This is a genomic window from Psychrobacter sp. GW64-MNA-CIBAN-0177 (assembly GCF_040309585.1).
In the GTDB taxonomy this organism is placed as follows: domain Bacteria; phylum Pseudomonadota; class Gammaproteobacteria; order Pseudomonadales; family Moraxellaceae; genus Psychrobacter; species Psychrobacter okhotskensis.
Genome location: NZ_JBEOOY010000012.1, coordinates 1 through 86,878, shown reverse-complemented (window position 1 = coordinate 86,878; position 86,878 = coordinate 1). Strand labels below are relative to the sequence as shown.

Below are 86,878 nucleotides of genomic sequence, written 5' to 3'. Positions count from 1 at the left end.
TATAACGTGGCATGATTGGTCCTTGTGCCCCCATTTGGATTATTCTTTAGGGGTGACAACTATCCTGCCATAGGGGGCTATCTTAATCATCCAACTGATTGGTCTCATTAAAATACCAAATGGTTTTCCATTCAAGTCGCTTCATCTTTGGCATGATGTCACCTGCTTCAAAGTGTTTAACATCCTTACTGGATGGTGACCACCAGTGACCAGTCTGTGGACAGGGCTTACCCGACTCGCAGCGTAACCGTTTTGGCGCGACATTCTGGCTATCACCACCACTATCCGCGATACGCTCAACCAACATCCAAGTAACAGGCGCCATACCGACCGCTTGCATGGTTTCTGGGTCATAACCGACATAGGCTTCATTTGCCAACATGCCATCCAATAACACTTGAGCACTGGCATCTGCTCTACTAGGTACATAAATACCTGCAACAGGGACAACTTCATCTAATTCAACGCTATATTGAGGATTGAGGCGATAAATAGGCCACGATTCGGGTGGGTTAAGCGGTCCTCGCGATTCAGTACTATAATCTTCCATTAAATCACCAATACACCAACCAAAATAACTGGTTATTTCCATATTAAAAGCACGCAAACTCGCCTCTTGGCGCCACTTCTCATAATCCAATTGTTGCTGCTCTGGCATCCAGTCGGTATCATAATCCATACTGATAGCGCGAAAATCACTCTCAACATTACCACCATATCTTATTGCTATTAAATCGCCATTTAACAGCTCTTGATAGCCAACATTTAAGCTGTCTAGAGTATCACGCAGGTTTGGCAATACCCGCTCGCCCCAAACGATATCAGGTTGTTGGTTTAAGGAGCGCGTACGGTAATCAAAGGGTAAATCGTTGACGAATAGTTCTAGAGCGTATTCAGCAGCGTCTAGCATATTCGCAAAAGCATCGCGCATCTCTTTAAAATAAACGGGTGAACTGTAACGTTCTAATAAATAGATTGCTTGAGGTCTGATGATGTAGTTGTTCATTTTTAGCGGTTCTCGTACTGTTTAATAGAGGTTGGCTGATAAGTTTTTATCTAAGCAATCACCAGCATCACATACAATATCGAGCCAATAAACCATGTCGCATTCACGGCGATACCTGAATACCATTTCAGCTTTACCGCTTGGTTTTGGTTTGCAAAAGCTGCTTGGCGCTCTGCTGTGACAGGCAAGATGTTATATGGGTTGTTTTGACCATCCCACATAAGCCGTCGCTGAACTTCCGGATGTAGTGCAGGATTGGCACTGGATTGATAGATGTTGCCTTCGGCAAGGTCTAAATAGCTGATAGTGCAGCACCTAATAATCCAATCAGCGAGACGAAACTCATGAGTAGGATTCTTATCATAAAACTCTTTGGAGGTTTGAGCGATATCAGCACAGGCAAATAATGACTGACTCATGTCCGTTGGGCACGCTTGAGCGTATTCTGTGTTTAAAGGCAGCTCTTCTGCGGGACGCTCCATATAAGTGCGAATGAATGCCCATTGATCGTAGGGGTTAAGTCGCATGTCATCAAATTTAATTGAATGAATCATTTCATTTGTTGTTTTATCAATAATATGCAAGTTGAGAGACTCAAGATTAGTACCTTCACTACCTCTGACAGAGGCAATAATATCTTTATAATTAAGAAGATGAAAAACAGGTTCTTGCTTGCGATTATGCTCATAGTAGGCGATTTGTTGCGTTTGTTTTAGTAATAGAATTTTATAATAGCGGGACTTTTTTGTTTTAAGTTGCTTAAGGGTTAGAAAAGGAGCGAAGCCCAGTATCGATAATAAAAGAATGAGCATTCCAATCGGAAATAAAGATAACAACTCAAACTCTTCAATCACAAAATATTTAACCGTTGCTACAATGAAAATAAAAAAACTTTGTCCAAATAACCACGCCGCCCCATAAGATGCTAACAGAATTACTGATTGAATAGAGTTGATAGAAGGATGAAACAGCAAATAATCCGGGTTTACCTCATGAATCAGCGAACTTAATCTATCAATGCTATATTCTTTCTCTTTGAAATTATTGATTTCTCCTTTATAAGGATGTCCAATAATCTTACCGATAGGGAGTTTTTGTGGTACTGGTAATATCATAATTGTGCGCTATTTACTTATCTGTTGATTCTTGCTAGCTATTATAAGCCACCACTGCCCATACAAATAAGCCAACGTTGATGAGTATGATACATACCCATCTGACATTAACCTCCCAATTTTTACCTTCAAAGGCTAGTTTGGCTTCATCAGTTATGGGCTGTATCGGATACGGGTTGTTTTGACCGTCCCATGTCAGCAGCTTTTGCACATCAGGATGTAAGATGGCTTGCTTGGCAGTTTGATAATTGTTTCCTTGCAATAGATAGCCAAGTGTAAATAGTGAGCCTATTATAAAGACCATGATCTGACCACCGCCAGAATGATCTCTAGGCAGTATGCCGCTTTTGCGATAGATAATATCAGCACAGGCAAATAGTGATTTGCTTGTGTCAGCGGGATAAGCCTCACAGAACTTAGCATCTACTGGCAACTCATCTACAGGGCTTTCCATATAGGTACGGATAAAGGCCCATTGCACGCGCGGATTAACCCGATAGTCTTCAAGCTTTATATGATAGGTAATATCTCCTGTCTCAGGGTCAGCGACGTAGAGATTAAGCGGTGTATAAGCTCGATTGTATGGATCTTGATGCAAATCAGGAATAACGTCTTTGTAGTCCACTATCTTAAGCGCATAGGGCTGTCTAAACTTCCAGAGTGGACGGTAGTAGTAGGCTATTTTTTGCTGCTTTTTTAAGAAGTAATACTGGGTGCGAATGAGATACTTTCTAATAAATTGATAGAGAAGTAATACTAATGGTGCACAGAATACTATAAACATTAATAATAATATAAAAATATCTAACACTAGTAGAGGGACATTAGAAGTTTCTAAGCGAAATATTTCATTAATAGAACTAATAAAAAATATGAAAGAAGAAAAATACACCCAACCAATAGCAAAATAAAATACCCAAAAGTACGCAGGTAGGAATGTTAGGTAATCAGGATTGATGTCGTGAATTTCTTTATTAAGATGTTCAATATCTTCAGTACTCTCTAATAAGCTTTTATCTATACTGGTGGTATAAGGACGGTCAATAGGACTGTGCAGCTCACTGATATGTTTGGCGAAGTCGTCGCGTAATTGCATGATATTATCCTTATTGACTTGTGACGCTTGTACGTAGTTGATAATATGGATTCATACTTGGGTTGAGCGCATACTTCACAACGGCTCTGAGTTTATCAACTTCGCGACCAGTATTGGCTTGTGCTCTCTCTCTCGCTTCTTGCATATCGCGTTCCTTACTGGGATCTCGCGTCCCTTCCCTATATGAGCCTAAATACTGCGCTTGAAAGTGACTGGTCTTGGGAATGTCTAATATAACCTCTAGTCCTTTTGAGGTTTCAATGGCTTTGTTTTGTCGCTTAAGCGTCTCTATGTTGAAGGACTTTCTATCTAGTCCTAGCTCTCGACTGCCGATACCGATAAACTCTACGACAAGCTCACTATCATCATTCCATTGACTTAATGTTATCTCTATTTGTCCTGATAATGTTTGTCTAAAATTAGCAGTGTTTGTCGCAAATTTGGGGTTGACTTGTATCTCAGTTAAAGCTAAGGAGTAAGCGTGCATATCTTGCTCAAGGCTACCCATTGCCTGTATCTTAAACGGATTATTGGGATACTTGCTATTTAGCATAGCCTTATTGCCAAAGACGCCAGCATCTAGCCAATAGTGAATCGGTAGAATGTGACCTTTGTCATAGCGAAACGCGACCCACTGAGCGATAAGACTGACGCCCCAAGCGACTGCCATAATACCTACAAGCCATGGCATCGTAAAACCTAAAGCAATTGCTGCACCTGAGACACCTGCCGCACCTGCTGAAATCATTGCTATGTTTGTAGCTCTTGCACTAACACTACTTCTGTTCTCCACATGTCTTTCACGACTGATAAGTAAACTATACACCTCAAACCCAGCCCCTATAGCGCCAAGTACACCCACGCTTAAACTAAGCCTTACCACCCATGCACTACGCGCCGCTTTCATCTGTAATCCCGCGTTGGCAGCATCTAGGCTGGCAGTCGTGAGCGCAAGCGTCGTACTGGCATAAGCGGTCATAAACTCAAGACCCGCCCGATCGCCTCGAGCTGCCATACTACCAAAACTGCTCTTGCCCATCCAAATACTACGTAACTGAAACAGACCAATACCTACTGATACTAGTGCCGCTTTGCCTGCTGATTGGCGCTCTAACTGTCGATGTTGACCACTAATAGGGTCAAGGTCACGGTTTAGTTGTGCCACTTGTTGCTCTAAGTCCTGATTGATCGTTTGCGTGGCGCGTGCTGACTCTTCACTCGTGTACATAGTGACGACCGTTTGCGCAGTTTTGTTACCTGCTGCGGCTTTGTCGAAGACATCCGTCATTTTTTGACCGATACCATAGGTTTTTTGAAAGTCGATTGCAATAGGCGCTTTGGTTGAAGAGGATGTCCCTACCGCGTTAGTATCTATGCTCGCAGGCAGCAAGGCACTATGTGGTTTGGCTTTATTAATAGTATGAGTTAGCCTTTGACTACCATAATTTAATATAACTTCTGGGCTATATTTAAGCACTTTCTGAGCAAGACGAAAGCCTGTAGATTGATAAACAGTGGCTTGTGACCACAGATCAAGTTTATACAAAAATTTATTGTTGTCTTTAATGTGAGCCATATTAGTGCTCATAGTGAGTAGTATCTGAGCTTTATGATTGGCGAGTTTGTTTATACTATCCCTTTGAGCAGCGATAGCAGTATTGATTTTATTTTGTTGCTGTCTGTTCTTAAATGCTAATACCCAACTGGTGCTCGTACCAACAAAGTCAGCGGCTCGGGCTAAGTTTTCAAAGGATGGAGCATTTTCCATCTTTTGGTTGTCTTCTGGATTAAGCCCAATCAACGCTTTAATCAGCCAGTTATCTTCAATAGGCTTCTCACCTGAGATACAGGGTAGTAGCGATTGTTCAAACTCTTGCTTGGCACTCATGCCAGATGCTTGCTCAGGCTGATAGTCTGCCCATATGCTGTCAGGTATGCCGATATTACTCTCGTCAATACCGATGCCTTGAATGGCTTGGGCGATAATTTGCGCGTAACCTACATGACTGTCCTCATCATTTTTAGGGAAGTCTTCACGCATTACCCTAGCAAATTCTGGATTTGTAATGGCCTCGACAAAGGTTTGACGTGCAGCGGCAATAGCGGCTTTGTCTTGACGGCTCTTTTTTGCGGCTGTTAAGATTACTTTAAATTTTGCTTCGTTAATATAATTAAAGATATTTTTGTTAGTTGCTTTGTTTATCCGATCGATTCCAATTATAAGTATTTGCTATTGTCCTACTCGCTTCGCCCACATCATGAAAAAACCGCTTCCAAATAACCAAAAAAAACCAAGTAATAAAGATATGAAGTTCAAAACCAACCATTTATAATGTTTCTTAACTAATAAAAGTGCGTTTTTTTCGTCTAAATTAGCATGCATCACACTAGTACCACCCTTAAACATTGGCAGATATCCTTTTCTTTTATATACAAAGTGATATTGTATAAAAATAGGACTAGCTATAAAAGTCATAAAAAACATGTCATACATGTTTAGCTTACCTTCATAAAAGTATTCATCTCCATAAAGGTAATAACATAACGACTTTAAATTCTTTTGTGTATAACGGATTACAAGTTGTTGCGATATCAGCCAAATAATTATACCTACAACAAAAATAAGAACGCTAATATCTGCTAAAAGGTCATAAGTAATCATAGTTTATTCACCCTATCTCCAAGTCGTTCTCCAGCGAACTCTCCAATTTCACCGCCCGCCAAACCTCCAATTGTACCGCCTATCACTGCTCCTGCACCTAACACAACAAAACCCAAGCCACCAGTGCTAACCCCAAAAGCAACTGCCAAAATGGCTGAACCTGCAAGAGCACCATAATATCCTCCACCTACACTACCACCAAACTTTAGAGTCTCTGTTATAGTTGTTTTTGTTATATGATCACTGTCACCTGTCTTACGAGCAGCTTCAATATTCATATAGGCTTGAGCCCCTGCTATTCCAACGAGGACATTACCGCCAAGATAAGTGAACCTGCTAATCTTACCCATATTTCTAAGATTATCAGTATAGGCTGGTATGCCTCCTTTATAATTATGAGGTCTTGCAAAAACGTTTTTATCAATTTGCTTTCTTAGGTTATTAGTTTGAATACCTGTTTCATATTTGAAGAATTCTTGTGAAAATGCGTGATCATAATTTTTGAACAATTTTGCATACTTTTTTCTAAATAGCTTAAAATTCTTAGGGTTTGCTAATTTAGATCCTTTTGATTTTTCATACTCCAATGCTTTGTAAATCTTTGCATAGTTTTTTTGAACTAATTCATTACTGTTTTCATAAAAAGTAACAATACCTTGAGATGTACCTGCTGCTAGGGCAGCAAGATTGATACCACCTGATGGTTTATCTAAACTTTTTACGGGACTTTTAGTCAAAGCTACATAATCTGCTTGCATAAGCATACCTTGTAAGGCGTCTGCATTGTAAGCGAACGATTCAGCATCAAATTTAAACTCTTTTTTAGCTTTCTCAAATTCAACCTTAGCGGCTTTAGCCTCTTTTTTTATTTTTGCTAATTCTTTGTTACTACTATTTGATGTGTTAGATAACACAACAACATCACCAGGCAGCAAAGTAAGAATAGGAGTGCCTGTCAGATGTGAGTTGTTTGCTCGGAAAATATTCTCTTCTTTTGAAGTCGGTGTATATATGTATATTCTTTTCAAGAAATCCTTAACTGACTCTTGTCTTTTTACTAAATACCAAGCAACCTCAGTAGTATCGACTAGCATTTTCTTAATAGTATTAGGGTCTTTTTTAGTACCTGCAATGGTTGTTTTTAATTCATATTTACGAAACACGCCTTTGCTTTTGTTGGGCTTGGTAGAAATATTTTTGACTAACTGGCCGTTAACCTTAATATGATAGTTAATTTTTTGAATATCACCTTTGGGTAATTGACGTTCGATAGTTTTGCCTTGATTGTTAAACTTTTGATCAATATATCGCTTTGTCTTCGTACCTGTTGTTCTTTGATAAGTTGCTTCTCCAGGCTTATACTGAATCACTAAATCATAGCGAAATTTATGTATATCCACGGTAGAAGGAACTATAAAAATAAGGCTTGTATATTGGGCTGCCATAACTATTCCGCCTCCTCTACGCTATCATCGTCGTCTAAATCAATTTCTTCATGCACAATGACATGCAACTCATAGTCCTTCGATTCATCATCAATCAATAGTTTTAACTTGCCTTCATAATCTGTCGTATGTATCTCTGTTGAACCATCAGGTTTAATCAGCATACATTTGGTAAAAGCAAGCGGGTTATCATCTTGGTCATGTACTATATAGCGTAGGTAATAGTCTAAGTTTTCAGGTAGTTTGGCTGTCGGTAAATGTACAGCAGGAGAACCTGATCCACCCCCACTACCCCAAACCACCTTACTCGCCTTATAGCCCACTTGTCTTGGCGTGATAAACGTCACATTACCACTAGACATCTCAATTCCACTGCCAGCAGCTTTTAACGTCAACGTATCAGGCGCGATGATCTCAATACTGTCGCGGCTATGGATGCGCAGTATTTGCTCACTATCGAGTCGCATCTCGCTTTGATGCGCTTGTATGGTGACATCACCATGCGCGGCAGTATGGGTTTGTGCTTTGTTTGAGTAGTAATGAACATCGCCTGCCACCAACTGATTCATTTGCGTTTGACTATGATGATGCGTGCTATCGGTGGCGTGGCTGTGCGTGTTTTGGGTACTGGTATGTTGGCTGTGTTGTCCGCTTAGCAACGCTAGATGACGCTGAGAGTCGATCAGCAGATTGGCTTGTTGCCATTGTCCAGACTCACTTAAGGTTTCGTCATTGGTATCTTTGCTAAATTGGGCAAATGGCGTTTGCGCATCTTTACTGTTGCTTTGCTTGTTATTGCTGCTGCCCTCTAATCCCACTGGCTGATGGGTATCAGCCAGCTGGGTGTAGGCTTGCTGGTGCTGATCCGCGGTTTGCAGTTTGCCATGGCTGCTGTGACTCATATGAGCGTTTGATGCTTGGCTGGCAGTTTGACTGCTACTGATATGAATACCTGTGCTGCCTTGAATATTGGCGGCAGCTTCAGTCTCTATGCTGATGCCTTGTCCTCTTGCTTGACCACGAGTGTGGTCGCTGTGCTGGTATAGGTGACCGATAGTTAAGCTAGACTGGTAGCTGCTGCTATAGGCGTTGATCTGCGGACTCTCAGGATGGGCGTCAAACATGAGCTGGTTATAGCCATTGGTGATGCTGTCTTTGGTGGCATCGCCTGTGCGACTGCTATCGATACTTTGAGTCTTAATCCCATCAATAGGATGAGCATGGCTTTGATTGATAAACCAAGTTGGACTGGTGGCGTCAATAGTGTCGGTATCACTGACGATGCTATTATGCTGAGCATCAGTATTGCCTTGCCCGTTATGGGTACTGCCAATGATGATGGGATGAGTGATGTCACCATCGATGAAGTCGATAAGGACGTGTTGCCCATGACGCAGGGGATGGGTTTGTCCCATGTGGTCGGCGACGAGGTGACTAGCAATGGGTATCCAATGCGCACTATCGTCGCCTTCGCTTTGCCAGTGATATCTAATATGCGCACGATGGTTACGATCATGAGTAATGGCGCTGCTGTCTGTATCAATAATACTGGCACTCATCAGACCTGTCAGACTCGGATGAGGTTGTCCAAGTGTAGCAAGCTGTTCCCCATAAGGAATATGGTGATGATGCGGAAACGGTAGGTAGCAGGCATTGATATGATGGACGTTGTCATCGTTGTCGTCATCATTATCATAGTTGGTATTTGGCTGTAAGGTAATGGGGTCAAAGGATGCTGCCCCCAGCCAATCTGCGGGAATATGATTGTTAATGTGTTGATGTATGGAGACCAGACTGAGCGGATCAATCAAATAAGGGTTGCCGTCAATATGATGCACGCTGGGTAGTTGTAGGTGACGGATATTGCCGGTTAAGCTGCCTAGATTGGCACACTGCTGCGCGTTCTGCTGGTAACGGGTGGCAAGTGCGGTGAGTCCATCATCGTTTAAATAACTATGACTGTGCAAAAAGCGCTGATGCGTGCTGTTTGATGAGTCGATAGGTTGCTCGCTACTGCTACTGCCAGTATAGATACTCATCAAGCGACTGTCATAACGATGTAGGTCGCTTTGCTGAGTATGCTGCGCAATACGCGGACGAATGGCAGTAATGCGGTCTTGTCTATCAGCAAGGTTGGCAGGGTTTTGACTTAAGGTGCTTTGGATATCATTGGTATCAGGGCGCAGTATTTCGCCATCACTAGGTAACAAGACTAGAGTGTGCTTGTCGCTCTCATGACGGTAATAGCCTGTGACGCCATAGAGAGCAAGGTATTGGGTTAGATAAGCGAGATCGGTTTGGTTGTATTGGACGCTATGCTGTATATGATAGTTGCTGTCATCACTGAGACGCTCGTCAATCTCAACGTTCATATCGTATGGACTGATAATATCGGTGATAAGCTCGCTCAGACTGAGATGATGATGACGGCGATTATGGCTAGCTAGGCGTAATTGACCTAAGCTAGGTTCACAGATGATGCGGTAGGCGGCCATGCCACTGTTGCTACCAAGGGCAACGGCTTCGGTGATGATGCCGTGACGGTTTTGGCTTGGTAGTAGCGTATCCCCCGTATGCCAATGTATCGAGAGACTTTGCCCTAGCCATTGTTTTATATCCAGTCCTGCTCGTGGATGCAGTAAGGTGATGCTAATACGGTAGCCGCAATAGAGGGCGAGCTGGCGCTGCTGATAAGACTGCGCCCGTTGATCTTGATGATAAGGGCTTGGATAAGCATTAGGCGCTGGCATAAGAGCGGGCTTACTCCAAACACTGTCGGGCAATGGCATGCCGAGCAAGCTTTCAACCAAGTCAGCTTGCTGAATAATACTGGTGGCAATATCAGGATGGGCACTACTCAGTTGCACATGCCGCTTTGTTTGAGTCCATACCATGACAAGCCCTTCTCTATCAGTCCAAAGGTGGAAAGTTTAATATTGCAAGATTATAAATTGCGTGCAGATTGCCCGTTAACCAAGTATTCATTTGTCGTTGATTCAATTAATAGCCATCGTCAGATGAATCACGCTTGGGTTGAATGCCAATCATGTCAGACAGTGTCGCCAGCTGGTCTTCGTTTTTGATGATATGAGTCAGCCATTGGTCGAGCGGCATATCCGCCCAATCAATCGCCCGACCGAGTAAAAACGTCACCGGACTGTGGGGCTCATTGGTCGCAAAGTAGTCTTGAATTTGACCCAGCAACTTAAGCGCTTGCTGACGATTGCTTTGATGATCACGGTTGCTAGGATTAAAACTGGTTGAGCTAATATTTTTTGCGCTAGCTGATTGTCCACTACTATCCGACATCACACTGTCACTATCACCCATGCTGTCCATAATATCGGCTACGCTATCTTGAGCAGAATTACTATTATCATCAGAATACTCTGGTATCAATGGACGCAAATGTTGGGTCAGAGCAACCAGTAAGTCCGTGACTGGTGCGAATACTGGTGCATCCATACCCATCAGATTATTGAGCTGGTCGGTCAGTGTTTGCCACTGCTCAGTAACTTTATTAAGATTGCTCATCAGTGCTTGTTGCCATGCCTCATTACTGGTTTTTATAGCGTGGTTATAATCACTTAGTGTTAATTGATTGGACGTTTCGCTATCGGGGTTTTGCTGACGCTGCTTATCATGATCGCGCGCGGTTAGATAGTAGTTATAATTGTAATTTCCTGCTTTACTATCAGCGAGCGATAGCTGTTTGATATCATCAGTGAGCGCCTTGACGAACCATGACAGTAGCCCTGCCCTGATATCCATGCTGTCTTCTTCACCATCTAATGGTGGATACATGGTGAGCCAATATTCGTCATTAAATGCTTGCAGTACGCTCAATCCATGACTGATGCCTGCTAGATGATTGGTATGACTCAGTGCATCGACGTACCACAGTGCCAGCTTCATATCTTTACTGGTATGGCTGAGCAAATCGGCACATTGGTTTTTGACAAAGTCCCAATCGGCCACTTTTAGTTCAGTAACCCAATTGCCTTGTGCCAGTAACGGATCGTCTTCTTGACGAGCGGCCACAATGGCATCGATACGTGGATCAAAGATGAGATCTTCTCCCACCCCATGATGGCTGCCATCGATAGGCGCGATAAGGGTGTCAATATCGGTTAGTAAGGAATTGCCCATATTCATTATAATAAATCCTTCTTAACAGATTTTTTACTGATGGTTTTTTTCACTGATGGCTTTTTTACGGCAGGCTCTTTTTTAGCAGGCTCTTTTTTAGTAGAAGATTTTTTGGTAGCTGGCTTCTTAGCTTCAACTTGTTTGCTAGGCGCTTTACTCACGTCACCTTCGACCTCACTGTACTGCGCTATGTGATTGAGCGCTACAACAGCATCAGTATCGAGACGATAGGCAAAATTATCATCCTCATCGACGAATACTGTAATCTTCTTTAACACACTCTGACTGTCATCATGAGCCAGCAGTTGACCCGCCAGCTGCGGTAGCAAGGTATGACTGATAATCGCATCGGCATTACGTGCACCAGAATCGACCTCGTGACAACGCGATAAAATAAGCTCGATCACCTCATCGTCAATAACACAAGGCACATCATAATTGTCACGAATACGGCCAGTAATTTTATCCAACTTAAGACGAATAATTTCTGCCAGCGCGTTATCCGTTAACGGATAATAAGGTATCACTGTTAGACGACCCAAAAACGCGGGTTTAAAGGCTTTGTACAGATGCGGATTAATAGCCTGTTTTAAGCTATCACTGTCTGGCAGGCTAAAGTCCGTAACACTCGGATCAGTATTGATACACGCCTGCATAATCTGCGATGAGCCAATATTACTGGTCAATAAAATAAGGGTGTTTTTAAAATCAATTAAACGCCCCTCGCTGTCTTCCATGACCCCTTTATCAAAGACCTGATAAAATAAATCCAATACGTCTGGATGGGCTTTTTCGACTTCATCGAGTAGCAATACACTATAAGGGCGACGGCGGACCGCTTCCGTCAATACTCCGCCTTCACCATAGCCAACATAACCTGGCGGCGAGCCTTTTAATGAAGCAACGCTATGGGCTTCTTGATACTCTGATAGGTTAATCGTAATAAGGTTACGCTCACCACCATATAATATCTCGGATAGCGCCAACGCCGTTTCCGTCTTACCCACACCACTTGGCCCTACTAACATAAAGACACCTTGTGGACGGTTAGGATCATCTAGGCGGGCTTTGGCGGTATGAATGCGCTTGACGATAGCGGCCACAGAATGATCTTGGCCAATGACACGCGCTTGCAAGGTATCAGCCAAACTTAAGATATGATCTTTTTCATTCCCCGCCATATCGTTGAGTGGAATCCCTGTCCAATCTGAGATAATCTGCTTAATAACCTGACGATCTAATACAGGATGAATAAGGCGCTGCGTTTCTTGTACTTGTTTTAACGATTGCTCAATACTTTGATACTCAGCTTGTTTGTCTAAGCGCGCTTTTGCACTAAGGCTATCAGCGCCACCTGCCTTGCCACTCAGTTGTTTATTAAGCGCATCAAGCTGGTTGTTAAGCTCGCGCTGTTCGTGCCAGCGACTGGTCATATCAGCAATGCTTTGTTGATTCGACTGACGCTGCTCATCGAGTACCGCTATTTTTTGGCTGACTTTCTCTTTTTCATCCACACCGCCGATACGCTCAAGTTGTTGACTGAGATTATTAATATGCTGTTCTAATTGCACACCTTTGGCTTTTAATCTGTCGAGCTGATTGGGTATGGCAGTCTTGGATAAGCTCACCCGTGCCGCCGCCGTGTCTAACACACTGACCGCTTTATCAGGCAGCTGCCTATCGCTGATATAACGTGCAGATAGCTCAACCGCCGCTTGTAGCGCATCGTCGTCTATTAATATGCCAAAATGATCTTGCATCTTGGCACTCAACCCACGAATCATGGCTACTGCTGTCTCGATATCAGGCTCATCGACTTTGACCACTTGAAAGCGACGTGACAATGCTGCATCTTTTTCGAAGTATTTCTTATATTCTGACCACGTCGTCGCCGCAATGGTTCTAAGCTCACCACGTGCTAGCGCAGGCTTGAGTAAATTAGCCGCGTCATTTTGACCCGCCTGCCCGCCAGCACCAATCAAAGTATGCGCTTCATCGATAAACAGAATAATTGGCTGTAGCGAGGCTTGTACTTCTTCAATGACTTGCTTGAGACGGTTTTCAAATTCCCCTTTGACACTCGCTCCTGCTTGCAATAGCCCCATATCGAGACTGCGTATCGTCACGTCTTTGAGCTGGTCAGGTACTTGACCTACAACTATCTTTTGCGCCAGTCCCTCAACCACTGCAGTTTTACCGACACCTGCCTCTCCAGTCAAAATAGGATTGTTCTGACGACGACGAATCAAAATATCGATCAGTTGATGAATCTCAAATTCACGCCCTATCACTGGATCTATTTGCTCTGCACTGGCTTTAGCAGTCAAATCATAAGTATATTTATCCAACGCAGGGGTTGGCTTAGCTTCAGTTTGCTTAGTGTCTAAAGATTCTTGATTGTTAGTATCATCGTCTGCACTATTCGCACCATCATCAGCACCCTTATTGACGCCTTTATTACTGCTTGATCCACTGCCCTCAGTACTACCGAGACATTGACGCTCATAATCATCTTTGAGCGTGAAGCGATCAATATACTGTAGCTGTTCAGGAAGGGTTTTGAGTAGCGACTGATAACGCTCATATGCCAATAGCACGAGCAATATATGACCAGAGCGGATCTCTAAGGCGTTATTATTATCAATACTCTGACCATGTTGGCTGCTTGCCAGCTCCCATGCATCCTCTAACAACGCCATCAAATCCTGACTAAAAACAGGGGTCGAGCCTGTTGCTTGACCAAAGGTATTAAGCAAATCGGTTATGTCTGTTAGTAATGATTGCTGATTAATTTTATTCACTTTGAGTATCTGAGCCACATCATTGTGCGGCGTGGCAATCAGTTCATGTAGCAGATGAACAGTATCAACTTCGCGATGCCCGTTATTGATACAAAGCCTAGCTGCCTGCTGCAAACACTGTCGGCAACTCGGACTCAAGCGGGTAATTACAGCTTTTAACTGGCTCATAAATCTTTTCCTTTAGCATTCTTATTAGACTTAATACCAAACCCAAAAAGTAAGATTAGCTGTGTCAAACTCGCTTAGCCTACAAGTCGTAGTACTTTCACTCGTTTTCCTTGCCACTCTAATTTTTGTGAATGGTATAACATTATTTTTATTAAACTGGTTTATTAAACGGATGCATCAAAATTAGAGTGACTATTGAGCGTTATTAGTAAACAAGCAATTTACTTATTAGCAATAAAAGCTTTACTGAATAGGCAACGCATAGCGGGTGTCATCATGATGCTGAGTCGCAGGCTTCGATACCAAAAAGCCGCCGCGTCCTAAACCACCAAAGCCATCCTCAGATAACGACAAAGGGCTAATATATTGCTTATCTAATTCCAGCTGCATCTCGACCGCCAAGCTCACACCGCACCATTTACGAATAAAATCGATAATGAGGCGATACATATCCCCTGCAGGCAACAGTCTTAAATAGCGTTTGGCATCCAACTGATGAAAGACGATTCTAATTTTGCTATCGAACTGTACAGCCCGTGCGCCACAAAACGCTGACACCCCAAGTGCCGCATGCTGACCACCGAGTGCGGTCTGCTCGCTAGCGGGCAGATCAAACCACTCAGGCACGAACTGCTGAACGCTGACCGTACTATCTAAAAAATGTGACAATACATGCGCCAATTGGTCAGCGGTCAGACGTCCTGGAGCAATCATGCCAGCATAGGCAATCAAGCTATCGATTGCCGTTAGCTTCTTTGGCTGCCGTGCCAGTGCTCGCAAGCTCAGTAGGTAGCTGTCTTTTTTATGGTTTAATTCATACTGTAATGGCAGGTTATAAAACCAGCTGGCTTGTACATATAAATCCGTCAAACGATGATTAAACAAGTCTAAAAATGCCGGTGCGGCTTTATCTTTTGCATGGTGTACTCGCGAGGCCAAATGATCGGTATACATCGCTGGCAAGGCCGATAATGGGCCAGTCAATCCAATAACCGCTGGGTAAACCTCTAATTGCCTCACCTTCATTTCACTGGTATTTATTACAGTAGCATTGTCGTTCATGTTGTCTTCGGCAATGAGCGCCATCGACTCGATTTCGGCTTGCGGATAGACCAATGACAAGGAAGCACGATAACGCACCTCGATAGGTGCATGCCCCATACTGGCTTCATGACGAACCAAACGTAGTGCCTGCAATAGCTCGTAGGCTTGCGGCTTGGCAGTCAAATCCGTTAAATAAGAGGACTGAGACCGCTGCGTGGCTGACATCTATATATCTCCTCTTTAGTAACGGCATCACTGATGGCAACTTCAACGAAGCTATTTAAGCTGGCGTGATAGCCAAAAACATGGGCCAATAAATAGGCAAACTGACGGATACTGACCCCAGCAAAACTCTTTTGGTTAATATGTATGTCGATCACCGTACCACGTACAAAACCAGGCTGCGGCAAGCGCTGAATCCGCTGAGCTTTGATACTGGTGGTGACAGAGACGATGCCTTCTACCAGCAGTTTATTCGAGGCAGATTGAGTAATATCATATAGCGACAGATACTCTTTCATCAGCTCAGCATCTTGGGCGGCAAGTGATAAAAAGTTCAAACTGATCAGCGATATTAAGCGCCAACGCTCCTCACCGGTGTATTCAAAACGTGCCGTTCTGGTAGGCTGCTTTAATAATGACAGACTACTAAAGCCCGTCATTCCCTCACTAAACAAATCACCTCGGCTTTGACCGAATACCACTTGCGCGGGTAAGTCTCTATTGGTGCATAGCAAAGCGGCACTTATGCTGACCGCACCTGATACATCCTCACGCTGCTTTTCTACAAACATAATCTGATATTCGAAGCCCTGCTTAAATTCAGCCATATCTTTATCACGTTTGATATGATAATAACGACCGTCATCTTGCTGCTCATAGTGATTGAGCGCATAAAATGGATGATACTCACGTTGTATCAAACGATTATTACTTTGCTTGGACTCTATGACTTTATTGACCTCATAAATCTCATGCTGAAAGAGCGCACGAGTATCAGGTACCAAATCATAATAAATAGAGCGATGAGTGACTTGAATGGGCTTGGCGGCGGCCTTGAATAGATTTATGACTGGCGTACAGAATAACTTGATACTACTGCTACTCAACTGCTGCAAGTTTTTTAGGCGAATGGTGTTCTTTTTATCAAACTTAAAATAACAGCGAATCTCAAAACCACTGCTATCTATCTTTAAATTTGGACAAGTACGACCAAGATTGAGACGTAGAAAGTTAAATTTTTCTGGAAAGTAAAAATACTCTTTTAATAAAGCAGAGGCAGCATTACTCACGCGGTGACTCGGTAGAAGTTGCTGCTCAGGATCGAAGCCTATAACCTCAAATGGACTGCCTGTCACCTTGTTGACTTGCTGACCTTGGATGTGGGTCTGCTTGACATCACAGCACAAGATATCCCAGAGGCTGGTGCCTTGACTAGCATCCTCATCTATATATAAATCTAACGAATGATTGAATAAAGCCTGATAGTCAAAGCTCGGATTAAGACCTTTGAATTTAATGTTAATGCAGCCGTTAAGCAGTCCATGCTGATTATCGTACACTTCTTGGCGCGTTTCAAAATCGACGCTATCTATCTGTAGCGGTAATAACGTGACGTCTTGGGTTGATTGAAATTGACAAGCCGTGCCATTAATTTTTTGGGTGGTAAAACCATGACCCTTATTGATTAAAGTAGCCTCACTCATCGCATTGCCCTGCACCCCCAGATTAAACTGAGCGATGGACACCGAAGGAAAAGGCTTAAGATAATCGGGATAGACCACTTCAAGTAGAGACTCGGTAAAGTCTGCGTATGAGTCATCAAGCTTTTTATTGATGCGGGCACTAATCAGTGAAAAAGCCTGAATAAGGCGCTCAATATGCGGATCATCTACCGTATCGTGACCCATCAATAACCGATTGGCAATTTTGGGATACTTTTTGGCAAATTCTTTTGATTGTTTATTAAACAAACTAAGCTCATGCTCAAAATAAGGAAGTAGACTGTCCATGATGCCTCAATATATTTATCACTGCTAACTCTGCCGATTTAGCCATGTTGTCGATTATTTTACTAGGTAACGTTGCGAGCTTGGCTCAAAGAACGCATCAAAGCTCACCAACTCTTGGGCAGGATAAACTTTGAGCAAAGCCTCGATAGAAAAACACAGCTGATTGACATCTACCGCGCCAATATCTAGCGATACTCTGACATTCTGCAGACGACTGTCTTGCTGCTCGACCGTCTGCGCGATTTGTCGGCAGATATAATCACAGTCTGCAGGATTGGCACTACTTAGTCCTACAAAGTCCAATATGCCAAAATTCAGTATCGATGAACGTACATGCTGGTAACTTTCTAAGCGCTCTGATATCACGCAACGTGTGTTTAATAGCGCCTCTAAATCTTGCGCTACTGAAGACTTTAACTCATCGATATTAAGCCTGCGAACCACAAGCTCATGTGCTAGATGACGAGGGGCATCATCAAATAATTGCTCAAATAAATTTGGTCGAAATCCGACTTCCTTATTTGAAGCTTTGGCAGCATAGTTCATTGTTGATCGCATTCCTGTCTTATAAAACGGAAAAGAGAAAGGTCCAAATGTAAACCTTTCTCTTTTATCGTAACGTACTCATTATTTTTTATACTACCCAGACTTAAGCGGTATAAGTAGCAGTGTTGTTGGCTAGTGACCATTTCTTCGTCACAGCACCTTTGGCAGTACCATCGATATCTTGCTGGGTGTAAGTCCACTCAACTGCCGCATACTTGATACCAACTTTTTCAATTGGCACGCCTTCTGAGCGTACCGTTGGTTCAACGCTAGCAATGAGCGCATGCTTAAGTTTCACTTCAAGATATTTAACACGTTTGTCACCATTGGCACGATAAAAATCGATTTGAATTTCATCAAAAGTATAGCCAGCTGAACACGCTTCCCATAGCTTGGGACTGGTCGAGTCCAAATCTTTCATAAAGGTCATATCGGCATGTTCACAGCGCTCAGAGGTGTGACCACCAACGCTACTTGCTGTCGCTGATTTTGGCTGACGGATCAGGTGATCCCATGTATTTACTTCAAGCCAACCTTTATGCTCGCTATCACGAGACTCACCGTCAATTTTGTATTTACCACGGAACTGAATATAAATATCTTTCATATCACACACCTTTTAAAAAATTAAAGTTTAACGTTGGGTTTTAATAAACGATCAGCTGTTGCTAGACTGCGGCAGTTGAGTGACCAGACGCAAAGAAACAGACAATTCGTCAAGCTGAAAGTGTGGTCTCAAAAAGACCACGGACTTGTAGACACCAGGTTTGCCTGGCACTTCTACAACTTGTACAGAAGCTTCGCGCAGTGGGTACTGGGCTTTGGCTTCTTGTGAGGCTCCGTCGTCTAGCAAAACATAACGCGAAATCCAGTCATTCAAAAATGATTCGACATTGCCAGGCGCTAAAAAACTACCAACCTTGTCGCGCATCATTGCTTTTAGGTAATGAGCAATGCGTGATACTGCCATGATGTATTGCAGCTGAGTGGATAGCACCGCATTGGCATTGGCATCATCGTTTTGATACGTTTTGGCTTTTTGTACCGACTGCGCCCCAAAAAAGGCGGCATAGTTGGTATTTTTGCAATGCACTAATGGAATGAAACCCAAGTCACTTAACTCTTTCTCACGGCGATCGGTAATAGATATCTCAGTTGGGCATTTAAGCGCCAAGTCCCCTTCATCAGTCTTAAAGGTATGGACAGGTAAACCCTCAACCAAGCCGCCACCTTCCACACCGCGAATAGCCGCACACCAACGATAATCAGAAAAGGCTGAGGTCAATCGTGAAGCAAAAGCATAAGCGGCATTCACCCATAGATAATCATTGTGATCATTACCAGAGACTTCTTCAGTGAAGTTAAAGCCCTCTACCACTGTGCCATCTTTAGGATCATAAGGCAGACGACCTAAAAAACTAGGTACTGTCAGCGCCACATAGCGAGCATCCTCTGACTGTCTAAAGGCGCGCCAGCGTATGTATTCAGCCGTTTCGAATATCTTTGATAAATCGCGTGGGCGGCCAATATCAGTAAAGGAATCGAGTCCGAACATCTCAGCAGAAGCCGCCGACACAAACGGTGCATGGGAAGCAGCAGCAACATGAGACAACTGCTCAAGCAGATACATATCAGAGTTTTGGCGAGTAAATTCAAAATCGCCAACGATAGCGGCATAAGGTTCACCACCGAAGCTACCGAACTCTTCTTCGTATATTTTCTTAAACAGCGTGCTTTGATCAAAATCAATTGACGATTGAAAATCTTTAGTCAGTTCGCGCTTCGTAGTATTCATCATACGAATCTTTAGCATGGATTCCGACGGAGTCTGGCTACATAAATAATGCAACCCACGCCAGCTAGACTCTAGCTTTTGAAACTCGGGCGCGTGCATGACGGTGGTCAGCTGCTTGGAGATCAACGCATCAATTTGCGCAATACGCGCGTCAATCGATGCGGCTAAATTGTCTGATAATGTCACCGTGCCTTGCATGACTTCATTGGCCAGCTCTGCAATTTGCGACTTCGCGCGATTTTTTTCGTCATCGGACTTGGCAACGTTACTTTTATTGACGATTTCTTCGAGTAAGTCATAGCTCTCGCTATTCAATGGATCCGTTGCTATCTGCTGCTGGGCTTGAGCATTCATCGTTTAATCCTCACCGTCAGTTTGATTTTGTTCCGCCATTTTTTTGACTTGCTCAGTGTTCTTAAGCACGTCATCTAATAGGTCTTCAAGTTTTTCGTTGGCCGATATTTTGTTGCGTAAATCTGCCAAGCGATCTCGTGCTTGTACCAGTTGCTTTAATGGCTCAATTTGATCAGCAACCGCTTCAGGGCGAAAATCGTTGATACTATTGAATGCCAAATCAACTGCGAACTCGCCGCCTTTATCACTCAAGTCATTGCTTACTCGGAACGTCGCACGCGGTGCTAGACCTGACATCACCTCATCAAAGGTATCCAAATCTACTTCGACAAACTTTTTGTCTTTAAAGCGCGGTTGCTCAAGAGTAGAATCTCCTGAAAACTCTCCCAACACCCCAACGACAAACGGAATTTCTTTCGTTTCGATCGCATCGCCCACTTCAACGTCATAAGTCAAATGCACCCGAGGTGCACGTACTTTTGCCAGTTTCTTTTGTACACTGTCTTGCTTTGCCATAATAAGTTACCTCAGCAGTTTCTGGTTTCAACGTAATATACTGAATGGATCAGTAGATTTGGTGTTGCTACTTCTAGGGGATGATGGTTTAGCCGGTCTCTGAACAGGCTTCGCTTTTGGCACTGGACGTGACTTTTGTTTCACTGCTGCTTTTCTTTTAACAGGGGCGGCTGGTCTTTTGACGGCTGCGCGGCGCTTCGCGTTGGACACGCTTTTGCTTCTAGTCGATCGAGCCTTCACCACAGGCGCAGGTGGTTTTGGCAAAGACTCATCATAGTTAAAACCGTAGACTTCACCATATATCTTGCTAAGCGCGTGCTGATACTCAGTTAAAAATGCCGTATCCATATCATCCGTCAAGTAATCTGACTGTAATTGGCTCTGTGAGACAAGAGCACTGCTATTTATAAGGATGCTTTTGAGCGTGGTGGTGCTTTGACCTAAATCAATTGCTTCGCTCGCTGCGTAGACAGCATAAGCATGATAGCCATTGTTGGCGTAAATCTGAGCCAACAGCTCCCAAGCCAAAGAATCCTTCGGATTACGAGTTAGCCTCTGATTTAAGTCGGCAATCAATTGATGCAACTGCGGTGATTTTGCATCCGCATTTTTAAGGGCAGCATATTGGTTGATGATGCTTGACCCTGGATCTTGCTCTTGTATCGAAAGCTCACTATGAGCTGTACCCATAACCGATCCCATAATAAGTAGACCGGTCAAGATCGTCTTAGGTATTTTATTAGTGACTTTGATAGCGTTTTTAATACTTATCATCGTAAATCGGTGCTCGCTATTATTAATATGAGATGTATGCATCTGTTGACTCGATAATGGTTAATCAGCCGTACTAACCAAGGTCGTCATATTGGTTAAAGTGTCTTTGAATCTCGCTTTATCATTATCGTTCATCACCGCATTGTCACTATAAGCGTCAATATTACTCTCCGTTACTTTGACCGCAGAGAGCATAGCAAGTTGACGCGCTCCTACCAGCTGATCATCGAGACTCAATGCTTCGGTTGCCGCTCTTAATGAACGGGCGTACTTTTTTGATTGATAGTTGCTTTGAGCAATGGTCAGCCATTGCTGGGCTGTCACTGCACGCCCATCATCGACTTTCATAGCATCAGAAAGATAAGAGGGTGAAGGCTCATCCAACTGCTTAGCCACTGTTGGCTTAGAAACCGTTAAGGGCTGTGTGTTTTTCTTCGCGGCGCCACCGCACGCTGTCAGTAACACACTGGCACTGAAAATCACAGATAGCAGACCTACCCCTTTCAGCTTAGTACAATCAATAGAGTTCATAAGCAAATCATCATCATTAAAACAAAAAGAATAAGAGAAAGTATGACGTTATAATAGAATATATTTAGAACTAAAGTTCTTTAATGAAAAACTTGTTGCAAATCGATTATACAGATACTTGACAATATTTCAATAAACTCTATACTTTTCTTAGTATATATTTTAGCAGTGCTTACTTTTAAGCGACCGACTGTACCCTTAAATCTGCAGTCACGGGAACCTCCCTTATGCCTTCGCAAACCGCTCGTCTACACCAAATTACCGTTGATACCAATAATACACCCATTACCACCTTATATCCTGCTGCGTTCTCTTGGTCAAGCGCCATTGATAAAGTAGCTACTAGTCAGCTGTTGTTCTACTCACATGCTTTTATAGATTCAAACTCTTGTTTATCTTTGATAAATACATTTGTCTGCTTAAATACCCTTTCAGTTTCCCGTGAACCCAGTCATCGCACTGGGCTTATTAAAGCCGTCAACTACCAGCAGTCAGATGGCGCACTGCATTTTTACACGTTAGACATCGTCAGCCCCGATTGGCAATTAACCCAGTGCATTCATACTCGCAGTTTCATCAATCAATCTACGCTCGATATCGTCACTACCCTCTTTGCCGACTATGAATTTGATTGGCAGTTATCTGAGACTTTGCAGGCATCAGAGCGCTTGTCTTCTCAGCTTCCTATGCGCACCCAGTCGGATGTCAGTGATTGGGAGTTTATAACCGGGCTACTTGCTGATAGTGGTGTCAGTACCCTATGGATATCGGGTGATTCATTAGATAATTTAGGGTATCTGATGCTACTAAGCAGTTTTGATGAGACAGAGTTACTACCATTAGATTATCGTTATGCCCAGTCTTCTATCCAGTCAGGACAAGATACGGTTAATGAGCTACAAATGAGCACGCAGCAACTGGGTAGTCAGACGGTAATAGTAAAAGCAGATGGCTTAAGCGCGGATACTATTTATGAAGGCCAAGCCGCTGATGAGTCAGCACTAGCAATAGATGACACGACTGTGCTTTTAGGCGCGCCCTCACGCGTCGATAGCGATAGCGCAGCGACGGTGTTGGCACAGCAATGGGTGAATGCCAATCGCTGTCAGCGTGAACATTACCAAGCGACTGGTGCGATGCGAGGCATGGTGGTCGGTAGTCCTGTGAGTATTCATAATTTACCTACTATCGGTCGTTTGACTAGCTACTGTATCAGTACGCAGATGGTTGGGATTGAGCCGGACAGCGACAGCGTGTCTTATCATCATCAAGTATTTATCAAAGCGTGGTTACAACGTACGACGCAACAGAGCGGGATATTCCTCCCCGATCATGGCTTTGATATCGCTCGTGATACTGGGGTTTGGGTATCAGCGACGTTACTTGACGCCTCAATCCCCTACGCCCCTTATCCCAGTTCTTTGTCCTTTGCCAGTAGTACCTACCTAGGTCTCGCCCAAGCGCGTACTGGCAGCGCTACCACACCTAGCTATGACTCTAGTGTCAGCACTGATAATCTACAACAAACCATCACCACGCCTGTTTGGTCAGGTATCAGCCCTCACGATGACGGAACTACCCTGCCACTGCGCTCATTGCAGCTGTCATCGGGCGCAACCCATGGCTGGCAATTCGCCCCACGGCTTGGACAATCCGTCCTGCTTAACCATTGGTACGGCGATATTGACAGTCCAGTGATTAGCAGATCGCTCTATGACGGTATCGGTATGGGCGATATCGATGACAAAGACATCACCACTCGTGATGCAGGCTTATCTAATCGACATAACTTGCAAGGAGGATCTTCTCCTCGTTGGCATGGTGGTGGTTTGGGTCATTCGCAAATTAGTGAAGATGATACTCACAGTGGTTGGATTTCTGGTATTGCTCAATATGGGCTGACTTCTGATTCTGAGGTGACCATGAGCTTTGATGACACGCCTAATAAAGTCGGTCTCCAGTGGACGGTGAATACGGACAGCAAAGCCAATGCTGAGACACCAACCATCACTTCTAGCGCCACCTTTACCTCTGATGAGCATGTGCTTGAGCTTGGCATACTGCGTCATCGCTTTAGCAATCATCAATCAAGCGATAGCGGTCAAGGCATTAATCTGGCAAGCGACCATGGCTTACAAATCACCGGTGAGTCAGGCGTGCTGCTCTCCACTTTCGGTATCAGACATAGTCAAAGCGAGCACGAATCGGCTTGGGTTAATGATGCAGGACAGCGGCAATTAGGCTTAGGAGCTGAGCTGAGCGAGACGTTAGCGGAGGCTAAGCAGGCGCATCTACAATCGACCGAAGCGCTCAGTAATGCCCGAGCGTCAATAGAAGGGTTTAAAAGTACGGCGCAAATCATTGATGAGACGCTAGATACCGAAGTACTTGGCGCAGCCGATGTGATGCTGGTCAGCAAAGACAGCATTCTGGCCTCTGCAAATAATACCCTGTGGACGACGAAAACGATCGTCAGGCAATCAGGCGCTACTCAGTCGGATGTGGTGGCAGGCAATTATACGCTGACGGCAAATACGATTGACTCGCTCTCTGGGGTTGGTGGTCAAGCGGATCAGTCAGGGCTACATATCAGTGCGAATACCAAGCCTGTCGCGATACAAGCACAAGGCGGTGAGCTGCAATTGCATAGCCAACTTAGCATGACCATCGGTAGTGAGTCGGGTCAGGTGAATATCTCAAGTCCAAAGCGGATTAAGCTGCAAACCAGTGCAGGAGCGTCAATTACTATCGATGATAGCGGCATTAAGCTGGTGTGTCCGGGGGTGATTAAGATAAAAGCGGTGAAGAAGGGTTTGGTGGGTGGGGCAAGAGCTAATTATTCATTACCGATGATGCCTGAGACTGTTCCGTTGTTTAGTAATAAGCTTGATGCTTATGATTTGTTTTATCAGCACAATTTTAAAGATATCGAGTTCCAGATGCTACGACCTGATGGGCAGCTGATAGAAGGTGTATTAGATGAGCATGGACGTACCGCGCCAGTTATTAGTGATAAAGAAGAAGAGGTTGAAATACTAGTGGGCTTTAAAGATACGGATTGGGGTCTTGAGTTTGAACCTGACGAGGATGAAGAGACAGAAATGTCTGATGAAGATGATGGCAATGAGTTAAACGATTCTTTAGGCCAAGACTCTTATCAGGAGAGCAACGATGAGTAAAACTAAAAGTATTGTATTTCACCTCAAGTTTGTTGATCTTCTCAATAAGCCTTTTCCTAATTTATATCATGAAATTCGAGAAGCAGGACGCCTTATTAGTAGTGCTCGCTCTGATAGTGATGGTCTTGGCACGCCGATCAGCCGACCACCTGGCACTATACTAGTGGTTCATATTCGTCATCCGTTGACGAAAGAGATGATTAAGGTTAAGAGTTATATTAGTGTTCCTGCCAAAGAAGGTAAATACACTCTAAAAGCACCTTTTTATATTCAATTAGCCAAGCTCAAAGCACTTAGTGAAATTAGCGGCTCATACAAAAGAAGTACCCATAAAGTTGTGGCAGGTAAAGATGAGTACGAAGTTAAGAAAGGTCAAGATCTATACACCATTGCTAAAATGCATGACACAACATGGCAAATACTAGCGCAGCTCAATAAATCGACCATCAAAGACCCTGATAAAATAGTTCCAGGTCAATTTATTAAAGTGCCGCCAACGGGCAGTAGATTAACGGGCAAAACTAATGAGAGACCTGACTCATTAACCTCACAGACTCATTATAAAGTGAAAAAAGGTGAGACGTTATCTAGCATCTCACAAAGAAGTGGCGTGTCAGTAGAACAGCTTCAACGTATGAATGGGATAACTAACCCAACAACATTGCAAGCAGGTCAAACGATCAAGCTACGTAGCGATGGTTCAGCACAAACTCACACGACACCAAAACCCTCACCCACCCCCACTGCTAGACCCACGCCAAAGCAATCATCAAAACCGTCTTCTTCTGATGAAGATGAAGGGTTTTTCGGTGGTCTGCTTGAAAGTATAGAAGATGGTTTAGGCGCGTTAGGTGACAAGGCAAAAGAGGGTATAGAGGGTATCAATGACGCTATGAGCGGTGACAAACATGATAAACCTTCTGGTCAAGCGCCTGCAACTAGCACTGATTCAAATAGTAACTCCTCCAATTCATCTACATCAGGTAATTATACTATAAAAAGTGGCGATACATTGAGTGGTATTGCTCAAAAGCATGGTGTTAATACTAATGATTTAGCTCGTGCTAATGGCTTGAAACTAACCGATACTATTCATCCAGGTAATAAGCTAAAGATTCCTAAAGGTGGCTCTAGCAGTTCAAATACAGGTAACTCCTCTCAGTCAAGTAAAGCAGATAGTCCTGTTAACGTTACGACAAAACCAAGTAACAGCTCTGACGGTACTCCAAAGGATGTTGCTACAACAAATGGTGCTTGTATTTGTAAGGCGCATGATTTGATCTGGGGTAAAAATTTTAATTGTGATGAAAGGCTAAAAGTGATTGAGATATGCCAAAATCTATGGCCAAATAATTATTTAAAAACAGCGAATAATTTGATGGCTGTGTTTGCTTGGGAAAGTGGAGAGAAATTTGAGACAGGTGCTCCCAACCAAAGAAACTCTGGAGGGACAGGACTTATTCAAATAATACCATCTACATACAAAGACTTGACTGGTGAAGAGCCTATCCTAGAAACAATAGAAAATTATTGGGGTCATGGCAAAACCTTAAATAGAATTAAACAACTTGCTAATATGACTGTAATACAGTACTTAGATGTTGTTGAAAAATACTTTCAACCTATCAAAAATAAAGATTTAGAATTTATAGATTTCTATCTCCAAGTTTTGTTCCCTATCTCAAGTGGATTACCCGAGCACGTAGTTTTTGCGAGCAGCCTTAGTAAATTGGATCTACCTAATGAAAAACAAAGTAGAAAAATGGCTAGAGTAGCAGGTTATCCAAATAACCGCATGGATCCTAATGGCGATGAAATGGTAATGAAGTCTGAAATTGCACAGTCAGTTGAACATTACATAAAAGATGGTAAAAAGTATAGATCATTTGGAGCTTGTGAAAAATTTAGCGTTGTTGAGAAACCAGTTTCAAGTAGTAGTGACTGTCCTTCAAATATATTAGGTTGTTTTTGCAATAGAACAAAAAAATTACCAATGCGATCTGGTTTTCTAACTCATTCTCGTATAATAAAGCATCACACTCCTAAGCTTGAAAGAAGAAATTATACTAATAAAATTAAGAAAATAATTTTACATCGAACCGTGAATAGTTCAGCTCAATCAACATTTAACTCTTTTAATAGTGGATCAAAACCATACGGCACACACTTTGTAGTAGACAAAGATGGTAAAATTTATCAAACAGCCAACTTGAATAAACTTACTATACATGCTGGTAATGCAAACCCCTATTCAGTAGGAATTGAAGTTGTTGGTATGCCTTTAGCCCGAGATGGTAAAACGACAATGGGTACTAAGGATAGACCAGTCGTCAGATGGGAAAAATTAACTACTGACCAGACTCAAAGTGTTGCTTGCCTCACAAGATATTTACTTATTCATTATGGATTGGATCAATCTAATATAGCAGTGCATGAGGATGTTGCGGCTAAGACAGAAGGTGAAGGGAGGACAGTATACAATGCTATCAAAGACTATTTATAAAACTATAAGCGTATTATTAATTCTAGTATCTTTAGCTGCTTGTCAAGAGGAGGCTGAAGTTTACCAAACCTTATGTGTTGACACAGATACTACAGTTGCGAACGACATACCTGAAAAGGGTATTTTGTGGTCATTATCTACGGATGATATCAAACATCTGATACCGTTAATTACGCAAGAGTCATCTCGAAACATTTATATTATGAATTCTATTACTACTTGCGCAATGGAATTTGATGATATTAAAGTAGATAATAATATTTGTAAAATTGACTTGAATGCTGGGGCTTATGGTTATGCAGAATGTAATGATGGCTCTAAATACAGTTTCGGATGCTATCAAGAAGAGTGTGATCAGTACTTTCCATTTCCCTTTGAAGACGAAAGAGTATCTGATACAGAACCTCATCTTGCAAATGAACCCAATCCAATTATTGGAAAAGTATATGCCGAAAGCTATGAAAGCTACCTCAATAAAATGAATGGAAAATCTGTCGAAGGTAAAATAGCTGTAAAAATTTATTTTGAAAACTCAAATTCAGATAACTCAAGCTATGTTATTCGGTATGTGAGTAAAGATTCACCCCTAAAAAACAGCATCCAAGAATACTTGAACGGTTTAACACTAGAGGAGGAAAAACTAGGGTTTGAAACAAGTAATTTTAGTAATGATAGCTTTCAGGTGAAAATTGAAAATAATGTTGCTTTTATAAATTTCAGTGCTAATGATTTAGCAAGGGATCTAGAATCTCCTCAGCAAGTAATTGACTTCACCCATTCTATTAGCATGACCTCAGAGCAATTTGACACTGTCAACAGAACAGAGATTTGTGTTAATAATACTTACAACTATCAAATGAGTTTTTTTGCCAATGTAGATTCTGTAGACTGTCCTTTTAGCTTCTAGATCAACAATCTAGCTAATGACTTAAGCCCTGTTACCTCCATTCCTCAGTACGGTTACATCATCGCCCGTGACACTGGCGTTTGGGTATCCGCGCGTCTGCTAGAGTACTCCATTGCCTATTGCCCTTATCCCAGCGCCTTGTCTTTTGTCAGCAGTACTTATCAAGGTCTCGCCCAAGCACGTACTGGTGACGCAAACACTTCGTTCTCTCCAAGTTACGACTCAAGTATCAACATGCCCCCTGCTGTCAAATCCGTAGCAACAACTTGGGGGATTTTAGTTACGCAGCCTGACGGTAAAAGTCAAACTACACCTGTCTTGGCGATTTATACCTCATACCCTTTTGAATCCTAATTTGGTTGTAATACAGCTCGATTTCATATATTTAATGATATCGCTGATTTAGCTATGCTAAATAAACCTTAGAGATAAAATTGATCATTAACTTTGCAATTTATCACTATTTTGCACTAAAAACGTTAAAACCAAACCAAAAAAAGCCAGCCACCTAAGTGACTGACTTTATTTAAAATATTTGGTGGAGATGGCGGGAGTTGAACCCGCGTCCGCCAGCATTACGCTCATGAATCTACATGTTTAGTTTCTGTCTTTAGTTTTAATCTGCACCGATCCGACAGTCAGGATGGATTGGACGATTCTCTACTTTTGAACCCAAGCGATTGAGACAATCACTTGTGGCGAGCCTACATGCGGACGCTTCAACTTAGTTGACCAACTGTAGGTGATCAGCAACTAAGTAAACAGGTTTAAACCATGTAAACAGGGTTTAAGCTGCTAGAGCGTAATTTTCGTCGTTTGCGACTATAACAATATATGTTTGATTAACGAGAGGACATATACTCTCGACATGCATCATTGAGTTTCATTACCAGCGTCGAAGCCAGAACATCCCCAATAAGGTCATCTATTATATAGGACTTATACGTCGACTTTCAACCTATATAATATCTATATTACATTACGTTACAGCTGCACTCTCTAAGCCAGTACTTTATCGAGCCATTTACCGATATTTTGAATCTGCGGCATGCAAACTTGATGTGCCATCGGATAAGTATGATAAACAACATTATAGCCTTTAGCGGATAATAACTGCTGCGCCTGCTCGCCCAAAATTACAGGAACAACTGGATCATGCGTACCATGCTCAATCAATATTGGCATATCTTTATTAGCAGCGCTATAGCTAATATTATCATTAGTCGCTAGATAAGTAGAGAGTGTCATCAAGCCAGCTAAACGCTGTGGGTAGCCAAGTGCCACATGATATGCCACTGCTCCACCTTGCGAAAATCCTGCGATTACAATGTGTTCAGGCTTAACACCACGCTCTATCTCACGGCTGATCAAATCACGGATTTGCTGCGCAGACTCTTCAATCTGAGCGACATCGACTTTACGCTCTAGGCTCATCTCTAAGATGTCGTACCATGCTGGCATGACCATACCACCATTCACCGTCACTGTGCGCTTTGGTGCATGTGGAAAAATAAAACGCACTGCCATATCATCCGCTAAACCGAGCTGTGGTACCACTGGCTCAAAATCATGACCACTCGCGCCCAAACCATGTAGCCAAATAACGGCTCGATCTATCGTTTTTTTGGCAGGGTTATGCTCAACGATAACGCACTCTAGATATTCACTCATCATTTATCCTTAATAATATTCAAAAATTTAAATAGGGTTAAAGTTACAAAATAGGTTCGGTTGTCATCATTCCTTAAACATAACTCGGTACTTTGAGTGCTAGTTAAATGACAATAAAAGTTATTCTTATTATTTTGCACTTTTTATGGAGACAGTTTACATGACAATTTCGGATAATTCAGTGGCTAGGCTCAATCAACTTAAAAAATCGCCATTTAAAACAATCAAGCAGATCAGTATAGCGACGGCACTGGCTATCATTTGCACCCCATCGACGGCCGCATACGATATGCATAGTGGCATATTGGCTCAAACATCCACTCAAACTATTAAGCCCTCACTAAAACAGGCATCAAAAAACTTGCCTACTAAGCCTCAGTCTTATACTTATGGCGTGCGTCCATTATATTTGGTCAATGATATGGATGCAGGACCATTGAAAGATGAGCTCATGGCTTGCAGTGCGCAAACCCCTAGCAAGACAGATTTCTCGATTGCGCATCGCGGTGCGCCATTGCAACTGCCAGAACATACTTATGACAGCTATATTGCCTCAGCACAAATGGGCGCAGGCATATTAGAGTGTGATGTTGCTTTTACTAACGACGGTGAGCTGGTATGCCGCCACGCGCAAAACGATTTGCACACCACCACCAATATTCTTACCACCCCGCTAGCCAAGCAATGTACTGTGCCGCCCATCATAGATGCCAACGGTGTACTAACCAATGCAGACAGCATTGAATGTCGAACGTCAGACATTAGTGGCAGCGACTTTAAAACCCTGACGGGAAAAATGGACGCAGTCAATAAAGAAGCCACCACCCTCAGTGGCTATATGAATGCAACTGCTGCATGGCGAACCGATTTATACTCACAAAATGGTCAAGTGTTAACGCTAAAAGAACATATTAAACTGGCACAAAGACTAGGTGTGAAGCACACGCCTGAGCTGAAGTCTCCAGTGGTCAATATGCCGTTCAACGGCTATAGCTTAGACGCTTATCGTCAGCAACTTATCGACACTTATAAAAGTGCAGGTGTGGTAGCCAGTGACGTGTATCCACAGTCATTTAATATTGAGGATATAGATTATTGGATCAAAAATGACCCTGCTTTTGGTGCTAACGCTATTTATTTAATTGATGATAGCAATGAGACAGCAATTGGTAAAACCTTTGATAAAAACGACCCCGCCACTTGGAAGCATCCACTGGCCAACATAAAAGCACGTGGTATAAAAACCATCGCACCACCGCCTTGGATATTGGTTACTACTGATGCTAACGATAAAATGATACCATCAGCCTATGCCAAACAAGCCAAAGCGCTTAACTTAAATATCATTACTTGGTCAATTGAACGCTCAGGGCCGTTAGCGGCAGGCGGCGACTGGTATTACAGCGACTTAGGCAAAGCCATTAATAATGATGGCGATATGATGAGCTATATTGATGTGCTGGCGCAAGAGGTTGGCGTGAAAGGTATTTTTTCGGACTGGCCTGCAACCGTCACCTACTATGCCAACTGTAAAGGCTTAAAATAGTATGCGTTGAATCAAAAAACGTCGTTAGAAACTACCCGTTTAAAAGACCAACTTAGCATTTAAAAGATCAACTTAGCATCGATTGAGTTGGTCTTTTTTATTAATGCTTTTAATGAATAATTTAAAATATTTGAAGTTTTTTTTGATAGTATCGGTACTATTTAACTATCATACTTCAGCTTTTCCATCAATTTTTCACAGCGATTGATGAGTGCTAGCAAAATGTAGCACTACTTTTATGCTACGATAATTTAATGGATTGATACTTACTGTATGACACCTTATTAACATTTTCCAATCTTTGTAAATATAGCTGTGATTGACGCTACTTTAGCTTAATTTTTTTATAAAACGATATAACGCTTATGACTCATATTTTATTGGTAGAAGATGATCCCGCTATTGCTATGTCGCTTAAAGTGACTTGCAAGCGTGAAGGCTGGCAAATCACTTGGTTAGATAATGCCAGCAGCGTACTACCGTTGCTACGTAGCGAAAAAGCGCAAGATTTATCAGCGATTATCTTAGACGTAGGGTTGCCAGACGGTGATGGTTTAAGCCTATGCCAGCAGATACGTCATGCGCCTGATGTAGGAACGCTCAAGGATGTGCCTGTGGTATTTTTGACTGCACGTAGTGATGAGGTCGATCGTATCTTAGGTTTAGAGATGGGCGGTGATGACTATTGTGCCAAACCCTTTAGCCCTAGAGAGTTGGTCGCCCGCCTAAAAGCGATTTGGCGACGTGAGCAATTACTTTATGAGCAGGCTGCCAACAACCATACAGTAACAGCAAATAATAGCGCCGACCACGCTTTATCTAACAATACTTCACTAAGCAATGGCTCTTCTAATAACATGTCGGGGCAAGCGCTGACGTTTGATTGTCAGTCTGGTATCTGGCATTATCAACCGCTCAATTACTCGCTACTGTGGCAAGAGCAAAAGCTTGAACTGAGTAACACTGAACGCAAAATCTTATTGACCTTATTAAAAGCGCCCAATCAAGTATTTAGCCGTGAACAGCTACTCAATGCTGTCAGTGATTATCCTGACCATCGCTTGGCACGGACGATTGACAGTCATGTCAAATCCATTCGTAAGCAGCTGGCAAGCGTCGATTCTAGCATTGAAGTCATTCATACCCATCGTGGTCTTGGCTATGCGTTATGTCCAGCTTAGGCTTTGATGTTCATTCGCTGCTAAATAGTATATTTATACGCTCAAAGCGACCTTACCGAGTACTAATAGCAGTATCAAACCTATGACTCATCAAACCAATAATAGTGCTAATACCAGCCAAAGTAATTGGTATGCAAAACTGCATCCCATTGGCACGGCACAACAAACGGCTGACCCAAAAAAACTGCTGAATTTAAGTATCTTTTTTAGGATCTGGTTGGCAGTGGCTTTAGTGCTGATTATTTGCGGCATCGTCGTGTTTACTCAGCTTTTTAGCTACGTCAAGCCGACCGTGCAGCAAGTGATTGAGGACACGCTCTTAGACACCAGTAAACTACTAGCAGCCAGCCTACAGCAACCACTGCAATCAAAAGAGCTGTACGATGAGGATTATCAAAGCCAACTTGATACTGCATTTATTAATACCTTAGCAAACAACAATATAACCCGCCCAGACATCAAGTATGATGAAAAAACCTATAGTAGCTTTCGAGTCTATGTCACAGACAAGCAAGGCACGGTCATCTATGATTCATTCCGCACGCCTGACAATGCTGAAGGACAGGACTATAGCCGCTGGAATGATGTCTATCTCACCTTAAAAGGCCAATACGGCGCGAGAAGTACGACACGAGATCACAATCAGCGCGATGGTACGGTCATGTATGTGGCGCAGCCAATCAAGGATGAGGCAAGCAATATAATTGGCGTCGTTAGCGTCGGTAAGCCAGTCGCGAGCGTGCTGCCTTACTTGGACAATACTCGTCGGCGTATGCTGATTACTGCCTTGCTCATTAGTATTGTCGCTCTTATTTTAGCTGGGCTCGTGGCATGGTGGCTTAAACAAAGCATCAGCCTTGTGACCCAATATACCAAGGCGCTGGCAGAAGACACCAAAAAGCCCTATTTTTACTTAGGTCATGAGCTCAATAGCTTGACCGATACCATTGAAACCATGAAGCATCGCTTAGAGAATAGAGGCTATGTCAACGACTATGTGCATACGTTGACCCACGAGCTAAAAAGCCCGTTGACGGCCATTCGTGCCAGTAGCGAGCTGCTAGAAGACGACGGCTTGGATGAAGACGATCGGCAGATACTTATCCAAACCGTTGGTGAACAAAGTATAAAAATGCAGCAATTAATCGATAGGCTACTGTTACTCGCTAAGATTGAACAACCGACCTTTAAACTGAATCAACAACTTACTCCCTTATTACCGTTGATGCAGAGCCTTGCAAAAGACAATACCGCGAAGTTGCAACAGCAGCACCTAGCCCCTATTCATATCTATGTAGATGATAAAGTAGTTAGTGAATCATCACCTTTAAACGCAAATATATCCGCTCATATTAACGTTTTTGCCGATCAATTTTGGTTGGTACAAGTGCTGCAAAACGTCTTGGACAACGCCATTCATTTTGCTGAAAGCACAATCAACATTTATATTCACCGCTCAGCACAAAGCGTCAAGATCGATATATTTAACGATGGTCAGTTATTGCCAGATTACGCGGTGACTAAAGCGTTTGACCGCTATTTTAGCTTGTCTCATCACGGTCATGTGCATCACGATCACTCACATAACAGCCACCCACATAACAGCGATGCTACTTATGGCGTTGGCCAAAACGCTAATGAAGCAGATTCCTCTACCGCATCCGCGCCTACACCCAAAAAGGGCACAGGACTGGGGTTAACATTGGTCAAACAAGTCATCGAGCATCACGGTGGTCAGGTCGCTATTAATAATATTCATACGCATAGTGAGGGAGAATTTGCGGGTATCAAGCAACGTTCTGGGGTTATGGTCAGCATTACCCTACCCTTGGCTCAAGAATAAAAATTTATGACAATTCATTAAACTTCCATCATTCCTACACAGGTTTTCTATCTCTTTATTTTATGATGCTGTTATTCAAATTCGTCATCAACAGTAAAAGTAGAAACACTATGAAAAACCTTATTAATCAAACCCAAGTTCTAGAAAACTGTTTAGGCGGTAGTCGTCATTTTTGCCTACAAGCGCTGTCATGCGAAGGTATTGATAGTATTGATTTTGGGCATTGGCTAGCCATTCCTAGTCAGCAATTACTTCTGGTGTTTCGTCATCAGCAATGTGTGGCGGTTAATGATTATCCATTGCTTGCTTAAATCACTAAGTGCCCAATATGGTTAACATGTCATCACTAAACAAACCACTAAAAGTATTACTACTATTTCTTGTAGTATGGTTTATTTACAGCGAATTTTTTGCTACTCATATTAAATTAATCAATAAAACAAACTATGATATTTACTCAGTAAAAGGCGAGTATCTTTCTAAAAGCACAGACGTAAGCTCAGAAGAGATAGATAAACAACAAAGGTTAGTTATCACACCTAAAAGTGAGGAGCAGTATTCAATTCGTTTTAGCGCGCAAACAGCAAATCACCCAATAGACATCTCAATAGGTTGGGATACGCGCGTATATGATAATAATGGCGACCGTATCTCAATGATAGACAGTCAAGGTAGCTCCTTCATATTTTCAGAAGATGGCTTTTGCGACTACGACATCATTATTCATGAGCAATACGCCGAAGCTAAAGGATCTAACAAGAATTTTTGTTATAGAAGAATACTCTTACATTCCGCTAAAAATATCATTGTCACAGAAGGGTAAATAGCTTCAAGATATAAAAGCTGAGTGGTAAAGTGCATTACGGTTAGATCACTAAATAGCTTATAAGTTCTAAAATAGAAAAGTCTTTTACCTTATCAATGAAATCCATCAACAGGGAAAAGACTTTTCTTGAATAATTAGCGAAATCAAACCACTAAGTAATCGATTCTACTGGTGGCTTTACATCCGCATTTTGACCGCGATGGCGCAGATAGTGATCTAGCAAGACAATGGCTAACATGGCTTCTGCAATCGGCGTGGCACGGACACCCACGCAAGGGTCGTGGCGACCTTTGGTTAGCATCTCAATTGCTTCACCCTCTGTATTGATGCTCTTGCCAGCGGTAGTAATACTAGAGGTTGGCTTGAGCGCGATACTGACCCGAATATTTTGACCCGATGAGATACCGCCCAAAATACCACCAGCATGATTGGCAGTAAAGCCGTCCGGCGTCAGCTCATCACGAGAGCGATGACCAAACTGCCCTGCGACCGCCATACCATCACCAACCTCAACGCCTTTGACAGCATTAATACTCATCATTGCATGAGCAATGTCCGCATCGAGGCGATCAAATACTGGCTCACCTAAACCGACTGGAACACCGCTAGCAATAATCTCTAGACGGGCGCCGCAGCTGGTGCCTTCTCGGCGCAAGCTATCTATCAAGGTTTCAAAACGACTGACGGCATCAGCATCCGCACAAAAGAACGGGTTGCTATTGACAAAGTCCCAATCGATTTGCTCGGGGTTGGTGACCTGACTATATTCATTACCAATCTGCGTCACATGGCCATGAATTTGTACGCCCAAGCGATCTTGCAGATACTTCTTAGCGATAGCGCCCGCCGCCACGCGCATTGCAGTCTCACGCGCCGAAGAGCGACCGCCACCGCGATAATCACGAAAACCATACTTCATACTATAAGTATAATCGGCATGACCGGGACGGAAGGTGTCTTTGATTTCGCTATAGTCTTTGGATTTTTGATTGGTATTACGAATCAGCAGACCAATAGAAGTACCTGTGGTTTTGCCTTCAAATACACCAGAGATGATCTCAACTTCGTCAGACTCGCGGCGCTGGGTCGAGTACTTAGACGTGCCCGGCTTTCGGCGATCCAAATCAATCTGCAAATCTTCTGCGGATAATGCTAAACCCGGTGGCACGCCATCAACGATTGCCATGAGACCGGCACCATGCGACTCACCGCAGGTGGTGACCGTAAAAACTTGCCCGATACTATTGCCTGCCATATTTATCCTTAAACAAGTAAACGTAACTTATGCTTATTTGATCAATCGTTTGTAATTTTTGACTGCTAATTTATACTTATTTATGACTGTCTAACATCTGCACAAAAGGAGCGAACAGCTGACGATGTGCCATTAGCTCATCATAAGTAATCGCAAACACCCCATGACCACCATGAGCGAACTTTAACCAGTCAAACTGAATCTCAGGATAGGCTTGCTTTAACGCCCACTCACTATCACCCACTTCACAGACCAGTAAGCCTTCTGGACTGAGATAGTCTGGCGCTTCAAAAAGAATGCGGTGTACCAAGTCCAGTCCATCTTGACCAGCTGCTAGCGCATGCTCAGGCTCGTATAAAAACTCTGGTGGCAAGTCTGCCATGATAGCAGCATCGACATACGGCGGATTGGTAACGATCAGCTCGTATTGATTTTCAGCAGGAATCTTGGCAAACAGATCCGACTCAATCACATTCACTTGATGGCCAAGATCATGATGATCGACATTGACCATCGCCACTTCAAGCGCGCCTTTATCAATATCTACAGCATCGACCAAGGCATCGACGAAGCGCGTCGCCAAGGCAATAGCAATACAGCCAGAGCCGGTGCATAAGTCTAAAACACGCTCAGGCTGTGATAGCTGCTTGACATCCAAACCATGATCATAGAAGGCAGTAGCCTTATCATTGACCGTCATACCCAGTGGCTTCGCCAGCTCATTGACATCAAAATACGGATGGAACTGTTGACGTATTAATTCTGCTACAGGCGAGCGCGGAATGAGCACGCGCTCATCAACATAAAAAGGCAAATCACAGAAGTAGGATAAATTGATCAAGTAGCTTAAAGGCTTACGCTCAGCGATACGCTCTTCTAACAGGCTCAATACCAATTGCTTCTCTGACGTGGTCAGCCGGCAGTCTAGAATCTGCTCATTCGCGGACCAATCTAACGACAACGAGTGCAATACAATCGCTGATGCTTCAGCAAACTCATCTGTCGTGCCTTGAGCCACGACCACATCATAGTTACGAAGTTGAGTGACCGAAAAACGTATAAAATCACGAATACTAACCAGTTGCTCGCGCGCTTCTTCGAGCTCTGCATGCAAGTTGGCAAATTCATCGTGCTCACCGAGAAGGCCTGTCTTCAAATCGTACTCCATCTCACCGTCCAAGCCCTTAGGCTCAGTCTCATTGAAGTATTGGTTTTGAAACTCTTCTGCGCTCATTGTTTGGTCTTCTGACATATCGCACCTTGCTGATTACATGTTCACTGACTACATGCGGATGGGTTAAATCGCTCTCTATAAAAAGCCGACTTATTAAATAATAATCTAGCCCTACATTATAGACGCAAACACTAGGTTGCGCCAATCACTGTGTTTTTTAGTTTACTAAAAACAGAAAAACACTGAGTGTATTGAGTTAGGCCATGTTCTCATGTTAAAAATGGTCATAAAAATGAGATAAATTGCCGTCAAACGAGGAAAATAGCACAAATAATATCGAGATATTAATCAGCTGTTTGACGACGTTTGGCAAAGTTTAGCCATTTTTAGCCCATTTAAACACAAGCGCTTGGATTGAAAACACGCCCTAGAATCTAGCAAAAATCCATACACACCATGGCTAAATTATTGCCCAACTGTAGTGAATACGTCAGCAGTTGACGTTTAGTACTATATAGGTATAAAAATATGTGTCAAAAGTTTGCGAAGCGTCTCAATTATGCGCATAATAGCCGCATTAGTAGCAACCACAAGTAACTTAAATATGATGAAAATAAAGCCTCTTATTACCGCCATATCTATCGTAGTCGTTAGTGCCAGCGTGAGTGCGCTTGCCGCCACCGCTGATAATACTCGCTCATTGCCAGTACGCACATCCGACTCCATGCCTAGCCTCGCTAAGAAAGTGAGCCTTGATGTGCAAGAGAATCGTAGCCGCTCAGTCGATGGTCGCGCTCCCGCCACTACTGCTAAGCCAGCTGACCGCATGACGCAATTGATTGATTCAAAGCAAGGCCAAAAGCCGATGGCAGCCGCTCAATCGAGCACTGCTGATAATATGAGCGCAGAAGAGCTGACTCGTAAAGATGAGCAATCTGACAGCACTGATGATATTAGTGAAGGTCAAGCCGTTGCCGCCCCTAGCGATGTCTCATCTATTGACTCCTCTGACCCTTTGTCTTTTGAGTTACCTGAAAGCGAAAAGCGTCAAGATTTTAGCGATGACCCTACCATCAAAAACATCGAAGACAAAGATGGTAAAAGATACACCACGCTAAACTTGTCCAACTATGCCAAACAAGTCAATGATGCCGTCTGGTCACCAAGCATGAAGGTCAACTCAGCGATGACTATTAAAATGCAGGCATTACTCGATTGGAACCATGCTTCACCGGGTCCTATCGATGGCGGCTGGGGTATGAACAGTAAAAAAGCCTTGATCAACTTTCAAACCATGAAAGGTTTGCCAGCAACCGGCAAAATGGATCAAAAAACATGGAATGCCTTAATCAAAAACATTCCTGCCAATAAGCCCGTGTTAGTGACTTACACACTGACTGAAGATGATCTCAAAACCAACTTCGCGCCTACCCCTGCTGGCTCAGAAGCGAAGTCGAAAATGAAAGGTTTGTATTATCAAGATATCAAAGAGATGCTGGGCGAACGCTTCCACATGGACGTACGCTACTTAGATAAGCTAAATAAAAATAAAGCTTACCAAGCTGGCGAAACCATTACAGTCCTTAACACCCGTGGACCGCTGAATCAGCGCATCAACCGCGTTGTCGCCAATAAAGCAGACAAAACATTGTACGCCTACAATGATGACAAATTGGTCGCCACCTACCCAACGACTATTGGTAGCGATGCCACACCGTCTCCACAGGGTACTTTCAAAATTATCAACAAGGTAAAAATGCCTTGGTATAAAGCGACTGTCGGTGACGGTGCTCAGAAAAAGGTTCATATGCTGCCACCAGGACCGAACAACCCTGTCGGTGTTGTATGGATGGGCTTGTCTAAACCGTCTTATGGTTTGCATGGCTCGCCAAAACCTGAAGGTATCAGCCGTCAAGCATCAGCAGGTTGTGTACGTTTGACTAACTGGGATGTACTAGAGGTGTATGCCAACATTGAGAATGGCGCAACCGTTGTCCTAAAATAGTTTAGTTTAACAAAATGCTCAATGAAAAAAAGACCCTGTTAAGAGGGTCTTTTTTTATGACTGAGTTTCACTCAATTTTTAGATACTTACTATCAGAGAGCAGCAAAACAGCTTCCTAAAGCAGCGTCTTATTGGCGCTTTTCTTATGATACATCCACGCTTACTCTACAAAGTAAGCTTTCCGTATTTAACGTGCCAATGTAAAGTAACGGTATAAAATAACGATGTAAAGCACTCGCTTAGAGCATCAATTTAAAATATAACCCGTAAAGTAAAAATTGCCCACTGCCCTATGACTTATACTTTATAGCCTTCCTCATTACCAGTGATGCTGCCTACTTTTTTGGTAAAGTACAATCCTGCAGGAATAGAGATCAAGATACCTGCGGCTACTGCCATTTGGATATGTGGAATCTGATTAAACCCTGTAACCAAGGCGCCAATCATGAATACGCCAATGGTGACGGTTGCTGCTATGGAGTAGATGACAGAAAATAATGGCCAGTTCATAATTTATTCCTCATTTTTGTTGTGGGTATACTCCCTTTATACACTAAATCCACAAGGAAAGTAAGTATTTAATCCAAACCTTTAAGCCAGTTATAACGGGTGACTCAGCATAAAAGCCTTGTTATAATAAGGGAATTATCTGCAATATTATTTATCGTAAAAAATCGTAAAGTATGATGCTTTTATCAGTATTAGTTGATTTCCCATCCGCTTACTTCTCGCCTGCCTAGTCGCAAAAAACTCCTACGGTTTTCTACATTTATCATTACAATAGCGACTTTCTGTCATTCGCTAAGAAAGTTTTTCACTATGACCTTATCTAATAAACAGTCAGCTGTTGAGTCAGCAACGACAAAAGATGCCTTAGACCAGATTGATGCTCAGCAGGTGTCAGAGTCTATTGCTAATAATAATGCAACTGATGAAGCTAATGTCGATGAAATGTCGTGTCCAAATGATAAAATCCAGACTCATAAAACCTTGGATAATGAAACCTTAAACAATGAAAATCCAAGCAATACTGAAAGCGACATTGAGCAAAATGACATTGAGCAAGACGGCATTGAGGAAAATGATCTAGGTGCTCAACATCCTGAAGCTAAAGTAAAGATGGAGTCGCTTGGACCCGATGTGGTAGTGGCGAGTGTTGAAACATCGGAGCCAGAAACCCAAGCATCTGCCGACATGGAAAAAACAGAAGTTGGCGCGTCAAATGCTGATGATGTAGAAAAGCAAGGTACTGAAGATAGTCAGGAAACCCTAGTTGATGAAGCCACCGTTGAAGCAGAAGCTACTGACGATTCTAGGGTGCTAACCGACGCTAGCAAAACAATTGACCATGAATCCACGGCGGATGCGACGGATCCCAAAACAGACGAAAGTATGTCCATACAAGGTACAAGTGCAGAAAATACAGTAGAACCTGAAACACTAGTCACGCCAGCCTCCAAAGGAAAAACGCAGCCCAATGCCAAAGCGTTGACTGCTACTGAAAATGAATCTAAAAATGAGTCAAGCAAAGATGATGCACTAGAAAAAATGCCTAACGACGAGGCAGAGAATAACGACAAAGAGGAAGAGAAAGAGGACGAAGTCAAAGAACAAAAAGAAGCCAAACTGGAGTCTTATAAGCAGTTTGTTGCTGAGCAATTCAGCAACCAAAAGGTAGACTATCCAGAAGTACGAGTCAGAATCGAGGCCAACGCTCTGCCTAGCAAAATGTATTTTATTATGAATATACTTTCTGCCATCATCGCCAGTTATGGGTTGGTAACCAATTCAGCTGCCGTGGTCATTGGCGCCATGTTGGTTGCCATGATGTTAGGTCCCATTACTGGCATAGCATTAGCGATTATTGATCATCGTATGCCATTGCTACGTAAATCACTGATTACGGTTATCGTCGGCGTATCATTGGTCGTACTGGTCGGCTTCGTCGTCGGTTGGCTGCACAAAGATCAGCCATTAACGACAGAGATACTATCGCGCACTCAGCCGACCTCGATGGATTTGATGATTGCCTTAGCAGGTGGTACTGCTGGTGCTTATGCGATGGTATCACCGCACCTATCAGTGGCAGTGGTCGGCGTAGCAGTAGCAACCGCTTTGGTGCCGCCACTGGCTGCCAGTGGTATTTTATTTGCCAATGGCGAGATTCAGCTAGGCTTTGGCGCCTTACTGTTAGCTGTTACCAACATTATTGCCATCCAATTTACCAATGCGCTTGTATTATGGCTTTTAGGCTTTCGTCGTTTGGTCAAGGACGACTACAAATCAAACACCTACCTGACTTTTTTGCAACGTAATGCAGTGACCCTATTGTTGTTAGCAGGGTTGGGCACTTATTTAACTATTAATCTACAAACCAACGCCAAGCAGCAAGTCTTTGAAAGCAGCGTCAAAGAAGCCATCAACAGCTACTTTATTGATAAGGGTAACGTACTGACCAATACTCAGTTTGATACCTCGAAAGAAAATAAAGTCGTACGTGCGGTCATTCGCGGAGAGACGACGCCTACCTCATACGATGTACGACAAATCGAAACTGTCATTACCCAAGATATGGCAGAGAATTTCCCTGAGTATTTACCCATTAAGCTACAGCTGCGCTACTTGCCAGTACAAGTCATTGAGTCCAATCCATTGATACAAGACAAACTCGACAAGACCGATGCGGCGATTTTGACCAATTAGCTTTTATGCGCTACCAAAACCATCGACTATTTAGAGACGCAGAATAACCTAGCAGTTGTAACTCTTGTACCAAGAGCTTGGGCGTTTGTGCTAAAATCGCTTGCAAAATTATTTTACTTTATCTATTCAATTCTATCCGTCAGTAAGGAGCCGCTGTGAGCCAGCCATTTCGCTCAGCCGATATTCGTCAAGCTTTTATCGATTTTTTTATAAGCAAGCAGCATACCCCTGTTTCTTCATCTAGCCTAATTCCGCACAATGACCCGACATTGCTATTTACCAATGCCGGTATGAATCAGTTTAAAGAAACGTTTTTGGGCATGGAGCCGCGTGATTATACCCGTGCAGTAACCTCGCAAAAATGCGTAAGAGCGGGCGGCAAGCATAATGATTTGGACAATGTTGGCTATACGGCGCGTCATCACACCTTCTTTGAGATGCTGGGCAACTTCTCCTTTGGCGATTATTTTAAGCAAGCGGGTATCGAGTACATTTGGGAATTTTTGACATCCGATGAATGGTTGGCTATCGATAAAGATCGTCTATATGTGACCATTTATGAGACTGACGACGAAGCCTTTGATATTTGGCATAAAGACATCGGTATTCCTAGCGAGCGTATTATCCGTATTGGTGATAATAAAGGCGCGCCTTACGCATCAGATAACTTTTGGACGATGGGCGATACTGGCCCTTGTGGCCCTTGTACCGAAGTGTTTTATGACCATGGCGCAGACATTGAAGGCGGTTTGCCGGGTACACCCGAAGAAGATGGCGACCGCTATATCGAGATTTGGAACTGTGTCTTTATGCAGTTTAACCGTCAAAAAGACGGCACCATGTTGCCACTACCTGCTCCTAGTGTCGATACTGGCATGGGGCTTGAGCGTATCAGCGCTATCATGCAAGGTGTGCATGGCAACTACGAAATCGATTTATTTGTGCACTTGATGGATGCCGCTGCTGAGATTTTAGACATTGAAAATCAGCAGCAGTCGTCGCTAAAAGTCATCGCTGATCATATTCGCGCTGTTTCATTTTTGATTGCTGATGGTGTCACGCCAAGTAATGAGGGTCGTGGCTATGTGCTGCGCCGCGTCATTCGCCGTGCCGTACGTCATGGTAATAAGTTGGGCGCTGATAGTGATTTCTTTTATAAGATGGTCGCGCCACTGGTCGCTGAAATGGGCACTGCCTATCCAGAGCTAAAAGACAAACAAAGCGTCATCGAAAACGCCATTCAAAAAGAAGAAGCGCAGTTTGCCAAGACATTGGCACAGGGTTTACGCTTGCTTGCCAGCGAACTTGAAGGCTTACAAGACGGCGATACCCTCTCTGGCGAAGCCGCCTTTAAACTTTATGATACTTATGGCTTTCCGCTTGATTTGACCGCCGATATCACTCGTGAACGCGGTATTGTAATCGACGAAGCGGAGTTTGATGAGCACATGCAAGCACAACGTGAACGCGCCCGTGATGCTGGCAAATTCGATGTTGATTATAGCAGTGTCATTCAAGTAGACAACCCAACGACATTCATCGGCTATGAGCAACTTGAAGAAAATGGCGTGACTGTTAATGCCCTTTATCAAGATGGCAATCCTGTCGATAGCTTAAGCGAAGGTATGGAAGGCGTTATCGTCCTTGACCGTACGCCGTTTTATGCTGAAGGTGGTGGTCAAGTCGGTGAGTTGGGTGAAATTCGTAGCGCATCTGGTGTTTTTGAAGTGCAAGATACCAAAAAATCCGGGCAAGCCATTATTCATCATGGCGTCGTGACCATGGGTGATATCAGCACTAAGCAAACAGCTGACGCCCAAGTTTTATCTAGTATCCGTGCTGCTAGTGCCAAAAACCATTCGGCCACTCACTTATTGCATGCCGCATTAAGAGAGGTATTGGGTGATGAAGTCACACAAAAAGGCTCGCTGGTCTCAAGCGACGTGCTACGTTTTGACTTCTCCTATGATAAGCCCGTCACTGCTGCCGAGATTACACGTGTAGAACGTCTCGTTAATGAGCAAATCCAAGCCAATACCCCAGCCCGTATCGAGCATATGTCTATCGATGAAGCGATGAAGCAAGGTGCCATGGCACTGTTTGGTGAGAAGTATGGCAATGACGTTCGCGTGCTTACTATGGGCACCGACAGCATTGTCGATGGTCAGCGTCAGCCCTTCTCTATTGAGCTGTGTGGTGGTCTTCACGTGCAGCGTACGGGCGACATTGGTGTCTTTAAAATTACTAGCGAATCAGGTATTGCCGCAGGTATCCGCCGTATTGAAGCCGTCACAGGTATGAATGCCATAAAAAACATTCAGCAAAGTGAGCAACAACTCAGCGAGCTTGCCAGTCAGCTAAAAGTAAAACGCCCTGAAGTGGCACAGCGTGTCCGTACTATGGCGGATAAGCAGCGCGACCTAGAGAAGCAGTTAGAGCGTTTAGAACAGAAAATGGCCAGTGCGCAAGCCGCTAACTTGCTTGATGATGTGCAGACTATCGCCGGTACGCCAGTTCTTATCAGCACCTTAGGCGGTGTGGATGGCAAATCAATCCGTACGCTGATGGATGATATCAAATCCAAACTGCCTGATAGCGTGATTGTATTGGTTGGTGATAAAGACGATCAGCTAGCCTTAGCCGCAAGTGTCGCAAAGTCTGTCACTGCTAAAGTAAAAGCCGGTGATATCATTCGTCATTTGGCAAGTGAGCTTGGCGGTAAAGGCGGCGGCAAGCCCGATTACGCCCAAGGCGGCGCACCGAAGTCTGGCAACAGTAAAGCAGTCATTGACGCGCTACCCGCTTGGATAACTACCCAGCTTGGTGAATAAGCCATTTAGCTGACTGCCATTCAGTGCGTTAAACGTCATTAGTATGGGCGAGCAGCAGGAATGATACGATTGGTTATACGCTTTATAACCAATCGCCATATATCTAATCCGTACTGACACTTAACCTTACAAGCCGAGTATGGTATAAAGGTCGACGTTTGGGCATATCCTTAATTCCATTCATATCGCTCATTCAGTTTAACGCAGGCACCAATGGATAAACAAAAGGCATAGGGCGCAACTCTTATAATACGGCTTTATCTACGCAAGCATTGATTGACAGATACATTGCTGCTTATCGATGATAATAAAAGGCCATTAATGAATAATAGGTAGATTTTTATGGCGTTAATAGTACAGAAATACGGCGGCACCTCGATGGGCAGTATCGACCGCATCAAAAACGTCGCCAAACGAGTTAAGCGCTGGCATGATAATGGTCATCAAGTGGTGGTCGTTGTCTCTGCCATGAGCGGCGAAACCAACCGTTTGATTGATCTGGCACGCCAAATTAGCACCCAGCCTGATCCTCGCGAATACGATCAAATGGTCTCAACGGGTGAGCAGGTCTCTATCTCGTTACTTGCAATGGCCATCAAAGATCTTGGTATTGGTGCTCGTTCATTCACCGGTCGTCAGGTCGCTATTAAAACTGATAGCTCACATAATAAAGCCCGTATCGAAAGCATCGATGATAAAAACATTCGTGAGCAATTGGATGCTGGTAATATCGTGATTGTGGCTGGTTTTCAAGGTATCGATGAGGATGGTAATGCAACGACGTTAGGTCGCGGCGGCTCTGATACGACAGGTGTTGCGATTGCCGCAGCCTTGGGCGCAGATGAATGCCAAATCTATACCGACGTCGATGGTGTCTATACCACTGATCCACGCGTCACCTCAAAAGCCAAAAAGCTTGAAAAAATTACTTTTGAAGAAATGCTGGAGATGGCGAGCCTAGGCTCAAAAATCTTACAAATTCGCTCAGTAGAATTTGCGGGTAAATATGGCGTACCGCTACGCGTCCTCTCTAGCTTTGATGAAAATACCGATGGTAGCTTTGACGACGACTTTAAGAACAATGTCGGCACCCTAATTACGATAGACGAAGGAGACAATATGGAACAGGCAATCATCTCAGGTATCGCTTTTAATCGAGACGAAGCAAAAATAGTCGTGCGCGGTGTGCCCGATCACCCTGGCATCGCCTCTGCTATCTTGAGCCCTATTGGTCGCGCCAATATCGAAATTGACATGATCGTGCAAAACCTATCAACCAATGGCACCACTGACTTTACCTTTACGGTGAATCGTACTGACATGGACAAAACCATGAAAGTGTTAAACGATGAAGTCAAAGACGAGATTGGTGCCAAAGAAATCTTGGGTAACAGCGAAGTCGTCAAAGTTTCTTTGGTTGGTGTTGGTATGCGCTCGCATGCTGGGGTTGCTAGCCTCATGTTCCAAACCCTCGCAGAAAACAACATCAATATTCAAATGATATCGACCAGTGAAATCAAAGTATCTGTGCTTATCCAAGAGCAGTATCTAGAAAAAGCAGTTAAATCACTGCACACGGCATTTGGTCTTGATCGTGAAGATGGCGACAGCAAAATCGCTGGGCTATAATTTATATTAAAACCATTAAAAATATAGACATAGCATTAACAGTTATCGATTACATCGGCATCAATTACTTTCAATAATGTGTTTATCCAAATAGGGTCTTTTTAGATCCTATTTTTATTTTTATTATTGTTCTGATTGGTATATACCTAATAGTTTTGTGAAAACCCGTGACAGTATCTGTTATGCCCCCTATAATGGGGCTTTCATTTGGGCTAAATGAATCTACCTATCATTACCGCTATTCGCCTAACGTTAGACATAGTAGCTTGTAAGCTAAATACAAGGTGTGTTTAGTGCGGCGGTAATGTCCTGTAATTGAGAAGTAATCTGATGAGTAATAATCTGTTGATGCGACATAAGGAGTGTGACGCATGTTAATTTTGACACGCCGCGTGGGCGAAACGTTAATGATTGGTGACGAGGTCAGTGTGACTGTCCTAGGCGTTAAAGGCAATCAAGTGCGTATCGGTGTTAATGCGCCAAAAGACATTGCCGTACACCGCGAAGAGATTTACCAACGCATACAGCATGAGCGTTCGGTACAATCACAAATGCAGCATCTTGAGCAAGGCAGTTTTGCGCCTTCCTTTGATGATGAAGACTATTTTAATCGCTAAGCTGAGTCTTAACACCTAACCACTAATAATCATTGAGCACACACCAAGCACCGTACTTTGCTTTTTAATCTGCTCTGAGGTCATTTATTTATGAGTATTCGCCAATCAGATGTATCGGCTCTACTTAATGGTTTGAATAAAAAAGCCATTGGATTCAATGATGTCATCAGTTTTATTGATGATTTTTATCGTTATGCGCCCGCCCCTTTCGTTAATGGCATGCAGCACAATGCCGCTGGCGAAAACGAAGGCAGTGCGAAAATTTTTGGTTTTGCCAAACACCATGGTCTCAATCAATTAGACACGCTAAAACTATTTGGTGAACATTATACCAAAGTGCTAGAGACGCCTAAAGGCACTGATCATGCCAATATCCGCAATTTTTTGCATTGGGGTTGGCAAGGGTTTTTGATGCAAAAGAATCCATTGACGGTCCGTCCAAGTGTTGATACGACTGCGCTTTAATCATTTTTAAGCACAAAAAAAAGCCACGCTATATAATATAGCGTGGCTTTTTTATTGAGCGACTACTGCTGTGATTAGCGATACTCTTGCTTATTTATCACAAAGCTTATTTATCACGAAACTTAACTGGCTGGATAGCGCCCTTAGGATTGGGCATATTGGGATAATGATGTTCGTGCTCGACATCACATTCAGCACCGACGATTGAGCCATCGTCCTTTACAGGTTTATGAATATAACCGGTACGCTCGGCCGCAGGTAGATGCTCATGCTCCCAAACCATTACCGCTTGCATACAAGTGTCGCGCTGCTCAGGGGTTAATTTACGGCCATCTGGCCATTTGCCAAGCTCAATGGCCATACGGAATTTATCGACCACGTCTGGTGTTAGCGTTGCTAATATTGTTTGCTTATCCATCTCACTCTCCACGACTATTTTTTATACGACAACTGCTTTTATTCATCATCCATAATATCATCATCGATATCAAGACTGAATTCTTCGGCATGGACGTTCCAGTGTAGTTTGGTACGGCACGCCTCATAAAAATCAAATCCTGGAGGATGTAGCAGCGTTAGCTTATCAGGGTGCTTACGAATATAAAGCCGCTGCTCTTGGTCGAGCGGTATGCTGGGCTTGCCATCTGCACTAACCATCGGCTGCGTGCGATTGTCCTCATGGATGCGAATACAAACTTCGCTATTGCCACTGACTACAATCGGACGACTGGACAAGGTATGCGGATGCATGGGCACCAGACATATTGCATCCATACTCGGATGAATAATAGGGCCACCACCAGATAGTGCATAGGCTGTGGAACCAGTAGGCGTCGCCACAATCAAGCCATCGCTGTGCTGTCTATAGACATCGTGACCATCAATTTTCATCTGAAAATCAATCATATGTACTGACTTACCAGCATGCAATACGATATCATTGAGCGCCATATCTTCATGGATAATATTTCGCCCTTCTCGTATTTCCATCGTCAAGAGAAACCGATGATCCAACTGATAATCGCCCATCAATACTTGACGCAATTTAAAAGCAGCTTCATCAGGTTTGACATCAGCTAAAAAACCAAGGCGACCACGGTTGACACCCAAGACTGGCACGCGATATCGAGCCAGTGCTTCAGCAGCATGCAATATAGAGCCATCACCACCGACGACGATAACCAAATCACAAATCTCACCTATCAAGCTACGCTTAACGATTTTGACTTTTTCGATCTCAGTAAGATCCAAGGTTGGTAGATGGGCAGTTTGCATGTCCATTATCAGGGTGAGATTCATCTCATTGATAGTTTGGGCAATCTGCACCAGACTTTGGGTGACGCTGCGCTTGCCTGCGCGCCCCATTAATCCAATACGCCGAAACGCTGGATTTTTGATGGCGTGGAACAGCTCTGATGCATGTAAGTGTGGCAATCTTTCGGACTGCGCGGAGTTTTCCATAAAACGACTCGGAATAACGGTAAAATACAGGGCAATGATAGCGATAAATGAGCGCTTAAACTAGCATGTTTTATCAATTATCGTTGTTAACTGTCGTAATCAACCCCATATAACAACCATTGCACGCCCATTTATGGCCTGCTTACCGCGCTACTGAGCATCCCTAGCTAGTCCAAATAATAAGTCAGATGATGGCTGCGTCAATCCTTGACAGCCGTCACGCAAACACAGTTGACAATAACCAAGCTTTTGCTAAAGTAGCAGTAATTTATATCATTTTTAATTAAGGACATATGTATGGCCAATCCTATTGTCAGTCGCGCAGAGCTTGCGATCGGCGGTCAGCCGATGACCGTCAAAGGTGTCATCCAAAAGACCAGCTTGTTGCTTGGTTTATCTGCTATCACTGGTGTCGGCTTTTTCTTTTATGCGCTGATGGCAGGTCTATCGCAAGGTTTTATTACCATGGCGGCCTTTGGTAGTATGTTTGCCGCTTTTGGCCTCGCGATCTTTATCACTTTTAAGCCACAAAAAGCCAAAACTTTCGCGGTCCCTTATGCGCTCTTAGAAGGTATCTTCTTAGGCGGCATCTCGCTATTCTTTATGAGAATGTACCCAAGCGTACCAGTCACGGCGATGTGCGCAACCTTTGTGACGGCAGCGGTTATGCTAGGGCTATATCGCTCTGGTCTCGTTAAGGTGACGCAGAAATTCCGCTCTATCGTCACCTCAGCGCTTATTGCCATCATGCTCGTTTATGTTGCGCAATGGGTACTTTCTTTAGCGTTCGGTTCGAGCTTACCTTTCTTATTTGAAGGTGGCGTTATCGCTATTGGCTTTAGTTTATTTGTGATTGTTATCGCTTCTTTTACGCTATTACTTGATTTTGATAACATTGATCGCGGCGTAGCAGCTGGTATTTCTGAAGACTACGAATGGTTATTTAGTATCGGTATTCTTGCGACGCTAGTATGGATGTATATCGAATTTATGCGTCTGCTTAGCTACCTACAAGACTAATCTATAACTGGCTAATAATAATGATACCTAAAATAAAAACCGTCTTTTGCTAAAGGCGGTTTTTTTATATTTGAACCAAAGTAGGTATTATATGCAGATAAATACCACGTATAAGAAACTAAGCACGTTTTAGACGCAGTGCATTTAATACCACAAATAATGAGCTCAGCGACATCCCAATGGCGGCAAGCCAAGGTGGGACATAACCAAACGCGGCAGGTAATAATACGATACTGTTATAAGCCAGTGCCCAGCGGAAGTTTTGTTTGATAATGCGTTCCGTTTTATCCGCGATACGCTTGGCGGCCGTGATGGCTTCAATCTGTCCATTAAGGATGATACTATCGCTTGACACCTGCGCCAAATCTGCCGCGCCAGCAATCGAAGTCGACACATCTGCTGCTGCCAACACGGGCGCATCATTAATACCGTCACCAACCATCAGCACGACTGACCCTTGTGCTTGCAGCTGCTGGATATGATTGACCTTATCTGTTGGTGACAGACCATTATATGCCGCCTGCATGCCCAAAGTCTCCGCCATGACCAGCGCCTGCGGACTGGGGTCGCCCGTCAGCATCACAGACTCAATACCTAAGTTTTTGAGCGTATCCAGCATTGAGCGGGCGTTATCACGCACTTTATCGCTAAAGTAAAAACACGCCAGCGCTTGCCATCCACTTGAGGAGCTTGTTTGACAAGACAACACAACCGCTGAGCTGGCACGCTGGCTCAGTAAATCGATCGTTAAATCATTGTCTGCCTTTGCACCAGTAGCACCTTTATCCAAAGCAAAGTCTACATGACCAATACGATATAGAACGCCATCAATCATGGCTTCTACCCCGCCTGCTGGATAATGCAGCAAGGCTTGAGTGGGCGGCAGATGTAATTGATAAGCGGCGGTCAGTAGCGCATGAGCAATCGGGTGACGACTGCCTACTTCTAAGGCCGCAGCAATGGCTAAGAAACGGTCTTTTTGCAAAGGCAACGCGCTTGAGTCATCGTTTTCATCTTGGCTGAACGATTTTATTAGCTCAATGTTCAGTAAGTTTGGCTTGCCATAAGTCAATGTCCCTGTTTTATCAAAAGCCACATGCGTAATCTCTGCTAAGGTTTGCAGCGTATGACCACGCGTGGTCAAAAAGCCATAGCTGGCCAATCGATTGGTAGAGACAGTCAAAGCAATCGGTGTGGCTAGTGACAGCGCGCAAGGACAAGTCGCCACTAAGACTGCAACCGTTGCCCAAATAGCTTGGCTTGGATCGACAAAATACCAGCCGATAAATACCAATGCTGACAATACTAAAATCCGCGCCACAAACCAACGAGCCAGCTTGTCCGCTTGCTGTGCCAGTTTGGGCTTTTCACTCATGGCACGATTCATCAGCCGATCAATTAATCCAATCTGACTGTCTTCTGGCAGTGCCGTGACCAGCATCTCAAACGGCTGACTGTCGTTTTGTGCGCCGCCGACAATATAGTCGCCTTGGGTTTTGATAATTAAATCACCTTCACCCGTTAGCAAACTCTGTGAGACTGTTGCGGTTGAGCTAAGCAAAATACCATCACTGATAATCTCAGAGCCAGCCTCAATCATGATGATGTCACCCACTTGTAAGCTTTGGGCGGTCACCATTTGTTTTTGTTCTGCGCCATACGCTGGCTTTAATAGGTCTGGTTGACGGCTGGTTTGTTGCCAGTCTTGAGCTATACGATTGGTTATTTGATGAACATTGGCATCCATACTCTGCATAAAATTGGGTGTATACTTCGTTGGAGCGCTGACTGCGGCACTTATTGCACTATCAGCACCTGTCTCATGAACTGCCTGATTAATAGCACTCGTATCTACTTTATCAAAGGCATTTTGTTGTAACTGCTGCAAAATGAGCGCAGCGTCTCCTTTGTTTTCAGCAATTTTTTGTACTAAAACTGGCTCCACCACTACTAAGTCATTGGCCATCGTCGCCGCTTTTAGACGGGCATTATGCTCGATATAACGCCCTGCCAATAAGAAGAAAATAAACATGCTGACCGAATCATAATAGGTCTGACCGTTTCCAGTAATGGTGGCGTACAAACTGGCGAAAAATGTAACAATCAAGGCGATACTGACCGGTACATCCATATTGACTTGGCGCGCGCGAACTGCCGACCATGCAGACGTAAAGAACGGTATGCCCGCATAAAAGAACACGGGAATACTGACGAATAACGACACCCAACGCAAAAAGTCGCGCTGCAATATCAACATCCCGCTATATTCACCAAAATATAGTGCGACCGCATACATCATTGCTTGCATCGCACCAAGTGCAGCGATTCCTAGGCGTAGCAGCATCTTGTTATTGTGCTTAGCCAGCATTGCCTCATGGGTATCTTGACGGTAAGGCTTAGCTTCGTAGCCTATTTCATTGATAATAGCTAGAATACGGCTGATAGGCAGCTTACTCTCGTCCCAAATGACGCGCATACGCTGATTGGTCAAATTGACCTGACACTTATTGATACCATCAATCTCATAAAGACGCGATTCGATAAGCCACGTACAGGCAGCACAGCGTAAGTTATTAACGGACAATTCCGCCACCGACAGACCATCTTGAGCATAAACGAACTGTGACTTTATCTCATCATGATCATAGGCTTCGAGGCGCGTCAGCTGGGTAGGCAAACTTGCCGTACGGTTGATTTCCGAACGATCAAGATAATATTGCTCAAGCCCTGCCTCGACGATACTTTGCGATGCCAACTGACAACCCATGCAGCACATCTCACGGGATTTACCCAATATATCGGCATAAAACGGCGGCTGCGGTACTGGGTCGCCACAGTGAAAACAATGACCAACAAGAGGCAGGACCAACCCTTCGGTGATAGAGTTGTCTTCATAATAATGGCTGGAGGTTGGTATTGGTGAGGGGGCACTAGACATAATCGCGCTTACTTCCTTTAGACAGGTTTGCTCGAACCCAATTCACTTTGAGAAAACTTGCTATCATCAAATATGCCTAATGTTATTTAAAACAGCTATTTTAAATAAGCTCGACACGGCTAGCACAGATAGAGAATCAACCGCTAATTCATACAAAAAACATCGTTAGAATAATCGTAAATTGTTATCTTATATGGCACTGATAAAGCAAATTAAAAGCGCGCTGTGTTTTTGTATAAACATCACTGTCAATAGATCGATTATACTATAAGCCGGTGCTGTGAACAGCATAACCCCTCATAGAGTCATCCCACTGAATGCCTGAGTTGATGATGATAGATTGAAAAATTTGTCAATTTGCGTCATTATGAGGCAGTTTTTTATCCCTAAATGGTGCATCATCCGTGCAAAAATCTAATTCTAAGCGACCAATCTCCAAGCTTCCTTCATCATCTACGTCTGCTATCAGCACGCTACCCTCACAGCAGCGCGGCTTGGTCTTTAGTAGTATTTTATTAATTGTCATTATCGCTGGCATGGTGCTATTGGCGCTGTATTTGATCAAGCTTGATCGCACCATTACCCACAAGTTCGAAGGTAAGCGCTGGGATATTCCTGCCAAGGTATACTCGCAGCCACTTGAGCTTTACCAAGGTGCCAGCGTCGATAACAGCACGATTAAGACGTGGCTCGAGCTGCTTAATTATCAAAGCAACAAAGCCTATGATCGCACCGGTACCTATCGTAAGTCTGGCAATACCTATTATATCCATACGCGCGGTTTTACTTATAGCTCCAACGATATAGACACTGAGCAAGTCATCAAAATGACGATTGCTGGTAATAAGATTGAGTCGATTCAAAGCACTTTACCGACTAAGAGCGGCATTATTCGCCTTGAGCCGGTTAGTATTGGCGGCATTTACCCAGACAGCAATGAAGATCGTATGGTCGTCTCTTTAGATGAGGTGCCACAGCCATTGATTGATGCATTAATAGCCACGGAAGATCGCGGCTTTTATGAGCATAAAGGCGTATCGATACGCGGTATCGCCCGTGCAGTCATTAATAATTTCTCTGGCGGCTCTAGACAAGGTGGTTCGACCATCACCCAGCAGCTGATTAAAAACTTTTATCTGAATTCAGATCGCACCCTAAAACGCAAAGCCAATGAAGCCTTAATGGCTGTGTTACTTGAGCTCCATTATAGTAAAGATGAAATTCTACAAACGTATCTGAACGAGATTTACCTAGGACAAAACGGCAACCGCTCTATTAATGGCTTTGGTTTGGCAGCGCAGTTCTATTTTAATCAACCGCTGAACGAGCTGCGCTTAGACCAGCAAGCCTTGCTCGTTGGTATGGCAAAAGGCCCGAGTGTCTATAATCCACGTCGCCATCCAAACGATTCAAAAGCACGTCGTAATGTCGTTCTTAGCAACATGCTAGCGATGGGCACGCTCAGTCAAGCAGACTATGATAAAGCCATAGAGAGATCACTGGGTATCGCTGACAAGCCTGTCGAAGGCAAAAGCCAATTTCCTGACTTTCTCGATATCGTCAAGCGTGAATTGAATACCGTCTATTATTCTGATGACTTAAAAAATGAAGGTCTGACGATTATTAGTACGCTCGACCCTATTGCCCAATTAGCCGCCGATAAAGCAGTCGATAAAAAACTGGGCGAGCTCCGTCGTAGCAGCAGCAAAACCAAAGATTTACAAGGTGCCTTGGTCAGTGCCAATCCAGAGACTGGTGAGCTGGTCTCTGTGGTCGGTAGCGGCAGTGAATTTACGGGCTTTAACCGCGCCGTCGATGCCAAGCGTCAAGTGGGCTCTTTATTAAAACCGATCATTTATATGACAGCGCTCGAAAGCGGTCGCTATAATTTGGCAAGTTCGGTCGATGATTCACCAGTTACCGTCAACCTAAATGACGGTACGAAGTGGAATCCACAAAACTATGACAAGCGTGATCATGGTTATGTCCCCTTTACCACTGCACTGTCTCAGTCTTATAACCAAGCAGCGGTACGCTTAGGCATGGAATTTGGGATCGATACTTTTGCCAAGCAGCTACAGCGTATGGGTATTAAAGAGAAAATATCGCCTTATCCTTCTGCATTATTAGGATCGGTCAATCTTAGCCCAATGGATATGCTTGGCGTCTATCAAGTGTTTGCTACTGGTGGCTTTCGCACGCCCATTCATAGTATTCGTAGCGTCATTGATGATCGCGGTCGTATCTTGCAGCGCACTGGACTCAATACACAGCGTAGTATCCCGCCTGAGACCAACTTTTTGACCAATTACGCGCTACAGCAAGTGGTCGCCAGCGGAACGGCTAAACGAGCACAGTCGCTTGGTAGCAACCTGAATCTCGCTGGTAAAACAGGGACCACAAATGACTATCGCGACGCTTGGTTTGCTGGTTATAGTGGTAACTATGTCAGCGTGGTTTGGGTCGGTCGTGATGATAATAAGCCAATCGGTCTGAGCGGTGGCACAGGTGCATTACCAGTTTGGGTCGACTATATGAGTCGCTTAAAATTGACGCCAGTATCACTACCTGAGCCGGAAGGTATTGAGTGGTTATGGCTTGAAAACAATTCTGGTAAGCTATCAAATGAGCGCTGTACTGATGCGCGCTATTTGCCAGTAATGTCAGCACATTTGCCCGAAGAAGCCAGTAGTTGTGCCATCGGATTGTATCAACAAGATCGCGCTCAAGAACAGAGTGAGCAAGGCGCTATCAATCAGCAACGCCGCCGCGAAGGCTTAGACATTCCAAATGGCGAAGCGGTTGAGACCGAGAGCCAAGATGATAATGATGCGCAGGGCGGTGCCGATACTTGGTACGACCGTGCGGTTGAATGGTTCTAACATTGTTTTTAAAAACTTAAAAAGGGGCTTAACATGGTGTCATCTATACAGCAAAGCGTATCTGTTAAGCAGGACATTATTAGCACGGCTAAAAAGAATACCCTAGCAAATACGGTCCTTGCTGCTGGTGCGCTCGTTGGCATAATGAGCTTGAGTGCCTGTCAAACGGCGCCCATTACTGCGACGAGAACAACACCTGCTCAAACGATGCCAGCAACACAACGTCAAGAGACAGCAGCGCCTTCATCGGTTACCAACGTAAAACCTGCGACTCAAGCGCCGATTATTGATCACAGGGGCTATGAAGAAGGCGACGATAATGATGAAAAAAATGACTACCCTATCCAGTCTGATGCGCCGTCTGGCCCATCTTCAGCGACAAACCCATTAACGCAACAAACTCCAGTGTACACAGCGCCTAACTCCCCATCCAGTCCTGTGTTTTCACAGCCCGATGCCGTAATCATTACGCCGTCCCGTGATGACTATATAATTTCTGAACCTTCAATACCGTCGCACAATGACCTATTAGAGCGCGCGCGCCAAAACTCGCAACAACGCAGTCAACAAGCGGCTACTAACAACAGTGACCTGCCAGCATTTCGCAATCTTATGCAAACAGGGATTGGTCAGTTAAAATCAGGCAAGCTGACCAATGCTGAGAGCAGCTTTACCCGCGCCCAGCGCCTCGCGCCCAAATCCTCAGCGGTGTATTTTTATCTGGCACAAGTCGCTCTCAAAAAGAACCAACCGCGCAAGGCAGAAGCCATGGCTCGCCGTGGTCTTAGCGTCTCGCAAGATGCCAATCGCAGACGCGCGCTCTGGCAAATTATTTTGCAATCAGGGCAAGCGCAGGGTAACTCACGCGTCATCAATGAAGCAAAGCAAGCACTGCGTTAGTATCAAGACATACCGAAGTGAGTAAATACTAAGTCTATAACTTGCTATCTACTCACTTTTTATATTGTGCATACGCATCATTTATCCAAAACACTCATTTTTATTTTAGATTAAGGTTATCGTTATGGCATGGCAACAACTGCACTTACAGTGTGAAAAAGCAAACGTCGATCTGGCTGAGGCGCTGTTACTAGAAGCAGGTGCACTATCAATCGCTTTAGATGACGCAGGGGATCAACCCTTGTTTGAGCCATTGCCTGGTGAGTCACCCTTATGGGATGAAGTGATCCTGACAGGATTGTTCGATGCCAGCACAGACACTGGTAGCCGTCATGCGGTTGAACAGTTAAGTCACGAAATTGGCGCACAGGTACACGCCAGTCGTATTTGGCTAAGTGCTGTGGATGATAAAGATTGGGAACGTGAATGGATGAGCAATTATCATCCTATAGAATGCGCCAATAACTTATGGATTGTGCCTAACTGGATAACGCCGCCCAATCCTGAGGCGACCAATATCATTATGGACCCCGGCTTAGCCTTTGGTACTGGTTATCATGCCACCACTCGCCTATGCCTCGACTGGCTAACAGAGCAAGATCTGAGTGATAAAGTGGTGATTGATTATGGTTGTGGCTCAGGAATTTTAGGTATTGCGGCATTATTGTTAGGGGCACGTCACGTCTATGCCGTTGATATCGATCCACAAGCTGTGCTGGCGACCAACCAAAATGCCGTACGCAATCATGTCGATGATCGGTTGCAAGCATTTTTACCCGAAGACTTTACTGATTACTGGAAACAAAACGACGTCAAACCCGTAGAAGTGATGGTCGCCAACATTTTAGCGAAGCCCCTTATTGGCTTAGCACCTTACTTTGTCACCTTAATGGCACCAAAAAGTCGTATCGTGTTAGCCGGCTTAATCGAGTCACAAACTGAAGAAGTGACTGCTGCGTATCAGCCTTATTTTGCGCTCGATCCGAAGCACGCCTTTACGGCGCAAGAGGACCAACATTGGCAGCGTTTATCTGGTACATTTACAGGCTAGCAACATTTAATTACATCTGTTACGATAGAGGGGCAGTCAAATGTTATGTATTTGACGCCACTCTGTCCTTGTCTATCACTCATAAATGTATCAAGCATTTAACGATGAGTATCTAAGTAGAAGCCTGAGTAGTAGAGGCAGCTATTGGTGAGTGGCTACGCGGTATTGATAACCATACTTTTTTGGATTCGACCCTATGACCACGCCAATAAAAACTCAGTGCCCTCATTGCCAAGCTTGCTTTAAATTACAACAAACCCAGTTAAATAAAGTAAACACCGCCGTTTGCTGTGATCAGTGTCAGCAGAGTTTTTTGGTCAATAAGCACCTTATCGTCACCACCGATACGCCACCAAAAATGGCAGATAGCACCACCACCGACCCAAATAACACAAGTAATGTCAAACCGCCTATTCATAAACAACTTTCTAATAAGCAATCTTCAGCCGTCTTATCTTCTGACAGCTTAATTCATGATGGTTTAATTTATGATGACATGGATATCGACGAAGCAGATGAAAGCAGTTTGGAATATGACTCGTTAGAAAATATGGACGCTTGGCTGACCCATGCAACCGACAGTAGTCATACTAATTCTATAGCCAGTAATAAGCTTGATAAAACGCCCAAGTCAGCAGCGCAATCAGCGTCGGCAGCAACGCAGTCTACCTCACCTGCTCAGGTTGCACTTAGTTCAGCGGCGGCCAATAACATCCATGCCAATATTGATGATACGACTGACAACGCTTGGCTCGAAGATCTGCTCAAAGAGCAAAATAAAAATGACAATAGCATCCAAGAGGATACGGATTTATCGCAGCTATTGCTTAGCATGGGTGTACCCTTTAGAGACGAAGACCGAACACATGAAGAGCGGGTCAAAAAAATGCAAGCGCAAGCGAAATTCGCGCCGACACCAGCGCGGCATTCAATTGCCTCTCTACTGTGGACGCTAGGCTGTTTGGTACTGGCGCTGCTACTTTTTGCCCAGTATGTTATTTTTAATTTAGAAACCTTGGTAAAAAATCCCGCTCATGCAGAACGCCTACAGACAATCTGCACAATCGCGGCTTGCAGCCTTCCTAGCGCTGACTTATCTGCCTTGACGATCACTGAGCTCAATCACAAGCCTAGCCAAATTAAAAAAACGGGGACTTTTAGTGAGGTAAGTGCAACGTTAAACAACCAAAGCCCACAAGCCCAGCTTTACCCTAATGTTAAGGTCAGTGTTTACGGGACAGATGCCCTACTCGGAGAGTTTATTGCAGCACCAGATGATTATCTATTGAGTACCCAAAACCAAATAGCGGCTGACAGTCGCAGACAACTGCTATTTACGATACCGGTTGCCAATGCTCAAATCCGTGAAGTCCGTATTAATCCTATTTATTGAAGCAGACCTTAATAAATAGAAGTAATAAGCGAGACCTTAATAAATAGCAGTAACGAAATAGTTTGGAATTGAAAAGTCTTCATTGAATGGCATTGCCGCTGAGATAACGTCCAATCTGTCAATGCTAACCGATATTAATTTGTTATAATACCCGTCTAAACCCCTATGGTTTGACTCTTTTTAATCTCAAGGACATTATCTTATGGCAACTCATGCACAGCATAATGCCAATCGTTTTGCCCAAAGCTCTGAGCATCTTGCCGATTATAATAAAGACGATTATCAGCATTCTATCCGTGATTTAGAGCCTTCTCTAGATAGCCTTATGAACAATGGGCATACTCCTGAACCTTTGCGTGTGAACGTAGAGCGAGTGGTGCGTCAGTATTTTGCGATGTTAGGCGATGAGATACCCACCGATTTGTATGAGCTTATCTTAAAACAAATCGAAGAGCCGCTATTGTCTGTCGTCCTTGAGCAAACGCGCGGCAATCAGACCAAATGCGCGCAAATCTTGGGTCTCAATCGTGGTACGTTACGCAAAAAACTTAAAACCTATAACTTAATGTAACCTCGGCCAGATGAGCTTACCGATCGTCATTAACCCTCATTATGTATGGCAATTTATCGTTTATGACCTTATCCACTGTGATACTGTCGGCAGCGATTGTCATTATCACCTTGCCAGACGTTTACGTCAGGCTTTTTTTATGGAAATTTCTTATGAGTACAGCCCCACTTGCCCTACTGTCGGTCTCCGATAAATCCAATATCGTCGAATTTGCTCAAGGCCTTATTAAAGCAGGCTTTGCTTTGTTATCTACTGGCGGTACTTATCGACTGCTGACAGAGCATAATGTTGCGGTGACCGAAGTGTCAGATTATACCGGTTTTCCTGAAATGATGGACGGTCGTGTAAAGACGCTACACCCTAAAATTCATGGTGGCATCTTAGGACGCCGTGGCACTGACAATACGGTTATGAGCGATCATCAAATTGAGCGTATTGATTTGGTCGTGGTAAATCTTTATCCATTTGCCGAGACGATTGCTCGTGCGGATGTCACCATGAACGATGCCATCGAAAACATCGATATCGGTGGTCCTACGATGGTACGTTCTGCGGCGAAAAATCACGCCCACGTTGGTATCGTAACCGATCCTGCTGATTATACGCGCGTACTTGAAGCCTTGGGTGATGGCACTAAACTGACCACGTCCCTACGCTACGACTTAGCGGTGAAAGCCTTTGAACATACTGCACAATACGACGGTATGATTGCCAACTTCTTAGGTAGTCGAATCAATGAGACTCAAGAGCCAGAGAATTTTTCACGTACCTTTAATGTGCAGCTAGAAAAAGCACAAGATCTACGTTACGGTGAAAACCCACATCAAAACGCGGCATTTTATACAGAAAATAATCCACTAAAAAGCCAGCAAGCCTCTATTGCCACGGCGAAGCAATTACAAGGTAAGGCACTGTCTTATAACAACATCGCTGATACTGATGCAGCACTTGAGTGCGTAAAAGCGTTCAGCGCCCCTGCTTGCGTCATCGTTAAGCATGCCAACCCTTGCGGTGTCGCGGTCGATACCGACCAAGTCGCTGCTTATAACACCGCTTTTAGCACCGATCCTGAGTCTTCTTTTGGTGGTATTATTGCCTTTAACCGCCCATTGACCGTTGCGGCAGCAAAAGCAATTATCGACAATCAATTTGTAGAAGTGATTATTGCCCCTAGTATCGAAGATGGGGTGCTTGAGGCGACTGCTGCTAAGAAAAATGTGCGCGTCTTGGTATGCGGCGAGCTACCAACCCCTGAGCAGCGCGAAAGCCAGCTCGACTATAAGCGCGTTAACGGCGGGCTGCTCGTACAAGAGCAGGATCTGGGTTTGATTACTGCCAATGACCTAAAAATCGTCACGGATGTGCAACCAACGGAAGCGCAGATTGCTGATTTACTGTTCAGCTGGAACGTCGCAAAATACGTCAAATCTAACGCCATCGTTTATGCCAAAGGTCAGCGCACTATTGGTGTTGGCGCCGGTCAAATGAGCCGCGTCAACTCAGCACGTATCGCTGCTATCAAAGCTGAACATGCTGGCTTGGCGACAGAAGGCGCTGTTATGGCTTCAGATGCCTTCTTCCCGTTCCGTGATGGCATTGATAACGCTGCTGAAGTCGGCATCTCGGCGATTATCCAGCCGGGTGGTTCTATGCGTGATAACGAAACGATTGCTGCGGCTAATGAGCATGGTATCGCCATGGTATTCACTGGTATGCGTCATTTCCGTCATTAATCTGCTGTCAAGATAATGCTGTTCAGACAAATTTTTTAAGAATAAATCAAAATCGTATTGCATAAAAAAAGCCACTATCAATAGTGGCTTTTTTATACTTAAGATTTGATAAAGCTTATTCAGACAAAGGGTTTAACAAATGCCTTATAAGTGGCTTAACGTCCTTGCGCATTGGCCATATTAGTCTCATTAATTTCAACCTTATACACTAAACGTAGATACTCTAGATAGTCTTGTAGCTGATCTTGACCCAAATTATCACGGATAATAGATGCCGTTTGCGCACGTTGCATATCAGACAGTGGTGATTGTTGTTCGGTCTTGATACGATCACCAACCAATAACGTCGCACCCATCTCTGTTTTACTCGCAATGGCAACGACGCCATTATTGGCCGCTTGCTGACTAAATGCCAAGCCGCGCTCTTTTTCTGTCAATCGTGTGGTTTGACGATTGACTTCGCCTAAGGCTTGAAATCTGACCGGTTGCTTACCGATATCGGCCGTTGTTTTAATACCAGCCGCCAGTTTTTTAGCGTCTTTTAACGCCAATGCTGTAGCTTTTTGCTGACGTAATATCTGTGTGATTCTTGGCGTAGCCGCTGCCAGAGTAAGCGTTTTGGTAGGACGATAATTGCTTGGCTGTACCCATACCGTGCCATTACCAACTTCAATACCTGCCGTCACCGCTTGGTCTTGAATCGTAAACTCATCAAAAGCTTGCTTAATCACTGCTGGTTGCGACAATGCTGACTGGTTGCCTTTTTTACGATAATCTTTGATACGCTTTAGTGTCACGCCCTCTTGCTGAGCAATATCTTCGATACTAAAACCATCTGCTGCCAAATCGTTAATTGCCGTGACTTTATCGGCATACATTTCCTGACGCTTATACTCTTTGGCCTTAACCGTTAGCTCTTCACGCATACTCTCGAGGCTAGGTACTTTACTACCATTGTCTTCGGTTACAGTAAATATCTGATAACCAAAGCTGGTCTTAACTGGTGCACTCACATCGCCAACGCTCAAGCCTTCCAAGGCTTTTTCAACTGCTGCTGCGTCATTGCCAAATACAGAAGGATTGAAGCGACCGATGTCACCACCCGTCTCTCCTGATGGATCGTCAGATTCTGTCTTAGCAAGCTTGCTAAAAGCCTCACCTTTATCCAAACGGGCTTTTACTTTATCTGCTCGAGCCTTGGCATCCTTACCCGTTATCAATATTTGACTGATTTTGCGCTCATCGACTACAGCCAGTCCTTGCTTATAGGCGGCGTACTGCTGCTGCAAATCTTCTGTCGTGACATCAGTGATTTGGACCGTCTGCGGGCTCAATTGCAGGTAAGCCAAGTCGACCATTGCCGCACTTTTTAGCGTGTCTTTATTGGCATCATAGTAGGCTTGTATATCGTTTTTACTCAGCTTCACTTGTTCTTGGTAATCCTGCCAATTAAAGCGATGCAACCAAATATTACGCGACTCTAGCTGTAGATCTATTAGCTGACTAACCGCTTGCATCGGATACACTGCCGTACCAACGATACTGGCATTCAGCTGATCGAGGCTTAACTGGTTACGAAACTCAGCAAACAGCTGATCTTTGGTCATACCGCGCTGACGCAAAAAGTTTGAAAACTGATCGTTTGAAAAATTGCCATCCGCATCTTTAAAGATCTCTTCTTGACGCAGTAGACGATTGATGGTGTCGTCAGAGACCGTCATACCCAGCTTACCCGCTTGCTGCTCTAGCAAAGTTCGATCAATCAGACCTTTTAGTACTTGCTCATGCAGCACATCTTCATTCAATAAACTGGCATCATCAATTTGCTCTAAGGTCTCAGTACGGCGATTATTAACAGCAGTCTGATATTCTGATAATCCAACACTTGCCTCACCTACTTGCGCAATTTGGTTGGGATCGACACCGCCACCAAAGTAGCTTTCGACACCCAATAGAGCGAGCGGCGATAGGCATAAAATCAATAAAATGCGACCTGGCCAGCTTTTTAAGAAATCGCGCAATTTATCCATAGTTATCTCTGCTTTATTAACCTATATTGATGAAAGACCATTTAATGCTATCTAAGCAGGCAATGGCAAGGGTAAAAACCTGGGCAAGTTATAAGGGCAAAATAAGGCTTGTCTAAACAACCCCACTATCGCGCGCCTATGATACGTGATTTTTACGCTAGACTCAAAATATTCACGTTATATGATACAAACGATGGCTGTAAAAAAAGCACCTAATATTTAGGTGCTTTTTTTGCGGTTTCACTTATTACTTAGGCTGTAGCCAATCAATAAGCGATTCTCTATCATTTTACTATCAACAAACGCTATTTTTATTCGTATGACACGTCATTATGTAGGGTTTGTCTGTAATAGAGTGACTTAACTATATCGGCTTAGTTCAAGCGCTCTTTTAAGTTTTTACCAGCTTTGAAGCTTGGTACTTTGCTTGCTGGAATGCTAAGCTCTTCACCAGTCTTAGGGTTACGGCCAGTACGAGCCTTACGGTCTTTTACGCTAAAAGTACCAAAACCAACTAGTGAAATGCTTTCGCCAGCTTCTAGAGCTTCGCCAACGCTTTCCATAACAGCATTCAATGCATCGCCAGCTTGAGTTTTATTTAGACCACTTTTATCGGCGATGCTATCAATTAATTCTGACTTATTCATAAAATTTCCTTCAAGTTTAAGGGGGATAATAAACGCTCACGCCAGGTATTGTATCGCTCTCATAGCACTTAAGCAATAAAAACCACCTGACTCACGCATAAACAGGTTTCGCTTTGTTAACGTCTTTATATCAAGGCAGCATAAGGAGCGCAAGCAATTTTACATATTTTTGTGCACTGTACTACGTATTTGACACCCAATGTTACGCAAAATATATGCAACTGAACATCTGACTGTTTTTTAACTCATACATTAAACAATACCTTTACGAGTTATTACTTTTACGAGTTATTCAGCTTTTGATGACAGCACTATAGACATTACTACGCGCAAATCCTAACAGTTTCGTTAACGATATATTATTAGCAATATAGTTCTAGGGATTAGTGACATAACGCTAAGCATTAGTGAGATGATTTTAAGACAATTATTTGCTAAGTGACAGAAACCAACGTTACTTTTTATTATAAAGACGTTACTATAAGCAAAATCTTGCTATATGTTTTGAGTCGGCTTTGACTCTTGTTTGTCTTTTTGCCTCTAACTTGCCAAATAAAAAACGGATTATTTACATGAAGCGTACTACGTTGTCCACCTCTCTTCTTAATATTATTCTCGTGTTCGTCGAGTCGGCTCTGACCCTACTGTTACGTTTAGATCCCGAGCTACGTAAAGCCGCTTATCCACTTGCCAAGCAAGGCACTGTCGTTGCGCTGCGTTTGTATTTGCCTCATGTCGAGATTTTTGCCACTTTTAGCACCAAGGGCGTGTTATTAGATGCGCAGTTACCCATTGATCGTAGTGAGCCTGACGTGGTCATCAACGCTTATAGTATCCAAGTCATCAATGCCATCACGACCCACGATAGCGAAACGACTGAAAAACTACAGATGCGCGGTGAGTCCGTACAAGTACAATTGGTTAAGCAATTTATTATGCAGCTTGGTCTTGGTGGCTTGATTCAGGGTTTGATCAAAAAAATCAAAGGCGGCAAAGGCAAATCTAAGCCGACTGACGCGGAAATGGCCGAAAAGAAAGATGGCTATAAGCTCCGTATCAAAGAGCAGCAGACGCAAATCAGTACATTAACGACTAAGAATCGTGAGCTTGAAACCACCGTAAAGGAATTGCAGAGTAAACAGAAGACATTGATAATTGTGACTATTATGGCGCTTGTAATTATGATTGGCTCAGTCATAGCACTATTGATGAACTAGTTTTCGTTAATGATGGTGATATTTATTGATAAATAATAATGCACCTGTTAGGTGATTGCTTTAATGACCATTAAGCGTTTGATAGCTGCAATAAGCTACCAAACGCTTTTTTTATCGCTTTAATTTGCTAACCGTGAACTTGAAACAAATATAAAAGCTTAAATCGGTACAAAACTTTTATTATACAAGCCAGCTTTTACCCTTATTATACAAGCCAGCTTTTACCCTACCTTAGCCACCATTGTTTTTATCAATCGTAGTAATCAATTGGATTAACCATTCAACCACACTTTAATCTTGACTAAATTACTCGGGATTAAGTATAATTACTCTATCGTTGCACACATCGGGTTCATCATCTGTTGTTTAATAGCGATAAGACATACTTAGTTGATAGACAATTAACAGAGGCAAAAGTTCGCTTTTACCAAAACTACTTGACTAAGATCGTTGTTAAATACACTTATAACTGAGAAGTTGGGAGATAACACATGCGTTTGACTACTCGAGGCAGATATGCCGTTACTGCGTTACTAGATCTGGCGTTACAGACCAGCCAACAAGAGACAGCGGTATCGTTATCCGATATTGCCAAGCGGCAATCCATATCTATCTCTTATCTCGAACAGTTATTTTCTAAACTTCGTAAACGTGGCTTAGTCACGAGTATCCGCGGTGCGGCAGGTGGCTATCATTTAGCCAAGCCATTGCACGAAATCGATGTGATGAGCATTATTTCTGCTGTCGATGAGTCTGTGAACGCGATGCAGTGCGAAGGACGCGGTGACTGCCAAGGTGGTACAATGTGTTTAACCCATGACTTATGGTGTGCACTGTCCAATCATATCGAACAGTACTTGAAAAATATAACTTTAGCGCAATTATTAGACATGGAAAACGTGCAGTCAGTCTCAGACCGTCAGCAGACCGTTACCAAAGATATTTCCATAAAAGACATCAATACTATTACCCTATCGACCAGCGAGGCAAACCCAGCATGAGCCAACATAACAACCTTATATACTTAGATTATGCCGCCACCACCCCAGTTGCTAAGTCAGTTGCAGCTAAGATGAGCGAATATCTGACGGTAGATGGCATCTTTGGTAATCCCGCCTCGCGCTCGCATGGCTACGGCTGGCAGGCAGAAGAAGCGGTCGAAGTGGCGCGTCAACAAGTGGCAGAAGTCATCAACGCCGATCCACGCGAAATCGTCTTTACCTCTGGTGCGACTGAGTCTGACAACTTAGCGATCAAAGGGGCGGCACATTTCTATCAGTCTCGCGGTAAGCACATCATCACCAGTAAAATCGAACATAAAGCTGTATTAGATACTTGCCGCGAGCTTGAGCAAGAAGGCTTTGAAATTACATATCTTGAGCCACAGCCAAGCACCGGTCTTATCTTACCTGAGCAAGTGAAAGAAGCGCTACGTGACGATACGATTTTAGTATCACTTATGATGGTAAACAACGAGCTTGGAACGATTACTGATGTCGCTGCTATTGGCGAAATTACTCGCGAAGCTGGTGTGGTCTTCCATGTGGATGGTGCTCAGTCAGTCGGTAAAATACTCATTAATCTTGAAGAGATGAAAATCGATTTGATGAGCTTTTCAGGCCACAAAGCTTATGGTCCTAAAGGCATCGGTGCGCTATTTGTCAGTCGTAAGCCACGTATTCGTCTAAAAGCAGAACAACATGGCGGTGGTCATGAGCGCGGTATGCGTTCAGGAACGTTGCCAACGCATCAAATCGTTGGTCTTGGGGCGGCATTTGCCCTTGCCAATGAGCGTTACGAAGAAGACCATGCCCATGCTGCAAAACTGCGCCAAAAACTGTGGGATGGTCTACAAGATATCGAAGAGATCTACCTAAACGGTGATTTAGAGCACAGCGTTCCTAACATTGTAAACATCAGCTTTAACTTCGTTGAAGGTGAGTCGTTGATGATGTCGCTAAAAGACTTAGCCGTATCGTCAGGATCAGCCTGTACATCAGCGACCCTTGAGCCATCATATGTACTGCGCGCTATTGGTCGTCCAGACGAATTGGCACACAGCTCAATTCGCTTTAGTTTCGGTCGTTATACTACTGAAGAAAACATCGATACGATTATCAAGCAGATGCACGAAGCGGTTGATAAATTACGTGCCCTATCACCACTTTGGGATATGTATCAAGAAGGTGTTGATTTAGATTCAGTCGAGTGGGCTGAACACTAAAACCTGAAACAATGAAGTACTTATTAGATATAGCTATTAAATGATGAATCAGACAATTATAAACATAGTTTTTATGAATTTTATTTTATAAATACCGTTTTTATTACCTAAATGTTTGACCCCAATTATCGATGAGTGGGTAGTGTTTCAACTTTCAGAAGCCACTGCTCATCATCTAACTAGGAGAAAACCCCATGGCCTATAGTGACCAAGTTATTGATCATTACGAAAACCCACGCAACGTCGGCAATCTTGATAAAAATGCCAAAAACGTTGGTACTGGTATGGTTGGTGCCCCAGCTTGTGGCGATGTGATGCGTCTACAAATCCAAGTCGATGATAACGGTATCATCGAAGATGCACGCTTCAAGACTTACGGCTGCGGTTCAGCAATTGCCTCAAGCTCGCTCGTCACTGAGTGGTTAAAAGGCAAAAGCTTGGATCAAGCTGGTGAGATTAAGAACAGTCACATTGCTGAAGAATTGGCATTACCACCCGTAAAAGTGCATTGCTCTGTTCTTGCAGAAGACGCCATTAAAGCCGCTATTAGCGACTATAAAGGTAAGCATGGCGCAGCAGCTGCTGTTATGGCAGAAGAAGCGACTAGCTAAGCCTATTAGCGTAAGCATTGTATTTTGAGTATTATAATAGCAATACTTTAGTAGTTGTGTTTAGCATCGCTACTAACGCTATAGAGGTGACAATGACGCTTATGTAATTGTCACCTTTTATTTTCTAGCAGTTATTAATTATTAATTTAGTTATTAACTCATTGTTATCCAGATGTTATTTTGGCAAGCCCGTTGTTTTGGTTGTCAGATCATCTACAGTTTTCTTAAATTATTATCTCTATTATTGATAGTCAATGGGAGTTGGCATGATTGAAATGACAGAACGCGCCGCTCAGCATGTTCGAGACTTTTTGGACAATCGCGGTAAAGGCGAAGGTATTCGAGTGGGTATCCGCACAGCGGGTTGCTCAGGTTTAGCTTACGTTTTAGAGTTCGTAGATACCCCTGACGAAAATGACACGCGCTATGAAAGTCGTGACGTCAGTATTTTTATTGATCCTAAGAGCTTGGTATATTTAGATGGCTTGTTGATGGACTACGAAAAAGAAGGATTAAACGAAGGCTTTAAGTTCACTAACCCCAATCAGAAAGGCGAATGTGGTTGCGGCGAATCCTTTACGGTTTAATGATAAAATAATTTGATTTTTCTGAGTTTAGGGTTTTTGACCTAACATTCGGGCGATGGTAAATAAGTGCTGCAATAGCCAATCTTAAATCAGTAAGCAGTGCAGCCAACCAAATAGTAAAGTAGCCACTGGTTAGATAAAACCTTAAAAATAAATAAAAAAAGCAAGGCGTATGATATGACAGACATTACTCAAGAAGCCCAGTTTGATAACTTCTTTGCCCTATTTGAGCAGCCGGTACAGTTTGATGTCAATCAAGAGAGTCTCGATCAGCATCTACGTCTGCTACAAAAACGCTATCATCCTGATAATGTCGCCAAGAACTTGACAGACGCCGCCCAAGCGCAACAGCAGTCTGAGCAAGCATCAGCATTGATTAACCAAGCCTATCAAGCGCTGAGTGCGCCTGATAGCCGTGCAAGCTATCTGTTAGATGTGGCAGGACAAGCACAAAACCTAGAACACTCAATCGCTGATTTAGACTTTTTAGAAGATGCGATGCAGATGCGTATCGAATTGGATGAGGCGATTGAAGATAAAAATCTCTCAACGTTACAACAGCTACATCCGCAGATTACAGAACGTTTGACCAAACAGTCTCAGCGTTTTAATAATGCTTACCAAAGCAAAGACTGGCAAACCGCGATTGATGCGACGCAAAAATTAAAATTCTTGGTCAAGTTAAATGCTGATGTGACAACGGGTCTTGATGAGGTCGCAACGTCTGAGCATTCAGATGATGATGATTTATACGTTTAGACAATGAATACTCAAAAGCTTGTATCATTGATAGTATGTGCAAGCTTTTCTAATTTATCGCTCTTATTTAAAGCAATATTCTAAAGCGGTGGTTAAAATAGTCTCAACGATACCGTATAATCCCATATTTTAAGCGCTATTAAACGCTACTCTCTTCTATGTTAGAGAAGAATCGCAGCCGTTAACTGTCATAGCGCCTATGTTGTATTTGCCCCATTTCACTTATTCATTTTATCTTTGAGTTATCTTATGTCTTTATTGCAAATTGCCGAACCCAATCAAAGTGCCCAACCCCATCAGCATCGTTTTGGCCTAGGGATAGACCTTGGTACCACGCGCTCATTGGTCGCTGTGGTGCGCTCAGGCAAGGCGCAAGTATTAGAAGCAGGCGCAGCTAACGACACTTTACTACCTTCTGTGGTCTATTATCCAAGTACTGGCAAGCCATTGGTTGGGTATGATGCCCTAGCCCACTTAGCGGATGATCCAAAAAATACGATCGTCTCGGCTAAGCGCTTTATGGGTCGCAGCCAAGCGGATATAAAATTCTCTCATCCTTACGAATTAAGTGGCAATAAAGATGACATGCCAGCTTTTGTCACCGCTCAGGGTGAAGTATCTCCTGTTGAGGTGTCAGCTCGTATATTAGCCGCTCTTGAGCAACGTGCAGCAAGCGCATTACCTGAAGATAGTATTGCAGGTGCTGTCATTACCGTACCTGCTTATTTTGATGAAGCGCAGCGTCAAGCGACCAAAGATGCGGCGCAAGCGGCTGGTATCAATGTACTGCGTCTATTAAATGAGCCGACCGCCGCAGCCGTTGCCTATGGTCTCGATCAGCCTAATCAAGAAGGTGATAAAGAAAGTTATTACTTAATTTATGATTTGGGTGGTGGCACTTTTGACGTTTCTATCTTAAAACTAAATGACGGCGTTTTTGAAGTATTGGCCACAGGCGGCAATAGTGCGCTTGGCGGTGATGATATTGACCGCTTACTGACCAATTGGCTGATTAAGCAATTAAATATCGACCCCAAAGACGTAAGCTTGCATGACAAGTCAATACTTGCGCAACAAGCCAAAGCTTATAAGCAAGCACTAACTGATGCTGAACAGGTCGATATCGATATCACTGTCAATGAGCAGTCTTATCAAGGTGTGCTACGCCGTGAAGACTTGCTAACTATTGCAGAGCCCGTTAGCCGCCGCACGATAAGTGTCTGTGAACAAGTACTGCGTGATGCCAAGCTATCTACCTCAGACTTAGATGAAGTTATCTTAGTCGGTGGCTCTACCCGTATGCCAGCTGTACAGCAGGTAGTGACTGAGTTTTTTGCTAAAGAGCCGCTTTGCCGTCTAAATCCAGATGAAGTTGTGGCTTTAGGCGCTGCCCAAACGGCGCATCAATTGGTCAACGGTGATAGTGATAACAATCTATTGCTATTAGACGTAACGCCGCTATCGCTCGGTCTTGAGACCATGGGTGGTCTGGTTGAGGTACTGATTCCACGCAATACACCTATTCCTGTCAAAAAACGCCAAGTATTCACTACCTATCAAGATGGTCAAACAGGTATGGTGATTCATGTGGTACAAGGCGAGCGTGAGACAGTAGATAACTGCCGCTCACTGGGCCGCTTCGAGCTATACGGTATCCCGCCAATGAAAGCTGGCTTTGCCCGTATTGAAGTGACCTTTAGTATTGATGCCAATGGTCAGCTGACCGTCAGTGCGCAAGAAACCACGACTAAGACAGAAAGCAAGATTGAAATCGTGCCGTCTTATGGGCTATCTGATGAACAAAAAGAACAACTATTGGTAGCGGGCTTTAAATATGCTGAAGAAGATAAAAATGCACGCTCTTTAATTGAGACCAAAGTAGAAGCGGAACGTGAAGTTTTAGCACTGCAATCAGCACTTAACGAATTTGCTGCCTTACTGACATCTGATGAACAGCAATTATTGGCTGAGCAAATACAAGCATTACAAACCACGCTCAGTACTGATGATTTGGCGCTTATCGAGGCAAAGCAAGCAAAACTCAAGCCTCATAGCGATGCCTTTGCTGCTCGAATTATGAATCAAAGCGTCAAAGCCAGCATGGCAGGTACGAGTGCTAAAGACTGGTAGCAAAAATATCGAACCAATACAGCTTAGCAATTTTACTAAGCTGACCTCTTATATTTTTATTTTTTTAATTGATTAGCATCGGACAGACAATTTATGCCAAAGATTACCGTACTACCGCATCATGAAATTTGCCCTGAAGGCACCGAAGTCGAGCTAGAAGCTGGCAGCAATTTATGCAAGGCGCTATTAGAAAAAGGCATCAAGATTGAGCACGCTTGTGAGATGTCAAAAGCCTGTACTACCTGCCATGTGGTCGTGCGCAAAGGCTTTAATAGTTTAGATGAGATGGATGATATCGAAGCCGATTTACTAGATCGTGCTTGGGGCTTGGAGCCTGATTCACGCCTGTCTTGTCAGGTCATGCTTGATGATGATGACTTAACTATTGAGATTCCTAAATATACGCTTAACCATGCAAAAGAAAATCATTAAGCACTCGCAGCATTAGCTTCTTGCTCCCTATAATATCTAGGTATTGTAAAAAAGGTCAGTTCATTGTTAAAACAATGAACTGACCTTTTTTTTGGAAAAACTTAAAGAAAGAGCGTATCTAAAGCTTTTCTAGGGCGTGTACTCATTTTAAAAATGGTGATAAAAATGAGGTAGATTGCAGTCAAACAAGGAAAATAGTGCAGATAATATCGAGATATTACCTAGCTATTTGACGATGTTTGGCAAGATTTAACCATTTTTAACCCATTTAGATTGCTATTGGTTGAATTGAGGACACGCCCTAATGACGATTATTATTACTCTTATTCAAGCTATAGTCAGTCCAATATTAAAAAGATACAGCGGGACTGGGATGCTTAGTTTTTAATATGAGTTTTGCAGCCTCTGTCGGCGTAGGCACAGCAAGCCAGAAAAACTTATACCAGTTTCGCGTTATTAAATAACGTATCCATTTTATTTAGTATCGACTATATTAGCCTCAAGCGCCACCGCCTCTTCTTGCTCAATACGTTCAAGTGCAAGATTTAGGCGGTTTCTCACATCTTGATAATCACTGTCTTTCATATCTTTGAAGTTGAGGTGCAAATTAAAGCCAGGGAGTGTGTGGTCGACCCACTTTGATAAACGACCTTTATTGGCATCAGGATCAAGTACTTGCCATGCTTTAATCTTATCATCGAAGCCTTTTAATTGATAAGCACCTGAATAATCACACTCATAATCGTGACAAATATAATCATGCGTACTTTCGCTAACGAGTATTTCACCCTTGCCAGCACTGGCTTCAAGCCTTGATGCTAGATTGGCTTCTTTGCCAATCAGCGTATAACTCAGGCGATTGTTACTACCAAAATTACCGACATGGCAGTAACCGGTGGTAATACCAATACGTATGTATAAACCATCAAAACCCATGAGTCGCCATTTTTGTCGTAACGTGCGCATTTCACGGCGCATATCTATAGCCATGGCAACACAGTCCAAGGCATCTTGCCGAGCGCCACGACTGTCCGGTTCACCAAAAAAACACACCATACCATCACCAATGAACTTATCAAGTACTGCGCCGTGTTTATGCGCAATCAAGGTCATACAGTGCATATAGGTATTCAGAATATCGGCCAAATTATCAGCACTTAGACTATCAGACAATTCAGTAAAGCCAACGATATCTGAGAACATAATGGTGAGCTTGGCCCGTTTATTCGAGACACTAATAGGGCTATCTGCTTTTACAATGGGCTCCCAAATTTGTAGAGGAACAAAGCGTGTCAGTTTACTAATGACAGACACCATAGTATTTAGACGCCCACCTGCTTGTAACGCGCTGGCTTCGTAGCCAATGTATTGATGATAAATGTAGCGAAAATGAAAAATAATGACGGTCATACTCGTAATCAGCACGATGGCCGGTAGCCAACCTTCATAACAGTCCATCCCAGTACCATGTAAAGTAACGCTGACATAATAAAAAATAATGATGGTTACTACCGATACCGCTATCAGCTTTAAATGATTTTCAGGACTACTTATGATAATACGAATAGCTATCAACGCCGCTAAGCTAATGGACATCACGGTGCAGAACTGTAGCGAACCTATCACTGCAGACAACAAAATAATGACAATATTAGACGTCCAAAAGCTGGTTTGGCGACGATAGTTGTAAATAAGAATCATGAGGCTTGGCAGAGAGATGATAACGAGCAAAGCCATTGACATTGGGCTAAACTCAAAATGCACAGCCATCAGTACAACGGTCAGGATTAAAACGAAGACTTCTGGATAGTCAAATCGATAAATCCTATCGTCCTGCAACAGGATTTTCGGTCTTAACTTATCTAAAAGGGTCATAAGGAATGTTCGCTTAAGCAAGACAAACTAATGAGAGTCAATGACAAATACATCAGCGCATGTCTATAGTAGCCATGATGACAATGACAAAAAAGAGGATAATAATAGTGATTGCTTATTATACGACAATAAGCTTATACAACCTATGTCATTGGTAACCAAAAGAATACCCTTGGTCGTTCCTTTTTCTTTCAAATACTTTTAAGACTCTCAAAATAAAAATAATTTACGGCAGTTATCACTTAAAACAATTATCAAAAAGCCAGATATTAAATATCTGGCTTTTTAGCATTCAAAAGATGGAAAATACTAGGGTCTGTTGAACAGTAAAAGTATTAGAAATGCCTGAATAAGGCTTAATTTTACGTGTCCAACCATTTTTCCAGTCGCCTTGATGGGTCAATCGATAAGTACCCGCTGGGGTATCGTTACTGATTCGCCAATCAACGATAGCCTTACTATAAGCCGCGCCTTCACGCTGCCAAGTATAAGTGGTATCAAAGTCGCTATCACTCAAATAATCGACCCACTGACCATTCTCAAAACGCTGTACTTTTAAGAAACTGTCTTCGGTACGTAGATTGTTTTTAGGATGAGCGCCGCGGAATACCGCAGTGGCAACCTGACCTTTTTGATAACTGGCTTTGGGCTGAGTGAGGGTTTGTCCCCAACTTTGTCTTAAAGGCTTGTCATCAAACACCACCCCCGGACGCTCATTAAACGATTTGCCTGAGCGATCAGGCGGCGTGGCGCTGTCATAAACCTCTATGCCATCCCGTAGCGCTTCGGCCAGTTGCGTATATTCTTGGACATAAGCAGCAGCTTGATAAGGGCCATACTCAGTAGACGCCCCTTCATAATGCTGGGTGGCAAACTCTTCTCGCGTACTTAAATAGCCGCTATAGTTATTGGCCAAGCCATTAATAATAACGGTATCAACTCCTGAGTCTTTTAGCTGTGCAAGTACTGCCGCGCGCATCCGTCGTCCGACCATGGTGGTCGGCTCACCAGGAATAGCAACGAGAGCGATATTACCGATACGCATCAGCTGAACAGGTTGTTCAGTATTAATCCAGCCCCAGCTGCCAGTCGGTAATAACACCTGTTTTTCAGCCTGACAATCATCTTGGCTGACGGTTGAAACAATACCAAAGGCGCCGCGCGTCAAACTACCTAGGAAAGACTGGTCGACTTTATTAATATCATCATTAATGCGGAAATTTTCTCGCGTCATGCCCTCATACATACCCGGTATGTTCGATGGACCATTCTCGCTGCCAGCAGCAAACGAGTAACCGCGGGCTGGCATACATAAGACTTTATTGCCTGCGCCATTGGTGAATTTACCATCGACTTGATAGCCCTTCAAATTGACCCAACGGGCACGTACGTCTACTGGTCCAGCAACCGGCACACCTTGATTCCAAAGCTCAACCGCCTTATCAAGCTGCAGTTGCCCATCACGCCTGACATTTTCCCATTCATTATCACTGCCTTGATAGCCTGGCTTTGAGTTGGCATTGCCGCCTGCCGCCAGCACATCACCCTCATCAGCATTGGCAAAAGCGGCGACAAACGGCTTGTCTGAATTTTTACCAAAAATCTTTTCAGCGCCGCGCTGAGCAAAACCTTTATTGTCAGCGCTTAGATGCATAAACTGATTACTAAAACTGGTTGGATGCAGTGCAAACCAATTAATCAGACCTACTGGCGTGCCATCGGCAGCATTCAGGCGCAGCTGAGTCATGGTCTCGTTAACATTACTATCAAAGTCTTTTGCATCGGCATTATTGTCATAAGCAAATTCTGAGCGATTGAGCGTTGCACCTTTTAGCTCGCCTTGCGCCAAAGATAGCGTCCCGGGAGCCAAGGTATCGTGAGCACGCTTAATCGAGGTGACAATACCATTAACGATAGCATTGAAGTTTTGGCTGCTATAGCCTGATAAGGTATCATCAGTACTGGCAATTTGATACAGCTGTTGATGCGAGTAGCCAGCATTGCCGACATGGGTGTGAGTAGCAGTGAGCATGACATTATCATCATTATATAATTCGCCATAATCTGCTTTTAAGCGCCTGATGACCTCAAGCTTTACCGCGGTAAACATCGCCCCCATATCTGCTGAGACATAAACGACGCGTTTACCTTGATTTTGACTATTCGTATCCTCTCCGATAATAAAAGCATGAGAATATAAGCGGTCATTAATACCTTGCACAACCTGTCCAGAAGCATAACCAAACATGCCCGTCTCGGCAGCAGCACCGGTGATATCTGCCTTACCGCTACCAACGAGATATTGTGTTGTCGGCATTGCTCTTGTAGATGTCGCTGCCGTAGAAGCACTATAATTTAATGTGACAGAGCTATCTACTGGGGAGTCTTCAGTTGAATCCGTCTCACAGGCAGTCAAACCGAGAGCCGCGGTACAAATAGAGATAAGTAACATAGAAGGTCGTAATAGTGGAGGTGCGATAGAGGAAGTAGCCATCTGTTATCCTTAACACAGAGTGAAATCTTAGACTGAAAGCTTCCAATCTAAGATTAAGTACCTCGAAGCGTTTGCAATGCGGCAAAAAAATCATACTGATTAATACGCAAAAAACGGCTACGAGCAGATAAGTTGGCTATATCCATTTAACCAACTCACTCTCTAATATAATGAATAACAGACAAATGTAAAACGATTTATGTTAACTCAGCTGAAATTATCATTAAATCTAACTTTACTATGACTTTTTTTAAATAAAAACTACTTTAATAAAAACATTGAGGCAAAACTGACAACTCATCATTTAATGCCTGATTACATTTGCCAATCAAACGGCATTTGATGATGACCACGTAATGCCATCATTAATGTCTGCTGCATCTGCGCCAATACTTCGTTGGTATACGGTATAGCAGGTACACCCCATACTGGATTTGGCCACTGCATGTCGTTTTGATAGCGAACGATATGATGGAAATGTAGCTGCGGTACTTGATTGCCGAGTGCTGCCACGTTCATTTTATCAGCTTGGAAGGTCTTGGCCAATTGGCTTGATAACCAGCTCGATTCACGCAAAAACTGCGCTTGGTCAGCCTCAGACAGCTCATATAACTCTTTGATAACTGATACCCGCGGCACCAATATCAACCAAGGAAACTGGCAATCATTGATTAAACGACAGGTCGATAATGGGAAATCACCCACTAAAAAACTATCAGCAGCAAGTTTATGATGAAGTTGGAACATAATGACGGTTCTCTTGTTATGACGCTTGAATAAAAGGAATTAGAATTAATTCAAAAATTAATAAGCTATAAGGATAATAAGCTAAATATAGGATGTCGCTATTTTATCAGTTATCCAACCGATAAAATAGCGCTATGACTGATTGTCTTAGGATGCAACATTCACCTTATTTAAATTATTTAGCGAATCTGTTCAGTTTAAAAATATAAATCAATGAAGCTAAGCTGACTCTGCCACCATATGCTCACTAAAATAGCGTAATAGCTCTTGAATTGCACTGACGCGCTGCTGCGGTGTTGCCAGTTTATCGGCATCCTGATAACGAATGCCAGAGGCACCATTCATACGATAGCGCTGCCCATTGCTCTGAATCAACTTAATAATCGCTAAGGCATCGACCGGTGTATCAGGTGCAAATTCTAACGTCATGCTATTACTATTGGCATCAATCTTATTAATCTTTAGCGGCTCAGCTTGTATACGCAGTCCGTGAATGGCAAATAACTGCTTGGTTTGCTCAGGTAATATGCCAAAACGGTCAATCATTTCAGTACGAATATCAGTCAGAGCTTCTTTATCATCAGCATTACTGATGCGCTTATAAAATAATAAACGTTGATGAACATCGTGTAGATATTCTTCTGGTATCAACGCCGAGCTATGCAAGTTAATCTCGCTGGTCAGCGACAATGGTGTGCTTAAATCAGGCTCTTTACCTGCTTTAATCGCCTTCGTCGCTCGCTCTAGCATGTCCATATATAAGCTAAAACCAATCGCTTGCATATTACCGCTTTGCTGTTTACCAAGTATCTCACCCGCGCCGCGAATCTCTAGATCTTCGCTTGCCAGCATAAAGCCTGCACCTAAGGTATTGGCGCGTTCAATCGCATGTAAGCGTCGCTTGGCATCACCTTTAAGACCTTTGATAGAAGGCACTAGCAGATAACAATAGGCTTGGTGATGACTACGACCAACGCGACCACGTAGCTGATGCAGTTGCGCCAAACCAAACTTGTCGGCGCGCTCAATGATAATCGTATTGGCATTGGGTACATCAATGCCGGTTTCGATAATGGTCGAGCATATCAGCACATTGAATTTTTTATGATAAAACTGCTGCATGACTTGTTCAAGTTGGCGCTCTTGCATTTGTCCATGAGCGACCCCTACTCGCGCCTCAGGAACCAGCTCACGTATGGTTTCTGCCATACGCTCAATACTCGCCACGTCATTATGCAATAAATAAACTTGCCCGCCACGCAGTAGCTCACGCAAGATAGCCTCTTTCATTAGAGCATCAGTTTTTTGCATGACAAAGGTTTTGATAGCCAAACGACGTGCCGGTGGTGTCGCAATAATCGACATGTCACGCATACCTGAGAGCGCCATATTAAGCGTTCTAGGGATGGGAGTCGCAGTCATCGACATACTATCCACATCAGTCTGAATCGCCTTGATACGCTCTTTATGACGCACGCCAAAGCGATGCTCTTCATCAACAATCATCAAGCCTAAATTAGAGAATTTCACATCGGGTTGTAATAGTTTATGCGTGCCGATAACGATATCAACCTTGCCAGCTGCAAGGTCTGTTAGCACTGTTTCTTGATGCTTTTTGCCACCGAAGCGCGATAGCGTTTCGATACGCACTGGCCAATCAGCAAAACGGTCGCGGAAATTGTCTTCATGCTGGCCTGCTAGCAAGGTTGTCGGCACCAATACTGCCACTTGATAACCGGCGCTGACCGCGATAAACGCCGCGCGCATGGCCACTTCAGTCTTACCAAAACCTACGTCACCGCAGATAAGGCGATCCATTGGTTGGTTTTGCCTCATGTCTTCCATCACCGCATGGATAGCATTGGCTTGATCGGGCGTTTCTTCAAAAGCAAATTGACTGGCAAACAGCTCGTACTGTGATGGATCTATTTTAAAATGAATACCAACTTTGGCTTCGCGCCGTGCTTGCATATTAAGCAGTTCAGCCGCCACGTCATGGATTTGCTCGAGCGCTTTTTGCTTGGCTTTATCCCATTTGCCGCTGCCAATTTTATGCAATGGCGCCAGTGCAGGATCACCGCCGCTATAACGGTTAATCATTTGTAAATTGGCAACCGGTACATAGATACTGGCATCATCGGCATATTTCAAATGAATAAATTCTTGTTCACCATCGCCGACATCTAGCGTAATCAGTCCATTGTAACGCCCGATACCATGCTCGATATGCACCACTGGGCTACCTTCGGTTATCTCGGTAACACTTTTAACCAAAAACTCTTCTGACACACCGCTTTGACGACGGCGGCGCGTTTGTAGTACTTGCCGACCAAATAACTGTGTCTCACTAATCAGCACTAAACGTTCAGGAACATAAACCCCGCGCTCAATGGGTGCAACCGTGAGTCCAACCTGCGGCAGCTTATTACCATTGCTCTTTGATTTGTCTGCTGCTAAAAATGCCTCAAAGCTATCATAAGCCTTGATATCAATTTTACCTTTAAATAGCTCAATGAGAATCTCACGACGACCAGCCGTTTCTGCTACTACTAATACTGGGGTTGCCGTTTGTTCTTGCAGCGCTAAAAACTCTAACAGCTCGGTAAGAGGCTCAGCTTTTTGATGGTTCACGGCCAATTGAGGTGGCTCTTGTGCGCTTAACGTCACCAAACCTTGTTGCTTACTCGGCACAAGCGACAGTTGTGACTGTGAATCTGACTGCCCTTCAACTTGCAGCAATGATTTGTCTGCTAACAATGACGCATCTTTTAATAATGAATCACTGCTATCAATCGCAGCGACATCGGTCATAGTAGCGAGTTCATTACGGGCACTGAGAATCACGCGTGGATAATGATTGAGGTGCTCGTTTAGAGTATTTGATAATAAATACAACAACTCAGGCGCGACGATAGGCTTATCGATATCATGACGGCGCTCTTCATAGCGGCGCTGAATCTGTGACCAATAATCTGCCTGTTTTTCGTTAATCAACTCATCTGTTATAAATAGCGCATCACTTGGTAGGTAAGCAAATAAGCTACTCTCAGCCTCCCAATCCTTTAAGTCAAAAAATAGTGGCTGATAGTATTCAAGTCCGCTACTGGCGATACCCGCCATGACGTCTTTATGCAGCTCAAACTTACGGCTACTGGTATTAGGAAACATCGCAGCAAAGTTAGTGCGAAAGGTCTCGCGCCCCTCATCAAGCGGAAACTCTTTGGCGGGTAAGATTTGAAATTGCTCAATAGGCTTTGAGATATCTGGCAGTTTATGCAGTAGCGACAGCGACTCTTTGCCCATGCTACTATCGTTGCCGCTCATCATCGTTTTTAGGTCATCAACGGTCAATGTGCGCTGGGTCTGCGGATTAAAGAAGCGAATGGTTTCAATTTCATCGTCGAATAAATCTAGACGTAGCGGAAACGGCTGACCCATGGCAAAGATATCAATAATACTACCGCGTACGGCAAATTCGCCCGGCTCAAAGACGTTCTCAACCGCACGATAACCGGCCTTTGCCAACAAGCCACGTTGGGTGTTGATGTCGAATCTATCACCCACACTCAAATCAAAATGCTGCCCTATCAGCCAGCTTGGCGGTGCGACCCGATGCATCAACGCCTGTACCGAGATGAGCAGCACGCCTGACGCTGGCATATCGGTTAATAGATTGATACGTTCGCTGACGATATCTTGATGCGGTGACAGCTCATCATAGGTCAATGTCTCCCAATCAGGGAATACATAAGCATCGACGCCGCAGAATGCCAACTCTGTCTCTATCTGGTTAAGCTGGTTTTGGTCACGAGTTACCACGACTTTCAAACGGTCGGCAACATTCCATAGCGGCGTTTGCACCAGACTTGCCAGCCACAAACTACTGACTGCCCCATGCACAGGTGCCAGCCAACGGCGCTGGGCATTCTGGATAGGGAATAACTGCTGGTTAATCGGGTCAAAGGCGTCAGTCAAAGCAGTGATAGGCATAAAGAATAGGATCAACGTTAAGAGTCAGAAAGCTATTATACGAATATTTCAGCAATTACCAAAATTTATGCCGTAACGGTTTGTCACTTAGCATTTTTAATAAAAAACCAATAGCTAAATAGTTGATAAAAATTATATTCGTATATAAAGACAGAGTAAATGTAAAAACCTCAACGGTTAAGTGAACTGACCCCCGAAACTTGGACAGTTTAAGTTTGCACCAAGGACTGAGTTCTGTACTTCACAGGGCTCAGTCCTTTTAGTTTAAGCTGAATTCTCTCATGATTATAATAATGCATATACTCATGAATCTGTTTCTCTAAATCTTCAATGGTTTTCGGCTTCTTAATATAAATCGTCTCACACTTTAAAGACCCAAAGAAGCTTTCCATCAATGCATTATCTAAACAGTTCCCTTTTCGGCTCATACTTTGCTTAATGTTATTCTCTTTAAGCGTATTCGCAAACGCTTTCATCTGATAATGCCATCCTTGATCTGAATGCAGCGTGAGCTGCTCGGTGCGCTTTGTTGGTATGCCCTTAAGCGCACGATCAAGCATCTGTTTGACCAAGTCATAGACAGGTCGTTTTGATAATTCATAACTGATGATCTCATTATTAAAGCAGTCAAGTATCGGTGATAAATATAGCTTGTCATCGCCGACTTTAAATTCAGTAATGTCTGTCAGCCATCTGCGATTGGGCGCACCCGCCCGAAACTTGCGCTTGACCCTATTCTTAGCAATGACGCCGCACGCTCCTTTATAGGATCGGTACCTTTGTCGTCTGATTCTCGCTGTCAGCTTAAGCTGTCCCATCAGCCGTGCAATCAGTTTGTGGTTATGAATGAGACCCTCATTCTTAAGGGTTTGGGTGATTCGACGGTAGCCATATCGACCTTTATGCTGATGATAGATATCACGGATGCGCTGTTTGAGTTCGGCGTATTTATCTTGACTACTAAGACTCGCCCTATGGTAGTAGAAACTACTCCGCGCAAGCTTTGCTATGCTGAGTAAGTCAGATAACGTGTGCTTTAGTCTCAATCCTTCGATGAGCCTTGCTTTGTCGCGGCGTGTTCCCTTTCCCGAAGCAAGGCATCGAGCTTTTTTAGATAGGCATTCTCCGCTCGTAGATATGCGTTTTCACGTTTGAGCTCTGCTAGTGTCTTTTCATTATCGGGTTTGTCTGTGATAGGAGAGGTCATGGGGTGACTACCTTTATATTTGGATGTGAGTCCAGACATACCATGGAGCCTGTAAGCTTTATGCCAGTGGCTAATAAGCGCAGGTGAGCTGATATTAAACCTAAGAGCGGTTTCAGATTGGCTTAATCCTTCTGCTAACATCACAGCGATCACTTTATACTTAAAGTCGCTACTGTATTTAGTTTTATTAGTCTTAGGTTTGATGGCGTCTATACCACTATGCTGATACTGCTGAACCCACTTAGATACCATTTTGTTATCAAGTCCAAACTTCTCACCTGTCGCACCGCTACTATGTCCTTGACGATAGTATGCTATGACTTTGATCTTAAAGTCTATGTCGTATTTCATAAAATAACCCCCAGAAGTTGTGTCCAACTTATGGGGGTCAGTTCAAAGCTGAGGTTTTTTAGTTGTATGCATTAAGCTGCTTTTAAATTATAAGCGGTTTTTAAATTAATGGCTTGTCGCTCGCGATAATGCCGTTATTGTCTGCATAAACAAACATACCAGAATTTAGGGTTAAATCACCAAAGCTAATCTCGATGTCAGTTTGGCCTTCATCACGGCGGGTTGATTTACGCGGGATACAACCGAGCGCCATGACCCCGATATCCATTGCTGCCATATCATCAACATCGCGCACACAGCCGTACACCACAACCCCTGCCCAGCCATTATCAATCGCCGACTGCGCAATCATATCGCCTAGCAGCGCGCAACGCATAGAACCACCACCATCGACGACCAATACCTTGCCATTACCGTCTTTATCTTTGCCATCACTATTTAATAACGATTTTACGCGGCTATTATCCTCAAAACATTTGACCGTTACGATTTCACCGCAAAACCTATCTTTACCACCAAAGCTATAAAAGGACTTACCTTCGATATTAGGCAAGCACACCTGTGACTCTGGGTTGGCATCCAATAAATCGCAAGTCACAAAGTTTTCTTTATTCATTGCGGTTGCTTCTGGCATCGTGTTTGACATGATGAGGCTCCTTAATTACTTATAATTGATTTTAACTATTTTTTTATGTACTGCTTAGGCTATTTTTTCACTCTAGTCATTGCCAGCATCTGCTTATTTTCAATGATATCCGTGTGCTCCAATAACGGTTCGGTCCGGTATTTGCTACGCTGATAAATGTCATGGGCGCTCATAGCCATAGCGCTAGCAACACGCTTGGCCGAAATAGGATGCAATGATAACGATTCAGACACCAACGGTGATATAAGCTGAAAGGCTTTTTGGCCAATACTTTCAAGTGGACGACCTTTATGTTTGCCAAGTAACAAAGACGGGCGAAAAATCACTAGCTGGGCAAAATCCAAGGCCACAATCGACTGCTCAGTTTCCGCTTTGACCCGATTGTATAAAAAGCGACTGCCGATATCAGCGTTCATCGATGACAGCAAAAAGAAGTTTTCAACACCTTTATCGCGGCATAATTTAGCGAAATTGACATTATAATCATGATCGACTTTGTGAAAAGCTTCATCACTACCCGCTTGTTTCTTAGTAGTACCAAGGCAACTAAAGGCATCCGTTGTTCGATCAACCCCAACACTGGCAAAGATTTCGCTTAAATTATCAAAATCATTGACCTGATAAAAACGCATACTGGCATTGATATAGCGTGGTGGACGCCGAGCAATCACGATCAACGTATCATAAATCTCACTAAGCTGCTTTACAAGATGTTGACCTACCAATCCTGTCGCGCCAATCATAATTGCTTTTCGCTGCATACCCTATCCATTTGTATTTTGTATAATGTTAGAAAATCCATGATGATGAGAAGACATATCCGTAAAGAAAGATCGCTCATGTATCATACCTAAATTAACGCATCACTGAGGGTTATTAGGCACAGTTAGACACAGTTTATTGTAAGAGATTTTGTCAGTAATAGGCATCGCTTGGCGACCAACTTTGCTCTTAATAGCCAAATACAGCAAAATATTAGCAGATAGTTTAACTACTTTGTGCATTAACTATCAAATATATTGTCCTAAGCGCAATAATTTGCTAAGATAACCGGCTTTACACGTCAACGCTGTTTAATTATTCCAAACAGTTCTGGCGCTTGCGATGTTCTATCGATATTAGAGGTCTTAATATCAGACATCGACATCATGTTTGGCGAGAGGCTGCTCGTCACCGATGATTGTTAAACCCATTATTGCAATCAACATTCATATTTTTATCTGTCTTTATCAAGGAGATACGCGTGGCTAATACTGCACAAGCTCGTAAACGCGCCCGTCAAAACACCAAACGTCGTCAGAACTCTGCGTCACAACGCTCTATGGTTCGTACTTACTTAAAACGTGTTGATGCGGCAATCGCTGCTAAAGATTATGACGCGGCTACCGAAGCTTACAAAAAAGCGGTACCGGTTCTTGATCGTATGGCTGACAAAGGTATTATTCATAAGAATAAAGCTGCTCGTCGTAAGAGCCGCCTAAACAAAACAATCAAAGGCCTACAAGCTTAAGATTGCTAGCGTTTAGACCGCATCTCGCCTTTATAGCGTGATGACTAAAACCTTGTTACCAGTTCTAATACTGGAGCAAGGTTTTTTTATGCCTGTTGAGAAATTATTCATCATTTGGCAAAAAAAACAATTAAGTCCACTTTACTTCAGGTGGCAATAGCAATTTATTCGGATGAAAACCAGCAGCACGGTAGCCCTCTAATAAAGCGCTAATCGGGCGGATATAAACCTCACCGCGCCAAACAAAATAAGCATTGGCTTGCTCAAAGGGCTTATCATCAAACCACAAAAACACCCCTTCCATCATCTTAGGCCAATCATTCCAATCGATTTCGGTCACATCAAGCATGACCGCTAAAAAAGCAGACAATAAAGTATCGTGACTAACAGCGAGCATTAAATGCCCGTGCTGCGGTTGATGTTGATAAAAAAGCGACAAGATATCGAGACCACCCTGATAGGCATTTTTAGTGCCTTCGAGGTTGCCTTGGAGGAAACGATTGATAAAGTTAAGCACCCCAATCTCTTTAAATACCACGTTGGCAATCTCAGGCTCAGTGACTAGGCTGCCAGGCTCTACTAGCAAAGACTGATGAGCGATATTGCGCTGTAGTCCCGCGCCTTCTTGCATCAGCTGCGCAGTATCAATACAGCGACCAATCGGGCTTGAGATGCTATCGACATCGAGCGAGTATGGCAAATGTCCTGCCAACCAACGCCCCCAAGATTTGGCCAGTACACGGCCTTTTGGTGTCAGTGGCAACTGGTAGCTGGCAAAACCATTACCATCAGAACGCTCGCGCAAGGAGTGTCTGGTAAATAAAATCAGTCGTTTATCTTCGGGCAAAAGGCGGACCGACGAGATCATGCTATCCGGTAAGTGTGACGGTGCTGGGGCACTCGGCGTGTGGCTCGCAAGCTTATCAGCGGATAGTTTTGACGGGGTATCAATAGGATATTTACTCATGCCAGCAAGCGTAGCAGATTTTTTATCAGGAATGAACAAAATATAAATCCAGTTGCAATATAAGCAGTAATAATGATTAGGGAGTTTCCTAAAAACTGTGTAACTGCTTATAATCCACTAACTGGAGAATAAGCAATGACTACTCAATCTGACATT

At 43.6% G+C, this 86,878-nt stretch carries 65 protein-coding genes, 1 other RNA gene and 1 pseudogene; 31 read left to right on the top strand and 36 right to left on the bottom strand.

The annotated features are described in order from the left end of the window. Window positions 1–82: 82 nt before the first annotated feature. The 17 genes from AAEY79_RS09265 to AAEY79_RS09185 form a co-directional block, all read right to left on the bottom strand. Complete coding sequence (locus AAEY79_RS09265; RefSeq protein WP_352288110.1) at window positions 83–1,006, bottom strand: hypothetical protein; 924 nt, start codon at window positions 1,004–1,006, stop codon at window positions 83–85. A gap of 50 nt (window positions 1,007–1,056) precedes the next feature. Further along, window positions 1,057–2,121, bottom strand: coding sequence for a hypothetical protein (locus tag AAEY79_RS09260; RefSeq protein WP_201617648.1), 1,065 nt, complete (start codon window positions 2,119–2,121; stop codon window positions 1,057–1,059). Window positions 2,122–2,155: 34 nt separating this feature from the next. After that, a complete protein-coding gene (locus tag AAEY79_RS09255; protein ID WP_352288107.1) occupies window positions 2,156–3,217 on the bottom strand; it encodes a hypothetical protein in 1,062 nt (353 codons plus the stop codon). 10 nt (window positions 3,218–3,227) lie between these two features. Beyond that, window positions 3,228–5,258, bottom strand: coding sequence for a hypothetical protein (locus AAEY79_RS09250; protein ID WP_352288105.1), 2,031 nt, complete (start codon window positions 5,256–5,258; stop codon window positions 3,228–3,230). 189 nt (window positions 5,259–5,447) lie between these two features. Next, window positions 5,448–5,879 (bottom strand): hypothetical protein, encoded by a 432-nt coding sequence (locus tag AAEY79_RS09245; RefSeq protein ID WP_352288102.1) that lies wholly within the window; start codon window positions 5,877–5,879, stop codon window positions 5,448–5,450. Continuing rightward, complete coding sequence (locus tag AAEY79_RS09240) at window positions 5,876–7,324, bottom strand: hypothetical protein (protein WP_352288099.1); 1,449 nt, start codon at window positions 7,322–7,324, stop codon at window positions 5,876–5,878. Before AAEY79_RS09240 ends, AAEY79_RS09245 begins: the two co-directional genes overlap by 4 nt. A gap of 2 nt (window positions 7,325–7,326) precedes the next feature. After that, window positions 7,327–10,218, bottom strand: coding sequence for a contractile injection system protein, VgrG/Pvc8 family (locus AAEY79_RS09235; protein ID WP_352288096.1), 2,892 nt, complete (start codon window positions 10,216–10,218; stop codon window positions 7,327–7,329). A gap of 106 nt (window positions 10,219–10,324) precedes the next feature. Next, window positions 10,325–11,479, bottom strand: coding sequence for a type VI secretion system protein TssA (gene tssA / locus AAEY79_RS09230; RefSeq protein ID WP_025651828.1), 1,155 nt, complete (start codon window positions 11,477–11,479; stop codon window positions 10,325–10,327). Next, window positions 11,479–14,442: a type VI secretion system ATPase TssH gene (tssH, locus tag AAEY79_RS09225; protein ID WP_201577276.1), complete on the bottom strand. Its 2,964-nt coding sequence runs from the start codon at window positions 14,440–14,442 to the stop codon at window positions 11,479–11,481. The genes tssA and tssH overlap by 1 nt, the downstream gene beginning before the upstream one ends. 243 nt (window positions 14,443–14,685) lie before the next feature. Next, on the bottom strand, window positions 14,686–15,711 hold the full coding sequence (tssG, locus tag AAEY79_RS09220; RefSeq protein ID WP_201577279.1) for a type VI secretion system baseplate subunit TssG: 1,026 nt from the start codon (window positions 15,709–15,711) through the stop codon (window positions 14,686–14,688). Beyond that, entirely contained in the window at window positions 15,675–17,498 is a 1,824-nt protein-coding gene (gene tssF / locus AAEY79_RS09215; RefSeq protein ID WP_201577287.1) for a type VI secretion system baseplate subunit TssF, read from the bottom strand. The genes tssG and tssF overlap by 37 nt, the downstream gene beginning before the upstream one ends. Before the next feature lie 54 nt (window positions 17,499–17,552). Next, window positions 17,553–18,044, bottom strand: coding sequence for a type VI secretion system baseplate subunit TssE (gene tssE, locus AAEY79_RS09210; RefSeq protein WP_051395138.1), 492 nt, complete (start codon window positions 18,042–18,044; stop codon window positions 17,553–17,555). A 103-nt stretch (window positions 18,045–18,147) separates the two neighbouring features. After that, window positions 18,148–18,651 (bottom strand): type VI secretion system tube protein Hcp, encoded by a 504-nt coding sequence (locus tag AAEY79_RS09205; protein WP_025651832.1) that lies wholly within the window; start codon window positions 18,649–18,651, stop codon window positions 18,148–18,150. 51 nt (window positions 18,652–18,702) lie between these two features. Continuing rightward, complete coding sequence (tssC, locus tag AAEY79_RS09200) at window positions 18,703–20,193, bottom strand: type VI secretion system contractile sheath large subunit (RefSeq protein ID WP_101211385.1); 1,491 nt, start codon at window positions 20,191–20,193, stop codon at window positions 18,703–18,705. 3 nt (window positions 20,194–20,196) lie between these two features. Next, on the bottom strand, window positions 20,197–20,709 hold the full coding sequence (gene tssB, locus AAEY79_RS09195) for a type VI secretion system contractile sheath small subunit (RefSeq protein WP_045448203.1): 513 nt from the start codon (window positions 20,707–20,709) through the stop codon (window positions 20,197–20,199). 27 nt (window positions 20,710–20,736) lie between these two features. Continuing rightward, window positions 20,737–21,399 carry a hypothetical protein gene (locus AAEY79_RS09190; RefSeq protein WP_156915646.1) on the bottom strand — a complete coding sequence of 221 codons (663 nt, stop codon included), beginning with the start codon at window positions 21,397–21,399 and terminating at the stop codon, window positions 20,737–20,739. Window positions 21,400–21,543: 144 nt separating this feature from the next. Then, window positions 21,544–22,014, bottom strand: a complete 471-nt coding sequence (locus AAEY79_RS09185; RefSeq protein WP_025651836.1) for a hypothetical protein — start codon at window positions 22,012–22,014, stop codon at window positions 21,544–21,546. 227 nt (window positions 22,015–22,241) lie between these two features. On the opposite strand from AAEY79_RS09185, the gene AAEY79_RS09180 reads away from it, so the two are divergent. Genes AAEY79_RS09180 through AAEY79_RS09170 form a run of 3 tightly spaced genes read left to right on the top strand, consistent with a single transcriptional unit; the run spans window position 22,242 to window position 28,603 of the window. Beyond that, on the top strand, window positions 22,242–25,193 hold the full coding sequence (locus tag AAEY79_RS09180) for a contractile injection system protein, VgrG/Pvc8 family (protein ID WP_352288089.1): 2,952 nt from the start codon (window positions 22,242–22,244) through the stop codon (window positions 25,191–25,193). Beyond that, window positions 25,186–27,696 (top strand): LysM peptidoglycan-binding domain-containing protein, encoded by a 2,511-nt coding sequence (locus tag AAEY79_RS09175; RefSeq protein ID WP_352288086.1) that lies wholly within the window; start codon window positions 25,186–25,188, stop codon window positions 27,694–27,696. Before AAEY79_RS09180 ends, AAEY79_RS09175 begins: the two co-directional genes overlap by 8 nt. After that, on the top strand, window positions 27,674–28,603 hold the full coding sequence (locus AAEY79_RS09170) for a GerMN domain-containing protein (protein WP_201615747.1): 930 nt from the start codon (window positions 27,674–27,676) through the stop codon (window positions 28,601–28,603). Before AAEY79_RS09175 ends, AAEY79_RS09170 begins: the two co-directional genes overlap by 23 nt. A 536-nt stretch (window positions 28,604–29,139) precedes the next feature. Here AAEY79_RS09170 and ssrA read toward each other — a convergent pair. Further along, window positions 29,140–29,517, bottom strand: a transfer-messenger RNA (tmRNA) gene (gene ssrA, locus AAEY79_RS09165). 85 nt (window positions 29,518–29,602) lie between these two features. Further along, window positions 29,603–30,274 carry a dienelactone hydrolase family protein gene (locus AAEY79_RS09160; RefSeq protein WP_352288083.1) on the bottom strand — a complete coding sequence of 224 codons (672 nt, stop codon included), beginning with the start codon at window positions 30,272–30,274 and terminating at the stop codon, window positions 29,603–29,605. Window positions 30,275–30,434: 160 nt separating this feature from the next. On the opposite strand from AAEY79_RS09160, the gene AAEY79_RS09155 reads away from it, so the two are divergent. From AAEY79_RS09155 to AAEY79_RS09135, 5 genes are all read left to right on the top strand, one after another. Beyond that, window positions 30,435–31,820, top strand: a complete 1,386-nt coding sequence (locus AAEY79_RS09155; RefSeq protein WP_201575999.1) for a glycerophosphodiester phosphodiesterase family protein — start codon at window positions 30,435–30,437, stop codon at window positions 31,818–31,820. Window positions 31,821–32,185: 365 nt separating this feature from the next. Next, window positions 32,186–33,001, top strand: coding sequence for a response regulator (locus AAEY79_RS09150; protein ID WP_352288080.1), 816 nt, complete (start codon window positions 32,186–32,188; stop codon window positions 32,999–33,001). Between the two features lie 82 nt (window positions 33,002–33,083). Further along, window positions 33,084–34,844, top strand: coding sequence for a two-component system sensor histidine kinase CreC (gene creC, locus AAEY79_RS09145; RefSeq protein WP_352288077.1), 1,761 nt, complete (start codon window positions 33,084–33,086; stop codon window positions 34,842–34,844). A 110-nt stretch (window positions 34,845–34,954) separates the two neighbouring features. Then, window positions 34,955–35,155, top strand: coding sequence for a hypothetical protein (locus AAEY79_RS09140; protein WP_101211734.1), 201 nt, complete (start codon window positions 34,955–34,957; stop codon window positions 35,153–35,155). Between the two features lie 26 nt (window positions 35,156–35,181). Further along, window positions 35,182–35,667 carry a hypothetical protein gene (locus AAEY79_RS09135; protein ID WP_352288074.1) on the top strand — a complete coding sequence of 162 codons (486 nt, stop codon included), beginning with the start codon at window positions 35,182–35,184 and terminating at the stop codon, window positions 35,665–35,667. Between the two features lie 154 nt (window positions 35,668–35,821). Here AAEY79_RS09135 and aroC read toward each other — a convergent pair whose 3' ends face one another. Next, window positions 35,822–36,925 (bottom strand): chorismate synthase, encoded by a 1,104-nt coding sequence (gene aroC / locus AAEY79_RS09130; protein ID WP_025653042.1) that lies wholly within the window; start codon window positions 36,923–36,925, stop codon window positions 35,822–35,824. A gap of 76 nt (window positions 36,926–37,001) precedes the next feature. Then, window positions 37,002–38,177: a 50S ribosomal protein L3 N(5)-glutamine methyltransferase gene (gene prmB / locus AAEY79_RS09125; RefSeq protein ID WP_025653041.1), complete on the bottom strand. Its 1,176-nt coding sequence runs from the start codon at window positions 38,175–38,177 to the stop codon at window positions 37,002–37,004. Window positions 38,178–38,703: 526 nt separating this feature from the next. Here prmB and AAEY79_RS09120 point away from each other — a divergent pair. Continuing rightward, window positions 38,704–40,104: a L,D-transpeptidase family protein gene (locus AAEY79_RS09120; protein WP_037026291.1), complete on the top strand. Its 1,401-nt coding sequence runs from the start codon at window positions 38,704–38,706 to the stop codon at window positions 40,102–40,104. Window positions 40,105–40,401: 297 nt separating this feature from the next. Here AAEY79_RS09120 and AAEY79_RS09115 read toward each other — a convergent pair whose 3' ends face one another. Beyond that, entirely contained in the window at window positions 40,402–40,614 is a 213-nt protein-coding gene (locus AAEY79_RS09115) for a hypothetical protein (RefSeq protein ID WP_025653040.1), read from the bottom strand. A 309-nt stretch (window positions 40,615–40,923) separates the two neighbouring features. Between AAEY79_RS09115 and AAEY79_RS09110 the strand changes: the two genes are divergently transcribed. The 5 genes and pseudogenes from AAEY79_RS09110 (at window position 40,924) to AAEY79_RS09090 (ending at window position 48,349) form a co-directional block, all read left to right on the top strand. Next, on the top strand, window positions 40,924–42,807 hold the full coding sequence (locus AAEY79_RS09110) for a DUF389 domain-containing protein (protein WP_173238906.1): 1,884 nt from the start codon (window positions 40,924–40,926) through the stop codon (window positions 42,805–42,807). 155 nt (window positions 42,808–42,962) lie between these two features. Then, the gene (alaS, locus tag AAEY79_RS09105) at window positions 42,963–45,638 is read left to right on the top strand and encodes an alanine--tRNA ligase (RefSeq protein WP_025653038.1); all 2,676 of its coding nucleotides are present in this window, start codon (window positions 42,963–42,965) and stop codon (window positions 45,636–45,638) included. Between the two features lie 342 nt (window positions 45,639–45,980). Next, the gene (locus AAEY79_RS09100; protein WP_025653037.1) at window positions 45,981–47,267 is read left to right on the top strand and encodes an aspartate kinase; all 1,287 of its coding nucleotides are present in this window, start codon (window positions 45,981–45,983) and stop codon (window positions 47,265–47,267) included. 371 nt (window positions 47,268–47,638) lie between these two features. Then, window positions 47,639–47,806, top strand: a pseudogene (csrA, locus tag AAEY79_RS09095) (carbon storage regulator CsrA); the annotation flags it as partial. Between the two features lie 168 nt (window positions 47,807–47,974). Then, window positions 47,975–48,349 carry a HopJ type III effector protein gene (locus AAEY79_RS09090; protein WP_037026278.1) on the top strand — a complete coding sequence of 125 codons (375 nt, stop codon included), beginning with the start codon at window positions 47,975–47,977 and terminating at the stop codon, window positions 48,347–48,349. Window positions 48,350–48,455: 106 nt separating this feature from the next. On the opposite strand, the gene AAEY79_RS09085 is transcribed toward AAEY79_RS09090, so the two are convergent. Both AAEY79_RS09085 and AAEY79_RS09080 read right to left on the bottom strand, forming a co-directional pair. Beyond that, the gene (locus AAEY79_RS09085; protein ID WP_025653035.1) at window positions 48,456–48,767 is read right to left on the bottom strand and encodes a YeaC family protein; all 312 of its coding nucleotides are present in this window, start codon (window positions 48,765–48,767) and stop codon (window positions 48,456–48,458) included. A gap of 38 nt (window positions 48,768–48,805) precedes the next feature. After that, the gene (locus tag AAEY79_RS09080; RefSeq protein WP_173238908.1) at window positions 48,806–49,810 is read right to left on the bottom strand and encodes an NAD(+) kinase; all 1,005 of its coding nucleotides are present in this window, start codon (window positions 49,808–49,810) and stop codon (window positions 48,806–48,808) included. 297 nt (window positions 49,811–50,107) lie between these two features. Between AAEY79_RS09080 and AAEY79_RS09075 the strand changes: the two genes are divergently transcribed. After that, entirely contained in the window at window positions 50,108–50,830 is a 723-nt protein-coding gene (locus AAEY79_RS09075; RefSeq protein WP_201565685.1) for a Bax inhibitor-1/YccA family protein, read from the top strand. 118 nt (window positions 50,831–50,948) lie between these two features. Here AAEY79_RS09075 and AAEY79_RS09070 read toward each other — a convergent pair whose 3' ends face one another. Beyond that, window positions 50,949–53,768 (bottom strand): heavy metal translocating P-type ATPase, encoded by a 2,820-nt coding sequence (locus tag AAEY79_RS09070; protein ID WP_201565686.1) that lies wholly within the window; start codon window positions 53,766–53,768, stop codon window positions 50,949–50,951. A gap of 404 nt (window positions 53,769–54,172) precedes the next feature. Between AAEY79_RS09070 and mrcB the strand changes: the two genes are divergently transcribed. The 6 genes from mrcB (at window position 54,173) to purH (ending at window position 62,298) form a co-directional block, all read left to right on the top strand. Beyond that, window positions 54,173–56,650 (top strand): penicillin-binding protein 1B, encoded by a 2,478-nt coding sequence (gene mrcB / locus AAEY79_RS09065; RefSeq protein WP_201565687.1) that lies wholly within the window; start codon window positions 54,173–54,175, stop codon window positions 56,648–56,650. A gap of 33 nt (window positions 56,651–56,683) precedes the next feature. Beyond that, window positions 56,684–57,550 (top strand): tetratricopeptide repeat protein, encoded by an 867-nt coding sequence (locus tag AAEY79_RS09060; RefSeq protein ID WP_201565688.1) that lies wholly within the window; start codon window positions 56,684–56,686, stop codon window positions 57,548–57,550. Window positions 57,551–57,674: 124 nt separating this feature from the next. Further along, window positions 57,675–58,601 (top strand): 50S ribosomal protein L11 methyltransferase, encoded by a 927-nt coding sequence (gene prmA, locus AAEY79_RS09055; RefSeq protein ID WP_201565689.1) that lies wholly within the window; start codon window positions 57,675–57,677, stop codon window positions 58,599–58,601. Between the two features lie 196 nt (window positions 58,602–58,797). Then, complete coding sequence (locus tag AAEY79_RS09050; protein WP_201565690.1) at window positions 58,798–59,994, top strand: DUF3426 domain-containing protein; 1,197 nt, start codon at window positions 58,798–58,800, stop codon at window positions 59,992–59,994. A 325-nt stretch (window positions 59,995–60,319) separates the two neighbouring features. Continuing rightward, window positions 60,320–60,565, top strand: a complete 246-nt coding sequence (locus AAEY79_RS09045) for a helix-turn-helix domain-containing protein (protein ID WP_037026284.1) — start codon at window positions 60,320–60,322, stop codon at window positions 60,563–60,565. Window positions 60,566–60,717: 152 nt separating this feature from the next. Beyond that, a complete protein-coding gene (gene purH, locus AAEY79_RS09040) occupies window positions 60,718–62,298 on the top strand; it encodes a bifunctional phosphoribosylaminoimidazolecarboxamide formyltransferase/IMP cyclohydrolase (RefSeq protein WP_025653026.1) in 1,581 nt (526 codons plus the stop codon). A gap of 155 nt (window positions 62,299–62,453) precedes the next feature. Here purH and AAEY79_RS09035 read toward each other — a convergent pair whose 3' ends face one another. Both AAEY79_RS09035 and AAEY79_RS09030 read right to left on the bottom strand, forming a co-directional pair. Then, complete coding sequence (locus AAEY79_RS09035) at window positions 62,454–64,328, bottom strand: SurA N-terminal domain-containing protein (protein WP_025653025.1); 1,875 nt, start codon at window positions 64,326–64,328, stop codon at window positions 62,454–62,456. 374 nt (window positions 64,329–64,702) lie between these two features. Beyond that, window positions 64,703–64,975 (bottom strand): HU family DNA-binding protein, encoded by a 273-nt coding sequence (locus tag AAEY79_RS09030; RefSeq protein ID WP_025653024.1) that lies wholly within the window; start codon window positions 64,973–64,975, stop codon window positions 64,703–64,705. 572 nt (window positions 64,976–65,547) lie between these two features. Here AAEY79_RS09030 and AAEY79_RS09025 point away from each other — a divergent pair. The 8 genes from AAEY79_RS09025 (at window position 65,548) to fdx (ending at window position 72,935) form a co-directional block, all read left to right on the top strand. After that, complete coding sequence (locus tag AAEY79_RS09025; protein WP_025653023.1) at window positions 65,548–66,192, top strand: hypothetical protein; 645 nt, start codon at window positions 65,548–65,550, stop codon at window positions 66,190–66,192. Between the two features lie 491 nt (window positions 66,193–66,683). Next, the gene (locus AAEY79_RS09020) at window positions 66,684–67,193 is read left to right on the top strand and encodes an Rrf2 family transcriptional regulator (RefSeq protein ID WP_010199379.1); all 510 of its coding nucleotides are present in this window, start codon (window positions 66,684–66,686) and stop codon (window positions 67,191–67,193) included. Continuing rightward, window positions 67,190–68,416 carry an IscS subfamily cysteine desulfurase gene (locus tag AAEY79_RS09015; RefSeq protein WP_025653022.1) on the top strand — a complete coding sequence of 409 codons (1,227 nt, stop codon included), beginning with the start codon at window positions 67,190–67,192 and terminating at the stop codon, window positions 68,414–68,416. Before AAEY79_RS09020 ends, AAEY79_RS09015 begins: the two co-directional genes overlap by 4 nt. 194 nt (window positions 68,417–68,610) lie before the next feature. Then, complete coding sequence (gene iscU, locus AAEY79_RS09010) at window positions 68,611–69,027, top strand: Fe-S cluster assembly scaffold IscU (RefSeq protein WP_025653021.1); 417 nt, start codon at window positions 68,611–68,613, stop codon at window positions 69,025–69,027. 266 nt (window positions 69,028–69,293) lie between these two features. Further along, complete coding sequence (gene iscA, locus AAEY79_RS09005; RefSeq protein WP_025653020.1) at window positions 69,294–69,614, top strand: iron-sulfur cluster assembly protein IscA; 321 nt, start codon at window positions 69,294–69,296, stop codon at window positions 69,612–69,614. Window positions 69,615–69,791: 177 nt separating this feature from the next. Next, window positions 69,792–70,373 (top strand): Fe-S protein assembly co-chaperone HscB, encoded by a 582-nt coding sequence (hscB, locus tag AAEY79_RS09000; protein ID WP_025653018.1) that lies wholly within the window; start codon window positions 69,792–69,794, stop codon window positions 70,371–70,373. Between the two features lie 249 nt (window positions 70,374–70,622). Next, complete coding sequence (gene hscA, locus AAEY79_RS08995; RefSeq protein WP_025653017.1) at window positions 70,623–72,503, top strand: Fe-S protein assembly chaperone HscA; 1,881 nt, start codon at window positions 70,623–70,625, stop codon at window positions 72,501–72,503. A 93-nt stretch (window positions 72,504–72,596) separates the two neighbouring features. Beyond that, the gene (gene fdx / locus AAEY79_RS08990) at window positions 72,597–72,935 is read left to right on the top strand and encodes an ISC system 2Fe-2S type ferredoxin (RefSeq protein WP_025653016.1); all 339 of its coding nucleotides are present in this window, start codon (window positions 72,597–72,599) and stop codon (window positions 72,933–72,935) included. Window positions 72,936–73,409: 474 nt separating this feature from the next. Here fdx and AAEY79_RS08985 read toward each other — a convergent pair whose 3' ends face one another. Then, the gene (locus AAEY79_RS08985; RefSeq protein WP_201565692.1) at window positions 73,410–74,810 is read right to left on the bottom strand and encodes an adenylate/guanylate cyclase domain-containing protein; all 1,401 of its coding nucleotides are present in this window, start codon (window positions 74,808–74,810) and stop codon (window positions 73,410–73,412) included. 40 nt (window positions 74,811–74,850) lie between these two features. Between AAEY79_RS08985 and AAEY79_RS08980 the strand changes: the two genes are divergently transcribed. Continuing rightward, complete coding sequence (locus AAEY79_RS08980; RefSeq protein WP_156915669.1) at window positions 74,851–75,015, top strand: hypothetical protein; 165 nt, start codon at window positions 74,851–74,853, stop codon at window positions 75,013–75,015. Between the two features lie 87 nt (window positions 75,016–75,102). Here the strand turns inward: AAEY79_RS08980 and AAEY79_RS08975 are convergent, their stop codons facing one another. From AAEY79_RS08975 to AAEY79_RS08945, 7 genes are all read right to left on the bottom strand, one after another. Continuing rightward, window positions 75,103–77,304: a neutral/alkaline non-lysosomal ceramidase N-terminal domain-containing protein gene (locus AAEY79_RS08975; protein WP_025653014.1), complete on the bottom strand. Its 2,202-nt coding sequence runs from the start codon at window positions 77,302–77,304 to the stop codon at window positions 75,103–75,105. Window positions 77,305–77,619: 315 nt separating this feature from the next. Beyond that, window positions 77,620–78,051, bottom strand: a complete 432-nt coding sequence (locus AAEY79_RS08970; protein WP_025653013.1) for an HIT domain-containing protein — start codon at window positions 78,049–78,051, stop codon at window positions 77,620–77,622. Between the two features lie 219 nt (window positions 78,052–78,270). Next, a complete protein-coding gene (gene mfd, locus AAEY79_RS08965; protein WP_025653012.1) occupies window positions 78,271–82,041 on the bottom strand; it encodes a transcription-repair coupling factor in 3,771 nt (1,256 codons plus the stop codon). A 209-nt stretch (window positions 82,042–82,250) separates the two neighbouring features. After that, window positions 82,251–83,096, bottom strand: a complete 846-nt coding sequence (locus AAEY79_RS08960; protein ID WP_084212336.1) for an IS3 family transposase — start codon at window positions 83,094–83,096, stop codon at window positions 82,251–82,253. Then, window positions 83,084–83,599, bottom strand: a complete 516-nt coding sequence (locus AAEY79_RS08955) for a helix-turn-helix domain-containing protein (protein WP_201565694.1) — start codon at window positions 83,597–83,599, stop codon at window positions 83,084–83,086. The genes AAEY79_RS08960 and AAEY79_RS08955 overlap by 13 nt, the downstream gene beginning before the upstream one ends. A gap of 100 nt (window positions 83,600–83,699) precedes the next feature. Further along, entirely contained in the window at window positions 83,700–84,215 is a 516-nt protein-coding gene (gene rraA, locus AAEY79_RS08950; protein WP_025652998.1) for a ribonuclease E activity regulator RraA, read from the bottom strand. An 89-nt stretch (window positions 84,216–84,304) separates the two neighbouring features. After that, window positions 84,305–85,006 (bottom strand): NAD-dependent epimerase/dehydratase family protein, encoded by a 702-nt coding sequence (locus tag AAEY79_RS08945; RefSeq protein ID WP_025652999.1) that lies wholly within the window; start codon window positions 85,004–85,006, stop codon window positions 84,305–84,307. A 482-nt stretch (window positions 85,007–85,488) separates the two neighbouring features. Here AAEY79_RS08945 and rpsT point away from each other — a divergent pair, with 482 nt between their 5' ends. Then, complete coding sequence (gene rpsT, locus AAEY79_RS08940; protein ID WP_010200097.1) at window positions 85,489–85,755, top strand: 30S ribosomal protein S20; 267 nt, start codon at window positions 85,489–85,491, stop codon at window positions 85,753–85,755. A 130-nt stretch (window positions 85,756–85,885) separates the two neighbouring features. On the opposite strand, the gene AAEY79_RS08935 is transcribed toward rpsT, so the two are convergent. Next, entirely contained in the window at window positions 85,886–86,722 is an 837-nt protein-coding gene (locus AAEY79_RS08935) for a histidine phosphatase family protein (RefSeq protein ID WP_025653001.1), read from the bottom strand. Window positions 86,723–86,878: the final 156 nt, after the last annotated feature.

What these genes read in the sequence shown, in the direction of transcription:
- AAEY79_RS09035 (WP_025653025.1), bottom strand. Translation starts at nt 64,328, where the DNA reads ATGGATAAATTGCGCGATTTCTTAAAAAGCTGGCCAGGTCGCATTTTA.
- AAEY79_RS09150 (WP_352288080.1), top strand. Translation starts at nt 32,186, where the DNA reads ATGACTCATATTTTATTGGTAGAAGATGATCCCGCTATTGCTATGTCG.
- tssB (WP_045448203.1), bottom strand. Translation starts at nt 20,709, where the DNA reads ATGGCAAAGCAAGACAGTGTACAAAAGAAACTGGCAAAAGTACGTGCA.
- AAEY79_RS09205 (WP_025651832.1), bottom strand. Translation starts at nt 18,651, where the DNA reads ATGAAAGATATTTATATTCAGTTCCGTGGTAAATACAAAATTGACGGT.
- AAEY79_RS09080 (WP_173238908.1), bottom strand. Translation starts at nt 49,810, where the DNA reads ATGGAAAACTCCGCGCAGTCCGAAAGATTGCCACACTTACATGCATCA.
- purH (WP_025653026.1), top strand. Translation starts at nt 60,718, where the DNA reads ATGAGTACAGCCCCACTTGCCCTACTGTCGGTCTCCGATAAATCCAAT.
- AAEY79_RS09250 (WP_352288105.1), bottom strand. Translation starts at nt 5,258, where the DNA reads ATGCGTGAAGACTTCCCTAAAAATGATGAGGACAGTCATGTAGGTTAC.
- AAEY79_RS08985 (WP_201565692.1), bottom strand. Translation starts at nt 74,810, where the DNA reads ATGACCCTTTTAGATAAGTTAAGACCGAAAATCCTGTTGCAGGACGAT.
- AAEY79_RS09085 (WP_025653035.1), bottom strand. Translation starts at nt 48,767, where the DNA reads ATGGATAAGCAAACAATATTAGCAACGCTAACACCAGACGTGGTCGAT.
- tssF (WP_201577287.1), bottom strand. Translation starts at nt 17,498, where the DNA reads ATGGACAGTCTACTTCCTTATTTTGAGCATGAGCTTAGTTTGTTTAAT.
- AAEY79_RS09050 (WP_201565690.1), top strand. Translation starts at nt 58,798, where the DNA reads ATGACCACGCCAATAAAAACTCAGTGCCCTCATTGCCAAGCTTGCTTT.
- AAEY79_RS09160 (WP_352288083.1), bottom strand. Translation starts at nt 30,274, where the DNA reads ATGAGTGAATATCTAGAGTGCGTTATCGTTGAGCATAACCCTGCCAAA.
- AAEY79_RS08945 (WP_025652999.1), bottom strand. Translation starts at nt 85,006, where the DNA reads ATGCAGCGAAAAGCAATTATGATTGGCGCGACAGGATTGGTAGGTCAA.
- AAEY79_RS09030 (WP_025653024.1), bottom strand. Translation starts at nt 64,975, where the DNA reads ATGAATAAGTCAGAATTAATTGATAGCATCGCCGATAAAAGTGGTCTA.
- prmA (WP_201565689.1), top strand. Translation starts at nt 57,675, where the DNA reads ATGGCATGGCAACAACTGCACTTACAGTGTGAAAAAGCAAACGTCGAT.
- AAEY79_RS09155 (WP_201575999.1), top strand. Translation starts at nt 30,435, where the DNA reads ATGACAATTTCGGATAATTCAGTGGCTAGGCTCAATCAACTTAAAAAA.
- fdx (WP_025653016.1), top strand. Translation starts at nt 72,597, where the DNA reads ATGCCAAAGATTACCGTACTACCGCATCATGAAATTTGCCCTGAAGGC.
- AAEY79_RS09020 (WP_010199379.1), top strand. Translation starts at nt 66,684, where the DNA reads ATGCGTTTGACTACTCGAGGCAGATATGCCGTTACTGCGTTACTAGAT.
- iscU (WP_025653021.1), top strand. Translation starts at nt 68,611, where the DNA reads ATGGCCTATAGTGACCAAGTTATTGATCATTACGAAAACCCACGCAAC.
- AAEY79_RS08975 (WP_025653014.1), bottom strand. Translation starts at nt 77,304, where the DNA reads ATGGCTACTTCCTCTATCGCACCTCCACTATTACGACCTTCTATGTTA.
- AAEY79_RS09170 (WP_201615747.1), top strand. Translation starts at nt 27,674, where the DNA reads ATGCTATCAAAGACTATTTATAAAACTATAAGCGTATTATTAATTCTA.
- AAEY79_RS09140 (WP_101211734.1), top strand. Translation starts at nt 34,955, where the DNA reads ATGAAAAACCTTATTAATCAAACCCAAGTTCTAGAAAACTGTTTAGGC.
- hscA (WP_025653017.1), top strand. Translation starts at nt 70,623, where the DNA reads ATGTCTTTATTGCAAATTGCCGAACCCAATCAAAGTGCCCAACCCCAT.
- mfd (WP_025653012.1), bottom strand. Translation starts at nt 82,041, where the DNA reads ATGCCTATCACTGCTTTGACTGACGCCTTTGACCCGATTAACCAGCAG.
- AAEY79_RS09190 (WP_156915646.1), bottom strand. Translation starts at nt 21,399, where the DNA reads ATGGGTACAGCTCATAGTGAGCTTTCGATACAAGAGCAAGATCCAGGG.
- AAEY79_RS09175 (WP_352288086.1), top strand. Translation starts at nt 25,186, where the DNA reads ATGAGTAAAACTAAAAGTATTGTATTTCACCTCAAGTTTGTTGATCTT.
- AAEY79_RS09100 (WP_025653037.1), top strand. Translation starts at nt 45,981, where the DNA reads ATGGCGTTAATAGTACAGAAATACGGCGGCACCTCGATGGGCAGTATC.
- AAEY79_RS08980 (WP_156915669.1), top strand. Translation starts at nt 74,851, where the DNA reads ATGACAAATACATCAGCGCATGTCTATAGTAGCCATGATGACAATGAC.
- AAEY79_RS09120 (WP_037026291.1), top strand. Translation starts at nt 38,704, where the DNA reads ATGATGAAAATAAAGCCTCTTATTACCGCCATATCTATCGTAGTCGTT.
- tssG (WP_201577279.1), bottom strand. Translation starts at nt 15,711, where the DNA reads ATGTCAGCCACGCAGCGGTCTCAGTCCTCTTATTTAACGGATTTGACT.
- AAEY79_RS08935 (WP_025653001.1), bottom strand. Translation starts at nt 86,722, where the DNA reads ATGAGTAAATATCCTATTGATACCCCGTCAAAACTATCCGCTGATAAG.
- AAEY79_RS09245 (WP_352288102.1), bottom strand. Translation starts at nt 5,879, where the DNA reads ATGATTACTTATGACCTTTTAGCAGATATTAGCGTTCTTATTTTTGTT.
- AAEY79_RS09045 (WP_037026284.1), top strand. Translation starts at nt 60,320, where the DNA reads ATGAACAATGGGCATACTCCTGAACCTTTGCGTGTGAACGTAGAGCGA.
- AAEY79_RS08955 (WP_201565694.1), bottom strand. Translation starts at nt 83,599, where the DNA reads ATGAAATACGACATAGACTTTAAGATCAAAGTCATAGCATACTATCGT.
- tssE (WP_051395138.1), bottom strand. Translation starts at nt 18,044, where the DNA reads ATGAACTATGCTGCCAAAGCTTCAAATAAGGAAGTCGGATTTCGACCA.
- AAEY79_RS09090 (WP_037026278.1), top strand. Translation starts at nt 47,975, where the DNA reads ATGAGTATTCGCCAATCAGATGTATCGGCTCTACTTAATGGTTTGAAT.
- AAEY79_RS08970 (WP_025653013.1), bottom strand. Translation starts at nt 78,051, where the DNA reads ATGTTCCAACTTCATCATAAACTTGCTGCTGATAGTTTTTTAGTGGGT.
- AAEY79_RS09135 (WP_352288074.1), top strand. Translation starts at nt 35,182, where the DNA reads ATGTCATCACTAAACAAACCACTAAAAGTATTACTACTATTTCTTGTA.
- AAEY79_RS09075 (WP_201565685.1), top strand. Translation starts at nt 50,108, where the DNA reads ATGGCCAATCCTATTGTCAGTCGCGCAGAGCTTGCGATCGGCGGTCAG.
- prmB (WP_025653041.1), bottom strand. Translation starts at nt 38,177, where the DNA reads ATGTCAGAAGACCAAACAATGAGCGCAGAAGAGTTTCAAAACCAATAC.
- AAEY79_RS09255 (WP_352288107.1), bottom strand. Translation starts at nt 3,217, where the DNA reads ATGCAATTACGCGACGACTTCGCCAAACATATCAGTGAGCTGCACAGT.
- AAEY79_RS09260 (WP_201617648.1), bottom strand. Translation starts at nt 2,121, where the DNA reads ATGATATTACCAGTACCACAAAAACTCCCTATCGGTAAGATTATTGGA.
- AAEY79_RS09235 (WP_352288096.1), bottom strand. Translation starts at nt 10,218, where the DNA reads ATGGTATGGACTCAAACAAAGCGGCATGTGCAACTGAGTAGTGCCCAT.
- creC (WP_352288077.1), top strand. Translation starts at nt 33,084, where the DNA reads ATGACTCATCAAACCAATAATAGTGCTAATACCAGCCAAAGTAATTGG.
- AAEY79_RS09240 (WP_352288099.1), bottom strand. Translation starts at nt 7,324, where the DNA reads ATGGCAGCCCAATATACAAGCCTTATTTTTATAGTTCCTTCTACCGTG.
- AAEY79_RS09115 (WP_025653040.1), bottom strand. Translation starts at nt 40,614, where the DNA reads ATGAACTGGCCATTATTTTCTGTCATCTACTCCATAGCAGCAACCGTC.
- AAEY79_RS09185 (WP_025651836.1), bottom strand. Translation starts at nt 22,014, where the DNA reads ATGAACTCTATTGATTGTACTAAGCTGAAAGGGGTAGGTCTGCTATCT.
- tssA (WP_025651828.1), bottom strand. Translation starts at nt 11,479, where the DNA reads ATGAATATGGGCAATTCCTTACTAACCGATATTGACACCCTTATCGCG.
- AAEY79_RS09060 (WP_201565688.1), top strand. Translation starts at nt 56,684, where the DNA reads ATGGTGTCATCTATACAGCAAAGCGTATCTGTTAAGCAGGACATTATT.
- AAEY79_RS09265 (WP_352288110.1), bottom strand. Translation starts at nt 1,006, where the DNA reads ATGAACAACTACATCATCAGACCTCAAGCAATCTATTTATTAGAACGT.
- AAEY79_RS09015 (WP_025653022.1), top strand. Translation starts at nt 67,190, where the DNA reads ATGAGCCAACATAACAACCTTATATACTTAGATTATGCCGCCACCACC.
- iscA (WP_025653020.1), top strand. Translation starts at nt 69,294, where the DNA reads ATGATTGAAATGACAGAACGCGCCGCTCAGCATGTTCGAGACTTTTTG.
- hscB (WP_025653018.1), top strand. Translation starts at nt 69,792, where the DNA reads ATGACAGACATTACTCAAGAAGCCCAGTTTGATAACTTCTTTGCCCTA.
- AAEY79_RS09025 (WP_025653023.1), top strand. Translation starts at nt 65,548, where the DNA reads ATGAAGCGTACTACGTTGTCCACCTCTCTTCTTAATATTATTCTCGTG.
- rraA (WP_025652998.1), bottom strand. Translation starts at nt 84,215, where the DNA reads ATGAATAAAGAAAACTTTGTGACTTGCGATTTATTGGATGCCAACCCA.
- tssC (WP_101211385.1), bottom strand. Translation starts at nt 20,193, where the DNA reads ATGAATGCTCAAGCCCAGCAGCAGATAGCAACGGATCCATTGAATAGC.
- AAEY79_RS09180 (WP_352288089.1), top strand. Translation starts at nt 22,242, where the DNA reads ATGCCTTCGCAAACCGCTCGTCTACACCAAATTACCGTTGATACCAAT.
- AAEY79_RS09070 (WP_201565686.1), bottom strand. Translation starts at nt 53,768, where the DNA reads ATGTCTAGTGCCCCCTCACCAATACCAACCTCCAGCCATTATTATGAA.
- tssH (WP_201577276.1), bottom strand. Translation starts at nt 14,442, where the DNA reads ATGAGCCAGTTAAAAGCTGTAATTACCCGCTTGAGTCCGAGTTGCCGA.
- AAEY79_RS09110 (WP_173238906.1), top strand. Translation starts at nt 40,924, where the DNA reads ATGACCTTATCTAATAAACAGTCAGCTGTTGAGTCAGCAACGACAAAA.
- aroC (WP_025653042.1), bottom strand. Translation starts at nt 36,925, where the DNA reads ATGGCAGGCAATAGTATCGGGCAAGTTTTTACGGTCACCACCTGCGGT.